Here is a 111,940-nt window from a genome sequence, read left to right as displayed (position 1 = left end):
GCGCAACCATCCACATGGACGAGTACAGTCCGTTTCGAACTACCCCACCTCGGCGGCGTCTCGGCCACCATCCGGCTCGTTGGCGACCGCGTCCATGTGCAGGTCAACACCCAGACCGAGGACACGGCAACCACCGTCCGTACCTTCGGCAGCATGCTCGCAGACGCGCTGGATGCAGCAGGCACCCCGCTCGATTCGTTGTCGGTGAAACAGCATGAATCGCCCTAACCCGGCCCAGAGCGCCGTCGCGCTCGCCTACCAGACCGGCGACCTTGCGCCAAAGGTCGTCGCAAAGGGGCGCGGCCTGATCGCAGAAGAGATCATTTCGCGTGCGCGGGAACACGGTGTATTCGTGCACGAGTCCAAGGAACTCGTCGCATTGCTGATGCAGGTCGACCTGGATAAGCATATTCCTCCAACCCTGTACCGGGTAGTGGCGGAATTGCTCGCATGGCTTTACCATATCGACGCTATCAAGCACACTGGAGAAAAGGGGCCGCAACCACGCCCCTTACACGGACCGGAAAAGCAGGAATAAATGTCATTCAACACCAAGTTCGGCACGGAGGACGTCAGCCCGTACCAGGTACATTCGCGCCGGGAAATCATCGGATTGCTGCGCTCCATGCAGGAGCGCAACCAGCTTGTCACCATGCAGGCAGCCGGCGGCGCGGATGCCGTTGTCACATCGATACTGGAAGTCGATGAGGACAGCGGGATCGTGGTGATCGACCGCGCACCGAGCAATACCGTCAACCAGCGCCTCATGGGAAGTGACAACGTTTCCTTCGAAACCGTCCTCGATAATATCCGCATCCTGTTTTTCACGAACAAGGTCAGGGAATGCCTTTATGACAATCTCCCTGCCCTGTATATCGCGATTCCGCCCAGCCTGATCCGCCTGCAGCGGCGTGAGTATTATCGCGTCCCCACTCCGGTCGCGAACCCGGTGCGCTGCGCCATCCGCATCCCTGCCGACGACGAGTCCGGCGGGCCCGGCACAACGGCGATCGTCACACTGAAAGACATCAGCGGCGGCGGCATCGGGGTAATTGACGAAAAGAAGACGCTGGATAACACGATTGGCCGCGTGTACACCGAGTGCCGGATAGATATTCCGGGCGGCACGATAGTGACGTGCACTCTGCAGGTACGCAACTCGCACGACCTGTCCCTCGCTAGCGGAAAGTCGATCCGCAAGATCGGCTTCATGTTCGTCAACCTGCCCAGCCCGATGCTGGCGGCGGTGCAGCGATACATCACGAAGCTCGAGCGCGAGCGCAACGCCAAGGCGACAGGACTGACCTGACCGCGGCTATGCGCCTTACACCGACATGTTCATGATGTCGTGATAGGCAGACACCAGCTTGTTGCGGACCTGGATGGTGGCCTGGAATGCAATGTTGGCCTTCTGGGAATTGATCATGACGTCCGACAGGTTGACACTGTCGTCGCCCAGCGCGAATTTCTTGGCAAGCTCTTCCGACCTGGTTTGCGCGCCATTGACCTGGTCCAGCGCGGATTTGAGCGCACCGGCAAAGTCGACACGGGCTGCCGGCTTCTCGCCCTGAAGGGGGCTGACCGCGCTTTCGGGACGCGTCGCTGCAGCCCTGAGCTGCGCGACCATCGCCTCGATCTTGCTTGCATCGATCATTCCGGTCTTCATTTATCCACCCTCCGTCGTCCGCCGCACTGGGCGGCATTGCCTTTTTTCACAGCGCTACAGTAACACGCGAAAAAGCCGCTCCGGACGGGGATAAACACAGGAAAAATTGCTCTGTTCCAACGATCAAATTCACTTAACAGGAAGAAAATCCTACACTAAGGCGAAAACCTCGATTTGCAGGACCAAAATGACCAATAACATCGTGAACGACAAGATTGCCGGAGGCGCACCGTGGCGGTAGCCGGTGAAGGCGCCGTCGTACCGGCCGCCCCGGGAGGGATTGTCGGTTTCGCCCAGACACCGGGCGGGCGCAACTTTTTCCTGATGCTGGGCGTCGCCGCCGTGGCCGGCGTCATGTCTGGCGTGTGGCTGTGGAGCCAGACGCCAGACTACCGCGTGCTTTTCTCGAACTTTTCCGACCGCGACGGCGGTGCCATTGTCGCTGCACTGCAGCAGTCCAACATCCCCTACAAGTTCGCCGACGGCGGCAGCGCGATCCTCGTGCCCGCCAACCAGGTGCACGACGTACGCCTGAAGCTCGCCTCCCAGGGCCTGCCCAAAGGCGGCAACGTCGGTTTCGAACTGATGGAAAACCAGAAGCTGGGCGTGTCCCAGTTCCTCGAACAAGTCAACTTCCAGCGCGCCCTCGAAGGCGAACTGGCCCGCTCCATCCAGTCGGTCGGCGCGGTGCAGGCCGCCCGCGTCCACCTCGCCCTGCCGAAGGCATCCGTCTTCGTGCGCGACCAGCAAAAGCCGACCGCATCGGTCCTGCTGAACCTGCATGCCGGGCGCACCATGGACCCGCAGCAGGTGAGCGCAATCGTGCACCTGGTCGCCAGCAGCGTGCCCGACCTTCCGACCAAGAACGTTACTGTGGTCGACCAGAATGGCAACCTGCTGTCCGAGACCGGCAAGCCGGCGGGCGCCAACGGCCTCGATCCGACACAGCTCAAGTACGTGCAGGAACTGCAGCAAAGCATCATCAAGCGGATCGAATCCATCGTCACACCGATCGTCGGCCCCAACAACGTCCGCGCGGAAGCGACGGCAGATGTTGATTTCTCGCATTCGGAGCAGGCGGCAGAAACCTACAAGCCGAACGGCACGCCGAACGCCTCCACCATCCGCAGCCAGCAGAGCAGCGAATCGCAGAGCAACGCGTCGCTGACCGCCTCCGGCGTGCCCGGCGCCCTGAGCAACCAGCCGCAGCCGAACGCCACTGCACCAATCGCCGGCAACACGCAACAGGCTGCCAATCCGACTGGCACGACAACGCCATCCGGCAATGTGCAGAAGGACATGACCGTCAATTACGAAGTCGATAAGACGGTGCGCTACGTGCAGCAGCCGATGGGCGGCATCAAGCGCCTGTCGGTCGCCGTCGTGGTCAACTACAAGAAGGAAGTCGCCAAGGACGGCAAGGTCACGATGAAGCCGCTGACCGACGACGAGAAGACACAGATCACCGACCTGGTCAAGGAAGCCATGGGCTTCAGCAAGGATCGCGGCGACAGCCTGAATGTGGTCAACAGCCCGTTTGCCGGGGCGGAGAAGGAAGTGATCCCGGAGACGCCGATCTGGAAGCGCCCGGAAGCGATCGATATGGGCCTCTCCGGCGGCAAGTACCTGCTGGGCATCGGCATCCTGGCCTATCTGTTCTTCGGTGTCCTGCGGCCGCTCTTCAGGCGCATCATGAAGACGTTCGAACCACCGCCGCAACCTGTCGAAAATGATGCTGTAGTTCACATCCAGCATGAAGTGGAACCGATGGGCACCAAGCCGCGCAGTTACCAGGACAACCTGGAGGCCGCGAAGACCCTGGCCAAGAACGATCCGAAGATGGTAGCTAACGTAGTAAAAGCATGGGTAGGCACAAATGAATGAGGATGGCGTAACAAAAGGAGCAATCCTGATGCTGGCCCTCGGCGAGGAAGAAGCCGCCGAGGTGATGAAATACCTCGGTCCGCGCGAAGTGCAGAAGCTCGGCGCAGCCATGTCCACCATGAAGGCCGTCGCCAGCGAACAGCTCGAAGCGGTACTCAACGACTTCCGCGACGAAACCGAGCAGAACACCTCCTTCGGCCTCGACTCCGACGAATACATCCGCACCGTGCTGACCAAGGCGCTGGGCGAGGACAAGGCATCGTCCCTGCTCACCCGCATCCTCGGCACACGCGACGCCAGCGGCATCGAGAGCCTGAAGTGGATGGACGCGCAGTCCGTCGCCGACCTGATCCGCAACGAACATCCGCAGATCATCGCCACCATCCTGGTGCATCTCGAGCGGTATCACGCCTGCGAAGTCCTCACCTATTTCACCGAACGCCTGCGCAACGACGTGGTGCTGCGCATCGCCACGCTGGACGGCGTGCAGCCGACCGCCTTGCGCGAGCTGAACGAAGTGCTGACCAAACTGCTGACAGGTAACGAAAACCTGAAGAAGAAACCGATCGGCGGCGTGCGCACCGCGGCGGAAATCCTCAACTTCATGAGCGGCGATACCGAGACATCGGTGATGGACAACCTGAAGAACTACGACAGCGACCTCGCCCAGAAGATCATGGATGAGATGTTCGTGTTCGACAACATCATCGACATCGACGACCGCGGCATCCAGGTGCTGTTGCGCGAAGTGCAGTCCGAATCCCTCATCGTCGCGCTCAAGGGCGCCAACCAGGATCTGCGCGAAAAGATCTTCAAGAACATGTCGCAGCGCGCGGCCGAGATGATGCGCGAAGACCTCGAATCCAAGGGGCCCGTGCGGCTGTCCGAGGTAGAAGCGCAGCAGAAGGAAATCCTGCAGATCGTGCGCCGTCTCGCCGACGAAGGCCAGATCATCCTGGGCGCCAAGGGCGACGACCAGTTCATTTAATCGCGCGTTAGCGTATTGTCAGGACCACAATGAGTTCGAATGTCATTCCGAAGGAGCACCTCACCGCCTACCAGCGGTGGGAAATGGCGTCCTTCGGCGACGACCGGCCAAGCCAGCAGAACACGGCCGCGCAGCAGCAGGCTGCAGCGCAGCAAGCCGCCGCGGAAGCGGCACGCCTGCGCGAAGAGGCGCGCCAGCAAGGTTATGCGGAAGGATTCAACCAGGGTCACGCAGAAGGCATGCAGGCCGGCCGCATGGAAGCCGCGCGCGAAACGGCCCGCATCCAGCAGGTTGCCGAGGCATTCGGCGCCGAGCTGTCGCAGGTCAATGACGCCGTCGCCGACGACATGCTCAATCTCTCGCTGGACCTTGCCAAGGCCATGCTGAAGACCGCATTGCGTGTCAGGCCGGAGCTGGTCCTTCCGGTCGTCAGCGAAGCCATCCGCTACCTGCCGAGCGTGCAGCAGCCCGCCCTCCTCGTCCTCCATCCGCAGGACGCCGCCATCGTGCGCAGCTACATGACGGATGAGCTGGAAAAAGCCGGCTGGCGCATCGCCGAAGACCTGCAGATCGAGCGCGGCGGCTGCCGCGTCGAAACCGCCAGCAACCAGATCGACGCCACCCTGCCGGTACGCTGGCAGCGCATTGCCGACGCGCTTGGCAAGCAGACCGACTGGCTGGAATGAACAGCTCCCACACAGAACGCTGGCAAGCCTACCTGCGCGATTGCGCCTCGCTCGTCACGATCCCTGAACCAATGCTGGTTTCGGGCCGCGTCACGCGCGTCGCAGGACTCGTCATGGAGGCGGTCGGGCTCAAGCTGGCCGTCGGCAGCGCCTGCACGGTGCCGCTTCCCAGCGGCGCGAAGATCGAAGCCGAAGTGGTCGGATTCGAGAACGACAAGCTGTTCCTGATGCCGCAAAGCGATGTGGAAGGCGTGGTGCCCGGCACCCGCGTCTATCCCGTGGAAGTGGTGCAAAGCCTCCCGCGCCCGGGCACCGTCAACCATCCGCGCCGCCGTCCCAGCGACCGTGGCCGCCATCTTCCCGTCGGGGACGAACTTCTCGGCCGCGTGCTGGATGGCGCAGGCCGTCCGCTCGATAACCTGGGCCCGCTGCACAGCTCGCATGCGGCACCACTGAGCGTGCGCGCCGCCAACCCCCTCAATCGCGCACCGATTACCGATGTCCTGGACGTGGGCGTCCGCACGATCAACAGCATGCTCACCGTCGGCCGCGGCCAGCGCATGGGCCTGTTCGCAGGTTCGGGCGTCGGTAAGAGCGTGCTGCTCGGCATGATGGCGCGCTACACCGGCGCAGATGTCATCGTCGTCGGACTGATCGGCGAACGGGGCCGCGAAGTCAAGGAATTCATCGAGCAGATTCTCGGAACCGAAGGCCTGGCGCGCTCGGTCGTTGTCGCCGCACCGGCCGACACGCCGCCGCTGATGCGCCTGCAAGGCGCCGCCTACACGCATACGATTGCCGAATATTTCCGCGACCAGGGCAAGAGCGTGCTGCTCATCATGGATTCCCTGACGCGCTATGCGATGGCGCAGCGCGAGATCGCCCTGGCAATCGGCGAACCGCCGGCCACCAAGGGTTATCCGCCATCCGTATTTGCCAAACTGCCAACACTGGTCGAACGCGCCGGCAACGGCCGCGTGGGCGGCGGATCGATTACCGCCTTCTACACCGTCCTGACCGAGGGCGACGACCAGCAGGACCCTATCGCCGACTCCGCGCGCGCGATCCTGGACGGCCATATCGTGCTCAACCGCAGCCTGGCGGAAGCAGGCCACTATCCGGCTATCGATGTTGAGCAATCGATCAGCCGCGCCATGCACAACATCACGACCGAAGAGCATCAGAAGCTGACGCGGCGCTTGAAGCAGCTCTATTCGCGCTACCTGCGCAACCGGGACCTGATCAGCGTCGGCGCGTACAGCCCGGGCTCCGATCCGGTGCTCGATGAAGCCATCGCAATGAACCCGAAAATCGAAGCCTTCCTGCAGCAGGCCATCAACGAGCGGTCCGGCATTCAGGAGAGCTTGGGGGAACTTGCCACGCTTTTCGGGGGATAGGTGCCCACGGCGCAGACCTATAATGAATCATGGCAATAAACCCTGCGCTCGAAACACTTATCGAACTGGCAACAAGCCAGACGGACGAGGCCGCCAAGCGACTCGGCCTTGCCATTCGTGCGTGCGAAGACACTGAACAGAAGCTGACCATGCTGCTGCAGTACCGCGAGGAGTACGAGGCGCGCTTCCAGGCCAGCCTCGCTTCCGGCGTCACGGCGGCCGGTTATCGCAATTTCCAGCTTTTCCTCGACAAGCTCGATACGGCGATTGCGGGGCAGCAGAAGATCGTCAACGATGCCAAGCGCCGCATTGTCGACGAGCGGAGTCAATGGCAGTCATGCGAGCGCAAGCGCATGTCCTACGACACGCTTGCCACCCGCATGCTGAAGGCGGAAGAGCGCAAGGCGAACAAGCTCGACCAGAAGCTGATGGACGAGTTCGCGACACGGCAGTCAAACTACAAACGGTAGGACACTGAGCATGCAAACCTCACAAGTATCCAACGCGGCAAACGTGCTGACCGCAACGTCGGCCCCGAACAAGCAGTCCGATGCCAACACTGCCGCAGAACCGTTCGGCCAGGTCCTGTCGCGCGAAGTCTCCCAGCGCAGCAACGCCAACGAGGCTCCCAGGAACAAGGAAGCAGGTAACCCTCCGCCGGCCCAGCAGGCAACGAAAGCGCCCGCAAAGCAGGCCGAATCCAAGGCCCCATCAAAGCCCGCCGAGGCGAAGTCCGCCAAGGAAGGAAAATCCGCCGACAAGACCCAGGCCGAAGAGGAAACGGCCGAGACATCGTCTGCATTGCCGGACGATTTGCTGGCCCTTGTAGCCAACGTGAATGAAATGAATACCCCGGCGACGCCGGTGACCGATGCACAGACGTTGCAAACAGCGCCCGTTGCGCAGGACGTCCAGCAAGCCATTGCCACGGCCGCCCTGCCCGGCGTCGCCGTCACTCCCGACACCAGGCCGGCCGAACCGGCAGCCGCATTGCCGACGTCCGCAGCTGCGATCGGCACGCAGGTTGAAGCAACGACACTTGCCACCGCGGGCACGGCAATCAAGGAAGACAAAGCCACGCTTCTATCGAAGCAATCCGAGCGAGGAGCCAAGGTCGAACTTCCAGTCGCTGCAGCCAATGCCGCAGTCAAGGCGGAAGACGTGAATATGCAGGCCGCCACCCAGTCGGCTGCCGCCAAAGCCCAGGATTTCGCCGCCGCCATGAGCGAATCGCTCAATGGCGTGGCCAACGGCATGCAACCGGTGCAGCAGCAAGCTGGCTTGCAGGCTTTGCAACAACATGGCGCCCAGTCCGCCGAACGGCTCACGCCGCGCGTCGGCACGCCGGCATGGGACCAGGCCCTCGGCCAGAAAGTCGTATGGATGGTGGCCGGCGAACAGCAAAGTGCATCGCTCACCCTCAACCCGCCCGATCTTGGCCCGTTGCAGGTCGTGCTGAGCGTCTCCAACTCTCAGGCAAACGCCACCTTCATCGCAGCGCAGCCGGAAGTGCGCCAGGCGCTCGAAGCCGCCCTGCCCAAGCTGCGTGACATGCTTGGCGAGGCTGGCATCCAGCTCGGCCAGGCCAGCGTCAACAGCGGCACGCCGAACCAGCAAGGCAGTTTCGAACAGCAAGGATCGCAAGCGGGGCGTGGCCACGGCTTGTCCGGGAACCGCGATACGGCAGCCAATGATGGCGAGGTGCGCGTCAGCCGCGTCCAGCCTGCGTCATCCGGCCTCGGGCTGGTCGACACCTTCGTCTGACCCGTCGAGACAAAGCCTGCAGCGGAACCGGAACCGTGGAAATGCATTGACTTACCCTCTCTTTTCGACACATCCTGCCGTTACAAGGAATTGATAATCACGAATCGTACGATGCATCGATGACTGTCGACGCGAAGGAAGCACGACAGGCATGAAAGCAGGATAGAGGAAAAAAGATGGCAACAGCCCCGAAAGGAAACCCGAAAGTCGTCCCGATCGAGGAGGCGGCAGGCGACGCCGCGCCGCCGCAAAAGAAATCGAAGAAAAAGCTCATCTTGATGCTGGGCGCAGTGCTGCTGATCGCCGCCGGCGGTGGCGGCGCATGGCTCTTCATGGGCGACAAGACCGCAGAGGAAGGCGCTCCCGCCAAGCAGGAGCCGCCCAAGCCACCGGTATTCGTTGCGATGGAACCGTTCACCGTCAACCTGCAGCCCGAAGCGGGCGAGCAATACCTGCAGGTGCAGTTCACGATCCAGGTAGCCGACGAAAAGCAGGTCGAACTGATCAAGCTCTACATGCCGCTGGTACGCAGCAGGCTGCTGCTGCTCCTGTCGAGCAAGAAGCCGTCCGAGCTGTCCACACCGGAAGGCAAGAAGAAGCTGCAGGAAGAAATCGTTGCGGCGATCAAGCAACCCTTCACACCGCAAAGCCCGCCGCAGGGCATAAGCGGCGTGTTCTTCACGTCATTCGTCATCCAGTAATACCATGGCTGATAATTTCCTTTCCCAGGAAGAAGTCGATGCCCTGCTCAAGGGCGTCACCGGCGACCAGGACGACAGTGCCGCGCCGGAAGACGACTCGGGGATACGTCCGTATAACCTGGCCACGCAGGAACGCATCGTCCGTGGCCGGATGCCGACGCTGGAAATCATCAATGAACGCTTCGCGCGCCTGCTGCGCATCGGCCTGTTCAACTTCCTGCACCGCAGTGCGGAAGTCTCCATTGGCCCGGTGCGCGTGCACAAGTACAGCGAATTCATCCGCAACCTGGTGGTGCCGACCAACCTGAACCTGGTTCACATGAAGCCCCTGCGCGGTACCGCGCTGATGGTATTCGACCCGAACCTGGTGTTCCTGCTGGTCGACAACCTGTTCGGCGGCGACGGCCGCTTCCACACCCGCGTGGAAGGCCGCGACTTCACGCAGACCGAACAGCGCATCATCCAGCGCATCCTCGGCATCGTCTTCGAAACCTACGCCAAATCGTGGGAGCCGGTGTACCCGGTCGAATTCGAATACGTGCGCTCGGAAATGAACACGCAGTTCGCCAATATCGCGACGCCGAACGAAGTGGTGGTGGCGACGACATTCACGATCGAACTCGGCCCCGTCAGCGGCGAAATGCACTTCTGCACACCCTACTCGATGATCGAACCGATCCGCGACATCCTCACCAGCAGCCTGCAAGGCGAGACACTGGAAATGGACAAGCGCTGGGTGCGACTGATGACGCAGCAGATCCAGACCGCCGAGGTGCAACTGGTCGCCGACCTGGGAACCGCCCGCATGACACTGGGCGAAGTGCTCAACATGAAAGAGGGAGACGTCATTCCGCTCGCCATTTCAGAAGTTGTCCAGGCGAAGGTCGACGGCGTTCCCGTGATGGACTGCACCTATGGCAAGTTCAACGGCCAGTACGCGCTGCGCGTGGAAAAGCTGTTGACTCACAGCTCAAACGAACTTATGCAAGGAGATGAACATGGCTGACGAAAACGATAGCCAGAGCTCAGCCGACGACGATTGGGGCGCGGCGCTTGCCGAGCAGACCCAGGCGGAAGCCGCGGCTGCGGCAAAGCAGGCGAGCCCGGCGATGTTCCAGGATTTTTCCGGAGCAGGAATCAAGACAGGGACGCACAACGACATCGATTTCATCCTCGACATCCCGGTCCAGCTGACCGTGGAACTCGGCCGCACGAAGATCGCGATCAAGAACCTGCTGCAACTCGCCCAGGGTTCGGTGGTGGAACTCGACGGCCTCGCAGGTGAACCGATGGATGTGCTGGTCAACGGCTGCCTGATCGCGCAGGGTGAAGTCGTGGTGGTGAACGACAAGTTCGGTATCCGCCTCACCGACATCATCACGCCGTCGGAGCGTATCCGCAAACTGAACAAATGATCCGCTCTCTTTCGTTCCTGACCATCACCCTGCTGGCCAGCCTGCCCGCACGGGCTGCCGAAGAGGCGGCTTCCACTGCCTCCACAGCCTCCGCCGGCAGCCTCATCCAGGTTCTCTTCGGCCTGGCCGTGGTACTCGCCCTCATGGCCGGCACCGCATGGATGCTCAAGCGCATGGGGATGACCGGCGCCGGCGGCAACAGCGTGGCCAAGGTCGTCGGTGGTGTCAGTGTCGGCAACCGCGAACGCGTCGTCGTCGTGGAAGTCGGCGAGCAATGGATCGTTGTCGGCGTCGCACCCGGCCGCGTCAACGCCCTTGCCACCATGCCGCGCCAGGAAACGATGCCTGTCGTCGCGGAGGCGGACAACACAAAGAATTTCGCCGCCTGGCTCAAGCAAACCATTGACAAGCGTAATGGCAATTAATCTCCCGCGCGTCGCGCGATCCACCGCGAAGACCCTGGGTTTCCTGCTTCCGATTGCACTGCTCGGCATGCCCCTTCTGGCTGCCGCGCAGGCCGGCATGCCGGCCATCACCAGCACCCCCGGTCCGGGCGGAAGCCAGACCTATTCGCTCAGCCTCCAGACGCTGATCCTGCTCACCGCATTGTCGGTACTGCCGGCGGCGCTGCTGATGATGACGAGCTTCACCCGCATCGTCATCGTGCTCTCGCTGCTGCGCCAGGCGCTCGGCACGCAAACGGCACCGCCCAACCAGGTCCTGATCGGACTCGCCCTGTTCCTGACGCTTTTTGTCATGGGGCCGGTGTTCGACAAGATTTACGTCGATGCCTACCAGCCGCTGTCGGAAAACAAGATCAACATGACGCAGGCGCTGGAGCGTGGCGCCGCTCCGCTGAAGACCTTCATGATGAAGCAGACGCGGCAGGCCGACCTGGCGCTGTATGTGAAGCTGTCGAACACGCCCGCATTGAACGGTCCGGAAGATGTGCCGCTGCGCGTGCTCATTCCCGCTTTCATCACCAGCGAACTGAAGACGGCGTTCCAGATCAGTTTTGCGATCTTCATCCCCTTCCTGATCATCGACATGGTCGTGGCAAGTATCCTGATGTCGATGGGTATGATGATGATGTCGCCGGCGATTGTTTCCCTGCCCTTCAAGCTGATGCTGTTCGTGCTCGTGGATGGCTGGCAGCTGCTGATCGGCTCCCTTGCCCAGAGTTTTTACTAAGGAATATTCATGACTCCGGAAAGCGTAATGACCATGGGCCGGCAGGCCATCGAAATCACCATCATGATCTCCGCGCCCATGCTGCTGGTCGCACTGGCCATCGGTCTGATCGTCAGTATTTTTCAGGCTGCAACGCAGATCAATGAAACGACGCTTTCGTTCATTCCAAAGCTGATTGGTATTTTCATCGCCATGATCGTTGCCGGGCCCTGGATGCTGACCGTCATGCTCGATTACATGCGGCAGATGTTCACCGGCATACCCGGGATGGTGGGATAGCAGCATCCCCAGGACACGCGCCCCTGGCAGACAACCCGCCATGACTACCGGGCGCTCTGCAACGACAATCCACTGATGATCACCCTCAGCAGCGCCGAACTCAATACCTGGATCGCCGCCTTTCTCTGGCCCATGACTCGCATCCTGGGGCTGATCGCGACCGCTCCCCTGTTTGGCAACCTCAGCATCCCTGTGCGTGTCAAGATCGGGCTTGGCATCATGCTGACACTGATCATTGCGCCCACTGTTCCAGCCGTACCGGCAGCAGATCCGATGTCCCTTGCGGGGTTGCTCATCACCATCCAGCAACTGCTCATCGGCCTGTCCATGGGCTTCGCGATGCGCGTTGTATTCGCTGCCGTGGAAATGGCCGGGGAAGTCGCAGGCCTTTCGATGGGCTTTGGCTTCGCCACGTTCTTCGACCCGCAAACGCGCGCGCGCACGTCGGCGATCGCCCAATTTCTCTCGCTGCTGGCCTTGATGCTGTTTTTGGCGCTCAACATCCACCTGTCGATGGTGGCAACGCTGGCCGAAAGTTTTGTCAGCATGCCGATTTCGGCAACCGCTATCGACGGCCTGGCTTTCCGTCAGATCGCAAATTGGGGGGGAACGATATTCACCGCAGGGGCGCAACTCGCCCTGCCCGTTATTGCCGCCCTGCTCCTGACCAATATCGCACTCGGCATATTGACCCGCGCAGCACCGCAACTGAACCTGTTCGGCATTGGCTTCCCGATTACGCTCGGAGCGGGATTCATCGTCATCGCGCTCATGCTGCCCTACATCACGCCGCCATTGGAAAGAATGTTCCAGCAGGGCCTGGAAACCGTAGGCAGGGTTCCGGTATCGGCACAGCCTGCAAAGAGGTAGCAAAAAAATGGGCGGCATCCAGCCGCCCATATGCACAACGAGTAAAGCCGTCGATCAGCGCAGGAAATCGAACAAGGACAGCGATGTCACTTTCATGAACGATTGCTGCGAAGCCTGCAGCGCCGTCTGCTGCTTCATCAATTCCGTAATTGCCGATACGTAGTCCAGGTCCTGCAAATCGGACAATGTCTTCGCATACTGGATGTTCAGGTCCGCGCCGAGGTTATCGAGCGACTCGATTTCCTTCATGCTTGCGCCGGTGCCCGCGCGTACCGTCAGTATATGGTCCAGCGCCTTGTCGATGTTTGCACTGGCCACTGTCAGTCCGCTGTTGTACTCGGTCTTGTCAGCCGCAGTCGCCACAGGCGTCTGCAACACGCCGATCAAATCCTTGATCGTCGTAAAGACACTCTGGGTCGTTGTCGGCCGTACCGTGTACACGTCGTTCGCCGCAGCGCCGGTGATCGTAAACTCGAGCCCCTGGACTTGAATTGCCTGGCCGCTCGTATAGGCAGCGGTCGCGACCGTCACGGCTGGTGTCGCGTTGGTCGTGATGGTGTAGTTCGTACCCGTGGCGTCCAGGGCAATGTTGTAGCCGGAACCGGTCAGTTGATCGACATCGAAGATGGCTGCCTTCGAAATCGTGCCTGTAGCCGGGGTGCCCGGGCCGGTCGAGAACGTCTTGCTGCTGCTGATCTGCTGGAAGACTTCGCTGCCGTTCTGATTCACCTCGAGCTGGCGGCCGTTGTGAACCTGCAGCTTGAATTGCCCCTGGTCGCCCGAATAGGTCGCACCGGTCGCTGAAGCCGCGAAGGGTTCGGTTGTATTCTGATAACCCGCAAAGATGTAGTTCCCGACACCATCGCGGGTATTGGCCAGCCCGAGAAGTTCGTCGTATCGCCCTTGCAGCTCGGTTGCGATGAACTGGCGCTCCGCGTTCGACAGGGCACCGTTGCCAGCCTGCACGATCAGTGTCTTGACGTCCTGAAGCACTGCGGTAACACCTTGCAGCGCACCTTCGGTCATGCTCAGCGCATCCATTGCCGACCGGCGGTTGACCGCGAACTTCTCGTTGACTTCCTGGGAGTTCGTCACTTCCAGGGCCCGCGCGGACGCCACCGGGTCATCGGACGGCGTGGTAAGCCTCTTTCCAGTCGAAACCTGCTGCTGCGTCTTGGACAAACCCGTTTGAAGCTCACCCATCCGGGCGACGCCCTTGTCATAAATCGTATTCGTACTAATGCGCATGATATTTTGCTCCGGATGGATCAAGCACCGCCGAGGTCAAGCAGCAGTTCAAACAGCTGGCTCGCGGTCTGCATCACCTTTGCCGCTGCCTGGTAGGCTTGCTGGTAACGCATGAGGTTTGCCGCTTCTTCATCCAGGTTGACGCCGGACTCCGACTGATGCGCCTGGACGGCGGCGGCAAGCAGCTTTTCTTCCGCCTTTCCGGTGACTTCCAGCTCGCGCGTCTTGTTGGCGACCTGGCTGACCATATGCGTATAAGCGTTCTGGTAGGTCATTCCGCCTTCGAGCGTGTTGGCCGTCTGGAGGCTGGCGAGCCGCAGCGCGTTTCGATTGTCGCCCACGCCGCCGGTATTGGGTCCGATCGTAAACGTGTCACCGGTGGCAGGTGTACCGGAGATCTGGATCGTCCATCCGTTGTACGTGATGTTTCCGCCGGACGTATATGCCTGGTTAACGGGGTTACCGGTGCCGGTACCGTTGACGTTATACGTTCCGTCCGCGTTGAAGGTGATCGTGACCGGTTGCTGCAGGTTGACATTGGAGGCATTGACAGTGCCAGCGCTGACCGAAGCAGTACCGGTATTGGCCAAGGCGGCTGCGGTGCGGATAGGCGCAGCCGCTGCGATATTCTTGATATCGGTGATCGCAACCCCGAAACTGGTCGCCCCTTCCCGGGTCGGCTGGATGACGTACTCGTCATTCGCACCGAAAGCGGCAGGTGCCGACGCAGAAGCGATCGTGATGCCGTCGATCGTCTGCGGGAACGTGGTAAACGCCGGGAATGTCGTGTTGTCCGAGAGACGCGTGACCGTGAAGTTGCCACCGACATGCGTCAGTCGATAATCGCTTGTCGTCAGCTGCGAGGCATCAGTGATCGTTGCGGTCACGGCCCCTGTTCCGGTGTTCGCGGTACTGGCATTGACACGCGGAGAGCCCGTGGCAAAGAAGGCACCGCCGAGGGCTCCGGTCTGGTCCTGGCCGAGACCGTGCTGCGCGTTGAAGGTTGCAGCCAGGCCGATGGCAACCCTGCCCAGCGCATTCTGCGCCGCATCGAGGGAATTATTCCGGAAATCAAGCAGCCCGCCCAGCTTGCCGCCGGTGATACTGCTGTCCGGGATCCTCGTCGCCGTGCCGTTGGAGACGTATGCCAGCTGAAGTTTGCTCGCGTCGGTGGTATTCACTGCGGCCGTCAGCTTGAAAACTTGCGTACCAACAGTCAGGGCCTGGCCGCTACCCATGAATACGTTGTAGCTGTTGCCCTGCTTGACCACCGAAACCTTTACTTCCTTGCTCAGTTCTGCGATCACCTGGTCGCGCTGGTCAAGGAGGTCGTTTGCAGGTTTTCCCTCGCCTGCGGTTCCCTGGGCTTTCTCGATGGCGTCGTTCAACGCACCAATCTGCTGGGCATACGTATTGATGGCACTGATGCTGCTGGTAATCTGACCGTTGAGCGACTGGCGCATCTCATCGAGGCGGCCGCCGATACTGTCGAAACGCGCCGCCATTGCTTCCGCCGAAGACAACATGGCTTGCCGGGATGCCGCGGAACCGGGATTGCTAGCGACGTCCTGTACACCCTCGAAAAAATCCTGCATGGTGGCCGAGATGCCGGACGTGGCATCAGCAAGCATGTTGTCGATCTGCTTGATCTGCGCGTAATAGCTGTCGATCGCGCCTTTCGTTGTCTCGCCGGCAACGACCTGATTGTGCAGGAATTCATTGAAAACACGACGAATCGTCGAAACCTCGGTGCCCTTTCCGATGAAACCTACACCAATATCCTGCCCGGCCGACGCGCTCTGCACGACAACCTGCCGGCTGTACCCGGGCGTGTTCACGTTCGCAATGTTATGGCCCGTGGTGACCAGGCCTTGCTGGGCTGCGGTCAGGGCGCTTTGGCCTGCGCCAAGGATGGAAGTGTTTGCCATGGTGATGTTTCTTTATCGAGGGATCGCTATCAGTATCAACGGCAAGGATGGCGGGAAACTTGAGGGTATACCAGGCAATCCGTTGATGCACCCGTCAGGCGGACATTGTCTGCTTGATAATGCGCGTCAGCTTGGCGGCGTATTGGGGGTCTGTGGCATAACCGGCGCGCTGCAAGCCTTGCGCGAAACCTTCGACGCTCCGCGAATTCGCAATGACGGCTTCATATCGAGGATTCTTGCTCAATAGATTGGCGTAATCGCGAAAGGCGTCGGCATAGGTATCGTATGCCCTGAATTTTTCGACCTTGGTCTGGGGCGAGCCGTTGACATACTCCGTTGTCACGGCTTCAACAACTTTCCCCTTCCAGCCGCCAGTAGCCTTGATACCGAACAGGTTATGACTTGCCGCGCCGTTCGCCCCCACGATCTCGCGCTTGCCCCAGCCGCTTTCAAGCGCCGCCTGGCCAAGCATGAACTTGGCCGGGATGCCGGTTGCGCGGCTTGCCTCTTCCGCATGCGAGCCAAGGCGCTCAAGGAAACCGCGGACATGCGCAGGCTGTGACGGGTTGGGCTTGACGCTGTCCACCGCGCCGGTTGCCGCCGGCGGCTCGAAGGATGGCAAAGGCAAGGGGGTAGCCGTGCCGCGTGTCAGCGACGGAGGCATGATGGTCGACAGGTCGCCCTCTTCCGGCACAGCGTTGTCGCCGAGCCTGGTCGACAACTGGCGGAACAGGGCATCGGCCAGGCCGACACCCTTGCTCGCCAGCGTCTGGCTGAGCTGCTGGTCGAGCATGGATGTGTACATGCGGCTCTGCTGGCTGTCGAACAAGCCCTCTTGGGGCGTCGCCTCGCGCATGCTCTTGAGCACCATGTTCATGAACAGGGCTTCGAACTGTTGTGCCGCCCCCTTGAGCGCTTCCGGGGAGTTCTGGCGCGCGCTTGTCCGAAGCTCGTTGACGTCCTTGACGTCGATGGCGAGTTTTCCGTTGAGGTTGGCTGGGCTGATCATGTCAGATGATTTCCAGTTCCGCGCGCAATGAGCCGGCTGCCTTCATGGCCTGCAGGATGGCAAGAAGGTCCTGCGGCGTGGCGCCGATGGCATTCAATGCCTTGACCACATCGGCGAGCGAAGTGCCGCCCTTGAGCAGCAACACCTGCCCGGGTTCCTTCTGGATCTCGATCTGCGACGTCGAAGCGACGACGGTCTGCCCGGCAGACAGGGGCGCTGGCTGGCTGATGACAGGCTGGGTATTGATGACCACCGACAGGTTGCCGTGCGAAACAGCGCATGCATCCAGCGTGACAGCCTGGTTCATGACGACGGAGCCGGTGCGCGCATTGAGGATCACCTTTGCCTGCATCTGGGCCGGCGTCACCTGCAGGCTTTCCAGGACGCCGAGGAAGGCGACCCGTTCGTCGCTGCCTTGCGGAGCGCGCACGCGGATCACCCGGCCGTCCTGCGCGGCCGCCGTTTCCGGCCCGAAGCGGCGGTTGACGGTATCGACCACGCGGCTGGCGGTGGAAAAATCCGTTTCATTCAGTTCAACGTAGATGGCATCTTCGCGGCCAAGCGCGCTCGGCACGGCCCGTTCGACCGTCGCGCCTGCTGAAATACGGCCGACGCTCAGATGATTGACCTGCGCCTTGCTGCCGCTTGCGGAAGCCCCGACACCGCCGACCAGCACGTTGCCCTGTGCGATACCGTACACCTGCCCGTCCGCGCCTTTCAACGGCGTCATCAGCAACGTGCCGCCGCGCAGGCTTTTGGCGTTACCCATCGACGATACGGTCACATCGATCGTTTGTCCCGGCCGCGCAAAGGCTGGCAGCGAGGCCGTCACCACGACGGCAGCCACGTTCTTGAGCTGCAGGCTGGTTCCGGGCGGCACAGTCACGCCGAGCCCTTGCAGCATGCTGATCACGCTCTGCACAGTGAACGGCGTCTGCGTAGTCTGGTCGCCGCTGCCGTCGAGGCCAACGACCAGACCGTAGCCGATCAGCTGGTTCTGGCGGACGCCCTGGATCGATGCCAGGTCTTTCAACCGCTCGGCGTGGGAAACCGGTGCAGCAAGAAGCACACAGGCACCTGCTGCCGCGACGGCGATGGACCTCAGGGTACGAAGCGTTAAGGCGACCGGTTTCATTTCATCCACTCGATACGGTTACAACGGCAGGATGCTCAAGAAGAAGCGCGTCAGCTGCGACATCATTTCTGCCTTGTCGATCCGGCTGTTGGTGCGGTATTCCACGCGGGCGTCGGCAACCAGCGTCGACGACACCACATTGCCGCTGACGTTATCCGGATTCACGATGCCGGAGAAGCGGACATACTCGACGCCCTTGTCGAGCGCGACCTGCTTTTCGCCGCTTACGACAAGATTCCCGTTTGGCAGCACGTCGACGACCGTGACTGCGATTGTTCCAGTAAAGGTATTGCTTGAGCTCGACGTGCCCTTGTCCTCGAACTTGTTGGCCGATTCGGCGTTGAGGGCGGCCTTGGCAGTTGTCGTTGCAGGAATACCGAACAGCGTCGGCGCGCCAAACTCGACACTTCCACTCTTGCTGGCGGTGTTCGCGGCAGACTTGCCAGCACTGGTCCGCTCATTGATCGAAATGGTCAGCATGTCGCCGACCATGCGCGCACGGCGGTCTTCAAACAGAGGCCGATACGCCGATGCCTGGAAGATGGCGCCGTTGGCTTGCGGGACAGGCGCATTGACCTGGGGCCGCACATTGGTTGGATGCTGAACGATGGTATCCGGAACCGTCGCGCAGCCGACCATTGCAGCGGCAGCAAGCACACTTGTCAGGATCTTGGAAAAACCTCTCATTTCAGCCCCTTGCCGTTTCGATCAGATCTGCGACAAGCGTTGCAGCATCTGGTCGGAAGTCTGGATGGCCTTGCTGTTGATCTCATAGGCGCGCTGCGTCTGGATCATGCTGACCAGCTCCTCGACCACGTTGACGTTCGATGTTTCGACATAGCCTTGCGCGATCAGACCGGCGCCATTCGTGCCTGGCGTATTCGTGCTTGCGGTACCTGATGCGGCAGTTTCGACATAAAGGTTCTCGCCACGGGACTCCAGGCCTGCCGGGTTGACGAATGTCGCCAGCTGGATTGCGCCGATCTGCGTCGGAGACGACTGGCCGGGTTGGGTCACCGAGACAGTACCGTCGCGGCCAACGGTAAAGGTGATCGCATTCGCCGGAATGGTGATTGCAGGCTGGATCACGAAACCGTTCGCCGTGACCAGCTGGCCGTTGGCATCCATGCTGAACGAACCGTCGCGCGTATACGCCGTGCTGCCGTCCGGCATCAGCACCTGGAAAAATCCGGCGCCCTGGATCGCGATGTCCTTGTCGTTGGAGGTTTGCTGCAGGTTCCCCTGGGTAAAGATGCGCTCGGCCGCGACCGGACGCACACCGGTGCCGATCTGAAGGCCGGTGGGCAGCTGCGTTTGCTGCGACGACTGTGCGCCGGGCTGGCGGATGGTTTGGTAAAGCAGGTCCTCGAACACCGCGCGCGAACGCTTGAACCCCGCGGTATTGACGTTCGCGAGGTTGTTCGAGATGACGTCCATCTGCGTTTGCTGCGCGTCCAGACCGGTTTTGGAAATCCAAAGTGAACGGATCATTTCATTTTTCTCCAGGTTCCTGCTTCATTGTGCCGGGCCCGTCAAGCATTGATTGACAGGAGCTGCGCTGCTTTCGTCTCGTTGCTCTCGACATTCTTGAGCAGGTTCATATGCGTCTCGAACTGGCGCGCGAGGCTGATCATGTTGACCATCGCATCCACCGTGTTGACGTTGCTGCCTTCGAGCGCGCCACCGGCGACACGGACATTGGCGTCGGCGTCCGCCGCGTCCCCGCCGCGAACGCGGAACAGCCCGTCATCGCCCCTCACGATCGTTTCCTCTGGCGGATTGACGAGCTTGATCCGTCCCAGGGGCGTTACCGCGCGGGCGCCGGTAGTCGCCACCGCCGAAACGGTGCCGTCGCCCCCTACCATAATCGAGACATCCGGCGGGACGGCAATCGGTCCGCCGTCACCCATGACGTTCAATCCAGTCTGCGTCTGCAGGACGCCGTTCTCGCTGATCTTCAGGCTGCCGTTGCGCGTATAGGCCTCGGTGCCGTCATCGAGCTGCACGGCGATCCAACCCTTGCCCTGCACGGCCACGTCCAGGTCGCGGCCGGTGTTCTGGATCGGACCGGGAGTGAAGTCTGTCCCGACGGTCGCGTCGACGACAAAGGCCCGCGTAGGCAGGCCTTCCCCGATGACGGGCACCGTGCGGAATGAATCCAGCTGGGCCCGGAAACCGGTCGTTGTCGCGTTCGCCAGGTTGTGCGAAGTATTGGCCTGCTGTTCCAGGATATGCTTCGCGCCGGTCATGGCGGTATATATCAGGCGGTCCATTCGTTCTCCATGCAATGCCGGCTATCACGCCTGCACTACGGCTCCAGATGCATTACCTCAGGTTCACCAGGGTCTGCAGGATCTGGTCCTGCGTCTTGATCGTTTGCGCGTTAGCCTGGAACACACGCTGCGCGGTAATCATGTTTACCAGTTCCGCGGTCATGTCGACGTTCGAGTCTTCCACGGCGGAGGACTGGATCAGGCCCATGCGGCCGGAGTTCGGCGTACCGATCAGTGCCACGCCCGAAGCCGCGCTTTCCGCCCACTGGTTGTTACCCAGAGGTTGCAGGCCGTTCGGGTTCGAGAAGTTGGCCAGGACTACCTGACCAAGGGTAGATGTCTTGCCGTTGGTATAACGGCCGGTGATGATGCCGTCGGAACCGATGTTGAAACCGGAGAGGCGACCGGATGCAAAGCCGTTCTGGCTCGTGGAGTTCACGCCAAAGACCGAACCGAATTGCGTTGCCGCGCTCATGTCCAGGTTGATACCGGTTGCGCCGTTGAGCGGCGTTTCCGCACCGTTCGTCAAGGCCATGCTGATCGTTCCCGGAGAACCGGACAGCAGCGTGCCGTCATTGTTGAAATTAAGCGTAGTGATAGCACCAGCACCGATAGTACCGGTCGTGCTCGACGCGAAAACCTGCCAGGTATTGTTTGCCGTCTTGCGGAAGTTGAGCTGCACCACGTGCGAATTGCCCAGGGAATCGTACACAGTCACCGAGGTCGACTTGTTGAAAGCCGGCGCAGCCGTAATCGCCTCGCTGGAGTCGAGGTTGAACTGGATCTCGATATTGCTCGTGTCCTGTGGAGAAAGGTCGGCGGTACTGATGCGCAGGTCAGTCGGACTGCCGGTCGAAAGCACGCCCAGGTTGTTGGCGGAAAAGCCGCTCAGGCGCCCGCCATCCGCGCTCACAATGAATCCGTCCTTGTCGATCTGGAACTGGCCGTTGCGCGCATAGCTGATGGCGCCATCCTTGTTGAGACGGAAGAAGCCGCCACCGTTGATCGCCATATCGAGCGCGCTGTTCGAGGCAGTGATGTTGCCCTGGCTGAACTGCTGCGCGATCTGGGAAACCCGGGTACCGATACCGGCGGTACCGATGCCGGAAGTGCCGCTCAACGAGTTGGCATACACGTCCGCGAACTGCGTCACTGCCGCCTTGAAGCCGACGGTGTTGGCGTTGGCGATGTTGTTGCCGATCGTCTCAAGCTGTTTGGATGCGCCATTGAGACCGCTAAGACCTTGTTGAAAACTCATTTCACTTCTCCTTGATTCAGGCTACCTGGCAACGGTATTAAAGAATTTGCTTCACGTCGGACATGGTGAAATCGCCGACACCGGGCAAAGTGAGCTTCACACCTTGCGCATTGGATGTAACGCTGTTCACGACGCCGAACGACAGGTTGGTCGCTTCCACCTTTTCATTGCCGCGCGTCGCTGTCACCTTGAAGGTGTATTCCCCATTGGCGGCAGCTCCTTTACTCGTTTCACCATCCCACGCCAGCGGATGGATACCCGCCTTCAGTGCGCCGAGGTCCATCGAATGCACGGCCTTGCCGGTGGAGTCCGAAATCGTGACGACGACCTTGTCGGCCGGCTCCGTCAGTTCGAGGCCAAGCAACGCCTTCTTGTCCTGGAGTTCGAGGCTGGAACCCGGCACGAACACGCCGTGCCCGATCATGTTTGCAGCTGCCACCTGCTGGCTTGCCTGGTAGCTCCCCATCAGGGATTCCATGGTGGCATTCAGCTTCTCGATGCCTGTCACGGTGGACAGCTGCGCCAGCTGGCTGGTGACCTGGGCATTGTCCAGAGGATTCAGCGGATCCTGGTTCTTCATCTGCGTCACCAGCAGCGTCATGAAACGGTCCTGCGCATCCTGCGTGGTCGACGTCGCCTTTTTCGCAGGATTCATGGCAGCCATGAGATCCTCGTTAACCTTGTTGTTCGTCTGTACGGTGGTCATTCAATACTCCTGGCTTACTGGCCCAGCGTGAGCGTCTTCAGCAGCATGGTCTTGGCCGCATTCGCAACTTCGACGTTGTTTTGATATGAGCGCGATGCCGAGATCATGTTGACCATCTCCTCCACCACGTTCACGTTCGGCATCGCGACATAGCCCTTTTCGTCGGCCTGGGGATGCTTGGGGTCGTACACCATCTTGGGCGGCGACGGATCCTCCACCACCTGTTGCACCTTCACGCCGCTGGCGCCCGGCGTGTTCGAGGGGACTGCCTGAAACACGACCTGCTTGGCCTTGTACGTCTGTCCCGTTGCGCTTGTCGTGCTGTCGGCGTTGGCAAGATTGCTGGCAACGGTATTCAGGCGCTGGCCCTGCGCACTCATTGCCGAAGCGGATACATTGAGAATATTAAACAGCGACATGATTATTGCCCCTGTACGGCTGCAAGCAGCTTCTTGAGTGCGCCGCCCGCGAAAGTGATGCTCGCTTCGTAACGCAGCGCGTTATCGGCGAATTTTGCGCGTTCGGCATCCATATCGACCGTATTGCCATCCACGCTGCCCTGTGCCGCGGTACTGTAGAGCAGCGGCACGCCACTGGCTGTCGTTGCTGCCTTGCCGCTCAAATGATTGGGCGACGTCTTCACCATCGCCCCGTCAGCCGCGGCCGAACCGGGCGACATGGCCTGCTTCAGCGCACTGTTGAAGTCGATATCACGCGCCTTGTAATTCGGCGTATCGGCATTGGCGATGTTCGAAGCCAGCACCTGCTGCCGCTCCGAGCGCAGACGCAGCGCGGCCTGGTGGAATTGCAGCGCCTCGTCAAGCTTCCCGATCATGACTACCTCCGGAGACTTCGGTTACAAAAAAGACAACTCGAACCGATGATGGATTAATGTAGGCTTGATCATACGGAGGGCGATGTCACACCTATCGAACGAGAAGACTTCAAAACTGTCCCTTATTCATCATTTTGATTCACCACTCCCTCTTTAACATGTAGCCTGCAATGAATCCCTTTTTCGCCACCCTCTCTGCCGCCGCGGCAGTCGCTCTGTGCGTTTTGCCTGGCCTCGTCCACGGCCAGACGCAGCGCCAGGACACGTCCCTGGTCAGACAGGCCGTCGAGCAGTTCCTTCGCGTCCAGACGGCGGGACTACCCGGAGAGGTAAATATTTCGGTCGGCAATGTGGATACCCGCACCAACCTCCCGCAGTGCGCGGAACCGCAGGCATTCATGCCGAACGGCAGCCGCATCTGGGGCAAGACAACCGTCGGTGTGCGCTGCACCACGCCCTCCCCCTGGACCATTTATGTCGCTGCAACGGTACAGGTCATCGGTGAGTACGTCATCACCGCCGCCCCGCTCGCCCAGGGACACGCGGTTGGCGCGACAGACGTGGTCAAGATCAAGGGGGACCTGACAGCATTGCCAAACGGAATCATTACCGATGCCAACCAGGCAATCGGCAGGACCGTCGCCATTTCACTGCCGTCCGGCGCGCCGCTGCGCAGCGATAGCCTTCGCAGCCAGCCGGCAGTGCAGCAAGGACAATCCGTGCGCGTTGTCTCTTCCGGCCCCGGATTTCGCGTTTCCGCCGAAGCACGGGCACTGAATAACGCTTCCGAAGGTCAAATAGCGCAGGCAAGGACAGCTTCGGGACAAGTCGTCAGCGGCATCGCCAAGGCTGGCGGCATAGTGGAAGTAGGCTATTGAGCGACAAGAGATTTTTCCGGAATTCTGCAATCAGGCGCTAAAGTTTCCCGAAATAGCGTCGATAAGAAAGATGACAAGCAGTAGAAGACCAACCAGACAAGGAAAATGCCGTGAAAATCGATGACTCACTCAAGAAAACCGGAGGGTTGGGCGTTGGCACAACGCAAACCCGGTCCGGGAAAGGGGCAGACAAGGCTGCCCCTGTCAGCCCGGCTCCGGCCGGCTCTGACACCGTCAAGCTTTCTTCGAAGCTGGAATCGCTGGCCCAGGTTGGCGGCAATTCCGTGTTCGACGCAAAGAAGGTGGAAGAAATCAAGGCCGCAATCGCGGAAGGCCGGTTCCAGGTGGACGCTGAAAAGGTCGCCAACGGTCTGCTCGATACGGTCAACGACTTGATTCGTACTCGCAAGGCTTAAGAAACACATGCAATCTCTCGGTAATACACTGGCGCAGACCCTCGCTGAAGAAGTCCGTGCCGCAGGCGCCCTGCTCGATTTGCTCCGTCTGGAGCAGGCACACCTTGTCGATGCCAACATCGATGAGCTGATCAAGGTTACCGAAGAGAAGACGAAAATCGTCGCCCGCATGGGCGAACTCTCGCTTGGCCGGCATCGCGCCCTGGCTGGCGCGGGATTGGAAGCCAGCGAAGAAGGCATGCAGAAATGGGCCAGCAGCCCGACCACTGAAGCCTCCGCCGCCCAATCCTGGACCGCATTGCTTCAGCTTGCCCGCGAGGCGAAAGAACTGAACCGCACCAATGGCATGCTGATCGGCCGCCATCTGAACCGCAACCAGGCTGCCCTGAATATCCTTCAGGGTAGCGGCGAAGGCGGCAACATGTACGGCCCGAACGGCCAGTCCGCATCGCAATCCGGCAGCCGCCGCCTCGTCATCGGCTGATCCGATCGATGCCGGTGCCGCGCGCATCGGCGAATTCCCCGCTTCAGCAGCTTACCGCGGCGCCTTCACCGGCACTTCCGTCGCATTTTCCGGCAGGTTGGACAGAATCATGACCGACACCCGCCTGTTGCGCATCCTGCCTTCCGCCGTATCGTTCGGTCCGACCGGTTGCGTCGGTCCGTGACCGACCGCCGTCATGCGCTTTTCGGCGATGCCGCTGTCAATGAACAACCTGACAACGCTCGACGCACGTACCGAGGACAATTCCCAGTTTGACGGGAACTGCGCATTCTTGATCGGAACGCTGTCGGTGTGCCCTTCCACCTGGATGGCGTGATCGTCATTCCTGAGGACGTCGGCCACTGCACGCAATGCCTCGCTGCTTTCCCCGGAAAGTCTGGCATCGCCCGGCGCAAACAGGACGCTCGCATTGATTTCGACGTTCACCCCGCGCGCGCTCTGGGTTACGCGCACCTTGCCCTGCTGCACCAGCGGCGCCATGACGTCCTGGATATTGCGCGCTACGGTGGTGAGCTGCTCCTTTTCGCGGCGCAGCGCCTCGTTATTGCGCTGCCGTGGCGGGAGCACAAGGGGCAAGCCGGTTGGGGCTGCCTCTGCCTGGACTTTCGCCGTCGGCACGCGGCCGAATGCATTCACGAGCGAATTCGACAGTACGCGGTACTTGCCCTCATTGATGGAGGACAGCGCGTACATCACGACAAAAAAGGCAAACAGCAGCGTAATGAAGTCGGCGTAGGACACCATCCAGCGGTCATGGTTGTCGCTGTCGTCGTCGTATTTTTTTCGCGCCATGATTGCCGGTGATGATCGCTAGCGATACGCGAGGATGCGCTCTTCGATGACGCGCGCGTTATCGCCGTTGGCAACGCTGCAGAACACATCCGTCAACATCTCGCGCCGGCGCACTTCGTCTGCAACGATGGTCTTGAGCTTGTTGGCAATGGGCAGGAACACCATGTTGGCAAGGCCGACCCCATAGACCGTCGCCACGAATGCCACCGCAATGCCGCCGCCAAGCTTGCTGGGGTCGGTCAGGTTCTCCATCACCTGGATGAGACCGAGCACCGCACCGAGAATGCCGATGGTCGGCGCGTAACCGCCCGCCGCCTCCCAGATCTTCACTGCCTGGCGCTCGCGCCGCTCATAAGTGGAAATATCGGCTTCAAGGATTTCGCGGATCTTGTAAGGATCGATGCCATCAACGATCAGGCGCAATCCCTTGACCGTAAACTGGTCTTTTACCGATTCGACGTAGCGTTCCAGACTCAGCAAGCCTTCACGGCGTGCCGTCGCACTCCAGAGCGTGATTTGCTGCGCCAGTCCGAGCGTCTTGTCGGGAGGAGGAACGAAAACCCACTGGAGCATCTTCGCGCCGCGCAGGAACGTCGCCGTGCCGCTTTGCAGCAGAACGGCACCCATCGTTCCGACCACGACAATCACAAAGGCCGCCGGCTGGATCAGCGAATCGATGTGGCCACCCTCCAGCGCCTGCCCGAACAGGACGCCGACGATGCCGATCGCGAGGCCGGCTAAGCTAGCCCAGTCCACGCCTGCTCCCGCAATCTCGAACGCATGCGCGCGATTGCCTGGCTGTGCAGCTGGCAGACGCGCGATTCGGATACGCCCATCACGGCGCCGATTTCCTTCAGGTTCATCTCCTGCTCGTAGTAGAGACCCATCAGGATTTTTTCCCTCTCGGGCAAGGCTTCGATGGCGCGAATGACGGCATCGCGGAAGCCGGTGTTCATCAACGCCTTCAAGGGATCGCTTTGCTCGTCGATGCAGTAGCGGTCGAGGAAATGCTCGCCCTCGTCCTTGTCGTTGAAATCCTCGTAGTAGACCAACTGGTGGCCGCTGCCTTCATTGAGCATCTCCTGATACTCGTCCAGCGAGAGCTTCAGCTCCTTCGCGATTTCCGCTTCCAAAGGTGCGCGGCCGAGCTTTTGTTGCAATTTATTCATCGCAACTTCAATCTTGCGCATGTTCTGGCGGATGCTCCGCGGGAGCCAGTCGCTGCTTCGCAGCTCATCCAGCATGGCGCCGCGGATACGCTGCACCGCATAGGTTTCGAACTGCGCGCCGTGGTTTTCCTCGTAACGGCTCACTGCGTCCAGCAGGCCGATCATGCCGGCCTGGATGAGGTCGTCCACCTCCACGCTTGGCGGCAGTTTGGCTTTCATCTGGTGTGCCAGCTTCTTTACCAGAGGCGCGTGCTCCTCCAGCAGCTGGTTCTTGTCGGATTTTCCGCTAACGGTGTACATAGTTTTCGGGTGCGAGAGTCAGCACCAGTATCAGAACCGCCATGTTATCCCGCTGCGGCCATATCCGACAACACAACCCTCCCTGCCAGGCGCCTGAACGCCACCGATGCCCCCGCCAGAGGGAAGGCATCGACCACTGCGCGGCCGAGGTGCATGGCACGCTTCAAATGCTCGTCGGCCGGGACCGAGCCCATCGAATTCAACTTGACAGCCAGATAACGGTTGGCCGCCTTGGCCATGTTTTCATAGACCACCTGCGCTTCCTTGTCGGTGGCGCCGGTGATGAGGATACTGAACGGTCGGCGGCCGAGCTTGTTGTTGAGACGCTTGATGAGCGTGTAGGCAACCTTGATCGATTCCGGGTTGTTCGCGACCTGCACGACGATCTCGGTGTCGTTCAGGGCCGGGATGGCGAGAGAATCTTCCTTGTCGAGTTCGGCATCGACGACCACGATGTCGGCGCGGGTGGCGAGCTGGTCGAATGCATCGTCCATGCGGCTTGCCAGTTCTGCATCCTTCACTGCGCTCCGCTGCAGGCCGCGCTTGAGTGCAGCCACGCCAAAGCCTTGCGGCATCTGCTGGATCGCATCGTCGAGCCTGCGTTCCTGCCTTGCGATCTGGGTCAGCGTGGCGCCGCGCAATGCGTCGAGGCGAGAGGCTATCCCTTCCGATGCGAGGCTTGCATCCACCAGCAACACATCGCGTCCGGCCTGCGCCAGGGACGCGCCGAGGTTGACGAGCATGGCGCCCTTCTCTTCGTCGGAAGCAGCAGACAGGAAGGTAAACACACGCGGCTTCGGGCCGGTGAGCATGCGCCGCAGGCCTTCTGCCTGGTCGAAATCAAAACTAGCCAAGGGTCACCTCGCGCAAACCTTTGTCGTTCATTGCTGCCGCCGCACCAATGATCAGCGGGAGTTCGTCGTCCTGGTACTGGAACGGCGCCGTCTCTCGCTTGAGCTTGAAGGCGCGGTCGATCAGGTAATGCTGGTTGGGGACGTGCAGGTCTTCCGGAACGCGCTGGCCGTTGGCCACGTAGTACAGGTTGAGCTTCTGGCGGATCAGCACATCGAGGACATTGCCGACCGTAGCCGCTTCATCGAGTTTGGTAATGATGCAGCCGGCGAGCCCGCCGCCCTGGTAGGAGCGCACCACTTCATTCAGCGTCTCGCCGGTGGAGGTGGCTGACATGCAGAGCAGGCGCTTCACTTTCGCATCCGTGCCGGAGAGCATGGCAATCTGTTCTGCCACCATCTTGTCGCGCTGGCCCATGCCGACCGTGTCGATCAGGACGGTATGCTTGTTCTTCAATTCCTCCAGCGCGATGCGCAGGTCGGTCTCGTCCTTCACGGAGTGCACCATCACGCCGAGGATCTTGCCGTAGATGCGCAACTGCTCGTAACCGCCGATACGATAGCCGTCTGTCGTGATCAGTGCGAGCTTGCCGGCACCGTGGCGCATCACGCAGCGCGCCGCCAGCTTGGCGGTCGTCGTTGTCTTGCCCACACCGGTCGGTCCAACGAGCGCGTAGACGCCGCCCTTTTCCAGGATTTCGCTCTCGTTGCCGATGACGTTCAGGTTGCGTGCGAGGACGGATTTGACCCATGCCAATCCGTTTTCTGTTTTTTCGCCCGCAGGCAGCTTCTGTGTCACATAGCGTGCAAGACTGGCACTGAAGCCGGCTGAGAGCAATTCGCGCATCACGTTGGCCTTGATCGGCTCGCGCTTCTGCTGGCTGCTCCAGGCGATCTCGGCCAGCTGCGATTCCAGCATGCCGCGCATGGCGCGCAATTCGGACATCACTTCCGAAATATCAGCACTGCTGCGTTCTTTCGCAACGCCATTACGACTCGCGGCAAGCGCGTCGGCGAGGTTGGATGCCTGGTCGCTATCGATGGGGCGGCCTGCGCCGAATGCGGGTGGCGCAGCCTCGGGCACAACTTCCGGCTGGCGCTTGACGCCGAATGCGGCGAGGGTCGATTCGGAAAGCGGCGCCTTGGCAGGTTTCTCGATCACAGGCTCGGCCAGCGAAGACATGTCTTCCGGCGCGAGGGCAAGGATCTCGACCATGCCATTGATGGTCCGGTTGGAGAGGATCACCGCATCAGGGCCCAATGCTTCGCGCACCAGCCGCCACGCATCGCGTGAGGTTTTTGCGGAGAATTTTCTTACGTTCATGCTTGGCCTCCAACTAGGCTTGTAACTCGTATCGTCTTGGAATCAGGAAGTTCAGCGTGCGACAGCACCTTCAGCTGTGGCAGCGCGCGGCGCAGGAAACGGGCGAGCAATGCGCGCAGCGGTCCCGGCACCAGCAATACCGGCGGCAACCCCATCTGCTCCTGCTGGCGCGCCGCACGTTCGGCCTGCTGCGCGATCGTGTCGGCAAGACCCGGCTCGATGCCGGCGCCTTCCGGGCCGCTCGACTGCAAAGCCTGCATCAGGATGCGTTCCAGCCGGCTGTCGAGGGTGATGACGGACAGCTCATTGGACGATGGGAAAATCTGCTGGACGATCGCACGGCCGAGCGCGACGCGCACCTGTGCCGTGAGTTCGTTCGGATCCTGGGTGGCCGGACTGTATTCCGACAGCACCTCGATAATGGTGCGCATGTCGCGGATATGAACGCCTTCGACGAGGAGGTTCTGCAGCACTTTCTGCAGGGTCGAGAGGGAGACGACTTTCGGCACCAGGTCTTCGACGAGCTTGGGCGCTTCCTTGCCGAGGTGGTCGAGCAATTGCTGCACTTCCTGGCGGCCCAGCAGCTCGGCTGCGTGGGTGGTAATGAGGTGGTTCATGTGGGTCGCGATCACGGTGCCGGCATCGACCACCGTGTAGCCCATCGCCTGCGCCTGGTCGCGCAGGCCGGCATCGATCCAGGTCGCCGGCAGGCCGAATGCCGGATCGGTCGTCGCCACGCCGGGCAGATTGCCCTGCACCATGCCGGGATTGATCGCGAGGAACTGCCCGACGTATGCCTCGCCCTGCCCGACTTCCACGCCCTTGAGCGTAATGCGGTAAGCGGAAGGTTTGAGTTCGAGGTTGTCGCGGATGTGAACCGGCGGCGAGAGGAAACCGACTTCCTGCGCAAACTTCTTGCGAATGCCCTTGATGCGGCGCAAGAGCTCGCCGTTCTGCGACTTGTCGACCAGCGGAATCAGGCGATAGCCGACTTCCAGTCCGAGGGTGTCGACCGGCATGATGTCCTGCCAGGTTGCCTCTTCTACTTCCGGCGCGGTCATGGCCACTTCAGGTTCCGGAGGCGGGGCTTCGGCCACGCGCTGGTTGCGCTTCTTGAGCAGGTAAGCGCCACCGCCAAGCGCACCGCCCAGCAGCAGGAAAGCGATGTGCGGCATGCCCGGAATCAGGCCCATGCCGCCGATGATGCCACCGGTGATGTACAGGACATCAGGTTTGGCGAACAGCTGATTGACCAGCTGGCCGCCGATGTCCTGCTCGCTCGCGACGCGGGAAACAACCACGCCCGCTGCGGTGGAAATGATCAGCGAGGGAATCTGCGCAACCAGGCCGTCGCCGATTGCCAGCAGCGTGTAGTTCTTGATCGCGGCATCGAAGGCCAGGTCATGCTGCACCATGCCCACGATGAGACCGCCGAAGATGTTGATGACCGTGACCAGGATGCCGGCTACGGCATCGCCGCGCACATATTTACTTGCACCGTCCATGGCGCCGTAGAATTCGGCTTCCTGCGCCACTTCGGTACGGCGCCGGCGCGCTTCCTGCTCGCCGATCATGCCGGCGTTCAGGTCGGCATCGATCGCCATCTGCTTGCCCGGCATCGCATCGAGGGCGAATCGCGCACCCACTTCGGCGATACGCCCGGCGCCCTTGGTGACGACCACGAAGTTGATGATGGTCAGGATGATGAACACCACGATACCGACCGTATAGTTCCCGCCAATCAGGAAATGGCCGAATGCTTCGATCACCTTGCCCGCCGCATCCGGGCCGGTATGCCCCTCGGTCAGCACGACACGCGTCGATGCAACGTTCAGCGACAGGCGCAGCATGGTGCTGACCAGGAGCACGGTCGGGAACACCATGAAATCCAGCGGCTTGACCGTATACAGGCTGGTCAGCAGCACGATGATCGACAGCGCGATGTTGAAGCTGAAAAAGATATCCAGCGCAAATGCCGGCAGCGGCAATACCATCATCGCCAGCATCATGATGATGAGGAGAGGCGCAGCAAGCGCCTTGCTCGATTGTCCGGTCAGCCACGCAGGCAGAGTCAGGCCGTTCATTGCATCAATCCATTGTCAGGCGTTGCTGGCTTGGCGTTCAGCGGATCCATATCGGCCGGCACGTCGATCTGCTCCGGCACGGACGGACGGACGCCGCCGTGCTGGCCATAGGCGCGCAGCTGGAATACGTAGGCAAGCACTTCCGCGACAGCGGTATAGAGCGCCGCCGGGATCTCGTCGCCCAGTTCTGCGTGGCGGTACAGCGCACGCGCCAGCGGCGGCGCTTCGAGCATGGCGACCTTGTGTTCCGTGGCGATTTCGCGGATCTTCGCGGCGACTTCGTCGGCGCCCTTGGCGACAACGACCGGCGCGCGCATCTTGCCTTCGGTGTACTTGAGCGCGACGGCATAGTGGGTCGGGTTGGTCACCACCACGTCGGCGGTCGGGATTTCGGCCATCATGCGGCGCTTGGCCATCTCGCGCTGCAACTGGCGGATACGCGCCTTGACCATCGGGTCGCCGTCGGACTCCTTGGACTCCTGCCGCACTTCTTCGCGTGTCATCTTGAGCTTGTTCGCGTAATGCCACATCTGGTACGGAGCGTCGATGAGTGCAATCACGACCAGGCCAAAGACGATGGTGATGAATCCGGTGAGCAGCATGCTGCCGAGGTGTGCCCAGCCGGTATGGAGAGGCTCCGCACTCAGTGCGAGCATTTCCTCGGTCTGGCTCGAGATCACAATCCATGCAATAACGCCGACGAGCAACGCCTTTCCGACCGCCTTGACCAGCTCCACCAGGGAGCGAGTGGAAAACATGTTGCCGATGCCGCTTAACGGATTGAGGCGCGCAAAATTGGGCATCAGCGCCTTGGTGCTGAACAGCCAGCCGCCGATCAGCAGCGGCGAGCCCAGGGCGACCAGCAGAAGGATGCCTGCCAGCGGCGCAAGGCCGATCAGGACATCAATGAGGCCGGGAACGATACGGGTCAGGAGAAGGCTGAAATCGAAGGCTTGCTCCCGCTCCAGCGTGAGGCTGGAGGAAAGCATGCTGTTGAGGCGACGGATAAGCTGCTCTCCGGAGAACCAGAGACCAAGCCCGGCAGCCAGCAAAACAGTACAGGTGGCCAGTTCCCGCGACCGGGGAACATCGCCTTCCTCTCGCGCCTGCTCCAGTCTTCTGGGCGACGCGGGTTCTGTTTTTTCGAGATCGCTGTCTTCGGCCACTGCCGGCTCCTATTTTTCCCGCAGTGCGCTCCGGACGACGCACTAGGGACGAATAGGAAGGATTATTCGCGATATAACAGAATCGCTATCGCGGGAATAAGTGAGGAAACCCCCCGTTATTCATTGCCGCTGGATAACGGGGTCAAGAGCGGGAGGAATTCAGATCTTCAGGCTCTGCGCCCATGCCAGCGCGGACATCTGCGCCTGGTTGACCTGCTTGGCGCCGATACAGAGCGACATTGCCATCGAGTCAACATTTTTCGAGTTCAGCTCGCATGCTTCTGCGAGTGCCAGGAAGGGACCGTAGATGCCTTCACGGCTCAGCAATGCCTGGGTGACCGATTCGGACAACTGGATCTTCTCCAGCACATCTTCCATCGGCACACCGAGCAGCTTGTCGAGCAGGGAAAACATGCCGGCGACGAAGAGGTTCTCCGCCTCGTTCTTGGGCAAAAAGGTGCTGCCAAGCAGCTCGGAGAATCGTCCGCGAATGACAGCTGTCTGCATCAGCACGGGCGAATATCCTGTCGTTGTCGCGGTTGCCAGCAGCAGCGCCAGCCAGCGGTACAGCGGCGAGTATCCAAGCATCGTCACCGCATGCTTCAGAGACTGGATTTCGCAGCCAAGGCCGAAACCGGCCGAGTTGATGTAGCGAAGCAGCTTGTAGGACAAGGCCGCATCCCGCTTCAAGACGCCCTCGAGCTGCTTGACATCGGCATTGCGGCGCACCATGTCCATCAACTGGAGGATCATGGCTTGCGCCGGATTGAGCTCCTTCGAGTGGTTGCCGGGGCGCGGCGACAAGTGCAAATGGCCGGCGAATGCATACATGTGCAACTGGGCGCACACATCGTATGCCTGCCAGCTACTGACATTCCTTGCCACCAGCCGCAGCGACGGCATCCCTAGCGACCGGTAATACTGCACCTGCGGTACGAAATCAGCGCCACCGACCTGCAGCTCGAAATGCGAGAGATGCGGAAGCAGGCTCTTGTCGATGCTGGCCAGGTTGGCATCGCGAATGGAGATGCCGTAACCTTTTGCGCGCATTGCGCGGATCGCAGTTGCCGCCTCTTCATTGGCGACGTCGGCGCCGCGGAAGGCAAGCACTGTCCCTTTGGGCGACAGGGCGGAGAATACCTCATGCTCCAACAGGGCGGGCGAGGCTTCGATGAACAGAATCTGGTCGCCGAGCAAGGCGCCGGAGTCGGTATTGTTGAGCTGGTCCGCAACAAACTGTGCAAGCGAGACAATCTCGGCCGCCGTGGGACGTCGTCCTGCGATGTTCGTATGCTGCCAGTACAGTTCGTAGCCGAGCACTCTTTCCTGCGAGTTAAGCAGCGGCTCCCGAACGATAAAGTGCTCTTGTTGCATGAATGGGCTAGTTGTTGGAATTGGCCGGCGACGCGTGGGACGTCGGCATGATCAGAAACCGAGGCTTTCGAGCAGGTCGTCGACCTGGCCTTGGTTGGACACGACGTCGGCATTGCCGGTGGGGTTGATCTGCGGGCCATTCAGCAAGCTGTTGCTGGCTTCGCGCCGCACTTCGGCAGGCGAGTAATCGACCAGGAGCTGGACGAGCTGCTGTTCAATGTTATGCGCAAGCTCGGTCACTCTTTTGATCACCTGGCCGGTCAGGTCCTGGAAATCCTGAGCCATCATGATGTCCATCAGCTGCTGCTTGGTGAGCGCCGCACCGTCACGAGTCTCGCCCAGGAAGGTAACAGTACGCTCTGCCAGCGCGCGGCATTGCTGCTCGGAGAAGCCCGCCGCCATCGCAGCCTGCCAGTCACGCGATATGCTGCCGGCCTCCGCTTCGATCCTGTCCTGGATCGGACTTGCCAGTTCGGTGGCATTCAGGACGCGTTGCGCGGCCTGTTCCGTCATCTTGGCAACGTAATCGAGGCGGTCGCGCGCGTCGGGAATCTCGTGCGCCGCCTTGGCGATCAGCTTGTCGAAACCCAATCCGCGCAGGTTATCGTGCAGCATGCGCGTCATCTGCCCGACACGCGCAAGCATCTCGTCCTGCGGGATGTTTTCCGCGACAGCCTTCCCCTGGTTCAGCGCCTGATCCACTATCAGGCTCCGACTTTTTCCAGCTTCTCGAAGATCTTCGTCAGCTTTTCATCCAGCGTGGCAGCAGTAAAGGGCTTGACGACGTAGCCGTTCGCACCCGCCTGCGCCGCTGCAATGATGTTTTCCTTCTTCGCTTCCGCCGTGACCATCAGCACCGGCAACTTGGCCAGTGCTGCGTCGGCACGGATGTTCTGGAGCATCGTCAGTCCATCCATCACCGGCATGTTCCAGTCGGAGATGACGAAGTCGAACTGCTCGCTGCGAAGTTTGGAGAGCGCCATGGCACCGTCTTCTGCCTCATCGACATTCGTGTAGCCCAATTCTTTCAGCAGATTGCGAACGATACGACGCATCGTCGAGAAATCGTCAACCACCAAGAATTTAGTATTCGGACCCGCCATGAATTACTCCATTGTTTCTCAAACCGTTATAAGCGCCGCTCACCTGCATTGTGAAACGGGCGCCCTAAGTATAATCCTTCCGCTCTTGATTATGCACCTAAAGCATTATCCGCTTTTGCAGCGGCAACTAAAAGCGACAACAGGCAAGGCGAACGTGTATCTTCTGACAACACCATCAGACGCGCAGCGCACGGCTGCTGTGGGCCGCAAGGTAGCCGAGGACCATCCCTGGCAATGAGTGCAGCGGGCCAACCTCATGGGTGGCGCCGACTGCGATCGCTTCGCGCGGCATCCCGAACACCACGCACGATGCTTCATCCTGCGCAAAATTGTAGGCGCCGGCATTTTTCATCGTAAGCATGCCGGCCGCGCCGTCTTTCCCCATTCCGGTCAGGATGACGCCGACGGCGTTCTTGCCTGCGCAGCGTGCCGCGGACTCGAACAGGACGTCGACGGAGGGGCGATGGCGATTCACCGGCGGCCCCTGGTCCAGCTGGGTGACGTAGTTGGCGCCGCTGCGCGCAAGCTGAAGGTGTGAATGGCCCGGTGCAATGAAGGCGTGGCCCGGCAGCACGCGCTCCCCGCCCTCCGCTTCCTTGACCGTGATCTTGCACAGGCCATCGAGGCGTTTCGCAAAAGAGCGGGTAAAACCTTCCGGCATATGCTGCGTAATCAGGATGCCCGGACAGTCGGACGGCATCTGCACCAGGAATTCCTTGATTGCCTCGGTGCCACCGGTGGATGCGCCAATGATGATGAGCTTTTCGCTACTGGTCAGCGGATTGCGGATCATCGGCAAGCCTTCAGTGGCCCCCTTCTGCGCATCCGGATGCGGGATCGTGCGCGCCCTGACCCGCGCCTTCGCGGCGGCGCGGATCTTGTCCGTGATCAGTTCGGCGTATTCCAGCATGCCGGTCTGGATCGACAGCTTGGGTTTGGTGACGAAATCCACCGCGCCGAGTTCCAGCGCGCGCAGCGTGATTTCCGAACCGCGTTCCGTCAGCGACGACACCATGACGACCGGCATCGGACGCAGGCGCATCAGCTTTTCCAGGAAGTCGAGCCCGTCCATGCGCGGCATTTCGACATCGAGCGTCAGGACATCGGGGTTCGTCCGCTTGATCAGGTCGCGCGCCACGATGGGATCCGGCGCGACGCCGACAACTTCCATGTCGGGCTGTTTGCTGATGATCTCGTTCATGACGCTGCGGATCAACGCCGAGTCGTCCACGATCAACACTTTAATCTTCATGACACTTGCTTTCAGTACGGGGCAGCCGCCCTTCCGGGTAAATCAGAAATTCAGCCAAACAGCTCGACGTCGCCGGCCACCGGGTTGGTGAGGAGGCGGCTTGCGTAATCCTGTTCGCGGTTCACCAGCGTATTGTTGTTCAGTTGCTTGAGCTTCTTGACAAGCACTTTACCGGTGCGCGGGAAAAAGTAAACCTTGCGCGGGTAGATGTCGTTGAGGTCTTCGGCGACAACGCGGATGTTCTCCGCGCGCAGGTAATCCCGCACGAACTGGGCGTTGCGCTCGCCGACATTGATGGCGATGAACCCACGAAGCACATTGCCGCCGCCGAACACCTTGGCCTCCAGGTTTTCGCGCCGGGCGCCCGCCTTCAGGAGATCATTGATCAGCACTTCCATGGCATAGGTGCCGTAGCGCATGGAGGCGGAGACCGGGCTGTCGGTATCGGATCCGCCGTCCGGCAGCATGAAGTGGTTCATCCCGCCGATACCCGTCACTCGGTCGCGGATGCAGGCCGATACGCACGAGCCGAGAACGGTAACGATCATCATGTCCTTGCAGGTGTAGTAGTACTCCCCCGGAAGGATCTTCGCTGCGTCGCAGTCGAACGTCCGATCATAGTAGACGTTGGTCGCAAAATGCTCTTCGAGGGCGTTGCTCATACCTTATTTCTCAGTCCTGCGTGGGACCGCGCGATGGCCTGCGCCGCGGTGGGGATCCAGTTCATAAACGGTCTTGCCTCGCAGCTTGAACGCATCGGATACATATAAAAAGTTTTCGGAGTGACCTGCAAACAGCAGTGCGTCCGGTTTCATCAGCGGCGCAAAGCGACTCAGAATTTTACCCTGCGTCGGCTTGTCAAAATAGATCATGACGTTTCGACAAAAGATCGCGTCGAACGGCCCCTGTACCGGCCAGTCGTTCGCCAGGAGATTCAACTGCTTGAACGTCACCATCTGGCGCAACTCGGGCCGCACGCGCACAAGCCCCGCACGGTCCCCCTTCCCCTTCAGGAAGAATCGGCGCGCCTGCTCCGGCGGCATCTTGTCGAGGCGCTCGATCGGATAGATTCCGGCAGCGGCGGTTGCCAGCACATTGGTGTCGATGTCGGTGGCGATCACGTGCGCCTGGGGCGTCAGTGTCCCAAGCGCCTCGCACAAGGTCATCGCGATCGAATACGGCTCCTCGCCGGTCGAACTGGCTGCACACCACACCAGGAGCGGCTCCTTCGCGCCCCGGACATGATCAGCCAGGATGGGAAAATGGTGCGACTCCCGGAAGAACGAAGTCAGGTTGGTGGTGAGCGCATTGGTGAACGCCTCCCACTCATCGCTCTCCTGATGGCTCTCAAGTCCGTCCAGGTACTCCTGGAAGGAGCGGATGCCGGTCGCCCGCAGACGTCTGGCGAGACGGCTGTACACCATCTCCTGCTTGCTTTCCGCGAGTGCAATGCCGGCCCGCTGATAGATCAGGGATCGTACGCGCTCGAAGTCGCGAGGCGTGAACTCGAACTCTTTCGTCGTTTCCTGCTTCTGTCTGATCGAATTCACCACACCCAAATTTCTTTCCGCTTTGTTGTTTGCCTGATCATCGCCTTGCGCCATCCGCCTTCATTGCTAATGCCCCTTGGGCTTGCCCTTCGGCGCCATCGGCACGGATGCCGGTTTGGCCAGAGCCGGCGGTGCGCTGGAACGGTATCCGACCCGGAAGCCGCCCCAGTGCTTGCCATTGACATAGATCGGCACAGACAGGTCGTGCATCACTTCGCCGGTGTCCCGCTTGTACGTCTGCAGCAGGAAGGGCTTCGTATTCGAGCCGCAACGCGCCCCTGTACGGTCATTGAAAATACGCTTGGTACGATTGTTCACCAGGTCGGTGTCGTAATTTCCGGTCAGCGGTTTTGAAAACTTGCGGTTGTGCGTCGGGAAGTAGCCATTGTTGTCGACAGCACCTGCATACGCAATTTGCGGCATCCGTTCCAGGATCGGCTCCTGGAGCCCCGGCAGGACCCTGTCCGTAAAGGCATCAAATGCCGTCTTGTGTTTTGGCGGGTTGGTATTGGGAATAGGCTTGTAAGTGCGGTCGAACAAGGCGGCTTCCGTAATCTGGCCGCTGGAGATTGCCTGTTCGAACAACTTCCCGACATCCTTTGCCGCCTGCTGCGCCACTGCCCGGATCTCGTCATGGGATGTCTTGGCATTCGAATGCGACAGCACCTCGAACAGCATCTCGCCGCGTTCGGACAGGACAGTCGCCGACTTCGCAGCACGCGGCAATTCGTCTTCCGTTGCCAGCATGCCGTCACGAATGCGGGAAATGGCATCGGCGATGACGTGCGTCGTTTCGACATGCTCGCGCGAGGCACCGGCGATTTGCTGAATCTCGCTTTCGGAAATTGCCGCCGAACGCTCGATGTTGCCGAGGAAGGTGTGCACGCGCTCAACGTTATGGGCCGCCTCGCTGACCTTTCCGGTCAGTGCGGTCATGCCGGCGGCCGCACGCTCGGCCTCTTCGTTGATTTCACGGACCATCACGCCGATGTCGTCCGTTGCCGATTTGGTGCGCTGCGCAAGCTGGCGCACTTCGCCCGCCACCACGGCAAATCCCCGGCCGTGCTCGCCGGCTCTTGCTGCTTCGATGGCGGCGTTCAGCGCCAGCAGGTTGGTGCGAGCCGCAATTTCGTTGATCACTTCCGTGATGACGTGAATCTTGCGGGACTTTTCCTGGAGCTTGCCCATGACCGAAGATGCTGCCTGCGCGTCCAGCCGTGCATTGCTGATCTGCTGCAGCCCCTGGTCGACCTCGGCCCGTCCTGCAACACTCTCGGTACGAACGTCTGCAGCCACTTTGGATGCCCGCTCGGCGTTTGCGGCAATCTGTTCTGTCGTCTGGGCGGTTTGCTGTGCACGGCCGACGATCTCTTCCGTAGTCTGCAGGTCTACGTCGACTTTTTTCTTGATCGAATCGACAAAATACGCCGTTTCGGCAGCGCCGATCATGATGTGGTCGACTTCCTCGCCCATCTCCTCGATGAAATGGGTGCCCCCCTTGCCACTGGCCTGTGCACCAAGGAGCATGACGATCACGGCTGCGAATGCGCCCGCTGCGGCGAGCAGCAAGGGAGAGGCGCCGGCACCGGCGATCCACTGGATCAGGGCTGCAAGCGCAGTCCCGGCGACGATGGCGGCGGTGCCAACAATCAGGTACCGAATCGGTTGTTGTTCCATGATCTTCATTCGGTCTCCCCAGGATATCGATCTTGCTGTTTCAGCGTAGCATATTCAGCGCACATTGCCTGCCGCGGCATCGCTGCCTGCACTGCTCTACCTTTGGTGGATTATGGGTCGCCGGACGCAAAGATCATCCTTGGAATAACCCCTCAATCCAACCTCAATTGATACAAAAAAGCGTGCCCTTGCGGACACGCCTTTTTTCACTGCGCCTGTCGAATGTTGTCCAGCCATGTCAATGTCCGAACCGTTTCCCCTGCGGGGATCAGAACTCTTCCCATTCACCGCCATCATTGACCGGCGCACTTGTCTTCGAACGTGCAATCGGTTTCGGCGCCGCCGGCGCGACCGCAGCCCTTGGCACGGCAACTGCGCGCGGCGTGCGGGTGGTTTCCGACGGTTTTTGAGTAGCCACGGGCACCGCGGCCACCGGCGACATGGTCATTCTGGCCACACCTTCAACCTTGAATACGGACACCGCCTGCGAAAGCGTGCTTGCCTGCTGCTGCATGCTTTCGGCCGTAGCAGCCGCCTGCTCGACCAAGGCGGCATTCTGCTGCGTCATCTCGTCCATCTGTGCGATGGCACGGTTGACTTCCTCGATGCCGGAGCTCTGCTCCTGGCTGGCCGCGGTAATCTCGTTCATGATGTCGGCCACATGCTTGACCGAGGTCACGATCTCGCCCATCGTCTTGCCCGCCTCGTCGACCAGCTTGCTGCCCGCATCGACCTTCTCGACCGAGTCGCTGATCAACTCCTTGATCTCCTTGGCCGCGCCGGCAGAACGCTGCGCCAGGTTGCGCACTTCCGCCGCCACCACCGCGAAGCCGCGGCCCTGTTCGCCGGCACGCGCCGCTTCCACTGCTGCGTTCAGTGCCAGGATGTTGGTCTGGAACGCGATGCCATCGATCACCCCGATGATGTCCACGATCTTGCGCGAGCTTTCCTTGATCGAGCCCATTGTCTCCACCACCTGGCCCACCACATGGCCGCCGCGCATCGCGACGTCCGATGCCGACACCACCAGTTGGTTGGCCTGGCGGGCATTCTCCGCATTCTGCTTCACCGTCGAAGTCAGTTCTTCCATCGAAGATGCCGTCTCTTCGAGCGAGCTTGCCTGCGATTCCGTGCGGGCCGACAGGTCGGCATTGCCTTGTGCGATTTCGCCGGAAGCGACGCCGATGCTTTCCGTACCCGACCGGACATTTCCGACGATTTCGGACAGGCTGTTGTTCATCTGGCGCAACGCATCAAACAGCTGGCCGATTTCATCCCTGCTCGTTTCCTCGATCCTGGATGTCAGGTCACCCGTTGCCACCCGGCTGGCAACCGCCACGGCATCATTCAGCGGCCCGGTAATGCTGTGGGTGATCACCCATGCAAACACACCTCCGATGGCGAGTGCAATTACACCGAGCACATACAGCAGCACCATGAGACGGCTGTCATCGGCCAAAGAGCTCTCCAGGACTTCCTTCGAAGCGGCTTGCTGGAGTGCCAGCAGCTTGTCCATTTCTGCAACAGCCTGATGGTTCAACTGGTCGATGCGGCTGGCGATGACTTTTGCAGCTCCTTCGCTGTTGAATGCCAGGGCCTGGCCAATAGCCTCCTTGAACGGAGCGGCGATCTCCTGGTCGAGACGCGAGATCTCCGCGACGATCTTTTTCTCTGCATCCGTCAGGCCGAGTGCGGTGAGCTTGTCGCGTGCTTCGGCATAACGCTTGTTATGCTCCTTGACGCGCGTCTCTTCCTTTTGCATGGCACCGACATCGGATTGCAGGCCGATATTGCGCATGGCGACGCCGGCTTCCAGCAGGGCGCTTTTCATGGTGGTCGCGAGCACGCCTTTGGTATTGGAGACTTCCAGACCCTCGATCAGCCGTTGCTTGTTCCTGGTGGTGAGCGCATTCCCCAGGATGACCATCAATGCAAGAATCGCAAGGATGACTCCGAAACTGACTCCAAGACGCGCGCCAATCTTCAAGCTACGCAAATTCATATGATTCTCCCGACTCAATCCGCTTTTACGTCAACCGGCCGGTTACGGAACCGACCGGTCTCATGGGTTTACCTGCTGCAGAGCAGCCATCCGAACATATTACTCCGAAGCAATGCTGCAATCCATGACTGTGTTCGAGATGGGACAAATCGTGGCAAGAAGTATTGATGCATGACAAAGTCGTTGACGCTTCGCTGGAACGTCGGTCTTAGAACTCCTCCCACTCATCGTTGTTTCCGCCTGCCGGAGGCTTGGGCGGCAATGATGGTTTGACCATGGCAACCTGCGTTCGCGATGTCGCCGGCCTGGGTGCAGGAACCTTTTTTTCAACTGCCGGCCTGGTCGTCGCAACGACCGGCGCCGTTTGTACCGCCGACGCTCCCAGCTTGAATACGCCAACTGCCTGCGTGAGGTTGACTGACTGTTCCTGCATGCTTTCGGCTGCAGCGGCAGCTTGCTCGACCAAGGCTGCATTCTGCTGTGTCATCTCGTCCATCTGTGCGATGGCACGGTTGACTTCCTCGATGCCGGAGCTCTGCTCCTGGCTGGCCGCGGTGATCTCGCTCATGATGTCGGCCACATGCTTGACCGAGGTCACGATCTCGCCCATCGTCTTGCCCGCCTCGTCGACCAGCTTGCTGCCCGCATCGACCTTCTCGACCGAGTCGCTGATCAACTCCTTGATCTCCTTGGCCGCGCCGGCAGAACGCTGCGCCAGGTTGCGCACTTCCGCCGCCACCACCGCAAAACCACGGCCCTGTTCGCCGGCACGCGCCGCTTCCACCGCTGCGTTCAGTGCCAGGATGTTGGTCTGGAACGCTATGCCATCGATCACCCCGATGATGTCCACGATCTTGCGCGAGCTCTCCTTGATCGAACCCATCGTCTCCACCACCTGGCCCACCACCTCGCCGCCCTTCACCGCATAGTCCGATGCCGACACCACCAGCTGGTTGGCCTGGCGGGCATTTTCGGCATTCTGCTTGACCGTGGTTGTCAGCTCCTCCATCGAGGATGCTGTCTCTTCGAGCGAACTTGCCTGCGATTCGGTGCGGGCCGACAGGTCGGCATTACCGGACGCGATCTCGCGCGAGGCGACGGAAATGGTTTCCGTACCATGCTTGATGTGGTTGACCGTATCGACCAGATTGCCCTGCATTGCCCTCAATGCATTGACAAGCTGCCCGGCCTCGTCCTGCCCATGCGGCTCGATTCTCGCCGTGAGATCGCCGCTTGCAATGGTATTGGCAACATTGGCCGCTTCACGCAATGGCGATGTAATGGTCCGCGTGATGAAGACGGCAACGAATGCACCAATGGCAATCGTCAGAATGCCGATTGCCAGCATGCCCATGCGCGTCGTGCTGTAGTTCGACTGGGACTCTTCATAGGTCGACTTCATTTCCTTCTGCTGGTAATCGGCCAGCGCCACCAGGCTGGTCATCCATTTATCGTGCAAGGGAATGAAGTCGGTCTTCAGCATGGCAGCGGCATCGAAATAGTTTCCGCCGGAGACATGCCCCTTTATTTTTTCAATCACCGGGAAGATGGCCTGCTTCTGCTCGATCGATGCCGCCAGCAGCGTCTTCGCCTGCGTGTCGTCGGAATACTTCTGGAGGGTCGACTCTGCCTTCGCATACACATCCAGCAGCACTGTGAGGCGCTTGGCTTCACGCTCGCCCTCGGTAGCGTCAGTCGGCGTAGCTACCTTGCGCAGCGACAGTGCAAGCCCCCAGCCAGCCTCGCGCATCTCCATCCCGCTGGTCAGGCTGCCAACGCGCTCGTTGACGATGCGTTCCGTCGTCCCATGCAGCTGGCTCATGCGCCACAGTGCAAGCAGTAGCAGCGCAGTCGCACAAAGGAGTACCACGCCGAATCCCAGCGCGAGCCGTGTACCGATTTTTATATCCGAAATTTTGAACATGTCGTTTCCTGGTGTTTGGTATGGAATTGATCGCCAGCCTGCTGCGTCAGAATTCCTCCCACTCATCTCCCGTTCCGGCCGGCACGACGGGTTTTGCCCTTGCTCCGGGCGGAGTTGCTGTCTTTGGGGCGACTGCACGCGTTGCAGCCTTCTTGGCTGGCAACGACAGAGGCGCCACGGTCGATGGTGTCAACGGTACCGGTGCTGACAGCATGACTGCCTGCCCTGCCCCACTCACCTTGAACACCGATACAGCCTGTGCCAATGTGGCCGCCTGTGTCTGCATACTGTCAGCCGCAGCAGCAGCCTGCTCAACCAGCGCAGCATTCTGTTGCGTCATCTCATCCATCTGGCTGATTGCCTGGTTGACCTGTTCGATGCCTGCACTCTGCTCCTGGCTGGCCGCGGTAATCTCGTTCATGATGTCGGCCACATGCTTGACCGAGGTCACGATCTCGCCCATCGTCTTGCCCGCCTCGTCGACCAGCTTGCTGCCCGCATCGACCTTCTCGACCGAATCGCTGATCAACTCCTTGATCTCCTTGGCCGCGCCGGCAGAACGCTGCGCCAGGTTGCGCACTTCCGCCGCCACCACCGCAAAACCACGGCCCTGTTCGCCGGCACGCGCCGCTTCCACCGCGGCGTTCAGTGCCAGGATGTTGGTCTGGAACGCGATGCCATCGATCACCCCGATGATGTCCACGATCTTGCGCGAGCTTTCCTTGATCGAGCCCATTGTCTCCACCACCTGGCCCACCACATGGCCGCCGCGTACAGCGACGTCCGATGCCGACACCACCAGCTGGTTGGCCTGGCGGGCATTCTCCGCATTCTGCTTCACCGTCGAAGTCAGTTCTTCCATCGAAGATGCCGTCTCTTCGAGCGAGCTTGCCTGCGATTCCGTGCGGGCCGACAGGTCGGCATTGCCTTGCGCAATCTCGCGGGAGGCGACGCCCATGGCTTCAGTACCCACACGCACCTGCCCAACGGTGTTTGCCAGGCTGTCGTTCATCAACTTGAGTGCAGCGAGAAGCTGGCCGGTTTCGTCGCGCGATGAAATTTCAATGTCCTGGGTAAGGTCGCCCTCGGCCACGCTTCGCGCGACACGCACGGCCTCGCCCAGCGGCACTGAAATGGCACGGATAAGCCACAACCCGATCAGGCCGGACAGTGTCACGCCGAAGAGCATGGCGGCAATCGACACGTTGCGCACCAGGACATACATGCTCTGCGTTTTTTCGTACTCCTTTCTCGCGACATCTTCCTGCGTCTTGATGAGCGCATCGATATCGGTCTGGAATACGGCGTAGGTCTGGCTCATCGGCCCCTGCATCAATTCCATGGCCTGCTGCACGTTCGCCGCACGCAATGCCGCCACGGTTGGCTTCAGGCCCTCCTCGATAAATTTGACCCGGCTGTCTTGCGCTTTCTTTGCCTGCGTCCGCTCAAGATCGGTCAACTCCGCCGTCATGAAGGCGTCCCAGATGCGAGACACCTCAGCGATACGTTTATCAACCGCATCCATGCTCTTGTTGACGACCGATGGATCGCCATTCATGGATTCCGCTGCCGCCATCCGGTTGTCGCTGATGAGTCGGACAATGGTGTTCAACTGTCCGATCGGAATAAGGCGATCGTCATAGATCGTCCTCAATGAATTGTTTGCTGAACTCAGGCTGATAATTGCGATGATGCCGCTGCCGACAAGCAACAGCGAAAGAAAGCTGATGACGAACACCAGCCGTGACTTGATGGTCAAATTTGTAAACATCGTCCCTACCCTCAGTGTGTGGAATGGCCCGTCGATACGTTGTCAGCGGGCCTTCAGTCTCTTCTGGCATTGGTTTGCCGTCTTCGCGGCATTGGCACTGCTTTGGTACTGCCTGTTCCTTCTTATGCGGCGATCTTGTCGATCAACCCCATGTCCGCGCTCGACATCAGCTTGTCGATGTCGACCAGGATCAGCATGCGCTGGTCAATGGTGCCCAGTCCGATCAGGTAATCGGTGTTGAGTGCAGTGCCCATCTCCGGCGCGGGCTTGATTTGCTCCGGCGACAGCGTCGTCACGTCTGACACGCTGTCGACGACCATGCCTACCACCCGACCCGCCACATTCAGGATGATGACGACGGTGAACTGGTCGTAGGTCGGCTCGCCGAGATGAAACTTGATACGCATGTCCACGATCGGCACGATAATGCCGCGCAGGTTCACCACGCCTTTGATGAAGTCGGGTGCATTGGCAATGCGGGTGACGGTTTCGTACCCGCGGATTTCTTGTACTTTCAGAATATCGATGCCGTACTCTTCCTTGCCCAGGGTGAAGGCAAGGTACTCCTGGCCGGCGATGTCGCGATCGGCTTTCTCTCCATTGACCGGGGCGATCGATTGAACGGTTTGTGTCATGGTAGTCATCTCTTGTCAGGAAAAAATGGATTCGTCGGCGGCAAGCTGACGGCTTGAACGCAGCAGTGCTGCCACGTCGATAATCAGGGACACGCCGCCGTCACCAAGAATGGTGGCGCCGGAGATCCCTGCGACCTTGCGATAGTTGGATTCGAGGTTCTTGACGACGACCTGCTGCTGTCCGACCAGGTCATCGATGAACAGCGCGGCTTTCTTGCCTTCGGATTCGAGGATCACCACGATGCCTTGCGATGGATCAGTGAAGCGCGCCTCGATGCCGAACATCTTGTACAACGGGATCAGCGGCAGGTATTCGCCGCGCACCTTCACGACACGCCCCTGCCCCGCGATTTCCTTCACGTCTGCCGGATCCGGCTGCAGAGATTCGACAACGTATCCCAGCGGCAGGATGTAGATCTCGCTGCCGACCTTGATCGACATGCCGTCCAGGATCGCCAGCGTCAACGGCAACGAAATTGAAATGGTGGTGCCGAAGCCTTTGGCCGAACGGATATCGACTGCGCCGCCCATCGCCGTGATGTTTCGCTTCACAACGTCCATGCCAACGCCGCGGCCGGAAACATCGGTCACGACTTCGGCAGTGGAAAAGCCTGGCGCAAAAATGAGCTGCCACACGTCGGCATCCGGCATCGAGTCGGTGACCGGCAAACCCTGCGATTTTGCCTTGGCGAGGATCTTTTCGCGATTGAGGCCGCCGCCGTCGTCGGTGACTTCGATGACGATGTTCCCGCCCTGGTGGCCGGCGGACAAGGACAGGCGCCCGGTTTCGTTCTTGCCGGCCTCCCTGCGCACGTCAGGCATTTCGATACCGTGGTCGATACTGTTGCGGACCAGGTGGGTAAGCGGGTCGACGATGCGTTCAATCAGACCCTTGTCGAGTTCGGTCGCAGCGCCGTGCGTGACGAATTCGATGCGCTTGCCAAGCTTGCCTGCAAGGTCGCGCACCATGCGCGGAAAGCGCGAAAACACATAATCCATCGGGATCATGCGGATCGACATCACGGCTTCCTGCAGGTCGCGGGTATTGCGTGTGAGCTGGCTCACGCTGTTGAGCAGGCGCTCGTGGATCATCGGATCGAGGGTGTTCGTCCGCTGCTCGATCATGGCCTGGGTAATCACCAGTTCGCCGACGAGATTGATCAGCTGGTCGACCTTTTCGATGCCGACACGAATCGATGTCGTTTCCGAATTGTGCGCGCCCTTGTCGACCTCGCGACGTGCAACGGGCTTCTTCTCCACCGCAGCCGGCGTACCGGCGCTCTGCGCTGCGGGAGCGGTTGCATCCTGGGCGGGAGTTGCGGGCTGGCCGACTCCGCCCTTTGCCTCCTTCATTTCGTGCGTTTCGAAATTGTCGAAGAAGCCGTAACCTTGCGCCGCTTCTTTCGCAGCCTTGTCGGCAACCGACTGCTCATGCGTCTGGAAGTTGTCGAAGAAGCCGTAGCCCTGCGCCTGTTCCTGCGCGGCCTTTGCGTCCGCATCGGTCGTCTGTTGCAACGCTTCTTCCGTGATCTTCAGGTCATTCGGATCGAGGATGAACGAGCAGATCGCGACGATGTCATCGGGGCCGCCGCTGCAGGCGAGGAAGAACACCGCGCGGTTGTCGGGCAGCATTTCCTTGCGAATCTGTCCGAGGAGCCCGAGCTCTGCCATGAGCGCATCGACGTCGCGTTCGGCGATCTGGGGAAGTTCGACGCGGAACTGCCGGGTCGCACCTGCCGGCGCATTGATCGGCTCTTCAACCTTGGGAGCCACGAGAGAAGCAGGGGGCAAGGCTTTGGGCACGCCGCCCTTGGACAACGACTCGAGAAGCATCCGTGCATCGACAATCGCTTCCTGGTCCACAGGCGTGTGAAGGCGGTGCCCGTCGAGCTGCATCTTGAGCACATCCTTGGCCACGAGGAAGGCATCCACATGCTCGGACAACAGTGCCATTTCCCCTTTGCGGATCTTGTCCAGCAATGACTCCAGCACATGCGTGACGTCGGTCAGGTCCGTCAGTCCGAACGTGCCCGCGCCTCCCTTGATGGAATGCGCCGCGCGGAAAATCGCGTTCAGGTCTTCCTCATCGGGCGCCGACACATCGATCGCCAGGAGCAGCTTTTCCATTTCTGCGAGGAGTTCTTCGGTCTCGTCAAAGAACACCTGAAAGAACTGGCTCATGTCAATGGTCATTATGGGACTCCGTCATCTTCGCTTTTGTTCTCGTAGCCTTTGTGCGGGCAAGGTTCAACCAATGACCTTGCGGACGACCTCGGTCAGGCGCTGCGGGTCGAACGGCTTCACGAGCCAGCCGTTGGCGCCGGCAGCGCGTCCCTTGTTCTTCATCTCATCGCTCGACTCGGTGGTGAGCATGAGGATCGGCACTTTCTGGTAGGTAGGCAATCCGCGCAGCGAGCGGATGAGCGTGAGCCCGTCCATGCGCGGCATGTTCTGGTCGGTCAGGACCAGATCGAAGATCTGCCCTTTCGCCTTGTCCAGGCCATCCTGCCCATCCACAGCCTCCGTGACCTGGTAGCCGGCCGCCCTCAGGCTGAACACCACCATCTGCCGTAGTGAGCCCGAGTCGTCCACCGCCAATATCGTCTTTGCCATTGAATTCACTCCTGCTATTTTCATGTCCGGGCTGGCAGCCCGTATGTCCGTATAACCTGTATCCGTCAAAACAGCTCGATGTCGCCGCTCTCCATGTGCGTCTGGCACACCGCCTTCCACAAGGCGCTCTCGAGCTTCACGCTCTGCTCTTCCAGCACCTTGTTGATGCTGTTGAGCGTCGCGATGATTTCTTCCGCATTGGTTTCAGAGATGGTCGAACTGCCCGACCCGATGCCGCCGAGAACGTCGCGCAGCCCGGTGACCCGGGCAACGGTACGTCCGATGAGCTGGCTGGTCATGTCCTGGAATTGGAGGCCGGTAACGGCGGCACTGACGTGTTTGCCGATCTCGCTGTGCTTGGCCTTGATCTGCTCGGCGATCTCGGGCGTCGGCTTGCCCCCTGAGAGCAGCAGGTCGATCGCCTCCTGCTGGGCAGTAATCGCCTCATGGATCGCCATGAAGCTCGCCCCCAGCTTCTCGATCGCTTCGCCAAGCAGAAAGCTGGTTTGGACCAAGTCGGTTTCGACTTCGGTCAGGTGCTGCGTTCCATGATCCGACAGGTTGGACAGCAGGTGCTTGACCTGCGAGCCCAACTTTTTTTCACTTGTCATCGTCCCGTCCCCATACCGCTTATTGTTAAAGCTGCATGCGACACATACTTATCGTGCGGCGGTGCCTGCCACTTCCTGCCTGGCTTGCGTTTCATTCGAGACCTCCACGGTCCCGCCGTCCCTCGACGCGGTTTCTTCCGTCTTCTTGTTCATTACAATAATGCTAATGCGCCGGTTGGTCGGATTGAATGGATCCTGCCTGTCGAACAGCACGGCTGACGACAAGCCTACCACGCGCAGCACCTTTGCTTCATCCATTCCACCTGCAATCAGTGCCCGGCGAGACGCATTCGCACGGTCTGCAGACAACTCCCAGTTGCTGTAGCCCTTTTCACCGCTGGCATACGGCGTCGCATCAGTATGGCCGGAGAGGCTGACCCGGTTAGGCACGTCGTTCAGCGCACGGCCGATCTCGAACATGATTTCCTTCGTATACGGCTGCAGCTCCGCCTTCGCCAGGGCAAACATTGGCCGGTTTTGCTCGTCCACGATCTGGATGCGCAGGCCTTCTGTTGTGATATCGATCAGGAGCTGCTTCTTGAACTGCTTGAGCGTTGGCCGGGATTCGATCACTTCCTCGATTTTGGCCTTGAGCCCCTTCAAACGTGCCAGTTCGGCCTTCTCGAGTTCCTTTTCCGCCTGCTGGAGATGTGCCGCCTGGAGGTTGTAGGTCTTCTTGATATCGGGGTCATCCCCTTTCTTGACCTGCCCGTCCTTGCGGGTCAAGTCCTTGCCGCCGCCCTGCACCACGCTCGAGCTGTCACCCGAGCCGGAACCTCCGGACATGGCGACCTTGAGCGGCGTGCTGAAATATTCGGCAATCCCTTTCAGATCCCCCTTGGCCGTGGAACCGAGCAGCCACATCAGCAGGAAGAATGCCATCATTGCCGTCACGAAGTCGGCGTACGCAATCTTCCAAGCGCCCCCGTGGTGTCCACCACCGCCCTTGTTGACGCGCTTTACGATTATTGGGCGCAGCCCTTCATCGGCCATGTCGATTTCCGCTGATATGCATTGGTTTCGAAATTACTTCGACTTGGATTGCTTGATGTGCTCTTCCAGTTCGGTGAATGACGGACGCTCCGTCGAGAACAGAACCTTTCGTCCAAATTCGACCGCAAGTGCCGGTGCGTAGCCATTGAGACTTGCCAGCAGCGTCACTTTCACGCATTGGAACATCTTTGTGGATTCGTGCAGCTTCTGCTCGAGCAAGGACGACAGCGGTCCGACAAAGCCGTACGCAAGCAAAATACCGAGGAATGTGCCCACCAACGCATTGGCAATCAGGATGCCCAGCTCGGCCGGAGGAAGCCCCACAGAGGCCATGGTATGCACAACACCCATCACAGCGGCAACAATACCGAACGCAGGCATCGCATCACCCAATTTCGCAATGCAGTGCACCGGAACCTCACCTTCAGCATGGTGGGTTTCGATCTCGTTGTCCATCAGGTTTTCGATCTGGAATGCATCCATGTTCCCGGAAACCATCAAGCGCAGATAGTCGGTCATGAACTCGACAATGTGATGGTCGGCAAGGATGCCGGGATACTTGCTGAAGATCGGACTTTCTTCGGGGCGTTCGATGTCTCCTTCGATTGACATCAGGCCTTCCTTCCGGACCTTGCTGAGAATCTCGAACAGCAAGGTCATCAGTTCCATGTAGAGGGCCTTCGTATACCGGGACCCCTTCACCACCGTGGGCAATGCCTTGAACGTCGCCTTGATTGCCTTGTTGTTATTACCGACGAAAAAAGCTCCAGTAGCTGCGCCACCAATCATGAGCAACTCGACCGGCTGAAAAAGAGCGGCGAGGTGCCCTCCGGCGAGCACGAAGCCACCGAACACCGAACCGATGACAATGAGATATCCGACAATGACTAGCAAGGGTTCAAGCTCCGGTCGTTATTGAGGCCTTTCTATAGGCCAACATTGTGCCAATTCGTCCTGCGGATCACAACCAATATGTATGCGCTGCGAAACTTTGCACCTGAAGACGGTCTTCATGTCGGTTACGACGGCGAAGGGCAAAACTTGAGCGGTCAAGACGATAACCTTAGTCGAAACGCCATCCGTATAGCGCCGGCCCGCCCTCGGAAGGATAGATGACGATACCCGGCTCGGCACCAGGAATGGCAAATTCATAACTCAGCAGCAGGCTGCCTTTGCGCATTTCCGCATGGGCTTTTCGCCATAATAAAGGCATGGCCGCAGGAGACAAGTAAGCGAAGACAACATCAAAATCGCCGAAATTGACCCTGTCATAATCCCCGCGAACAAACTTCCCCTTACTGCCGCTTGCCCTGCCACGCAAAAGACTGCAGGCCCAAGGCAACGGCGCAAGCTCAATACCAACGACGTCGCATTCAGGACGCACCCGCGCGAGATGCATGACCATCCCGCCGAAACCGCTCCCGACGTCAATGATGCGCAAGGGCTGCCCTTTGGGCAGCAGTTCTGCCACAGCACGCCAGACCGTTGCATTCGAGGGATAAAACGGAACCTGCGTACGAAACGTCGACCAGAACAGGACAAGGAAAAGAAGAAATGCAGCGAGGTAAACCTCGGGCGGCAACTGTACGGCGCTCGAGACCACAAGGGCAATCGGGAAGCAGAACTCGATCGGCACCCACCATGGCGCGAGACGAAATCCGCGCGCCAGTACGGCTGCGAGGCATCCCTGGATCAACGCCGCAATAGCAATCGAGAGCTGCATCCCGGCAAAGGACGGCAGCGCAAAAGCCAGCAGAAGAACTGCAGCGAATGCAATGATCTGCGCGAGCAGTGCAAGGACAGCAGGAATACGAAGGAAGGCAGGACGAAACCGAGCGCCCGCGCCGGAGCGCCTGCTAGACATCACACTTCCTGATTGGCAGAGCGCCCTGGATCAAGCCTGCGCCGACGACGAAGAGGCAGACGCTGCCGCAGCCTCTTCTTTCAGCTTCTTGGTCTTGCCGGCACGCGAAGGCATGTGGCACAGGCCGCAGACATAATCCTGATGGAGGTCGAGACGGTGCACGACAAAATCGCCACCGCACTTGCAACAGGCTGCCGTCTCCAGCATCTTGCTCTCGAAGAAGCGCACCAGGGTCCAGGCGCGCGTGAGCGACAAGACCGGCTCGCCGCTCGGATCAGGCTCCACCTGTTCAAGATACAGCTTGTAGGCTTTCATCACCGCCTCGATCCCGGAGACCTGGGCATGCTCCACGAGGTATTTGTGGATATTGATGAAGAGCGAAGAATGAATGTTCGGCTGCCAGGTAATGAACCAGTCGGTCGAGAATGGCAGCATACCCTTCGGCGGAGATACGCCTTTCAGCTCCTTGTACAGCTTGAGCAGGCGCTCGCGCGAGAGGCTCGTTTCCGATTCGAGAAGCTGAAGACGTGCACCCAGGTTGATGAGCTCGATCGCGAGCTGGATCTCCTGCGCTTCTGTCACTACGCTTTTTTTGGTCATGCCTGCCTCGCGTCTTCCGCAACAACTGGTAGTTTATTACTTAAGCGATATATCTGTCAGGAAATCTCTTCAAGCTGCTGCCCGGCCATCAAGATCGCGGCATGCGAATGCGCAAGCCCGCGGTCCTTGTTGTAATTCGTCAACATACCGAGGATCGCACCATCATCGAAGCGGAAGCGCGCCAGCATCATGTTAGTACCGGCCAGCTTCAGGATCTGGGCATTATTCAACCCTTCCAGCATGTCAGCGATTTCAGCACTAATACCGAGGCGAAAAATGGCGGATGCCTTGTCGGAACGGATCATTTGCTGCGCAAGCATCAGATAGCTCAGGTTCGCATCCCGAATTTCAGCCATCATGTCGTTCGTGTTCATTTTCACCTCTTCTGCAATGGTACCGGGCAGGATTTTGCCTCTCGGTAAGATGCATTCTCGACGTGAAGTTGCCTCAAGAAAATAGGAGTTGCGCCGTATTTCACTACAGGCACGCGCGAACGCCACCCGTAGGTGTTTGTCCTACAAACACCGGGCAGCGTTAAATCCGCACCAGGGAAAAGGCGCGGGAAATGGCTTGGAGTCTGGCTTTGCGACCGATTTAGCTCACCGGCCAGTCATCCCTTAACTATGGGAAATTTATTAATTAATTGCTTTTTCAATAAGCGTTCTTGATTGCAATAAGTGGCTTTCGCCAGATTTATTCAAGCACCCAATACGATTGATATGTTGGTTATCGGCAGTGTTTTTGCAAACTTTAGGGTTCCAGCAAAAAATTTTTTAATTCTTTTTGGAGACCCGTTCACCACCCTTCTTCACTTGCTTAACGGCAGCACAAGGCAGGAATTTAAGGCCGCAAAGAATCTTTCCCTTGTTCAACCAAGCATGTGAACACAAATTATCAATATGCTATTTTTCGTGCCGTAGAGGCAAATACAGTACTGAAAGGGAAATTTTCGAAGGAGACCGTCACGCCATTGCGATCTGGCAAGCGACGGCAGGCGCGTGCAGCAGGAGGACAGAATCACTGCCCCCCCCTACTTCACATCGATCGACACAAGGGAAGAAGAGAGAATAACTGGAGAAATACGACGGCAGCGGTTCACGCCAGCAGGGGCAAGACAGCCTGCGCACATTGAGCAGACCAAACACGCCAGAGCGCAGGACTGCGGCATCGGCGATCAGAAATGCAACAAGATGCACAACCTGCAGCTGAAAATAAAAAAGCCCCTATCGGGGCTTTTCTTGTTTCTGGCGACGGAGGGATTCCTATGATCGCCTGGAAGCCTCATAAAATAAGGGTTCCGGCATTTCGTATTCCAACCATGCCCCCAAACATGCCCCTAAAACCGAAGCTGACGATCCCAAGTCGAAATTATTGCCAGAATGAACATCACAATGCCAAACCTTTAGTACGGCCCCGAGAAATCTTGCATTGCTGGCATCATGACGGTAATCATTGTCCATGCTGCTACCTCCATGGATCAGCTGTCTGCCCGCATTTCAACTTGAATGCACATCGATCACATATCCGTTGCGAGCCAGCATATTGCGGCACCACCTCTTTCGCCAAGATCTTATCCCTTCTCTTTGCTACGGCGGTCACGTCGTCTATCGACATCAAGGTGACCCGGTGTGCCATCTTGCGCTTGCTGCCAGCCTGCTGAATGACAACATAACCGTAGTTGGCGACTTGCTGTCCCGTTTGCGCCTGCACCGCGAGCCGTTGCGCGGACAACTCAATGACATCAGAAGGATAGGGACGGTTCAAGCGCCGCGTCTTGAGTTCCGCCAGGATAATGACGCCATCCGCTTTTCGGTAGCCGCGATCCAGCTTCGCAACAACCGGCACTGGCGATGACGTTCTGAATATGCGCTCCATGTAAATCAATGCAGCGCCCTGCAAATCTTCCGGTAACCATGCTTTTTCCAAACCCATGAGCCGAAATCGGTACGCCCAACGGGCAACGAACAGCAGCGCGATGATGGCGAGCGCCAGTGACACCAATACGCTAAGCGGCATGGTCGCCCTCCCGATCAAATATTGCGCGACCAGCCACCCACGCTATCGGCCGCAATATCGCCCGGACCAAGGGTTGCAGCCACAGACAATGTTCCAACAATGTGCGTACAGAGGGTGCTGTCTTGTAGTACGTCAAGATCAACCAGCGCCCCATTGCTTTTCGGCGCAATGCCTGGTCGCGAAACCTTCTCAGCGATGCAGTCTCCGATCCCTCCCCGAACACGAGTGTCGCAATATAGCAACGCCCCTTGTTCTCCGACAGGCTGACGCCGTCTCGGAAAAACCGGTCGTGCTCTTTCAATCCGCGACGGATCGCCGCGCGTTGGGCGGCGGTATGCCGTTTGCCATAGCGATGTTCAAACACCACGAGCCGTTCGCACACTCCCATCTGCGCCAGTTCGGACGCACTCACGGTCTTGGGGTCTTTCTTCCGGGATTTTCTTTTCATGGAACATCCCTCCGACTTTGCATCTTGCAACCGGCCGCTATTCCACGATCGGCGCATCGAACACCTGGTTAGTAATCGCCGCGTCCCCCGCCTCGCCGGGCACCGCTTCCTCTCCGGCCTGCATCATCGGAGTGCCAAAGCCAATTGGCCACTGCTCTGCCAGCAAACCTTCCTGGGCCAGCGTCCGCAGCCGATTCACCCGTTTCGCTCCCTTCTTGAACCGGATCAAGTCATCGTACAGGCGCGGATTGTCGGCGCGCTCCAACTGGAACACCAGTCGGATCGGCTCAAACGAATCCGAAGTTGGATCGTTCATGTCGCCTCTCCCGAAACGCGGCCGCCCTCCTCGGCGCGCGGCGCCTTATCGAGCATGCTGGCGGCGTAGTTCATGCCGGCAATCTGAAAACCTTTGACGTTGGCATACATCGGATCCTTGACCTCATGGATCTTGTGCTTCGGAAAAGCCTCCTTGACCGCCTTCTTGAACAGGAATGCGCCGCCGCCGACCAGGATGATGTTCTGGAAACTGTAGGCTGCATCGATCCACTGCATCATCGACGACACCGCCTGCTGTGCGATGGTCCGGGCGATCGGCATCAGCGGCGTCATGTCATAGGGCTTTTGATAGATGATCGGGCTCTTCCCCGTACGCAGCGCGATGTCGATCGCATCGAAATCCCGGTACGGCGTGCCGATGTCCGCGCTGATCTCGTTGGCGATCGACTGCAGCACATCGAACATGCCGCGGTTGATCGAATGGCTTTTCTTTTGCACGAGGCGCATGCCTTTCGCGACCAGCCAGTCAAAGGTCCTGGCACCGGGATCGATGATCAGGCTTTGCTCGTGCTCGATCACCTTCATTTTCTGGTGCAGCGACGCGTAGTACACCAGCGCCCCCTGTGGCTGGGCGATGGCCAGCGCCTTGCGCACCGTCACCGTGCGCCCGCCGCCGACCTCATGCTTGCCGGTCATCGCCTTTTCCAACGCCGTTTTTTTCGCCGCCAACGCGGCCACCGGCAGACCGACCACCAGCAAATCGATGCCGCCGACCTTCATCATTCCGAGCGCACCGCGCAGCAACGCGGCATACTCGGGCGTCTCGATGTAGCGGTCATGCATCTGCGTCGCGCGAAACGTATCCGCCGCCAGGTTGACCTCGGGTCCGACTTCGTAGAACAAGCCATCGACCGGCACGGCCACCGTCTTGCGCCGTTCCGCCGCGGGAACCGTGGAGAGGTCCCGCGCGCTTGGATACGCGACGGAAGGGAAACACGCGCAACGGATGTCCTCCCCCGCCCGGCCCGTCACATACTTGGTGTTACCGAACCCCACATCTACCGCCCTGACGATCATTTCCATGTTTCCCTCCGTAGCGAAGTTCAGGTCGTACAATCGCGATCAGCGTCGACGATTCACTCCCGTCGCGCCATGCGAAACCGGCACAATTCACACCGCATTTCGGCATCAGCCCCATTTCGCAGCCGACTCCAGTGTCATTCCGGTGACAGTCGAGTCACACCGTCGGCTACGCACGCTCTGCGACGCGATTGCGCTGATCACCACAGTCACACTAGAAATTCACTCGTCAAGGGCAGTCTGGGCCGGGCAGTTCGAAGTCGGGACCAGAGGCAACTTATGCAGCCGTCAAGCCCGCACGCCACCGGGCTTTGCGTCCGAACCGGAAGATAAATGCGCATCAAGGGCAGCTTCCGGCGCCACACGAAAGCGCCGGAAAGCGCTTGACGCCCAGCGCCCGCGGGTGTCAACTGATCGTGCTCGACAGGCTCCTTGTCCTGTTCCCATCGCGGGAGCGAAAAGGCGTCGCAGTCGTTACCTGCCCCTGACGTTTCCGATCGCTGAATCGGTTTTAGCGCGGCCGTTGAGGTCGCGCCCGTGGTATCACCCTTGTAGTGCAATTCGCCTTGTGACGCGTCAGCGATGACGCCGGCTTTCCTCGAGAAGGCCGCAAGGCACAGCAGTTGAACTGGCTGGCACCCGATGCCGACCACGATGTCCCGTCTCCCGTGTTGAGCACGCGTCTCACGCAGCGCATGGCTGTGCTTGCCTTTTCAGGCTCCCCATGCGTTTTCGCTCGAACACCTGACACCGCCCCGGACTTTCGGTGAGGGGTGGACCCATGCAGGTGGGGCGACGACTACCAAGACCTGATCCCAAAGAGCGCGAGACTCGATCTCGGCGCTGATGACTTGCCTTGGCCCTGGAGGCCGGGCGGCATCGCCAACCCCGGATGGCGCAGAAATGCGCGGACGGGACGGATCAACTGAACCATTTTGAAGGCTGACCGAGCTGGCTCTCACGCCGGTGCAACCCTGGGTAAACGCAGCGACGCTCGTGGTCGCGCGCTGCGCATCGCATTGACCACGGGACGGAGGTAGCGATGGAATCCGCCACCCCGCTCATCCCCTTGCGATTCCACGCTTAATCACTCCGTTCGCGTGTCGAGCAGCGTGCGATCAATCACGAAGAACACGATGTCCAATACAACGCAACACACCCGCACCCGCAGTGCGGGGACCTCGCTCGTCCATCAACCGCGCCGCCGCCAGGACTGGAACGGCCTCTCCGCGCGGGAAATCCTGGCCCGCCACCCAGCCGGCAAGACGCCGCCGCTCAAAGTGCTAGAAGTGCTGATCGCGCTTTTCAACAAGCATCACACGGCCAAGCACAAGGAAGTGTCGTTCAAGACCCGCCAGGAGCGCGCCGACTTCTTCCGGCGTTTTTTCCGCGACCTGAAGAACAAGGCGGGATTCAAGACCCGACCCGACCCGCGCAACCTGGGCGAACGTCATATCAAGGCCAGCGTGGCGGTCTGGCAAAAGGAAGGGCTGGCGCCGGCGACGATCCAGACCTATCTCAGCTTCCTGCGCGGGCTGGCCAACTGGATTGGCAAACCCGGCCTGGTACGGCAACCCCACTATTACGGATTGCAACCCGACGAGTACCAACGCCATGAAGCGGCGCAGCGCGACAAGAGCTGGTCCGCGCAAGGCATCGACATCGATCATCTCATCGGGGATATCTGCCGCTTCGATCCGTATGTGGGCGCGGCCATGCGGCTGGTACGCACGCTGGGTCTGCGCCGCAAAGAGGCGATCATGTTCCGACCACACCTGTGCGTCGTTGCCTTCGAGGCGACCGGGCTGCCGCTCCACAAACGGCGCGCCGACCGCTATGCGCGCATCAAGGCCGGCAGCAAGGGCGGGCGCGAACGCTTTGTCGCACTGGACACCACGGAACGCCTCGCCGCGATCGAACATGCGCAAACCGTGGTGGTCGCCAGTGACGGCCACATGGGCGATCCGTCGCACAGCCTGGAACAGGCCCTGCGGCGGTTCAACTACGTGCTGGAGAAGTTCGGCGTCACGCAAAAGGCGCTGGGCGTGACGGCGCACGGGCTGCGCCACGAAGTCCTGATCGAAAGGTTCGAGGCGATGACCGGGCATGCGGCGCCGGTGCGGGGCGGCGGCAGGCTCCCGCAGGAGATCGACGCGCCGGCACGGCGGGAAGTGGCGGAGCTCGCGGGTCATTCCAGGAAACGAGCATCCAACGCGTACCTCGGCGGCGTCATCGCCTCTCGGCGAAAACAGGGCGATGCTCCCGTTACCGAAAATTGAGCGCTACACATTTCCGGTTAGAAGCCACGGAACGACAGGATGGATCGGGATCTGATGACAAAATGCGGCGTGATTACGTCGCATTCTTCATGGTGGCGCTGCGTACCGACGGATAGGCTGAAATCCTGTTCTCTCAGGAGCACCTCGCCATGCGCACACCCGATACCATCCGCCAGCAGATCGCCCTCTATGAGCGCCGCATTCGGGAACTCGAGTGCGACCTGCTGCATGCCACCTCACTTCTGCATGCAGACAGCCTGACCGGCCTGCTCAACCGGCGCGGTTTTCAGCAGGCGTGCACGCTCCTGTCGGCAGGCGCTACCGGACATGGCGTCGCCATTTCGTGCGCGATGATCGACCTCGACAATTTCAAGACCATCAACGACCGGGATGGTCACGCGGCTGGAGACCGTGCGCTCTGCCATTTCGCCGACGTACTGCGCATGAACCTGCGCCCGATCGATCAGGCCGCCAGGATCGGCGGCGACGAGTTCGCCCTCCTCCTTCCCGACGCCACGGCGGCCGATGCGATGGATATCCTCACCCGGCTCCTCGCCGCGCTGGCGGCGCGTCCCCTGGTCACGGACGCCGAACTGCACGTCCTGCATTTCTCGGCCGGCGTCGCCCAGTTGCGTCCCGCGGAATCCGTGCACGAGCAGCTCGGGCGCGCCGACGCCATCCTGCTGCATGCCAAGCGCAACGGGAAAAGCAAGGTCTTGCTCTCGCCCTGAAGCGACTGATTCCGGTCACGAGTCAAGTCGCGGCGACCGGACGCGCCCCACGTGGCGTTTCAACGTCCTTTCGAGGCGCTGCCGGTGCTCGGGAAAACGCGACAGGTTCGGATCGCACTCCGCCGCTCCCCACCACACGCTGGCATAGTCGGAAACCACATTGTTGTAGCCGCAGTCCGGACCATCGGCCTCGAAGCCTGCGCACAACATGCGCAGCGCCTCCCCCATGGGTGAGCGCCTTGACTTTGACTGCGCGCGAAGTCGTCCACAGCACCCATACATTTCCGCCATAGCAGCGGATCGCATCGAGCCGGGAAGCCTTGAAAAAATCATCGTAGGCGTCCCTGCCCATAGGCCGCTCCAGATTCTCGATGCCTGTGCTATCGCACCAGGTTGTCGAGGCCGACAGCCATACTTCAAGAATGCATCCGCCGGTTTCGTAAATGCCGTACTCATAGGCAATCGAAATCTCGTCCGTCAGGCAAACGCCGGTGCCGGTGTAACTGCGCGACCGCGAGCGCCGAAATCCATCGCGGAGAATCGATTTCGCGCTCGTTGCTCGCGTGCCGTGGTAGAGGGGGCCGATCAATGCGTCATTGGGAGGTATGTTCATACGATGAGTTTCCCGCTCATCGCCAGGACATCAACTCCCGATTGATCGCCGCGATACGGCCATCCGAAACACGTCCGCAATCACGGGTTTTCGCATGGCGCAATGCCGCGATCCGCGCCGCTCCCTTGTACGTGATAGTGCCGGGTGCCATACTCAAATCGCTACTTGTGGGTATCGACCTACACAGCCTTCACGCGGTCCTGTCGTCAGGTCTGCCGTGAAGTCCGACAATCCATGTCGGCGTCGCAGTCGTTACCTGCCCTGGAGACATCGGAACCTGTTCCGATCAAGCCACGCAAGTGGCTCGCAGTATCCGTTCAGCTTCATCAACTGAACAGCTGGCTGCCGGATGACCCGCCGGTCTTCCGGTGTCGTGTGCCGAGCGTTCGTCTTCGCCTTGTGCGCGGCCGAAGTTCGGCATGAAGTGTGGTGGTGGAAGTTGGCCCCGGTTCGCAAGAACTGCGGAGCTGTTGTTTTTCGCATGCCTCGCAGCGTGCGATCACCGAGCGCCTGTAGTCGGCAATGACCGTGGGCATCCCTAGCGGGGAACATCGTTCCCTGCGTGGGAGGGGTGTTCCCCTTCTTTATGGAAGGAGAACACCATGTTCGCAGCAAGCCTGAGTCATCAAGTACGTCCTGTCAGCGTGCTGCTGGGTGGGTCCGGCATGCGCCGCATCGCCGCGCAGAAAAGGCCGGACGTCGCCGCACTGCTGAAACCGCACACCGACCATGCTGTATCACGGTCGATGCCGGCGGATGCAGTTGTCCCGCCGTGGGAGGTTGATATCCATGACCTTGACCATGAACGGATGGCGGCCATCGTGATCGCGATGGCAATGGACGATCCCGAACTCGTCCTGGAGAAGATGTGAATGCTGAAGTGACTCTCAGTGTTCACATCGCCACAACCCTGGGGAAACTTCGCCGTTTCCCCAGCGGGGATGGCGTTCCCCTTTTTTATTCGGAGAACACCATGTCCCAAGAGAAAACCTATCGTTCCCGCGTTCGGCGCTCCGGCGTCCATCTCGAAGAGGAGAAAGCCTGGATCGGCTTCTACCGCCGTGTCGGCAATCCCGACATAGCCATGGAAGTCATGCACCAGCTCGAATCCGATCCCGAGATGAAGCGGCTGCACCTCGCCCTCTATTTGCGTTGCAAGGAATCGTTGCGGGCGCAGAAAGCGCGTCAGGCGCGCAACAAGCGCATCGGCCAGTTCGTTCGCTTGGTATCTACGGCACTGTTCGTTGCGCCAATTATCGCGATCCAGAAATTGCTGCGTCAAAGCGGCGCTATCGCCGTCGAGTGTCTGCCCGAGGTTCACAAGGAACCGGCGGTACGGCAAGTCAGGAACCTGGCCCGAGACACCGAGTTTGCGCAAGCGGAATCGGAGTTCGACAGTCAGACGGCGGCATCCGCATCACGGCAGCCGAACGCTGAAAGCGCGGCGAAACCATCCTCGTCTGTCTCTCAAGCAGGCAATGCCGGATGATGCGCTGCCCACTCGGACGGAGGTCGACCGGAGGTATTTCCCGTGTCTGACAGCGGTACCTGCGGCGCCGCCGCAGGTACCCGGGATGCTGCCTTTCGCATCCATAGACGCTGACGTCCCGCAAGTTTTAGCCACGCTTTAAAAGCGAATTACCTCGCCGTATTTCTTACTTCCTCTTTCATTATCTGTTCGCTGCCGCAAATATTATCAAAAATGAAAGTTTTTGATAATATTTGCGTTTTGCAAAAATAATAATGAGAAAACGACTATGGAACTCACTGACTACAACACACACCCCTTGATTGCAGAGTTCATGGCGCAAGTCGCCATCCCGGGCCAATTGGAGCCGGGCTACCTCGTGTCAGGGAGCACGCCAACATGAAAATCATCGGTTGGATACGTTATGGCGACAAAGCCGCTTGTGGCGGCACGGTAGTTGAGGCCTCCGCGGTCGAAATCAGCCACGGACGTGGATACACCTACCAAGGTGCGCACATGGCATGTCGCAAGAACTGCGTCATCGTTGAAGGCTTTCCACGTGCCACGCTTTCCAATGGCCGCTGCCAGGTCATCCATGGGCAAATCACAAGTGGCGGATGTCCGCTGGTATCGACTCTGAACGACATCGACGGAGTGGGCAACGAGAGCGGCCAAGAAATTCATCCAGCCTTTATTCCGGACGGCGAAGGTAATTGGACGGGCATATCACCGCCACCGCAAGAGCACGATCAGGCCTACGACGAATACTTCATTCTTATGGATGAACAAAGCACGGCGCCTGCTCGCAACCGTTTCTATCGCATCACGCTGAATAACGGAGAGGTAATCGAAGGGTATACCGACGAAGAAGGAAGGACGACATACGCGACAACCGACAAGCGAGTTGCCCTGAGCATTGAGGTTGGCCCACAGCATGAGATTCAAGTCGGAGATTAAGCATGGCAAACGGCGGAACAGCGGTAGGTCCGGCAACCAAAGTATTGAAGCCGGCCGGTAAATCACATACCAGCCCGACAGAACAAAAACAGGGCAAGGTCTGCTACATTGACGTGTTCAGACTGACCGACTTGCCGGACATCATGGACAGGAAGGGCTGGAAAGTATCCGCCACCCTGATGCGCAAGTGGTTCAACAATCCATCTCATTCGATGTCCGACCAAGAAAAGGTCGGGGACTTGGACGCTCGCCAATACCCCGCCAATCTCGTTGACAGCTCAACTGTCACGATGGCATGGGCGCTCTCTTTCCCTCGTGTCAAGAAAGACTACGATAGCCTCTTCGGTAGCAAAGGCTTGTTCAAATCTGCGCCGGCAAAGTACGAAAGCCCCGCAGCCAAGCGAATACTTGTCCGCCGTCTGGCTAGCGCAGGCAAATTTACACAATATCCTGAGCAGTTTGGCAATCTCCGCGATTCAGTACTCAATATCAATGAGCAATGGCAATTTCAATTCCACGTCGTGGATGACAACAGCGCCTACGCCGAAGCTTGGCTCAAAGACACGGTAAAAAGCGACCCGGATCTCGATGACATGTGGGGCGCCTTGGCACGATTCGCATTCAAGATTGCCGGCGAAGGAGTCGTCACGCCAAAGACGAAAGTGGTCGATACAGGCGTCCAATGTGAGGTTCAGGTCGAATACTATGAAGTCTCTGTTCAAAAGATCGGCGTGTACATACGAGACACCTACGATTTCAACGGTGACCAGTATCTCGGTCACTGGAGCAAGACTTCCGATCCCTACGTGCGCGTGTATCAGATCGCATATTCGGCCGGCAGCCGCAGTGCACGAGGCGATTGCCCGGACGATTTCGTTTACGTAGACAACGACAGATTTCGCGCCCACCGCACCGCGACCGGAAAGGGTGGCGACCTTCTTGTATTTAGCGACATTCTCATTACTACGCTCAAGCGGCCATTTACCTTCCGCGTAACCCCAGCAGAGGTCGCCCAATTTTCAGGTGGCGCAAAATGAGTACGACGCTTCTTCGCGCAACCAACTGGTTCGCGATTCTCTGTATTTCGTTAATGGCGATACTTGTGGCTGCACGAAAGTGCAACTCACTTTTTCGGCCGGACTATCCACCGCAAGCTATGTTGGCGAGTCCCAACGGAGTGTGCGCCCTTGTCGAATACAAATTTCGCGGCGGAGAGCGTGGATACTGGGCAGACCCGTTCCGGGCACTACTCATGTTGGAAGGCGATGCCTTCTATAACGTGATCGATCTCAGTTCCGGGAAAATTTTGAGAGATTCCACCAACGCAATTCCTGCTCTGCCTGCCATTTCGCAGGGCCTTGCAGGAATGGGGAGCGCGGTATTTTACTGGAGCAAAGATGGGACAACGGCGGCTTTTCCGGGCGGGGAAGGCCCATTCCATGAGTGGACAGGCATTCGTGAATGTGAAGGCACCCAAGCAGACTCGCAATTTGCAGGGTTGCGTTGTCACAGTGATTCGAATAATCCTGCTTGCTCCCAGCTCAGGACGAAACTAGATCGAAGGTGAGTCCAGGTCATGCCGACTTGCCTTCGCAGCAGCGCGCGCGTTCGCGATCCATCAGCCAATGCAGAAATCGGGTTTCTTTCGAAACACCCCAATAATGCCGCTTGCATTGCTGAATGTACGCGTCCAGGTCGTCGAGCGTTTTCACGTCAACGGGATCAAACCCGGTGATCTTGGTGAAACGCGCGATTTCGGTTCTGGTCAGTCGAATGTGGTTGCCGAGGCGGATCATCGTCGTCCATGTCAACATGCTGTTGCACCGACGATTTTCGCGCGGTTTTATCCGCTTGTCTTTATCTCTTCGCGCTGTTTATCAAGAATATTTTCGCCCGTTTCTCCAGTCACACCACAGTGTGACTGCGCTGACATTTTCAGTCGCCAATCACGCGGCTTGCGGCAATTCCGCAACAGCCTCCTTCTCCGTACCATCGACCACATAACCGAATCGACTCCACGCCACTGGGTCGATATCGATCGGGCCGCTGCGCTTGGAAGCAAGATTGACCAACACGCCATGCTGCGAGAGCCGCCCATTGGAAAACAGTTCATACAGCAGTTGGGCCGCATAGCGCACCGCCACATCGTTGATGAACAAGCCCTGCATGGCCAACGACATGCGCACCGAGCATGAAGGGGCATCGTCGTCCGGCACCGACTCGTCCAGCAGTTCAGGAAACAGTTCGGTCACACATGGCAGGCGTGGCGATTGGCCCCGCCCTTTGCACGACGGCACTTCGCCCAACACCACTTGCGCCGTGGCTTCGGTATTGCCAAGGTCAAGCCAATAGCGGTAATTGCTATAACCGTCGAACAACCACGCATGGATCGCCCGGCGTGCCACCCTGCTATCGACGCAACTGACGACCAGATCGGCGTGGGAACCGAGCAAGGTATGGCGCTGGCAATCCTCGTACCGGTAAGGCTGCGCAATCCAGTCCAACCCGTAAAACTGATTCAGGCGATGGATCGTCACGATTGCCTTGAAGCGTCCGACATCGGCCGGACTGTAGAGCTGGCGACCGACGTTCGCCTCGCTCACGCGGTCCCCGTCGAACGCCGTCACATGCAGCCCATAGGGATGCCCCAATGCCTTCATCGCGATATCGAGCCGCGCCAGACATGCCGCCATCTGCGCACCATTGCCGCCGACACCGATCAAATGAACCTGTAGCCGCTTGTTCAGCAGGCTTGAATCGATCACATGTTCCATATCCGCCCTCTTTCCCAACCCAGCCAGTTCAGTATCGACCTCCTTGGCCCCACTGCAAGACCGTCGCTCGCCAGCCCTGACTCTTCCCAGGGGTGGCGCAACGGCTGGTAGAAGCCGTTCACCGCCAATCGGAAGGCGGCGCTCGGCTTGCCGAGATGAAGATGCCCGAACACGCCGGCAACCTTGATACCCCGGTCGTCGCCGTTGTCAATGGGCGACCAAAAGGCGCGGGACCGGCCATGCGTATGCAGATCGATGGCGATGGACTCGTCTTCCTCCAGGTGTGGTATCCGGTACGCGATGCCGTCCGGCGACGCCTGCAATGCGTCGTACACCTGCAAGCGCAGTTTCCCGGTACGACGGGAGTAAATCAGCCCGCCCGCAATCTCGTCCGGCAATTTCATTCGTCCGGCCTCGACGAATGCTTCCAGCAGGCGCAGCGGGATGACGCCGAACGCGAAGACAATACGTGCCTCAACGGTCCCATACGGCAGCGGTGGAGCCGCAGGCAGTTCCGCGATGCGCAGCATGTAGTCCAGCCAGTCGAGTTTCACCTGCACGAACACGCCGTTGGCCGCAATCACGATCCGCTGTCCGTTTTGCATGTCGGGTAAAGCGCCGAAGCGAGGCGCCGCCAATACCGGACAGGCGCTCCGCAATGCGCTGTCTCGCGGGTCATTGGTCATGCTGCTCTCCCATTCCCAGCAATTGCCCGAGCGTCGTGTTGGCGTCCACCAGCACGCGCTCGGGAAAGGTCTTGAATTTGCCGTCCAACATATCGCGCCAGAAGGCATGCGCGCCACCGCCATCATGGCCCCGGTAGCGCACCAGCCTGCCCTTGGTATTCGGATGCGTGAAGAACGATCCGAAGAAGGCGGCATTCCAGGCCTCGATCTTTTCGGCGGTCGTACCATCCGGCACCTGCACGTTGCCCCGGCAGATGTCGCCGCCGTCCCATACGTTGAAATAGGGTGACTGGAATAGCTCCGTCTGCAACGTCGGGCGACGCTTGCCCTTGACCGCCCACACCTTCCAGACGCTGCTAGACGCCGCAAACACCAGTCCCGGATGCGGCACGGCCTCGCCGCGTTCCGGCGCACCCAATTCCGGCGCACGAAAGACAATGTGGCGCTTGGCGGGCGGCACCCACCACAGCAGCAGATCGCCATCCATGTACAGCACCGTTTCCGGCAAAAAGCCGCCGTGCGCGACGCCCTTGGCCAAGGCGCGCGCAAGTTGAATGGCCGCTCGCGGCGTCATCGCCTGCCCGGCAAGAATGACCGGTTCGCCATCCACCTGTTCGACCTGATGCACCGTCGCCAATGCACTGTCCGACGCGCCGCGGTAAATCAATATCGCCTGATCGAGCCGCAAAATCCCATCGGTCTGTGTACGAATCCGAAATTCCGCCTGATTCATGGTTCACCTCCAGCTTCAGTTTCCCGCCGATAGCCGGTCGATCAAGCGGTCGAGCAGACGGATCGCCTTGAACCGCACGCGCATCGCGCACTGCCATCCCTGCATGGCCTGCGGTGCGTCGAGATCGACTTCCAATTCCCCCATGCGGTCGCAAAACTCGGACTGGTGCGCCATTTGCAGCAAGTCGTCGTAGATGCGCACCGTCAGGTCATCCTCGCGCCACGACAGCACCGCACCAAAGCCGATATATTCGCCATCGACATCGGGGCGAAACTCGTGCTCGATGCGCAGTTTGGCCAGCGCCAGCACATCGGCGGCAATGTCCCGTCCCAAAGAATCGGATGCACCCTGCGCCAGCCGTGCCAGGGCAGCGCGCGGCAGGCGGCGCTTGCGCGCCGTGGCAATGGCCCATGCGGGGAATGCCTCGTCCAGCTTCTTCCGCGTCACCATGTCCTCGCGCATCGCTTCCCGTTCCTCTTCGTTGTCGCCGCATTCCATGTCGAGCGCGACTTCTTCATTCTCTTCACCGCACCAGTAGGCGTAGGACGCGACATCGCAGGCAAGATCGGGCGTGAACAACGGATAGACGAAACGGCTGTTCTCGCGCAACACATCGAGCACCGCCGCACCGAATCCGGCCTGCTGCCGCTCCAACGCCTCCAGGGCGTCGCCGACAACCCATTGCTGCTCACGGCACTCGCCCCAGCAGATGTCGACCTTGTGATAGCGCACCGACTCCTTCCGTGAAGCGGACGGATAACTACCCGATTCGTCCACTGCTGTCAGGCTGAAATACGGTCGAAAGCAGTGCAATGCGCCGAGTTCGCGCTTGACCCAGGCATCGAGCGCCCGTTCGCATACCTGCAACGCGTCGTCCCATGTCTGCGGAATGTCGCCCTCGCGCACCGCTCCCGCCTGAATCAGGAAGCGCGCCACGGATGCGTTCGCCGCCGCACGCGGGGACGGCACCACCGACAGCGGAATGTTCTTTGCCAGGCGCGGCAATGGCAGCGCATGATTCACGGCAGAGGCGGCAGCGCCTGCGACGGTGGTAATACTCGAACCGATGGCCGTTGACGATCGGTGGCCCCGCTCACCTGTTGACAGAAGATTTTCCATAGCGTCGAGCATCGCGTCACGTTTCGTTTGTCCAAAGCACGCACCAGCGCCATATCGGTGGCCGGCGTTTCGCCGTTCGCCACGGCATCGACATACGCTGAAAACGCGGCAAGCCGGCGCTTATCCTTTGGTGCCGACCGCCCGCTTGAACGTAATTTCCTGGACGCCATTGTGAATTTCTCCTATCTCGATTTCCGCGCTCACCAATTCCGGGTACTGCGCACTGTACAAGTCGCGAATTTCCCGCGCATCCAGCCCCGGCACGTCGGGTAGGTGAATGCCGTTGTAACGGTATGACCGTTGTACTTCACAGACTTCGATCGCCATAGGTCGCTCCTTTTCAATAATCGCCGGAATCCGTTCCGGCATCGATAGGTCCATTCTCCCAACGACAGAACGGCTTTCAACTGGAGCGACGACGTGGCAAACCTGCGCCGCGTGTGGATGCAGCTAAACAAGTCAACCAAGTTTCTTCAGGAAAAACGACAGTAGCGGCCATTTACCAACGGATTCCATGATCAAACCCACCAGCACCAGCAAAAAGATCAAGCAAATGATCAGCACGCAAAATCGAACGGGCCATGGATCATTCCGAAAGAATTCCAAGATATGTTTTATGGACTGCATCATGAACTCCGCTAAGGGTGACAATCGAAGTATCGTCAAACAATTGCTATTCGACGTCGCGATAAACCGTGCAAACTGCCGTAATTCCGAGCCTGCCGTTTGCAAGGCCTATCGCTATCGTGCCAGTAACGTCATGGGAACGGATATGTCAAACTTGACATATTCCGGCGCGATTGCACGGAATATGGTTGTGGAAACGCCGGAATGCGGGGGGGAATGAAGAATGCAGCGGCCTGACACGGTGAGCCGTCCAAGATCACCGCTGCTTGGTGATCTGCAATACAGCCGATGCACATGACGGCATGATGCATCGGCGTCGTGTGTAACTTGTCACGCGCTATCGGGTACGCCCATGGCCGCCCGAGGCAGCCACGGACGATTTGATCATTTTCAATTCACTCGTTAGCCAAACAAAGCCAGTGATTCGCCGGGCGCAGGATGCAAGGCTGCGTTGCCGCCGACCTGTTGCGCCGTGCCATCTGCGCATGGCTCCTCCCGTGCGGTAGGTACGGACGGCGATTCTGCGGCCTGCGATGGCTTGGCGACCATCGTCATCGCATCGGCCGCCTTCTTCGCGTGCAGGGACTTGGCCGCTTCCAAAACCTCGCTGGTCGCCTCGGCCTGTTCCATCAGGCTTGCGCGCTTTTCCCGATACCCGCGCAGCACTTCGACGAATCCTGCATCGAATTCCTCAGGTGCCGCCGTCAAGGTCAAGTCCTTGGTGAGCGCCGGTTCGCCCACATCCTTCTTCGGCTTCGGCAATACACTGATGGTCAGCCGCCCGCTCTTCTCGTCCGCACTCACTACCATCGTCAGCGTCGCGGTGGTCGCCAGCGCATACAGTTCTGTAAACATCGTCATCATTGATTCTCCTTTCGAGGGAAGCCCTATGAGCCATGTTACGGGCGTTCTATCGCCTATCCAGCCTCCTATCCGGCGATTACGCCGGAGCCGATTCTTCGCATTCTTGAGAGCGCGTCTCGTGTTCCGATCCGCTTCCATTCACGATGCCTTCTGCCTCTAGCGTCACCGCCACATGGCTTAGCGGCTTGCGCGTATAGCGCATTACCTGCGGGACTACGCCTTGATACTGGAAATTTTTAACTGCAAGCAGCGCATCGATGAAAGCGTCCTTTTTTCCGGCACGCGCCGTTTTGAAACGCTCGCCCATCGCCTTGCGCAAGCCAAGTTCAGTGGCCAGGCCCTCCAATTCGCTCATCGTGAACAGTTCGAGGAAGGTTTTGTTCAGTTCAAAGTGTCGTTCTTCTTCGACTTCCAGATAGTTCAGCAGCACGCCGAGATTGGTTTCGTCCACACCGAAGGCTGCCGACGCGGCGACCGCCTGCACCAGACAGGGAATCTGATCCATGCTGAAGCCGACAACCCGTTCGAGGTGGCCGTGGAATGCGATGGCATTCGACTGTGTCTCTCCGATCACCTTGCCGACCGCCTTTCCGTACTGCGCAGCACTCAAGTCTGCGCCGCGACCGGCCAGCGTCAGTGCAATCAATACCCGCTGGTTACGTTCCTGATGCGCCATCAATGCGTTCGCCGCCCAGCGCCGCCATTGCTCGACACGATACTGCAAGACCCGCTGCGGCGTCTGATTCGACGGCTTCGACTTGCCGGTCTTGGATCGGTTCGTGTTGGCTGATGTATCGCCGCTGTCGGACCCGGCCACGGCCTGCGCGTCCTTGCGCACCGCTTTTCTCCACTCTGCCACTTTCTTCGTATTGCATACGGCATCGAAACAAAGGGAGTCGGTCACATACCCGTACGAACCGGGCATCGCCGATACCGCGCAACCGAACGAACGGCACCCCTTGCAGGCGGAATACTGTTCCGCGCCGACGCCAAGTTCGCCCTCGGCCGAAACGTGCAACGCTTGAAACCCGTCACTCGGCTTCACAATCCGGATGACTTGATATTCATCCTTGAGCGCCGCCGCCTTGGCTTCGATCACCTGCATGGTCAGTTCGTCAAAATGCGTCGGATGCTGGCAATAGCCATCGCCGAGCGATTCCGCAAACAGTCCGGCCTGCCGCGCCGAATTGTGGACACACCCGGCGCATTGCGCCGTATCGAAGATCGCGTCGGCGAGCCGCCGCGCATAGTGCCCGAGCTGCTTCTTCAACACCGTCACCGTCACTTGATGCGCGATAACGTTGGCCAGCACTTTGTCTTGCATGGCGGGCGGCACGCCAGCCAGCAGTTCCGCGTGGCCGATCAGAATCTGCCGCTTGGTCAATGCGTCCAGCACGGCGGGTGTGCAGGCGAGCAGCGCGAGGCGCCGTTCCAGCAGCGTGACGTTCCAGCCGAACTGCCGCGCCGTCTCCTCCTTGTCGCCGTTGTTCCGGTAAAGCTGGCGCTGCGAAGCTTTGGCTTCCTCCGCGACCGAGATATCGGCGCGGTGGAAATTCTCGATGAGTGCGATCGCATCGGCGTCGGTGTCGCCCACGTCAAGGATTTTCACCGGCATGTCGTAGTCGTCGCCAAATACGTTTTTGGCTGCGCGCCAGCGGCGTTCACCGGCGACGATTTCATACAGGTCGGAGCCCTCGATGGGCCGGACCAGAATCGCTTGCAGTACGCCATAGGCGCGGATGCCCTCTTCCAATTCCGCCATTTCCAGCGGGTCGAAATATTCGCGGGGATTCTTGCCTTGCACGATCCGCGAGAGCGGTAACGTCTCTTGCATAACAGCCTCCATGTTCTGTGTGCCTTCGCCAGGCGTAAGAACATGGTCTCAACGGTGTTTGCGCTCTCAACCCCGCTGTTTTCATTCCATCGATGTGACCGCCACCGAAACAGGACCGCCGCAGCGGCACGTTGACATGGCAGGTTCCGTGGATGGTTGTAACCCGCTGCGGCGGATGCGACACTGAAACTGCATTCTCGATCCATTGATCGATCCCCTCCGCCAGGAGGTTCTGACCACGGTCAGACGTCGCAGTCGTTACCTGCCTATCTAGCTACGCACGCGCCACGCGTGCATCCCGTGCGGGAACTTCGTTCCCCTCGGGCGCGGCGTTCCCGCTTTCTTTTTTGGAGAACGCCATGAGCAAACTCTCAGTCATGTCGCGCGCCAAGCTCATCTGTGAACTGCTCGCGCCGCCTCGTCCGGCAGCTGTCGCAGCTGTCTCGGCGACATACCGCACATCCAACGATTCACCGTCGCTTGCTCCGTGCGATGCACTTATCCAGCACAAGCTAGCCGTCGCTCGCGAGATCCTCCTGCGCGACTTGATCGCGCAGATGCGGTCCGGTCCGGTCTTGAGTTCGCCCGATGTGGTTCGTGCCTGGCTCAAATTGCACTGCGCGGGACTGGAGCACGAAGTGTTTATCGTTCTGCACCTTGACGTACGCAACTGCCTGATCAGGGAGGAAGAAATTTTCAGGGGGACGCTCACCCACACCAGCGTCTATCCGCGTGAAGTGGTGAAGTCCGCACTAGCCCGGAATTCGGCCGCGCTACTGTTCGCGCACAACCATCCTTCGGGTAGCTCGGAGCCCAGCGCTGCCGACCGCGCATTGACCCAAGCGCTGAAACAGGCGCTGGCCTTGGTGGATGTCCGCGTGCTCGACCATTTCATCGTCGCAGGCGACAGCATCCTGTCCTTCGCACAACAGGGCCTGTTGTAGGCGAGTCATCCATTGTTAATCCCGAGGGGGACCGCTCTTGCGAGCGGCTCCCCTCCGTTTTTCCGAGAGGAGATGAAATGAAGGCGCCTCGTTGTCCTGCCTGTCCAGGATTCGGTCGATTACTCGGTAGTCTTGGCCGCCTGAACTGGTTCCGTTGCCGCGACTGCGGCATCGATTTCCATCACATGCGTCGTCCCAAAGTCCAGAGAACCCCATCGGCTGTATTGCCGAGACTGGCAGCACGTTCCGCGAAACGGTAAGCACCGCGCAGTAAATTGCCGTCCCAGCCAACAAAAAAACCCGCGTCAGGCATTGCCTTTCGCGGGTTTATCCCATGCAATGACGATGCTTGCGTAGCTGGGGATTCCTGACAACGCAATGCAAGCGCTATTTCTCACACGGCCTATTGCTTGAGTCGCACCTTGATTACCGGTCGCTGGTCGATGCGCCCGATTTTCCAAGAGTAGGTGCCGAACATGCCGAAAAAGCTCGGCGTAGAGGTCGCGTTATGGGAAATAATTTCCGCGTTCTTGGGCAGCTTCACATCCAGCGTGCCGTCGATGGTAATGCCCAGCTGCTGCAGGTCCTTCTTTCCTTTCTCCGTGAGTTCGCTCGACGCGATGGTCATGACGCCATCCTTGTCGGTTTTGACATTCAGGATGCTCAACATGGTCATCGCCTCGCCGGCCTTCTTCTTGCCTTCAATGACAAGGTTGTAGCGTGCATCGCCCTTGTACGTCGCTTCCCGGACATCCGGATTCTTGCGCAGCTTTTCGGCTTCCTCTTTCAGGCCGGTTTCGTCTTTCGTAGACAGGCTCCCGCCCTGTTTCAATTGAAGGGCGGCGAGCGCATGAACTGCGGTCCCGGCATACGAGTACGAATAACTGGCATCGGGCCGAACGTCGACCTTGGCGGAAAAGCGCTCTGGAACGAGGCAGCCGGAAAGCAGTGTTGCCGTGAGGGTCAAGACAGCGAGAGAGTATTTTTTCATTTGTTGGAGGAGGAATAAACAGGTTTCCAGGTTTTGCGCATCCTTGCATGCACTGGGTGCGAGGCCAAATCGCTTCGCGTTACTGCGTCTGCTTGGGTTTGTTCTTGGTCTTGCCGTCGACGCGACGTTTTAAGGGAGAACCGATTTTCGTTGCAACAGGGTCGACAATGCGAGGCGGCTGGAACAAGGCAAACTGCCCGTACGCCTTGCCCCCACGGTCTATCCAGAGCGGCCATTTGCTGAAAAAGCTGCCCGCCATCGCCACACCGGCGACGATGGCGGCAACGCCAGTCCACTTCCCAACAAGCAGGTTTTGGCCGTCCGCCCACTGGACCGCCCCGCTCCCGCCCGCGCGCTTGATCCAACGCCTGCTGACCCATTTTGCGACAACCCAGCCTAGCAACGTAAAGGGCATCGTGACCACGCCCGCTTCCCAGGAGATCCCCGCCGATGAAGAAGGGAATAGGTACAGTTGTTGGTCGCCGGAGGCCATGACATGTTGCTGTGAGCGGTGGAGAAAGGCCTGCACGGCCACCACAAATGGAACAGACAGCATGGCAAGCGCCGTAACCCACTTGATGCGCGACCAGTAGGCCGCAATCCGCACGGCTTGCGCCAGATAGAGCAGCGCCGTTTGGATGTACGATTCGGAAACCGAACGGTTCACGTGTTCAACGATGACTTTCGATGCCATCCCCTGACGGCTTGCGTCAACAATCTCCTGGTGAACCTCCGATTCCATGAATGGCGCAACGACCTTGCGTGCCGACCGGTGGAACCATGGGAACCACCGGCTCTTACTCTTGGCCAGCGAGGCAAGGCGGTCAAAGTCCTCTTGCAGCAGCACTTCCAGCACACCGCCAGCGTCGAAAATCCGCGGGCGGTTTCCGTACAAGACCCATTCCGACTTGTGCCCCTGGACTTCGATGGAAAGCTCGCAAAAGGGTATCGTGCAGTGATAGAAGAACTCGACCGCGGCCTGATCGCGAATGACGTTGGTCTCATGCGGCTTGATGGTGCCGTACTGTTCGAGATTCGCAAAGCCCGCCTTGCACAACGCGGCATGAACATAGCTCGGTGTGTGTTCCGGATAGATGCCGCTAAAGTGCGGCACGGTGTAGGTTTGCGTTATCGTGATCCGTGTCAGGTAACCATGTCCGGCGCAGGTGCCGCAGGTCAGCACACCAGAGCCACCGCAGGTGCCGCATCGGTTTTTGCCGGAACCACCACAGTGGAAGCAACTGATGGTCCCGCCCGAGCAGGAATAACACATTCGATGCTGGGTTTCGGACCGATAGTATCCGTTGTAATCGCGGACTTGCCGCACTTCCGATACTTGCCCGCGACCGCCGCAAGCCGTGCAACTCACCCGCCCGCTGCCAAAACAGGGGCCGCAGCGGACCTTACCCGCCCCGCCGCATCCATCGCACGTGACGTGTCCCGAACCATGGCAGCCATTGCAGGTGTATGTGTGAAACAGCCGGCGCGGATGCGTGCGGATGCAGGTTTTTGCAGATATCGTGGCGTATGCCTGGGTGCGCACTGCATGCACCAAGCCATCCAGCGTTTCCGGCCGCCGCAGCTCGGCTTGCGCTTGCTCCTTCACCTGCTCCTGATACCATGCCCAGTCCGCGCTGGAGAAATCACCGTCGCCGGGTTTCAATACTCCTTGGTAATCCTTGACCTCCGAGGCGACCTCCAGCGCGTGACGGATTTTGATGGTGAAGCGCCGCTCGGCGGGACTTTCGCGAAGTGCATGGAGGTCGGACACGCCAAAGCGGGTGGCGCGTTCGATGTATTCGGCGGCGGCGGATTTGCAAGCATCAGCGTATCGCGTCAGGGTTGGATCCACAGTCATGCTGGTACTACTCCATCACACCGATCCCGCACGGACGGCTGCGACCGTCCAACGATCAGGATGCTGTGCCCTCGCGATTCTGTCATTCACCACGCTCCACAAAAAAGACGCCTTTACAGTTTTCGACGAAATACCAAGCGAAAGTTGTTGCAACATCCCATGTTTATGGGATGGCCAGTGTGTTGGTATGCGCAGGTCAAAAGAGTACACCATCTTGCCGTATAGACATATACATGCGCGATCGATAGACTGCGATGTCTCGCAACATATCGTTTATCAGGAGCGGCATTCCATGCACAGCGATCATGCAGCTTACTTTCCATTCAGTGGCAAGGCCCGGCTGGAGAAATCGATCAACTCTCTGATCGGCATCGTGGAAGGCATCTCGGTGGATGCATCCATCAATGAAACCGAACTCGGGTTCTTGCGCCATTGGCTGAACGAGCACCGTGAGTTAAGCGGGCGGCATCCCTTCAATGAACTGATGCCGGTGGTCGAGCACGCCATTCGGGATGGCATCCTGTCGGTCGAGGAACGGCAAGACATCCTCTGGCTATGCGAGCGCCTGCGCAGCAGCGAATACTTTGACAAAGTGACGGCGGACATCCAGCGCCTGCATGCGATCGTCGGCGCCATCGCAGCGGATGGCCGTGTGACCGAGGGCGAACTTCGCGGATTGTCGGACTGGCTGGCTGAGCATGATCACTTGAAGACCTGCTGGCCCTACGATGAAATCGATAGCCTGGTCACGAAAATCATGTCCGACGGCTCGATCGATGACGACGAACATCGCCTGGTGCACGGATTCTTCGCCGAGTTCATTGCGCTCTTCGACAACCGCACTATCGTGTCGCCTTCGCTGGCCGAAGGTGCGTCGCTGGTGGGGCTGTGCGCGGTCTGCCCGGACATTTCGTTCGCACAGTCGACCTTTTGCTTCACAGGCGCCTCGTCCAAGTACACGCGCTCCGAGTTCACGGCGATTGTGAATCGTCTTGGTGGCGACGTGCTCAATGGTGTAAGCGCCAAGCTCAACTATCTCGTGATCGGCGCCGACGGCAACCCGTGCTGGGCGTATGCGTGCTACGGACGGAAAGTTGAAAAGGCGGTGGAACTGCGTAAGCAGGGAAAGCGCATCCTCATCGTGCATGAGAACGATTTTCACGATGCCGTGGCCGACCTTGCCTAGCCGCGCAAAAGCTTCCATGCTTCAGTGGAAATGGCCACCGCCGTTCGGCTCCGTTCAATTTCCTCGTTAATCCGGTGTGCCAGGCCGATGCCTTCCGGCTTCTCCAAATGCTTCGCGCAATTCGTCCTTGGTAACAGCGCGCACGGAAGCGATGTCATTTTTCAGAATAATTTGCACGGCTTCGTCGGGATGCAGGAAAGCGTAGTAGCCTCTCGGTGAACGATGGTTAATCCATCCATTCCGCAGTAAGGCCGCCGCAAAGTGCTCAATCGTGTCCGTGTTTTCTATGCAAGCGCGCGGCCGATCCAGAGTTGCCGCCTTGCCCGTGCTAGACCGGTGACGGTCGAGACATTGTCGATTGTAAGCGGCAGCCGGGAACGCGATCTCGATACTGCGGTAGCTGAGTTCGTCGATCGGTATCTCGCGCACGTCCTTGTCCACATATCTCGACGCCACAGCGTCATGGGAGAAGTTTTCCCTGCCGTCCAAATTGACTTCAATCAATTTTGGGCGCACGCCATACAGTGGCAGGATATCCGACCGCTTGCAGTTGACACGGTAGTAGTCGCTTGAACACTGGGCAAAGCCGCTTAATTTAGCTTCACTCATGCGTCCGGGAACAACCATGCCGTGAAACGCGATAGACGCTGCTCTCGGTTGGGTTCCGTGACCCGATTTGGATGCGGTTTCGCCGCAACCGGGCCCGATAAAAAGCATCGGCAACAGGGACAAATACCGAATTCGCACAACAGCCATTTCTTCCAGGAAATCTTTTACTCTGAGCTAAAAGTGCCTCAGCGCATATCCCATAAATATGGGAATCAGGATTCAAATTCGGAAAAAATTGAGCTGGCGCAATTTGCGCCCTAGCCATGAAGCTGCGGAGAGATGAAACGAGTTTCGCTCGGATACCAAAGGAGCCATAACTTCGGAGAGGATCGCCAGGACGTTTTTGCGCCCGGCTATTAACTGCTGTAATAGCGAATTAAAACGGCATTAAAACTGAATGCTGCACATCGTCATTTACAGACCGGCGTCCGCCATAATCTCTGCTGCCTTGCTGTCTAGCGCATCGGCGATACGAATGAGGTTCAGAACCGACAGGTTGTTCTCGCCGCGCTCGATTTTTCCCATGTTGCTGCGCTCGACGCCGGAGCTGATGGCCAGCTCTTCTTGAGATACACCCAATTCTTTTCGTCTTGCACGAATGGCCGCGCCCAATCGCACGAGTTTCTTGTCCTTGTCGGCTTTGGATGACAATCTTGGCATGCGCCAATAATCACGCTATGATGCATTGAATACCACGTGATTGAATACCCATTTTGTCGCTCAGAAAAAGCACGTATCATGCAAATCGCTCTGGAGTAACCGGCCAGAATCAATCCGGCAGTTGAGGAATCATTTAATGGCGTTATCCACGATGGTGAGGGTTGGGCTGATGCAGAATATTGAGGCCCTCCTTCAACAGCTCGACGAGAATTGCGATCCGAATGACGTCAGGGAATCCATCGCGGATTTGATCGTTACCAATCTCCGGGCCATGAAAGACTCGCTCGGGTACTGGGAAACGGCTCACTTCGCCAACGCAATCGCCGCGCTTGCCTTGAACACGAACGCCCTGCATCAGCCGACAACGGCATGGCTGCGGTTGTGCCTGGTCGATCTTGAAAAGGTTCTCGTGCCCGAAAGCCAGCGAAACGAAAACACCCTGCTCAAAGACAAGCAACTCGAATCCCTGACCTATGAACAGCTCCTGGAAACCATTGAATCCGTGCGCAAGCATGGCTGAGAACTAGGGGCTGCCTATGCCGAGGCCGCACGCCGATGGCAGGGAGATGTAACGTCTTCATGCCGCCCGAGTTACATTTTCTGGTGGTCGACGATGTGCCGACGGTGCGGCGCATCGTCATTACTTTGCTGAAGGGGCTGGGTCATACCAAGGTTTCGGAAGCAGAGGATGGAGAACAGGCGCTCACACTGCTACTATCCGGGGACGCACTCGGTATGCCAATCAGTTTCGTGGTCACCGACTGGAACATGCCGGGTATGGATGGCTTGGCGCTGCTCCAGGCCATTCGCGCGGCCGCCAACTTGCAGCACTTGCCGGTGCTAATGGTTACCTCCGAAATGGACGCAGCCAACATCGTCGCCGCGGCACAGGCCGGCGCCGACGGATACCTCGTCAAACCTTCCCTGAACGCGAGCACCTTCAAGAAAACACTCGAAAAGATCCTGATCGAAAAAGGGCTGGCGGCATGACCGGTTATCTGCACGTCGCTGTCGGTCGCCCTGTGCCAGCAAAGAACCTGTGTAAATCTGATCTATTCAATGGTGCTTGATTGACCATGGATGACATCGATGTCGACCGCCACCGAAAAGACCAGCATGGCCGGCGGTTTTCATGTGGCGCCGCCAAAACCGGCTTGCACCGTGCCGGTGGCGGTGGCACACTGAATTCGCTGGTTCGAACGTTGGATCAGCGTACCGGTGTGGTTCCTGAGCGGGTGCTGGTTGTGTCAGGCTGCATAGCCGTCACCTGCCTTTGGTTCGGATCTTCGGATCGGCCATCGCGCTGGCATGTGTCCGGTGGCGTCAGGCGTTGCAGTCGTTACCTGCACCGAAGGTTACCTGCTCGTGTCACGAGTGTTGCACAGTCAGCCTAGCCAGCTGCTGAGGGTAGCCTTCATGGAAAAACTCCCGACATGGTGTCGGGAGTTTTTTCTCTTCGCATCGCTATTCTCCGCACCGCCGCCGGCCAAGCAAATTTCCACGCAATTAACCGCATTCGACGAGTTGCTCCCACACCGACGTGTATTCTTGGCCCTTGTTATCTGCCTGGAATTTATCTACTGTCCCTGCCCTCGGCGCGTGGTTTTCCTCAATCCTTGAACGCGACGCGTTCACAGTCGCGGTCCAAGCCTTCATCGTCCTCGATAGAAACACGGGGAATCTGCCGAAGTAGAAACTCCTGCACGCCACCAACCGGCACTACCTGCTCATCTGCAGCGAAGCGGCGCGGCTTGCGCGGCCGCCGCTTGGCGCGCACCAGACGGGCCGCCCCGTCCGATGTCTTGTTCCACTTGTCCCCGAAGCAGTAAAAGTCGGTCCCGACTGGAAGCTGATCAAAAGAAATGCTCTTCATGATTTTCCTCTCGACTGGCTATGCGGCACGATCCACGTCCAATTCTCGCGCGGCGTACTGTCCCAGATCGATTACCGCATCGGCCATCGCGGTCAATTCCGGCGTCTGCGATACAAAGTATTCGCGGCCGTAGCGGCCGATACGCAGCACTTCCCGCTTCATTGCCATGAACATCCGTTTGCGGTCGGCATCCAGCGGACCATCGGCTTCGTCGGAGAACAGCGTCTCATAACGTCTGCCGGAATGCTGTGCCAGGTACAACGCGATGGCGCGCGTCAGGCACTCATTGATCCATACACGTTCCCCGCCACTCATGAGCGTGACGCTCTTGCTGCTGCCTGAATCCGCATCGTGCACCACAATATCGAAGCCTTCCCGCGCCCCACCTTTCCCGGTCTCGACCTGGGTCTTGATCGATACCGTAAAGCGCGGCCCGTAGCACGCCAGCAGCAAGGCGTTCGCCAACCCCGCCAACGTCGGCCCGGCATCGTCGATCGACAGTGCAATCAGCCCGTCGTTGCTCATACACTTCGCGAACAGCGTCCATATGCCGAGTGCCTGCTCGATGCTTGCGCACCGGGCATCCGCTTGGTCAAGCTTGTGCGCGATCACATTTTGTCGCCGGTGCGCCTCTTCTGTCTGCTGCCGATCACGCAGCGCCGCCATGAAGGCCGACTCTGCGCCGGTTTCGGCTTGCTGCGCCAGCGCCACCGCCTGCTGCGCGCGCGTGACCTGCGACGCGTCAAAGGGTGCCGGCAACGCCGCCAGCGCAAGATCGACCCGGTCCAGCGATTCCCGATGCCGCTGCATTTGCTCCACGCGCTGCGCCGCAATCTGCTGCCGCGCATTGGAATTGGCCGCGCGCTCGGCCTGCTCCTCTTCGGTTTCGCCATGCTGTGCGCCGGCCAATTCCTGCAGTTGCCCGTCTACGACGGCAAGCGTCTCGTATGCCTGGTGCAGTTCCCCGCGTCTTGCCGCCAGGAGCGCCAGCGCCGACGCCGCAGTCCTTGCGCGCCGCAACTTGGCTTCCGCCGTCGCCATTTCTTGCCGGGCCCCGGCCAGCGCGGCGGCTTGCCGCCGTATCCCGGCCAGACGCGCGACCAGCGTCCGGCGCTCTTCTTCCAGCCGTGCGAGCTGCAAGTCCGCGGATGGCATCAGCCCTTTTGCGTCATGCGCGTCGCCCAGCAGCTTGCACCGCCCCTGGAGGTCGGAGCCGGCGCACGGCACTTCCGCCGTCAGCCCGACGCGCCGCGCGAGCTCCTGCGCTTTCAACGCCGCCTGCCCTGCCTCACGCTCGATTCCGGCGATTTTCTCCCGCGTCAGCTTCTCGTCGGTCGCCAGCTTGCTCCATTGTTCCGCCGCGCGGCGCCGGGCCAGCAGGTGGACTTCCCGCGCCGCTACGATCTTTCCCGCCAGCGGCAGGCGGCGCGCTGCCCGTTCGATCCGCCTGCCGTCGATGACAACGTCGTTCAGTCTGCTGCGTTGCGCCGTGAGCGCCTGCTGTTTCCTGGCCCATTCCGATGCCCGCAGGGCGATGCGCCTGTCGAGCGCTGCCAGCCGTTCGGCTTCGCGCTGGTCTTGCCGTTCCAGCGACATCAGTGCCGCTTTGCCGCCGTCGATGATTGCCCGTCGTTCGCCTTGCAATTGAATGCGCCGCGCCTCGGTCTGCATCGCCAGATCCCGGTTCGCCAACACCCTGGTCAGGGCCTCCTTGGCCGCATCGACGGCGCGCTGGCACGCGCCTTTCTGCGCCTGCGCCGCGCCGATGCGTCGCTGCGTATCGCCGAGCCGGTCGATTTCACGCGCCGTCTGGTTGGCTTCCGACTGCAGCCCCATGCGCTCCTGTCGCAGCGTAGCCAGGCCGGTCTTGAGCAGCTTGGCCGTCTCCGCCGCTTGCGCGCCCAACGCCCGAATGTCGTCCAGCCCGAGCAGATCGGCCAGCAGGGTTTTGATTTCCGCATTCCTGTAGGCGAAGAGCTGCCGCCGGCCCTGCGCCGAGAACACCGAGGTGAAGAAGGTTTCCGCGCTACCGAGGATCGCCTCGATGCAGCGCAGGTAGGTATCCATCTTGCCATCCGATATCGTGCCGTCCGGCAGCCGTACTACCGACCAGCCTCCCGCACCAAGCATATGCAGGAATGCCTCGGTTTTTTTCTTGCCGTTGAGCCGGAACACGAGTTGCGAGCGGTAACGCTTGCCGTCGTGCTCCCACACCAGTTCCTTGAAGTTTTCCGGCAGGTAGACGTGGTCGTAATAGGAAAAACCGCCCAGCCCGTCGGCACCCGCCCGCGACGGCATCCACGGGTACGGCGTCATATTGTCCAGGATGGTGGTCTTGCCACGCCCGTTCGCGCCCGCGAGCGCGACCAGTTGCGCGTCGCCGGCCAGTGTCTCGAAATCGAGCGTGATCTCGGCACGACCCAACCCATCCCGAATCCCGCGAAATCCTTTCAGTGTCAGAGAGAGTGGTGTCATTGCATGCCTTTCGATTACTGAGGGGGTCGCGCCATGCGACTCCCACCCAGTATTGCGTTGCGGCCGAACGAATCAAGTCCGCCGCCAGGCAGTGCGACGGTTTCCTGTCCGTTCTTGGTTGAGCTAGCGCAGTGCGCAGGGTTGTGGTCGTCGGCCACAGCGATGGGGTGCTGCGCTTCGTTCGGTCCGGCCAGGATGGTTGCGGCGATTTCTTCCGGCGTTTGCATGTACAGCGCCTCCAGACATGCCAGCAGCGGTTCCGCTTTGGCGTCGGTCGTCTGCGCCCAGACCCGCACCTTGTTCGCCATGGTGGCTTCCTGCGAAATGCCCGCCGCCCGTGTCCTTGTCACCGGAATCACGCGTCCCGCCAGCTTCACCTGGGCCGCACCGGCAAACAGGCGCTCGATCGCGGCGCGGTCGACGGCATCGCTATCCTCTTCCGGCACCGTCCAGCGCACCCGAACGAAGGCGCCATCGACCTCGCTCTCACGCGCGCATTGCCGCAATTGCTCCATGTCGGGCAAGCCGTCGAACGTAATGTCGATGGTGCGCCTGGCCGGTGTCGACACCAGTTCGAAGCGCACCGTGTCGGCGCCGACTTCCCATAGCAGAAAGCCCTTGTCGCCCTGTTCCCCGTAGTGCAACCGTCCGATCGACCCCGCGTAGGCGATCGCCCTGCGGTTGCCGATCCATGCCTGGTGTTTGTGAATGTGGCCGAGCATGAACGCGGTCGCGCCGGCGGCGAATAGCGTGCCCGTCGTGAACTCGTGGTCGAAGCCGGCCATCGGCACGTCGTGTTCCGTCAGGCATCCGTACACGGTGCCGTGCGACACGCCGATGCTGGCAACGCCCTGCCCACGCGCCGCGTCGTTGATCGCCGCATATCCACACAAGAGCAACTGCAAATGCTCGCCCACCGCTTGCGCTGCCTCGGTCGCGCCGACAGTGGCCGCAACCACCGCCTTGTTGACGACCGGCACGCAGGAAAACAGGGCGCGCGCGCCCGCAGGCACGGCGTCAAACCGCCATCCATCCGATTCCAGCCAGCTACCTCCCGGCAGCAGCGCCACTTGCTGCAGGCGGTCGGCGACATGGACTGGATATTTGCCGCCCAACAGGCGGAACACGTTCAAAGTGCCCGGCGGCTCGTGGGAAAATGTGCCTTGTAGCATCAGCACCGGGCAATGGTCGGCCAGACGCCGGAGGTTGCGCGCCAATGCGTCGACCGCAGGGGCATGGATATCGAGTGCGTGGTCGGTCGAATCGCCCGAGATGACGGCAAAATCGATGCCCTTGCCGATCGCCGCGTCGATCGCGAAGGTGAAGCAACGGTCCACCTCTGCCATCGTCGCGCCCGCATAATGGATGTCTGAAAAATGGGCTCCGCGAATCATGTTCGATTTCTCCTTTCGCTCGCTGTCATACCAGCATCGCCGCTGACCGCGGCTATTCAAGCGCCGTTGCGAGAAGCGCGCAGTTCCGTGTCGATCTTGTCGGCCAATCCCTCAGGGTCGTTGCGGTAGCGTTCGATCTCGTCCAGCGCACGGCACCGGCCGTTGGCGTTCAGTTTCCAGCCTGGCCCCCAGCGCTTGGCGGCGTAGGCTGCGTAGCGCGCCGCCTCGATCCCGAACGCGCCGGCTGCCGCGATCACCTGCTCCTCGCTGATGTCATCCGCACGCGGTGATGGCGTCGCGCCGCCGTGCTGGGCGTTGGCGGCCAGATTGCCTGCCTTCACCCATGTCGGGCGCGATTGCGGCATCGCTGCGGATGCCCCGAGATCACGTCCGCTTTGACCTGCTGCAGTCGCATCGTTCACCGGCCCATCGGGTGGATCGGAACGGTCCTGTTCCGCCTCCCATGCGTTGGCCGCTCCTTCCAGGACACGGGCGGCGTCCCGGGCGTTTGCGAATGCGGTTTCATCGTCCTGCGCACGCAATAACGCCGCGATGTCGATCGGCGCTTCCAATTCGATGATCCAATGCGCGGATCGCACGGCCCTGCCTTCGTCGTCGAGATGCGCGATTTCGCGCAGCGTTTTGGTGAGGTAGAACGGTGTCTGCTTCCCATCCAGGAAGCCGGAGATCCGGCCGCCGCGCAGGAAGGCCAGTGTTTTGAATTGCTCGATGGCGCGGCTCATCGCGTAGAAGCTGTTGGTATGCAGCTCGAATGCATTGATCGATTTGATGCCGGGAATGAAGAAAATGAACTGCCCCGACAAATTGCACTTTCTGCTTTGGAATTCCGGGCAGCTTTCGGGATGGCAAATGCCATCGTTCTCCTGCCGCAGCATCGTCTTGCGCCCGCCGAACAGGCGAACGGCGCGCTTGCCGTTCTGCTCCATTGGCACCGGCGCATAGCATTTGCAGTAGCGCACCTGTCCGTCCGGTGCATATTCACTCCAGAATTTCTTTTCGTGCGTACCCCAGACGACGAGTTCGTGCGGCATCACCGCCTGCCAGTGGTCGGCGGGGAATATCACGGGAAAGCGGTACAGGCGCCGGATGCCGTCGCCCCTGTCCTCGCCGAAGTTGTCCAGGATTTGCCTGGCGATTTCGGGATTGGGAAAGTCGCTGGGCCGCACCGTGAACCAGGCGACGTTCTTGGGGACGAGCGGCGTCTTCAGGTCCGGCACCGCCTGCCTGATGGCGTGCTCGATTTCGTCGAACGACTGGTTCTGGGCAACGCCGCGCTCGTAAATATCCCTGGCAGTGGGATTGTCGGCGGCCCTCTTTGTGAGTACCTTGATGCCGGCGCGGATTTTGCCGGCGGTCGGGATGCGAACGGTCCGGCTTCCGAGTATCGTCGGCACGGACGGATCCGATCCGTTGATGGTAACGATGGCGTTTGTCATGCCGAGGCTCCTATGCGATGCGATGTATTTCGCATCACCAGGATCTCGCTTGACTCCGCTCTTTCAAGTCAGTAGTCAGTGGCCGGCTGACTCCAATACAGACAGCTGGAAACCTACTGTGTCCTGAAGTCTTTCCCAACAAGCACACCAAAAATCTTCAATTTTTCTTTACTCATTTTTCTTTACGGCATTCTGCGCGCGGCATATAGTTTTCCCACGAACCACTCGAATGTGAAAACAGCCATGGAAAAAACAAAAATTACCGTCAAGGTTCATGCCCCGCTTCTCACGGCATTCGACGCGCAGCTTGACCGGCTATTTATCAAACGTGACGCATTCCTCAATCACATGATAAGAGCCGAAATCGGCCATCTGGGAAATGAACTCGAAGGCCGCAGACTATCCGGCAAAGCGCGCCGTTACATCTCAGGACAACTCAAACGGATGGGGACCAAGACAATAAACGTTGTGGTAGACAAAGAAACTGCAGAGCTGCTCACCGAAGTGGTAGACCGATCGAACATTGTGAGAGACGCATTCCTTAATCGCCTCATCATGTTCCTCCGTTCAAGTCATCCCCTCCTCAGCTATCTTGAACTGCCTCGCGTTATCGTTCGCTCCGAATTCAATTCTTATTATGAGGAAATGCCGACGAGCCCCCTGGAGGCGATGGAATCTGTTCTTGCCGATCCGCTGTACTACCTGCGGATTGCCGCCGAAGAAAGGTTCAAAAGCGGCCTGTACCTGCTCGCGCTACCTCAAAACCTAAGTGGCTTTACCTGCTTTCTTGAAGACGTGGACGTGCCGGGCACTCAAGAATACGATGAACAGCAAAAGCAAAGCATGGCGCTTCTGGACGAGTTGCTCCGATTTGAAACCGACGCTTTCAGCAAAGCATCAGCAACAAGCGTAGCTATGGAGGACTCGCAATGAATCATACAATTCACAGTCAGCAGCGTGCACAACAGCGCTGCCTTCCTCCAATTGTCCACCACTGGCTGAGCGAGTTTGGTGAAGAGGCATACGACGGGCATGGTGGTATCCGAGTGTTCTTTAGCCACCGCAGTATTCGCACGATGGAGCGCAAGTTCGGCCGCCACTTCATACGAGAGAACCGAAAATATCTCCAGGCCTACCGAGTGGAAAGCAGCCGTGACGGCGCAATTATCACCGCCGGATGGATAACGCGAAGACTTAATCGGGCTTGAACCGGTTTGCAAAAGCTGCACCACACAGGACGCACAATTGCTTCTTTTGCACCAAATCAAAATATTCACATCAGGATTGACATGACTCAGCAGTGCCCCTTCTGCCACTTAGACAATGAGCGGATTATCGATTGCAATGATGCGGGATTTGTAATCCGCGACGGGTTCCCAATTTCGCCGGGGCATACTCTTATTGTTTCCCGGCGCCACGTAGCATCTTTCTTTGAACTTTGCACAGAAGAACGCGAAGGACTATTGAGCCTGTTAAGTCGAGCCAAATCCACATTGGATAACGAACTGAGTCCGAAAGCTTACAACGTTGGCATTAATGATGGCCTGGAAGCCGGCCAAACCATCCAACACGTGCACATTCATTTAATACCAAGATATCAAGGAGATTCTGCGGACCCCCGCGGAGGCGTGAGATGGGTCATACCTCACAAAGCGAACTATTGGTCAAAAGATCCCCAGTAGTATTATGTCCCTGTGAAGTATTTACGCTTTCACGCGTCTTACTGGATAGCGTGTGACCGCCGTTGCTGTCAAATTCGCGAACGCATTTTCTTACACATAGGGGCCGCGAAGTGAGCTCTGGAAATGCACTTTTCGGAAATTGGCGTATCGTTTCCTCAGTCGGAAAGTCGGTTGCTGACCACCTCTACTTGCATACGTCGGCCATTTGCGCCTTGCCACCGGAATGCGCTGAACAAGTCATTCGAGGCGCCGAGCTTGCTCATGTTAGGCAAGATCATGATTTCAATGTCGTGAAGTTGCATAAGAATGACGACGAACTGTCGTTACTAAGCTATCCAGACTTTTTTGAAAATCCGTTTCCGACACTTGCCCGCAGCTGGCGTATTTCGTTGTCCAACGGTTCCGTGATTTTTCGTTCTTATGAGGAATCATGCAATCCGCCGATCCTTCACCGAAAAGAGCTATTACTTTTGCACAATGATCCGCGGATAGCGGAATACAAAGCTCTCACAGACGCGGCCGAGGCGCTCGGCTTGTTCGAAGACACGTGCCGGATCGGGCTACGAGAGTACTGGTACAAGTTGGTCGAGGATCGAGGATACGAAATAGTCGGCCACCAATTAATTCCAGTTGCGAATTGCAATACTGAAGTCAGCGCGGACGTCACACGAGATGTTCTACGCCACCTTACAGCACTTTCACGATCGAACTTCTCCGCTCCAATACAAGCGCTTTGCCGGCATGGACTCGTTGATCCACCCAGAACGTTCTTCGACTATGGCTGCGGTCGTGGCGACGATGTGCGCAACTTGCTTGCAAACGGAATCGATGCAACTGGCTGGGATCCACATTATGCACCTGATCAAGAGAAACGGATGGCGGATACGGTCAACATTGGCTTTGTGATCAACGTGATCGAGGATTATGCCGAACGAAGTGCTGCCCTGAAAGGTGCATATGCCTATACCAAAGGCGTGTTATCGGTGGCCGCGATGTTGAGTAGTCAATTACCTCCGGACGGGCGCCCATATCGCGACGGCTTCCTGTCCTCTCGGAACACGTTTCAAAAATATTATTCTCAAGCCCAGCTTCGAGACTTCATCGAGCATACACTCGATGCACCGGCAATTGCTGCCGGTCCAGGCGTGTTTTTTGTGTTTCGCGACAAGGCATTGGAGCAACGGTTTCTGACCGCTCGGTATGGGCGGCGGGCCAAAAGCGTCTTGTCGCGTGGCTGGGTGTACGAACGCGCAAAGCGGGCAGCCCGGGCATCCCGTCAAAACACCAAACCAAGAGTCGACCGCGAAACAGCGCTGTTTGAGGCCAACAACTCGACGTTTCTTTCTTTGTGGATCAAGTGCCTCGATCTCGGACGTCCGCCGGAAGAGTACGAGCTCGATAAGGTCCTCGCTGAAGCGGTCGGGACGCAAATTGGTTCCCTGACTAGAGCACTGCGCATCGCATTCAAGCGGTTCGATAATGCCGAGTATGAGCGTATCCGAGCGCAAAGAAAGTCCGACCTCTTGGTATTCGCCGCGCTTCAGCAATTCCAAAAGCGACAACCGTATCGGCAATTGGACGAAGTTGTGCAACTTGACATCCGTCACTTCTATGGAACCTACGCCAGCCTCCAGGCCGCCGCACGCCAAGACCTGTTCGACCTCGTCAATCTTGAAAAAATCGATGCCGCTTGCAAGGTTGCGGCTGAAAACGGTTACGGCTGGCTCGAAGAGAGCCATTCTCTGCAACTGCACTCAGGTCTCTTGGAGAGACTGCCGACGATTCTGCGTATCTACGTCGGATGTGCAACAGTGCTATGCGGTGACGCGTCCGACTTCGACCTCATTAAAATTCATATCAGGTCTGGCAAAGTCACATTGATGAAATTCGCGGACTTTGAGAACTCTCCGCTTCCGCGATTGCAACAACGCGTCAAGGTAAAACTGAAAGAGCAAGACCTGGATATATTTTTGTACGGTGAAGAGTATCCTCCTAGTCTCCTCTACCACAAGTCACGTTTCATCAATGAGGTAAAGTGGACCCATCCGTCAAGACAGTTTTTTTCGAAGTTTAAGCTGCATCCATGACTTCACTTGCAGCGGAACAGCGCTGCCCTGTTTCTGCGCGGGAGGAATCCCTTGCGCAGCGTAGCGGAGCAAGGGATTCCTCCCGCGCGCCGCCGAATTTGTCCACGATCTTCGCACCACCGCCCCGGCCGCTCCGGTACACGCTGCCCGGCGTCGCATAGCCCAGCGACTGATGCGGCCGCGTCTCGTTGTAGAACGCGAAGTACTGCGCCAGCCCGACCGTCAACTCGCCCATCGTGGCGTAGCCCTTCAGGTACACGTCTTCGTGCTTGACGTTGCGCCACAACCGTTCGACGAAGATGTTGTCCAGCGCCCGCCCGCGACCGTCCATGCTGATTGCCACACCTTCCCGCTTGAGCACGCCCGTGAAGGCATGGCTCGTGAACTGCGCGCCCTGGTCGCTGTTGAACACTTCCGGCTTGCCGTGCTCGCGCAGCGCGTCCTCCAGACAGTCCACGCAGAACGACGCGTCCATGCTGTTGCTGATGCGCCAGGACAGCACCTTGCGGCTATACCAGTCGATGATCGCCACCAAGTAGGCAAAACCGCGCGCCAGCCGGATGTACGTCACGTCGGTCGACCACACGTGGTTCGGCCGCACCACTTCCACCCCGCGCAGCAGGTACGGGTACACCTTGTGCCGCGGATGCTTGCCGCTCGTGTCCGGCCCCGGCGCCATCCCCGCCAGCCCCATCGTGCGCATGAGCCGCTGCACGCGCTTGCGGTTCACCACGTGCCCCAACCCGCGCAGGAACACCACCATGCGCCGGCTGCCGTAAAACGGCCGGCTCGTGTATTCCTCGTCGATCAGCTGGCACAGCAGCAGATCGTCGTCCCGCAGCGCGTCGGCGTTGCACGCCGCCATGGCCCGCCGCTGGTACACCGTGGCGCGCGGCACTTCGGCCAGGGCGCACTGCCGGCTCAAGGGCAACTCGTCCGCGCCGTCGATCCAGCCGATCCTGGCGTCCCGGCTCACTCCCCCAACTTTTTTTTGAGCCAGTCCACTTCCATCTTCAGCCGCCCGATCTCGCCGTAAAGACGCTCCTCGCCGCTCTTGTCGTCGACCGCTAGCTTCGGGCCACGCCTGGTCTCGAACAGCGCCCCAGCATGCTCCAGAATCTCTTTCTTCCACTGCCCGACCAGCACCGGATGCACGCCATACGCCTGCGCGATCTCGCTGATCGTTTTCACCCCGCGCACCGCTTCCAACCCAACCTTGGCCTTGAATTCCGCCGTGTGCACTTTGCGCTTCTTGCCTTCACTCATTCGCCATCATCCTTTCAGGGACGACAGCTTAAACTACCGCCGGCAACTGTCTCAAATTCGGGATCCACTATAGCTGTCGTCCGTGCAGACGAAACTGTTCCTGAAGAAGTCTGAAGACGGGCCTGAATCTTCTGAACCGAGAAATACCATGGTAGCCGGGGCAGGCGGAGCGCTGTCCGGCAGTGTGCCTGGGTAAATGGAGTAAGTCGTAAGCGCGAAAATTGAGGCACTGGGAGAGAAACATCTCGCAGCCAGGCTACCCAGGGACATCGCGATTATCGTCGAAGTGGTACATCGGTCTTTCCATGGCGGCACGCCCGATACATCACCTGCGGTTCAAAAAAAAAACAGGAATGATTAGGGTCCGCAAAAAACTGCGGTCGATAAACTTTGCGTGCAGAGCAGCATTTTTTTGCGGGATCGAGAGGCACTAATCGTTCATACTCTCCATTACTCTAACGACTCACAACGGACGAGCGATTCAAATTCCGCCAATACTTCTGGCTGCCGTTGTTTCAAATACCGGGTAACGGATTTATTTTCCAGCAGTTTAGCCAGGTAGCCTTTGGCAAGCACCAGGTTCAGAACATCCTGGCCATAGGTTTGCTCAACCATTTTGTACTGCCCCTGCAGGTTGCTCATCTCGCGCTGCATTTTGGCCATTTGTTCCTGCGTCACGCCGGTCAGCTTCAGCGTCTTTTTGCCTTCCACCAGCAATTCAGCCGGGGTCGCCACCAGCATCGCTTCAGCGTAGGCAACGGTTATTGTGTTTGCGGCAACCATCAGTTCGACGCACTCGATCTGCCGGGTCGGCTTCATCTTGCGCAGCACGCGGGAAATTTCGGCCGAAAACTGTCGGTCTTTCAACATATCCGTCGCCTCGGGACAGATCCCGTCCAGTAAATTCATTTTCTTGATGATGTGGCTCACGTCGACGCTGAGCACCTTGGCGAGGCGGTCGGGGGAGACGCCGCGCTCGATGGCGCGGCGAATCATCAAATGCTCCTGAATGGTCGAGAGCCGATTGATCCGGCTGTTGTAGGTGTATCCCTCATCGTCCGTGGCAACCAAACAGAGCGCATCGACAAAACCCAGGTCGCGCAAGGCGACGAGGCGGATATGCCCGTCCAGCAGCAAGTGCTGCCCCGAGTTGCGCATGGCTGGCGTAATCGAGAGCGGTTCGATCAAGCCGATTTCCCCGATGGAGGAACGAATTTGCTTGAATTTGCGCGACGTGCTAAGCCCTTCCGGTATTTTTCGCGATGGCAGGATGCTGGTCAGCGGCAGCGACAACGGATCCAGCGAAAATCCCAGGGCAACCGCTGTCACGCCTTGCCCCCATTCGCCCAAACCCGATCCGCCAGATATTGCGGCAAGGTATCGAGTCCCTCGGCCCGCAACAGATTGGTGAAATTTTCATCGGCAAGCAGTCGGCGCAACGCGCCGACGACAAACAGCAGCCGTTGCTGCGCAAACTCGGCTTTCTTCACCATTAAACGTTGCCGCTCCACTTCCTTTTGGTAGGTGCGCACCAGGCTCGACGACGTCACATCGCCTCTCTTGCGGGACGCACCGCGCGCAACCGACCGTCCCAGGCTCTGGCGGCGCTCGATCACCCGCCGCGCCTCCCGTAAATGCTTGCCGCGCAGGTCCCCGGATTCGTAGGCATCCTGCAACGCGGCTTGCACCGCTTTGTCGTCGTCGCCCGCGCCGACAATCGCCATGGCCGCGTTGAGGGGAATTTTCCCTTTCTCGACCGCGACCAGCAGTCGTTCCTCGCCGCGTTCCAACAGTGCGGTAATGCCATATACGTATTCTGGGGTGAGCCCGGTTTTCAGCGCGATGGTTTTCTTGTCATACCCTTGCTCACACAAGGTCTTGATCCCGGCGAGCAGTTCGAGCGGGCGGCAGTGTCGGCGGGCGATATTCTCGGCTAGACTCATAATGAAGGCGTCTTCGTCGCTGACCTTGATCACTAGCGCCGGAATGGCCGCTTCGCCCAGCGACTTGAAGGCCTTCATGCGCCCCTCGCCGCACACCAGCAAGTAGCGCTCCTGCCCATCGGGGCCGGCACGCGGCGTTACCGTGATCGGCTTCTTGATTCCGATGGTCCGGATATTACCGATGATCTCCTCGAAGACCTTGCGATTGCGCTCACGCGGATTCAGTATGTCGATTCGATCGACCGGAATCATTCGCAACTCACCAGGTCTATGATTCCTGGTCATGCGGCCCTCCTCATGCGAGCACGTTCCGCCATGCCATAGAGATACTCCAGAGTGTCAAAGCGGTAGGTGTCAAACTCGATAGCATTTTGATCCGCCAAACTGAGGCGCGGCTGGCAGAAGTCCAAGCGTGGCAGCAGATAGTAATCGAGCGGTGCCTGATTGCTTTGGTCGAGGCGAACTGCGACGGTGATGTCGGGCACGAGGCTGCCGTCGAACCGGATTACCCAGCGGTTACGGCCGGCCTCATGCGTTTGGCAACGGGCGAGCACCAGCGATACGGTAAATTCCTGGTTCACCTGCAACAGATCGGTCGCGGGATCGCGCACTACCTGGCCACCCAACTCGGTGATCCTGGCTTCCGTCTGCACCACGATTTTTGGGTGCATACGCCGCAGGAAGCGGTTGATTTCGAGGTACCGATAGTCCCGGTCCGGCGTGAAGCCGACCAATTCGTAGGCGCGGATCAGACTGCCGAATCGATGCGCATATACGGAGGACGACGGCATTCCGTCCATTTCATTTATGATCAAACCGGAAAGAAAGCCCCGGCTTTGGTACAAGGAGCGCAGCCGTTCGATGAGCTCTTCGTCGGTAAACCGCCGCGCGCGCGCCCGGATCATGCCCTGCGCGGTAAAGAAGACCTCCGGCGGTACAATGGCCTCGAACGCGCCCTCCTTCCTGATCCACATGTCGGCACTGTTTACGACCCGCAGCTTCTTGAGCTTGAACGAGACGCGGTTGTAGACATTGTTGCCAATATACTTTTCGTTCGTCAGCACCTCATGCACGGTGGCGCGTGTCCAGGGGCGACCAAGATCGCTTAAAATCTTCATGCCATTCAGCCGCGTGGCGATCTCGATTTCATTGAGGCTGTCGTCAATGAACCACCGGTAGATCTGGTTGACGATCCGGATTTCTGCCTCCGGCCCCGGCACGAGAATCACGCGGTCGGTCTGCAAGCTTTTGTGTTCGCCGCGCGCTAGTTCACTTTTGACGGCGCCGTGTTGGTCGACCAACACACGGCGCAATCCATACCCCGCCGGTCCGCCTTGTCGATACCCCAATTCGATCAACCGGCACTGTCCAGCGAACACCTTGGCGGACAGTTCACGACTGTATTCGCCGGCCATCGCACGCTTGACGCCCTTGACGATCGTCGACACCGGCGATCCGTCGTTTTCGAATTGTTCCGCGCAATAAGCGACCTGGATGCCGGCGCGCCGACACACGTACTCGTAATAGGCACTTTCATCTGCGTCTTGGAATCGGCCCCACCGGCTGACGTCGTAGACCAAGATGATCTGGAAATCGGCCATCCCGGTCTCGACATCCTTGATCAAGCGTTGCAGCGCTTGCCGGCCGTCGATGCGCAACCCGCTCTTCCCCTCGTCGGCATAGGTCCGGATGATCTCGATGTCGCGCCGGGCGGCGTATTCGCGGATTTTGTCACGTTGATTCTCGGTGGAATATTGCTGATGCTCGGTCGACATCCGTACATACTCCGCCGCCCGGAACAGGGATGTGCGCGAAAATTCGCCATGGCTATTCTGATCTCGTCGCATACGTCCCACTTCTCCATGGCAAGGCGAATGATTTGTTGTTCGTCGGAATTTTCCTTCCTGTCACCTGCATGGAGGATCGCATGGTGTATACAGGCGGGCGCGCGCACGAGCGTTACGCTAGCACCCACGTTGTTTTGTGCCTATCACGTCCTCTCTTTGCAATCATTTGGCGGCGGCTGGCCGATTTCTGAAAGCAAAGCAATTTTCACGATCCACGTGTCCTTCTCTGCCATATCGGAAGCCACGACTGCAACAATCCGATAGATCCCTGGTGGCAATCGAGAAATCGGTATCGACGCGTCCATCTTTGCAATATGGTTCTCGCGTCGTCGGCCATTGCGCTCGCGCTGTTGCGCGCGATTCCGTTCGGCATACTCGAGATGCGTGCTGCGGTAGTTCCGCCAATACTCCGGATGGCGATCACTCCACGCTTGTTGTGCACGAATCTGATTGTCTTGGTAGTCGGGATCGGTCTGCCGCTTGATCTGTTGCCAGCGCCGTCGCCGCTCACGCTGACAGCCAGGGGCCGAACAAAATTCTTGATTGGGAACTTGAGGACGCGGGCAGAAAATCTGACCGCAGGCAGCACACCGCTTGCTTTCCATAGGGAGCCTCCGCGCACGAAAGGTGCGGAGGACGTGCCTTGAAGCCAGCCATCATAAAATCTATGCGTAGACCAGATCTAGCCGCCTGCGTGGACATCAAATGTGAATGGAATCGGTTTGGATTTAGATCAGCAGTCACACGATCGACATCTCCCGATGCAAATTGCGGCAGTTCAACCGGGACTGCCAGTGCGCCTGGCTATTACAGGTTTCAGACTGGCAGATAGCCTTCATGAGGCGCCTGAGCGGTAGTAAGGATGCGGTTACCGATGCATACCTGTGCACGCGCAAACCGCAGCACGCGGCCGCTTCTCCATGCGCTCATCGGTTGGCCTTGAAAGCAGTTCCAGCACCTGCGTCAACGCCACGCCGTGCAAGCAGCGCTTCGTCGCGCTGGTGCGGACTGGCGAACGCCGGCATGGGCTCGTCTGTGTACCATATCCAAACACCGGCGTTGTTGGCTTTAACCGCCTTTTCTTTTGCCGCGCGCTCTTTCGCATCCATGAAGCTGCTGACGACATGCAGCGGGGTGGGCGTGTCGCCCGTGTCGAGCAACAAGGCATTGGGAAATGGGGCGGCACTACGCGCATCATAGCGTAGCGGTTTCAGGAACCGCCGCTTCTGCCCGGTCAGCGCTTCCAGCAAGCCCACTTCGTGCATGCCCTCGATCGGAATCCAGTGTTCGGTTGCCAGCATGAGGCTGGCGGTATCAATCTGATACGTGCGCTCCCGCTTCGCATATACCAGTGCGCAGATCACGACTCGCAGCCTGGACTTCGTATCCGCATCGCGCGCTTCCAGCATGGCGCCGAACGATCTCTCGATGCGCTCCCACGCCTTGTTGTCGATGAAGAGCGGGACATCGGGCATATGCTTGATCCACACCTTCCTGCCGAAGGGCGCCGCCTCCGCCCCCTTCAGTTCGCCCAACACCAGCGCCATCTTGAATTGCGCCTCGTCCGCCGGCGACAGCAGGATCGACAGCTTGGCGCGACGCCGCTCGGCGATCTCGTCCTTGCGCTCCTCGCTGAACTGCTCCGGCACGTACAGCCGCTCCGACAGTTGTGCGCCCTTCATTTCGATCTCCGCCGCTGCTTCCATCAGGTATTTGTGGAACACTGCCTGGGAACGCTTGCCTTCCATCGCCGGCGTCCAGCGATTGAACCCGGCGCGCTCGAACAGGTAATGCATCACGGCCCGCAGGCTCATCCGATGCCGCGGTGCATTGATTTCCGCTGCCGGCACGGCTTCTGCGCGCGGAATCGCCCTCCCCGGCACCCTGGTCAGTGGGAAATCCACCCGCAGCTCGACCGATTCCGGCGAGCGCTCGATCACGGCGTCGCCCATCAGCTCGCCCAGCCCGGATTGCCCAAACTCGGGATCAAAGGAGGTGCAGGCCGGATGGTGCCGGCTGCCTGTCCCTGGCATGCGCTTGACCACGTACAGCCGATGTTTCGCGACATACATTTCGACGCCGCCCTTCACGCACATGCAGCGTGGCCGCTCTGGCGTGTCGTAGACTTGCGCCAGCGCCTGCAGCAACCGAGGGTCATCCGCTCCCAGCGTTTGCCCCTTGATGAAAAATCTCTGGATTTCCATCGACGTCTCCTGGCCAATGCCGCGTGCGTCGATCACCCCTGACACTGACCGTGCACACGGCTTGCCTGGCCTTGCCGTTCGATATCGATACGACCTTCAATCCGATAATCGATTTCAAACGGAATTCCGACTTCACGCGGTCTCCGTTTAGCAATCACATGACGTTATCGTCCACGGCGATCGACTTTCAGGCAAGCGGAAATTCCACGATTTATGGGCGGCTTTCGCTATTAGCCTGCGAAAGATAACGGGTGATAACCGGCACGGCGCAGACCGTCGCTGCAAAGAGTCCTTCCCGCAGTGGCCAACTATTGCGATGCATTTCGGCAACATAAGAATGTCGCCATGGTAAGCTACATGCAACTATTCTTCACCGATTTTAAGGGTAGCGCAGCGATTGCGCCACGGCCTAACAATTCAAAGAACATTTCTTAACCCCGACCATGGATCACTTCGAGCATCTCATTCAAACGCTTCTAGAACTGGATGGCTACTGGGTTCGGCAATCATTCAAGGTTGACCTATCCGCGGAAGAAAAACGCGCGACCGGAAAACCCTCCATCCCGCGCCCGGAAATTGATCTTCTTGCCCTGAATTTTCGTCGCAATGAAGTGCTCGCTCTCGAAGTGAAATCGCTACTTGATTCGCCCGGCGTGAAACTTGCCGATCTGAAGAAAGAGCATGCTCAGGCCGAGGGCCGCTACAAGCTCTTTACATGTGAACGCTATCGCTCCATCGTCATGAAAAGGCTGGAAGAGGACCTTGTTTCTTCAGGCATGGCAAACCGCAAAACCAAATTTACACTTGGATTGGCCGCTGGCCGTATCTACCAAAAGCAGAGTGATGCAGTCCATGAATTCATGCGAGCAAACGGCTGGCTGTTCTGGTCGCCCGAAGACATCAAGCTCAAAGTCACCGCGCTTGCCGAAAGACGTTACGAGAACAACGCGGCGATCCTCACCGCAAAGATTCTCCTGCGGTGAAACGTCCATGTTCTGATGCATAGCGCGAAGGCGTTGGCTCTGCTTACGAAAAAGGGGGAATGTTCTTGGACAGCCATTCGGGGGAATCTCGACCGGATCAACCTATTTGGTTGCGAAGCTGGTCCATGATCAGCTTTCCCAACTGGCGCGTGTTTCTCAAGTTTCCTTGGGCATTGCGCAACTCGACGCGTAACTGCAGTTCATCGTTCACCCTACGCAGCAGCGGCTTGGCCGAGACTTCCTGCCCCGTGTCTGCATCGTAGGCTTTAACGGTCCCGCTTCCCAAACGGACCAGCTGATACGCACGTCCGGCGACCACGACCTGATGCTGCTCGACGATCTTGTCGTCCTCCAAATCCCCTGCGACCTTGCCCGGCGCGGTCGGCAAAGTGACGCTACCGACGAATTGTACGAATGCCTTGAGCGTATGGCGGGTGTATTCGCTTACGGGTTCTATTTCCGCACCCGCTTCCCTGCGCAGGAGATCACGAATGAGATCGACGACAGATGGCCCCGAATGATCGAGTTTGTGATTGTCCCACCGCAGCCACGCCTTCCGATGAAATCCGGCTGTTGGCGGCACGAGTTGCTCATATTCGCTAACGAGCCCTGTCGAATTGCCCGCAGGTGTCAACAAGACAGCGGTGATTGCAGTGCCTGTATCGACTTCGGCGTGAACGCACTGGAATTCTTCCTTGAACTGTGCTTCTTGCGCCGCCCCCGGTCTGATTTTGTTTTCGATGATCAGCCGATGCCGTTCGGCACCGCCTGCAATGTCCGGATCATAGAGCTCGATCTCGATATCGACCGTGCGGCTGATGTTCCCGAATGCGTGCCGAACCTCAAGCCCGACGTCCGCGCTAACCTGCTTGCTGCGTAGCACAGAAGCAAAGCGCTCCGGCTCGCCGCATGCATCCGCAACGGCCCCCAGGAAAGACCGAAGAAACGTGTCGGCCAAGCCATGCGCCCGGTTTGGCGATAACAGGAAGGCGAGGAAGGCGCTGAGGTTAGTTTCCGTCAGGCGACCGCGACCTTCGGTCAGCGCAGAGAAAAGGTTCATGGTTTAGATAACTGTCACGGTGGTGAGTACACTCAGACAACACCTCGTCAATCGATCTTCGCGGACTTGCTGCAGCCCGGATACTTGCGCATCAAATCGCGATTGCGCACCATGTCGAAAGGTGCAAATAACCACAATTGCCGATCTACATCCCTAAACGACCATGTGGCTTGTTTGGTGTCGCCTAGATATGCTTCCTTCAGCGAAGCGTAACGCTGCTGCAGTTGCGCACGCAACTCACGAACTTGGTCGCGGGTAAGTTCGCGCGGGTATTCGCGAATGATCGTGGTGACGCGGATCGTCTGCGCACTGCCGTCGGCGGTTGGCACAACATGCGCAATCACACGCGTCAGATGACCACTTTCGGACTTGAACCTACCGGTAAAGGAGCCGGCCTCGCAAAAGCCCGCCACTTTGGTCAGTTTGGCGATGCCGTCAGCATCGAACGAACCGTCCTGGATGTAAGGCGTAGCAGCCGCCACGACCGCCTTGGATTGGGGCGCCAGCATGTCCGCCACCTTGGCGATGTCCTTATCACTGTATTTCAGGGAAATGATCGGCTTGTTGATGAATGGGTTCTTCGGCGCTTCCCATGTGACATGCGTTAGCGAAGTAATGTCATCCCAGGCGCAAACACCACTCAGGCACGGCATTCCCTCTTTCACGGCATCTTCCGAAAACGACGAAGCACTTGCCAGTACAAGTACGGTAGCGATCATTGTTCTTTTCATGTGCAGCTTTCAATCCAATTTCAGTAACAAAACTTGTCATCGACGCCAGGATGCCAGTTACACATACCGATGCCTCTGGAACGCGAGCGCCAATTTGGAATTATTCCACAGGAAACCGGCATTTTCGGGATTTCCTGCGCTCACACCAATTCGCGCACAACTGCCGGCAGCGGTTGGCGCACTTTTGGCAGCAGTTCCCGTACCGATTTCATCTCGCTGATTCCCAATACCTCCCCGATCTGGTCCTCGTCAGCACCGCGCTGGAACAGCCGTGCAGCGACCGTGCGCCGCAGATTGAGCGCCGACACGCCCTCCAACCCGGTGCGCCGGAATATCTTGCGGTACGAATCCAGGATACCTCTGCACAGAAAGCGCATTTGGCCGTTCTTGCCATAGCTCACGATCTCGAACGGCTCCCCCGACTCGGTCAGGAACAGCCGGCTGTGCGGCACGAGGCCCCGGTAATTCGGGCGCCTTTCCTGATCCGCGTTCTGCTGCAGTCGTTCGGCCAGATAGCGATCAAGCGCCTCCCTTGTTTTCGTGCTGGCGAAGAACAGCGGCCTGGCTTTGCGGTTGACGGCCACTTCCGCTCGCATCACCGATTCCTCCCTCACGCTGCCGTCCGGGTTCAGGTAGTCGCGCACCTCCAGGCGCGCGATTTCAAGCGGCCGTGCGCCGGTGCTCAACAAGACGTAGAGCAGCGCCACATCGCGCTGCGGGCATGCGCTGCGCATTCGCGTCTTGCGCACCGCGAATGCGATGTCGTCGTCTGTCAATATTCGTCCGACCCGCCTTTCGGACGGAGCGGTTGGCGTGTACCGCTCAATGGCTGCGATAACAGCGGCCTGACATTTTCTGAGGCGTTGTACGAAGGCGATGCCTTCCTCATTGATCCCTTCGATGCCGACTTCCTTGGACAGCTTTAGCGCGCAGGCCTTGATGCGCCGCTCGACGGCGGTACGGGTGACGCCATAGTCACTTGCTACGGCACCGTAGGTTTTTCCGGCGACGACGGCCTTGAGCATCGCCATCGAGATCGAAGTGGAGTCTGGTTCCATGTTGGTTGCATGCCTTGCAGACGGTACACCCAATGTTCACGTCCCGGTCTTTCACGCGCCAGGGAAAATCGATTGCAAAATGCGGTGTTTTCGTCATCAGGTGACAGCGAACCTGCTCAAGCCTGCGTTCCCTGCTCCGCAATCCAGCGCCGCACATCCTCGGCCCGCCAGACGGTTACGCGCGGCGACAGCTTCACCGGCGCCGGGAATGTGCCGGCGCCCACGCGCCGCCATAGGGTCGATTTCGAAATCGGGACGAAGGTGAGTACCTGAGGCTGACGCAAAAAACCGGTCTCGGGGATAGTGACAGTGGTCGAAAGCGTTGTTGACATGATCAACCCTTTCATCGGCATGCGCCGAATGAAAAATGTGACCCGCTCAGTCGCGACCATGCTAGGTCAAGTTCGCATGGCCGGTAGGGAGTTGAAAGCGCGATAGCACACCGCGGCTTTCCCGGCCGATCGGTGCGAATAGGGAATGGGCCGTACCCGCGTGGAAAAGCACGCACGAACGGCATGTTCAATGGAAGACTGCTCTGGGAACCTGGTCGCCATCCCTGGCTGGCGCCAGGCGGAGCGAACGCGGATCGGAAACACTATATGGGCAGGTATCGACTGCGACGAGGTGGCGACTGCATGCGACCTGTTGGCACCGTAAGTCAGGCGCACATTGAATGCAATCCCCGCGATGGGAAATACCTGGCGTCGCGGACAAAGCGCGTTAAATCGAGATGCATTTCGGCTGGCATAGCGCGCCGCCGCCCAAATTCATCGCCCATTCCATAACGGCGCTCTGCGCATTGCGCCAGCGTTGGCTTGTTCAATCCAGATGCTCCCGTTCGGCCGCACCTCCGATGGATGATGGCGCGCCAGCGCCGGTACCGGCCACTGTCAGTGCCTCGTCGCCGCGGCCTGGCTCTGGGCCAACGGTCGCAAACACCGAGTCGCCAATGCGTTCCGACGCACCATCGCCCGTTGCATTCTTTGACGGCTCCCGCTGCACCTCCAACGCATCGAGCGCATTCATGCGCCGCCGCAACCCGCTCGCCAAATTGCGCGCACTGGTCGCCAAATTGCGAATCAAGCGCTTGCACACGGCGCGCTGCCTATCCACCTCGCTCGTCGTGATGACTTCATGGAACTCCAGCGTTTGCAGCATTGGCATCAATTGATCCAGTTTGTTCAGGATCTCGAAATAGCGCCTGCCGATCGACGAAAGGACGCCCACTTCGATTTCGAGCGGCACGGTGTCGTAGGTCGCGATTTGGGTAATGCCGTTCGCCTTGAATAGCGCCTCGGCCCCGTCGATCCTGTTGTTCAATTCATCGGCCACGGATACGAGTTGCTCTCGCAACATGGCTTCGACCCGGACGACGTCCTCGGGTTTCAACTTGGTGCGGGCGATGACCGAGACAAAATGGGCGTTCAGCTGCATGGTGCTGAAATAGCGCACGAACTGCCGCTTGGCTTCGGCGCTCGCAAAGCGCGTCATCATTTTCACGCTCGCGGCCTCGACGCGCCGGAAATCGGCCTTGACCTCCTTGGCCAGGATGCGCGCATTCACCGCGCCTTCGTCCGTTCTGACGAGGGAGGAATCTGCCATGTTGGAACTCCGTCGGTCAACAATGTTGAACCCATCTTCGGGCGTCGCCGCCGCATCCGCCACCAGAAAAGGGACGCCGGCAAGCGCCATTTCGTCATCAGCCCGGGATTGACGACGAGTCGGCATTGACCGGAGACGATCGCGGAATTAACGTGACCTCATGCAGTAGCTAGCCCTGCACCGTAGTCAGGCAAGCCCTAGAGTCCATATTGTCGTAATGAGTAGTGACACGCGTTGTCGACGCATGCCGGGCGCAGCTTCGCGCCGCCATCGGAGATCGCTTTCGAAGCGGGACGCCCTCTCGCCCCGAAAGTTTTCACCGATCGGTAGCTGGCACACCGGTCAAACGGATCAATCCGTCGTGTCGTCAAGCCAGTCCCAGTAGCACCGGTCCAACCCGGTCGTTCCACCCCGCGGGGGCAATCGCCCCCCGTCCGTGGCGCGGATTGCCTCCATTTTTTCTGGAGGTAATGATGATGTTGAACGCGAGTTCATCCCCAGCGTATTCGGCTGCCTTCCCCGAGGTTTTCTCCGGAGAAAGGTCGCGCGGCGGCACGCCCTCCGCACTGTTGCAGTCGATCCGTCCCGGCCCCCAAAGCGCTGCTTCACCCAGCACGTTTGACGATGACTCATCCGTCGAATGGGACGAAGAAGACATCGTGTTTCTGCACTGGCGTCTTCTGAAGGAAGTGGGCGATCTCCGCAATCCGGAAACGCCGCTCGAAGAAAAGTTCGATACCTTGCGCTGGATCTTTACCGAGCGCGAGAAAGAGAACTTGCCGTTCTCATTCGTCAACTGCCTGAAAGTCGTCGGCTGCAGCCCTTTGTCACCGACGCCCTATTTCGGGCTGGTGGACGCCGAAGAGATCCGCGACGCGATTCGCGCCCAGGTCAAGACGTGGTTAAGCGCCACGCTCGAACGCTATCCGTGCTGGGTACGCGATGCCGTTCTCGGAAATCCCGAGTGGGTCGAAAGCCAACTGGCGAAAAACCCGCAATGGATCAACGAGCAAGTCAAGAAGCGCACCGTTCAAGGCGATTTGTTCACGTAATGCATTTGCGTCACATCGCCGCCCTTAATTCATGCGAGCCCGGTTGGGCTCGCCTTCCAAGGAGGTTCTCATGTCCACCGCAACCCACATCAGTCGGGAAATCGGCACGATGGTCAGCGTACGTGCGGCCGAAGAGATCGAATTCCTGGTGAAGGAAAGCGAGGTCATCACGGGCCGGCTCGGACGTAAATTCGTCATTGCCGGCGCCGATCGCCTTGTCTACCTGATCCAATGGCATCCGGTCGGCTTCAAGGTCCAGCGTCTCGACCACGAAGATAACCCCACCTGCACGATGTTCATGCTCCCGGGCGAGTTCCACGTGCACAGCCTGGGTGAAGCGCTACGGGCAGGACAGTTGTTCACCCTACCGGTCACCCCCTGAGGTTGACCTGATTTCAATCCCAAGCGGGCATTGTCCCGCTTGGGACAGTGCTCCGCCTGCATTTACGGAGCATTCAAATGCAAGTACAGGTCTGTATCAATGAGGAAGGCGCGTTGCGCAACCAGCGCTATGCCTTCACCGACAAGTTCACGCTGATCTCCGAGCTGATGCAAAACGCCCGGCGTGCCGGCGCGCAGCGCATCGAGATCAGCTATGACGAGCCATCCGGCGTGCTGCGCGTCGTCGACGACGGCTGCGGCATCACGGATTTCCAGAAGCTACTGACGTTTCACGAGTCCGGCTGGAACCAGCCCACGTGCGACGAAGAACGCCCGTTCGGGATCGGGTTTTCGAAATGCCTGTATTCCGCGTCGCGCTGCGTCGTCGCTTCGCGCAACCGGAAGATCGACTTCCTGACCGAGGATGCGCTCGCGCGCAAGCCGATCGACGTCGTAAAGTTCGAGCGCCATCCAAATACCGCCATCGAACTGCACGATGTCCGACTGCCGGGATTGGCGGAACGCCTGCCGCACCTATGCAGCGGATTTCCGGTCGCGACCTGGTTCAACGGTCGCGTGCTGGCGAGAAACCACGCGGTCGGCCAGCGGCCGTTCCTGCCGACGGAGGTCGGACTGGTCTACCTGGCCGGCACCGGCAACGGTCGGCATACGTTCCATACGCTGGTCTTCTTGCAGGGCTTCTGCGTGTTGCGGCCCGTGTATTTCGACAACGATCACGTCAATGTCGTCCATCTGGATTCGAAGACATTCATTGCGAGGCTTCCCGACCGCGACAAACTGATCGACGAAGCCGACCAGAAGACGCGCATTGATGCCTGTCTGAAGTCTCTTTGGCGGCAAGTCCTGCTTGACGCAAAAGCAAGAATGGACGCCGAATCGTTTCTCGACATCTACTTCGAGGCAATCCGCGGATGGGGCCATCTCGATCTCATCAATGACGTTCCGCTGCTGCCCACGCGCGTGTGCGAACGCATCGTCGGCTATCCGATTCAGCAAGGGTACGAAGACTGCGATTATCTTGCGCCGATGGCCCGTTGTCTGGCACGCCGCGAAATCGAGGACGGCAGCGCGATCCTCGTCAGCCTCGATGCCGTGAGTGGCGACAACGCTGCCTATTGGATGCTGGCCAAAGCGAAGGGGTACCTTGTCCTCTCGCCGGCCGCCCTGCATTGCGACCACTGGGTTCACCCCTATGTCCGCGTCCTGGAAGAAGAAGCGGTCCGGGTCGCCGCGGTCGGTGAACAATGCCGGGTCACGCTCGAAGGGCGCTGGATCTGGCCCTTGGTCGTTCTCTGCGACGCGGTTGCGATCACGGTTGGCGACGATTGCGTCACGGTCAGCGACGAAGGCGTGTATCACGACGGTGTGATCTACGTTCCACTGGGAGAGCGCTCCGGCGAACCGGTACGGCAGGCATCCGATTTCATCGATTCGAACGATCGGTATCTGGAAGGCCATTGCGATGACGATCGCGACGCGCTGGCCGATTTGATACGCCGTCTGCGTTCGGCCGATCCGCGGGCGACCCTCGATTCGCTATTGCAGGAGCTGAAACTCGAAAAGTATCCGCTGCTGCACGGCAAGACCTTCCAGGTGACGGTAGGACATGCCGCTGGCGAGCACGTGGTCGAAGTCCTGCGGACGTCGGCGCTACGTTCGCCGTCTGCCGACGGGAGGCCGTGATGGACAGCCAGGCATTCGAAGCGCGCGTCGCCGAAGTCAAGCGACGCGCCCACGGCCGCTGGACCGAACTGCTGCGTGCGCTTGGCGTCGACGAGAAAGTCCTCAACAAGCGCAATCAGCCTTGTCCGCTGTGTGGCGGCACCGACCGTTTTCAGTTTACCGACAAGTACGGCGAGGGCAACTACCATTGCCGCGGCTGCGGTCCGGGTGGCGGCCTCAAGCTGCTCCAGGGCGTGCACGGTTGGGATTTCGTGACGGTATTGAAGCGCGTCGAAGAGTGCGTCGGCAGCGCGGCGCCGATACCCGTCCAATCGCGCCTCCGGTCGAACGAACCACCGCCCGACAGGATGAAGAAGCTGGCAAAACGGATCTGGGAGGAAGCGCGGCCGGTGACGCCGGGCGATGAAGTCGATCGCTATCTGTGCCATCGCGGACTGTCGCTCGTCGCGTATCCCAAGGTGTTGCGGTTTCATCCGGCGCTTGGCTACTACGAAAAGGACGCTTCCGGCGCATCGCGTAAAGTGGCCGAGTATCCGGCCATGTTGGCCTGCATCCAGGGCAGCGATGGGCACGCGGTCACGCTGCATCGCACGTATCTGGAAGGCGGTCAAAAGCTGCAGCAAGGCGATGCAAAGAAAGTGCTGTCGGCCGGCATCAACGGCGCGGCGGTCAGGCTGTTCGAGGCCACCGAAGAGTTGGCGATCGCGGAAGGCATCGAAACCGCGCTCGCCATCCACCTGTCCACCGGCAAGCCGGTATGGGCGGCGGTCAATGCGGGCAACATGGAGAAGCTGTGGCTGCCGGAGACGGTGCGCCGCATCTGCATCTATAGCGACAACGACGCCCACGCCGAATACGACGGCCAGGCCTGTGCATTTGCGCTTGCGCGGCGCTTGAAGAAGGAAGAGAAAAAGACCGGACACCGGCGCGTCGAGGTCTTTGTGCCGCGGCATGCGGGGAGCGACTGGGCCGATGTCTGGCGTTCCCGTATCGAGAACATGCGGCAAGCGGCATAGTGCTTTTGGTGCGGTAGCGCAGGTACGGCTATCGCACCCGCCTTTTCCACGGCCCTTTATCCAAAGCGTCAGGGCAAAGGTTTACCACTGGTCGCTGCCATACCAGGGTGCGCGTGCTACGCGCATCGAAGGCAGCCCTTACCTCACCACGCGACATCCGTCGCATTGAGCCGGCTCGTCGCTTCGAGCCAGTCATTGACCCCAGCGGGGACGTACATCCCGCCAAGGGGTCGTGCCGTCCCCGCATTTCTTTGGAGGTTTCCCATGAAATACGGACGTTCTCTCGTGAATTTGGCGCAAGAACTCGAGCGGCAGCTCGCCAGCAAGCGGGACATGATCGTGCCCTCGCCCATGATGCGCTGCCATACCGATCACGGCGGTTGCCAACTGGTCATCGAAGAAAGCAACGGTGCTGGCCAGTACGACATCACCAGCCTGGCGCGCCGCCAACTGGCTGAAAAGCTGAAAATCCCGTTTACATACTTTGAACGCATGCGGGAGGAGCAACCAGGCCTGCTCGACCAGAATGTCAACACGTGGCTGCAGGACAATCGCGAGCGCCGCATGATCCGCACGCTCGACGGCAAGGTGCGGGCCGTACTGTCCGACCGCTACCGGCGGCTGGACAACTACGATCTGGCGGAAGCCGTGCTGCCGATCCTGCAAACGCTGCCGGAGGTACGGTTCGAGTCGGTCGAATTGACCGAGACGAAAATGTACATCAAGGCCGTCACACCGCGCATCCAGGCCGAGATGGCGCCGGGCGATCTGGTACAGGCGGGCATCGTGATCATGAATTCCGAGGTCGGCCACGGCACGTTGTCGGTGCAGCCGCTGCTCTACCGCCTGCTATGCAAGAACGGATTGATTGCTTTCGACCGGGGATTGCGCAAGACGCATGTGGGACGCCTCCTGCAATCGGATGAGGAAGCGATCACGCTCTTCCGCGACGATACGCTGGCGGCGGACGACAAGGCCTTCTTCCTGAAGGTGCGGGATGTCGTGCAAGCAGCAGTTTCGGAGGCGAGTTTCCGCGAGGTCGCCCAGAAGATGCGGCGGACGATCGGCATCCGGCTGACGGGCGATCCGGTCAAGAGCGTCGAGGTGCTGGCCAACCGTTATGCACTCAACGACACAGAACGCGCCGGCGTACTACGGCACCTGATCGTCGAAGGCGACCTGTCGGGGTATGGACTGGTCAATGCCGTCACCCATTACTCGCAGGAAGTCGAAGACTACGACCGGGCGACCGAGTTTGAAGCTCTGGGCGGTAAGCTGATCGAGCTGACCGCGGGCGAATGGAAAGGACTCGCTGAAGCGAACTAAAAAGAGCGCTTCAGCTTCAGCGTCCCCAATGAACGGAACTGTATCCTTCCGTTCGAATTTTACCCATCGGGCCATCCAGACAATGGATGGCCCGTTTTTTCCTATGCTTGTCGGCCATTGTCCGTGACCGGGGTATCCCGGTGGGCGGGTAATTCGATCATGATCGTACTGCCAACACCAATTCTGGTATCGATTTCCAGCTCCCCGTTCAGCCCAAGAACGCGTTCCCGCATGCCGATCAGCCCGATGCCAGGTTCTATTGCCTTCGGGTCGAATCCACGACCGTTGTCCCTGACCAGAATGTGCAGCGTATTGTGATCTTCCTGTAGCCGAAGACCTACAAACGCGGACGTCGCACTGGAATGCTTCACCACATTCGACAATCCCTCCTGAATGAGCCGATACGCAGATATGGCCAACTCTCCCTCCAAATGCGAGAAGTCGCCGTCCGCCTGATACTCGAATCGGCAATTCGGGTGAACCGTATCGAAGTAACGGACCATCTCTTCGACGGCGTCGCGCAGCCCCAGCGTATCGATGATTTCCGGACGCAGCCTCTTCACGATGCCGCGGGCCAGCTCATAAAGGTCCAGCGTGAGTTTAATCACGGCCTGCGCCCTCGCCTTGATCTCGTCCGCCGCAGGACTCTCCGGATGCTTCGTGACGATATCGAGAATGCGCTGGGATTCAAGGCGCGCGATGATGAGTGACGAATTCAGGTGATCATGAATATCGACGGCGATATTCTGCCGTTCCTCCTCGACAGCGGAATTGACCTTTTGAATCAGCCTTCGTTTCTCCGCGTCGGATTTGATCGCCTCGTCACGCGCCTGCTCCAAAGCACGCGTCCTGGCAATCACCTTGCTCTCCAACTCCTGCCTGAACTGGCTCAGGCTCTCGCTCATTTCAACAATCGTCGCCTGCAGTTCGCCGATTTCGCCGCCGGCAGTGACGTCGAGCTGGACAACATAATTTCCCCCTCTGATATGCCGCAACGCCGCGATTGTCGCAGCTAATGGCTTGGTCACGCCCAGCGCCAGGTAAAGCCCCAGGAGCGCGCTAACGAACAATGCTGCCGCTGCGATTGCAGATCCGATCATAATCCGCGTGTACTTATTGGCAAGCATGCTGGCCGGCGACATTGTCACGCGCACGTAACCCATGACCTGCCCGGATTGCAGCTTTGTCGCACCGTCCACGCGCGCCGAGATATGGGGCGCATTATCATGCTCACCGAACGTATTGATCTGCACCTGTTCTTTCCTTATCGGCGTTTCAAACGTATGCAGCGCATCTGTCCGTAATGCTTCATCGGTGACGTGCAAGATCGTCTTCCTATTGGCGTCCAGCAGCTCGATTCCGTATATGCTTTTATCCACTTGAAGCAATCCATGCACCGTGCGCTCCACGCCCGCCAGGTTTCCCGATATAACACCGTATTGGCTGCTTTCGGCTAATGCAGCGGCGATGAGATTGCCGCGCTCATGCAGATCTTGCTGTATCTCCGCCAGGCGTGAAAAATATGACCAGGTGGTCACCGAGACGAACATCAGCACCACCGGTAGCACAGCGATGGCAATCAGGCGTGCGGTAATTCCCCAGTTTTTCCAGTTCCAAATCTTCACGACGACCTCGCACCAGATTTCCTGGAAAGCCGTCTCACGCTCTCGTCGATCACGACATTCAGTGATCTGGCGACATGATCGTTGATGACGACGTCGAAATACTTGGGAAACTGCGGTTCCGGCAATCGTCCCAACGCCGCAAATGCGAGCAGGAGTTCCTCCGTTTGCACGAGAACGTCTTCAATGCTGGAAAACGTCGATGCCATGGCGCCGGCAGTGACCAGCGAGGTCGAGAATCCGATGACGGCTTGATTGTGCCGGTACGTCGTCATCAGGATGGTGCGAATGTTATCCGCGCTATAGATAGTGCTGTCCGGTATAGCGAGAATGACGGGGACATGCGCCACCCGGTTCAAAACACGATTCAACCCATCGTCGATCGAAACATGCTCAACGGTCAAATCGATGTTGGCCTGCACGGCCGCTTGGCTCAAGACAGGCAGCAGATAGGCGGTCTTGTCGCTGACCAGCGCGGCGACGCGCACACGCCTTTTATACAACATCGATATGAGATGAAGCTGCGAAAACGGCGACGGCTCGGCGTAGATTGCCGTCACTGCATTGACGCGCGCTTTGGGCGCGCTTTCCAGAACGGCTCGGTAAGCCTGACTGGACGTGAATATCGAAACGATCACGCCGTCGGGGTCTTTCGCGAGCAGCGATCTCAGCGCCGCCGGCCCAACGGCGATAGTGATCACGTTCTTTTTTTTCGGAAAACTGGCCGTATAGTCAGTCACCACTTGAGCCGATGGGAAGCGCTTTTGCAGGCTTTCAACGATGCGTTTTGTCGGTTCGCTTTCATCAGCGATTGCGACACGCACCTCATGGTGTTGCAAGTCGGCAGCTTGGGCCCATCCATTCCAGGCTGAAACGAGGCATAAGGCTAGCCCTGCACTCAGGAATGTTCTACGAAGAGAGGGTTCGTTCACTATCAGCCCGCTATGATTGAGCCATGTCAATGCGGTGCCATGCCGCAATGCAGGCCGGGAATCAGCAAGCACTATGCGTCACCGTCCTGACAATATGCTGACAATTTTCGGGCTGCCGAGTGACGCATGCAACTGCGCCTATAGCGGGCTCCGAACTTACAATGCCAGCTTGAGCGTCAGGTAATACTGCATGCTGCTGTTGTAGCGACTTTCATCTACTCTTCCAACATCGCGGAAGTATAGGCTGGAACGATTGTCCAGATGCCGGACGATCAATGAGGCGGTCAGGCGTGAATCCTTTCCTATGGAAAACATCTTCGATAACGTCAAATCCTCTCGGCCGTAATGCGACTGACTGAGCCCGCTTCCAGCCGCCCCGTAATAAGCGAGCGAGCACCGCCATCCATTGGCCAACTGACGTGATAGCCCGATCGCCCCGCTATGCCTGGAATACTGGGTTTGCTCGAACGGTGTCGAGGCGCGGTCATTGTCAAGGTAGGCGTAGGCCAGGTACAGCATCCAACGGTCGCTAGGCTCGTAGTTAACTTGCACCTCCGCACCGCGCAGGCGTACCGAATTGCTATTCGTCGGCGCAAAGTTCGACAGCTGCGTTTTCTCAGAAATGAGATCGGTCAGCGTGTCGTGAAACACTTTCGCGTCGACCAATAGCCCGTATTGCGGCAGGTTTGCAAAGTAACTGATTTCGCGCGACAAAAGATTCTCGTTATCCAGGTTTCCGGGCGCTCTTGCGCTTTGGAAAAAGTAACCTTGGGTGGTGCCGTTGAGCGGCGGATTGAAATTCGTCGCCAAGTACGCCCAGTTGGTGCGCTGCTCCATGATATCCGGCACGCGTGTGCCTTTTGAAAGCACGAAGCGCAACGTGTGATTGGCATTGAGATGCGTATTGATTGCCACACGCGGCGAAAATGCGGAACCGGTCAACTGGTCGGGTTCCCAAAAGCCGCCGGCGTTGATGTTCATCCATCGGAACGGCTTGTACTCGACATTCGAAAAGGCACGATAACTGATGTTGGCGACGCGCCCTCCCAAGAGCGTTTGGCTTTCACCGGTGTCCTGGCGTGCGCCGATGCCCGTCACCATCCGCAGCGTATTCGAAAAGACAAAGGTATCTTGCAGCTCAATGTCTTTTCTGCTTTCCGTATAGTCCTGATTCGCATCGACGCAGGTCGGCGCCGCGGCGCGCGTACCCAGCCCGCGAATCGCAGCAAGCGCGGCCGCCGCCAACGCGTTATCTTGCGCAGTACCGCCTGCCGGCACACGACCGGCAAAAAGCTCGGTGGCGTAACGGGGATTGGCACGCCACAAGTTGAACATCTGCGGCAATAGCATGGCGGTCGGAACGCAAGTGCTCCAATCCTGATCGACTTTGTGTTTCGACGCGTACGCCTGCACCTGCAATTCGTGATGTGCGGAGAAGCCTTTCCGCCAAAGTACGTTCAGATAGTAATCCCGGGTGTCAATGTCAGGAAAGGTCCGCTGATTCCTGTCGATCCACTCGGTTTCTTTCAATCCGTCGACTAGCGCCATCTGCCAATCGAAGGTCTCATTTGCGGCGATTTCGGTCGTCGATCGGAAATTCAATCGATTCAGTTGCGTACTATCATGACCCTGACCGAAGGCTGACGCATAGTCGTACCCACCATCCAATTGGCGCGCGATGGTCAGTCGGTATGTGGTGGATGGCGCCAGTTTTCCGCCGTACCGAAGCATGCCCTCTCTCGTATCGAGTGATCCGGCCGTTGCGGAAACGGTGATGCCCTCGGCCGACTTGGGGTGTTTCGTGATGATGTTGACGATCGCGAGCATGGAATTCGCGCCATAGGATGCCGAATTCGAACCTCGAGTGACTTCTATCCTCTCGATATCCTCAATCGCGACCGGCAGTTCCTTCCAATCTACCCGTGCCAGCGCAGGACGATAGACCGACATGCCATCGATAAGGACATTCATGCGTCGCGGGAAATGATTGTTCGTTCCGTGGTAATTGATCCGGAAATCATTGCCGGTCACGACGTGGATCGCCATGCCGGGGACGAGCCGAAGCGCATCGGGAACGGAAGTGATGCCAAACCTTTGCATCATCTCTGCCGTGATCACCGTGACGCTGGCCGGCACATCGGCGAGCGACTGCCGCAGGCGGGTCGGCGTCAATACAACAGGAATATTGTTTTCTGTCAGATCCAGCTCTGCCCCGAATGACGGAACGGAGAGCGTACCGACTATCAAACCCAACATCATGTAGCGGCGAATGTGCGTCATTTTTTTTACTCCCTGAAACGACACCGGGTCGTTTACATTCGATCGCAGCAGCGCATTGCGTTGCCCTGGCCGCGCTCATCACCCAATCGGCCTCCCTCGCCAGTCAAAGGATACGAGGGTAGGTAAAGCCGATGAAATGCACGGCATTCAATCCGAAATGCATAAGGATCGGGGCCTCGATCCGCTTCACCACCGCGTAGGCATAGGCGTAACCCATGCCCGCCAGCGCGCCGATGGCTACGTAGACGGGTCCGCCAGCAAAATGGGCGAGCCCAAACAGCAGCGCGGAAACCACGATGGCGATCGGCTCGCCGATGCGGATACCGGAAAGCGACTTGCTGAGACGGTCCTGCAGGAAACCGCGAAAAAACGCCTCTTCGGCAACGCACACAAAGAGCAGATTCGTTACGAGGAAAATGGGCGTGTATTCGGGCAGTTTGACATCCGGCCTGACATATCCGGCGGCAATCGCCGCCGCGATGACAGCAATGGCCGTGACCGCGGTAATTGGAAGGATTCGTCGCA

116 protein-coding genes (2 of these 116 only partly in view) are annotated in these 111,940 nt (G+C 59.2%); 42 read left to right on the top strand and 74 right to left on the bottom strand.

What is annotated here, in order from left to right:
• The 3 genes in view from fliK to AC3WOY_RS23445 are tightly spaced (each overlapping or abutting the next) and all read left to right on the top strand, a layout consistent with a single transcriptional unit that may run on beyond the window.
• Positions 1–228 carry the end of a flagellar hook-length control protein FliK gene (fliK, locus tag AC3WOY_RS23455; protein WP_492428189.1) on the top strand. Its footprint begins 918 nt before the window's first position, so 228 of the gene's 1,146 nt are visible here — the last part of the coding sequence; its start codon lies off the left edge, out of view; its stop codon occupies positions 226–228.
• Complete coding sequence (locus AC3WOY_RS23450) at positions 215–538, top strand: EscU/YscU/HrcU family type III secretion system export apparatus switch protein (RefSeq protein WP_492428187.1); 324 nt, start codon at positions 215–217, stop codon at positions 536–538. The genes fliK and AC3WOY_RS23450 overlap by 14 nt, the downstream gene beginning before the upstream one ends.
• A complete protein-coding gene (locus AC3WOY_RS23445; RefSeq protein ID WP_492428185.1) occupies positions 539–1,309 on the top strand; it encodes a flagellar brake protein in 771 nt (256 codons plus the stop codon).
• Between the two features lie 15 nt (positions 1,310–1,324).
• Here AC3WOY_RS23445 and fliE read toward each other — a convergent pair whose 3' ends face one another.
• The gene (fliE, locus tag AC3WOY_RS23440) at positions 1,325–1,666 is read right to left on the bottom strand and encodes a flagellar hook-basal body complex protein FliE (RefSeq protein WP_492428183.1); all 342 of its coding nucleotides are present in this window, start codon (positions 1,664–1,666) and stop codon (positions 1,325–1,327) included.
• A 324-nt stretch (positions 1,667–1,990) separates the two neighbouring features.
• On the opposite strand from fliE, the gene fliF reads away from it, so the two are divergent.
• From fliF to fliR, 13 genes are all read left to right on the top strand, one after another.
• Positions 1,991–3,550, top strand: a complete 1,560-nt coding sequence (gene fliF, locus AC3WOY_RS23435; RefSeq protein WP_492429393.1) for a flagellar basal-body MS-ring/collar protein FliF — start codon at positions 1,991–1,993, stop codon at positions 3,548–3,550.
• On the top strand, positions 3,543–4,538 hold the full coding sequence (gene fliG, locus AC3WOY_RS23430; protein WP_420477205.1) for a flagellar motor switch protein FliG: 996 nt from the start codon (positions 3,543–3,545) through the stop codon (positions 4,536–4,538). The genes fliF and fliG overlap by 8 nt, the downstream gene beginning before the upstream one ends.
• Positions 4,539–4,567: 29 nt before the next feature.
• The gene (locus AC3WOY_RS23425) at positions 4,568–5,224 is read left to right on the top strand and encodes a flagellar assembly protein FliH (protein ID WP_492428181.1); all 657 of its coding nucleotides are present in this window, start codon (positions 4,568–4,570) and stop codon (positions 5,222–5,224) included.
• Positions 5,221–6,621, top strand: a complete 1,401-nt coding sequence (gene fliI, locus AC3WOY_RS23420; protein ID WP_492428179.1) for a flagellar protein export ATPase FliI — start codon at positions 5,221–5,223, stop codon at positions 6,619–6,621. Before AC3WOY_RS23425 ends, fliI begins: the two co-directional genes overlap by 4 nt.
• Positions 6,622–6,650: 29 nt before the next feature.
• On the top strand, positions 6,651–7,091 hold the full coding sequence (fliJ, locus tag AC3WOY_RS23415; RefSeq protein WP_492428177.1) for a flagellar export protein FliJ: 441 nt from the start codon (positions 6,651–6,653) through the stop codon (positions 7,089–7,091).
• Positions 7,092–7,101: 10 nt separating this feature from the next.
• Positions 7,102–8,385: a flagellar hook-length control protein FliK gene (locus AC3WOY_RS23410; RefSeq protein WP_492428175.1), complete on the top strand. Its 1,284-nt coding sequence runs from the start codon at positions 7,102–7,104 to the stop codon at positions 8,383–8,385.
• Between the two features lie 176 nt (positions 8,386–8,561).
• Positions 8,562–9,086 carry a flagellar basal body-associated protein FliL gene (gene fliL / locus AC3WOY_RS23405; protein WP_492428173.1) on the top strand — a complete coding sequence of 175 codons (525 nt, stop codon included), beginning with the start codon at positions 8,562–8,564 and terminating at the stop codon, positions 9,084–9,086.
• 4 nt (positions 9,087–9,090) lie between these two features.
• Entirely contained in the window at positions 9,091–10,092 is a 1,002-nt protein-coding gene (gene fliM, locus AC3WOY_RS23400; protein ID WP_492428171.1) for a flagellar motor switch protein FliM, read from the top strand.
• Positions 10,085–10,501, top strand: a complete 417-nt coding sequence (fliN, locus tag AC3WOY_RS23395) for a flagellar motor switch protein FliN (protein WP_492428169.1) — start codon at positions 10,085–10,087, stop codon at positions 10,499–10,501. The genes fliM and fliN overlap by 8 nt, the downstream gene beginning before the upstream one ends.
• Positions 10,498–10,926, top strand: coding sequence for a flagellar biosynthetic protein FliO (gene fliO, locus AC3WOY_RS23390; RefSeq protein WP_492428167.1), 429 nt, complete (start codon positions 10,498–10,500; stop codon positions 10,924–10,926). The genes fliN and fliO overlap by 4 nt, the downstream gene beginning before the upstream one ends.
• Positions 10,927–10,993: 67 nt before the next feature.
• The gene (gene fliP / locus AC3WOY_RS23385; RefSeq protein WP_492429392.1) at positions 10,994–11,692 is read left to right on the top strand and encodes a flagellar type III secretion system pore protein FliP; all 699 of its coding nucleotides are present in this window, start codon (positions 10,994–10,996) and stop codon (positions 11,690–11,692) included.
• Positions 11,693–11,701: 9 nt separating this feature from the next.
• Positions 11,702–11,971, top strand: coding sequence for a flagellar biosynthesis protein FliQ (gene fliQ, locus AC3WOY_RS23380; protein ID WP_492428165.1), 270 nt, complete (start codon positions 11,702–11,704; stop codon positions 11,969–11,971).
• Between the two features lie 75 nt (positions 11,972–12,046).
• Positions 12,047–12,841, top strand: coding sequence for a flagellar biosynthetic protein FliR (gene fliR, locus AC3WOY_RS23375; protein ID WP_492428163.1), 795 nt, complete (start codon positions 12,047–12,049; stop codon positions 12,839–12,841).
• A 54-nt stretch (positions 12,842–12,895) separates the two neighbouring features.
• Here the strand turns inward: fliR and flgL are convergent, their stop codons facing one another.
• The 11 genes from flgL to flgB all read right to left on the bottom strand — a co-directional run bounded on the left by flgL (position 12,896) and on the right by flgB (position 23,233).
• The gene (flgL, locus tag AC3WOY_RS23370; protein WP_492428161.1) at positions 12,896–14,089 is read right to left on the bottom strand and encodes a flagellar hook-associated protein FlgL; all 1,194 of its coding nucleotides are present in this window, start codon (positions 14,087–14,089) and stop codon (positions 12,896–12,898) included.
• 20 nt (positions 14,090–14,109) lie between these two features.
• Positions 14,110–16,017, bottom strand: a complete 1,908-nt coding sequence (gene flgK, locus AC3WOY_RS23365) for a flagellar hook-associated protein FlgK (RefSeq protein WP_492428159.1) — start codon at positions 16,015–16,017, stop codon at positions 14,110–14,112.
• A gap of 94 nt (positions 16,018–16,111) precedes the next feature.
• Entirely contained in the window at positions 16,112–17,026 is a 915-nt protein-coding gene (gene flgJ, locus AC3WOY_RS23360) for a flagellar assembly peptidoglycan hydrolase FlgJ (protein WP_492428157.1), read from the bottom strand.
• Position 17,027: 1 nt separating this feature from the next.
• Entirely contained in the window at positions 17,028–18,161 is a 1,134-nt protein-coding gene (locus AC3WOY_RS23355) for a flagellar basal body P-ring protein FlgI (RefSeq protein ID WP_492428155.1), read from the bottom strand.
• An 18-nt stretch (positions 18,162–18,179) separates the two neighbouring features.
• Positions 18,180–18,848 carry a flagellar basal body L-ring protein FlgH gene (locus tag AC3WOY_RS23350; protein WP_492428153.1) on the bottom strand — a complete coding sequence of 223 codons (669 nt, stop codon included), beginning with the start codon at positions 18,846–18,848 and terminating at the stop codon, positions 18,180–18,182.
• Positions 18,849–18,869: 21 nt separating this feature from the next.
• On the bottom strand, positions 18,870–19,652 hold the full coding sequence (gene flgG / locus AC3WOY_RS23345) for a flagellar basal-body rod protein FlgG (RefSeq protein WP_492428151.1): 783 nt from the start codon (positions 19,650–19,652) through the stop codon (positions 18,870–18,872).
• A 41-nt stretch (positions 19,653–19,693) separates the two neighbouring features.
• Positions 19,694–20,434: a flagellar basal-body rod protein FlgF gene (gene flgF, locus AC3WOY_RS23340; RefSeq protein WP_492428149.1), complete on the bottom strand. Its 741-nt coding sequence runs from the start codon at positions 20,432–20,434 to the stop codon at positions 19,694–19,696.
• Between the two features lie 52 nt (positions 20,435–20,486).
• Positions 20,487–21,692 carry a flagellar hook protein FlgE gene (gene flgE / locus AC3WOY_RS23335; RefSeq protein WP_492428147.1) on the bottom strand — a complete coding sequence of 402 codons (1,206 nt, stop codon included), beginning with the start codon at positions 21,690–21,692 and terminating at the stop codon, positions 20,487–20,489.
• A gap of 37 nt (positions 21,693–21,729) precedes the next feature.
• Positions 21,730–22,398, bottom strand: a complete 669-nt coding sequence (locus AC3WOY_RS23330) for a flagellar hook assembly protein FlgD (RefSeq protein WP_492428145.1) — start codon at positions 22,396–22,398, stop codon at positions 21,730–21,732.
• A 14-nt stretch (positions 22,399–22,412) separates the two neighbouring features.
• Positions 22,413–22,817, bottom strand: coding sequence for a flagellar basal body rod protein FlgC (flgC, locus tag AC3WOY_RS23325; protein ID WP_420477226.1), 405 nt, complete (start codon positions 22,815–22,817; stop codon positions 22,413–22,415).
• 2 nt (positions 22,818–22,819) lie between these two features.
• Complete coding sequence (gene flgB, locus AC3WOY_RS23320; protein WP_492428143.1) at positions 22,820–23,233, bottom strand: flagellar basal body rod protein FlgB; 414 nt, start codon at positions 23,231–23,233, stop codon at positions 22,820–22,822.
• A gap of 170 nt (positions 23,234–23,403) precedes the next feature.
• On the opposite strand from flgB, the gene flgA reads away from it, so the two are divergent.
• The 3 genes from flgA (at position 23,404) to AC3WOY_RS23305 (ending at position 25,011) form a co-directional block, all read left to right on the top strand.
• Positions 23,404–24,111, top strand: a complete 708-nt coding sequence (gene flgA, locus AC3WOY_RS23315; protein ID WP_492428141.1) for a flagellar basal body P-ring formation chaperone FlgA — start codon at positions 23,404–23,406, stop codon at positions 24,109–24,111.
• 110 nt (positions 24,112–24,221) lie between these two features.
• Positions 24,222–24,527 carry a flagellar biosynthesis anti-sigma factor FlgM gene (gene flgM, locus AC3WOY_RS23310; RefSeq protein ID WP_492428139.1) on the top strand — a complete coding sequence of 102 codons (306 nt, stop codon included), beginning with the start codon at positions 24,222–24,224 and terminating at the stop codon, positions 24,525–24,527.
• Between the two features lie 7 nt (positions 24,528–24,534).
• Entirely contained in the window at positions 24,535–25,011 is a 477-nt protein-coding gene (locus tag AC3WOY_RS23305) for a flagella synthesis protein FlgN (RefSeq protein ID WP_492428137.1), read from the top strand.
• 51 nt (positions 25,012–25,062) lie between these two features.
• Here the strand turns inward: AC3WOY_RS23305 and motD are convergent, their stop codons facing one another.
• From motD to flhD, 26 genes are all read right to left on the bottom strand, one after another.
• Positions 25,063–25,824, bottom strand: coding sequence for a flagellar motor protein MotD (gene motD / locus AC3WOY_RS23300; RefSeq protein WP_492428135.1), 762 nt, complete (start codon positions 25,822–25,824; stop codon positions 25,063–25,065).
• Positions 25,825–25,842: 18 nt separating this feature from the next.
• Entirely contained in the window at positions 25,843–26,580 is a 738-nt protein-coding gene (locus AC3WOY_RS23295) for a flagellar motor protein (RefSeq protein WP_492428133.1), read from the bottom strand.
• Complete coding sequence (locus AC3WOY_RS23290) at positions 26,562–27,293, bottom strand: RNA polymerase sigma factor FliA (protein WP_492428131.1); 732 nt, start codon at positions 27,291–27,293, stop codon at positions 26,562–26,564. The genes AC3WOY_RS23295 and AC3WOY_RS23290 overlap by 19 nt, the downstream gene beginning before the upstream one ends.
• 44 nt (positions 27,294–27,337) lie before the next feature.
• Positions 27,338–28,147, bottom strand: coding sequence for a MinD/ParA family ATP-binding protein (locus AC3WOY_RS23285; RefSeq protein ID WP_492428129.1), 810 nt, complete (start codon positions 28,145–28,147; stop codon positions 27,338–27,340).
• Positions 28,140–29,468 (bottom strand): flagellar biosynthesis GTPase FlhF, encoded by a 1,329-nt coding sequence (gene flhF, locus AC3WOY_RS23280; RefSeq protein WP_492428127.1) that lies wholly within the window; start codon positions 29,466–29,468, stop codon positions 28,140–28,142. The genes AC3WOY_RS23285 and flhF overlap by 8 nt, the downstream gene beginning before the upstream one ends.
• Positions 29,465–31,552 (bottom strand): flagellar biosynthesis protein FlhA, encoded by a 2,088-nt coding sequence (gene flhA, locus AC3WOY_RS23275; protein WP_492428125.1) that lies wholly within the window; start codon positions 31,550–31,552, stop codon positions 29,465–29,467. Before flhA ends, flhF begins: the two co-directional genes overlap by 4 nt.
• Entirely contained in the window at positions 31,549–32,718 is a 1,170-nt protein-coding gene (flhB, locus tag AC3WOY_RS23270; protein WP_492428123.1) for a flagellar biosynthesis protein FlhB, read from the bottom strand. Before flhB ends, flhA begins: the two co-directional genes overlap by 4 nt.
• Before the next feature lie 159 nt (positions 32,719–32,877).
• The gene (locus AC3WOY_RS23265; RefSeq protein ID WP_492428121.1) at positions 32,878–34,092 is read right to left on the bottom strand and encodes an EAL and HDOD domain-containing protein; all 1,215 of its coding nucleotides are present in this window, start codon (positions 34,090–34,092) and stop codon (positions 32,878–32,880) included.
• Between the two features lie 51 nt (positions 34,093–34,143).
• Positions 34,144–34,737, bottom strand: a complete 594-nt coding sequence (gene cheZ / locus AC3WOY_RS23260) for a protein phosphatase CheZ (RefSeq protein WP_492429391.1) — start codon at positions 34,735–34,737, stop codon at positions 34,144–34,146.
• 59 nt (positions 34,738–34,796) lie between these two features.
• On the bottom strand, positions 34,797–35,195 hold the full coding sequence (cheY, locus tag AC3WOY_RS23255) for a chemotaxis response regulator CheY (RefSeq protein ID WP_088709313.1): 399 nt from the start codon (positions 35,193–35,195) through the stop codon (positions 34,797–34,799).
• A 175-nt stretch (positions 35,196–35,370) separates the two neighbouring features.
• On the bottom strand, positions 35,371–36,447 hold the full coding sequence (locus tag AC3WOY_RS23250) for a protein-glutamate methylesterase/protein-glutamine glutaminase (RefSeq protein ID WP_492428118.1): 1,077 nt from the start codon (positions 36,445–36,447) through the stop codon (positions 35,371–35,373).
• A 50-nt stretch (positions 36,448–36,497) separates the two neighbouring features.
• Positions 36,498–37,109, bottom strand: coding sequence for a chemoreceptor glutamine deamidase CheD (gene cheD, locus AC3WOY_RS23245; RefSeq protein ID WP_420477243.1), 612 nt, complete (start codon positions 37,107–37,109; stop codon positions 36,498–36,500).
• A 3-nt stretch (positions 37,110–37,112) separates the two neighbouring features.
• Positions 37,113–38,000: a CheR family methyltransferase gene (locus AC3WOY_RS23240; protein WP_492428116.1), complete on the bottom strand. Its 888-nt coding sequence runs from the start codon at positions 37,998–38,000 to the stop codon at positions 37,113–37,115.
• 63 nt (positions 38,001–38,063) lie between these two features.
• On the bottom strand, positions 38,064–39,683 hold the full coding sequence (locus AC3WOY_RS23235; RefSeq protein ID WP_492428114.1) for a methyl-accepting chemotaxis protein: 1,620 nt from the start codon (positions 39,681–39,683) through the stop codon (positions 38,064–38,066).
• A 259-nt stretch (positions 39,684–39,942) separates the two neighbouring features.
• Complete coding sequence (locus AC3WOY_RS23230; RefSeq protein ID WP_492428112.1) at positions 39,943–41,676, bottom strand: methyl-accepting chemotaxis protein; 1,734 nt, start codon at positions 41,674–41,676, stop codon at positions 39,943–39,945.
• A 208-nt stretch (positions 41,677–41,884) separates the two neighbouring features.
• Positions 41,885–43,600 carry a methyl-accepting chemotaxis protein gene (locus AC3WOY_RS23225; RefSeq protein ID WP_492428110.1) on the bottom strand — a complete coding sequence of 572 codons (1,716 nt, stop codon included), beginning with the start codon at positions 43,598–43,600 and terminating at the stop codon, positions 41,885–41,887.
• A gap of 46 nt (positions 43,601–43,646) precedes the next feature.
• A complete protein-coding gene (locus tag AC3WOY_RS23220) occupies positions 43,647–45,371 on the bottom strand; it encodes a methyl-accepting chemotaxis protein (protein ID WP_492428108.1) in 1,725 nt (574 codons plus the stop codon).
• Between the two features lie 122 nt (positions 45,372–45,493).
• Positions 45,494–46,006 carry a chemotaxis protein CheW gene (locus tag AC3WOY_RS23215; RefSeq protein ID WP_492428106.1) on the bottom strand — a complete coding sequence of 171 codons (513 nt, stop codon included), beginning with the start codon at positions 46,004–46,006 and terminating at the stop codon, positions 45,494–45,496.
• 15 nt (positions 46,007–46,021) lie between these two features.
• Positions 46,022–48,199 carry a chemotaxis protein CheA gene (cheA, locus tag AC3WOY_RS23210; RefSeq protein WP_492428104.1) on the bottom strand — a complete coding sequence of 726 codons (2,178 nt, stop codon included), beginning with the start codon at positions 48,197–48,199 and terminating at the stop codon, positions 46,022–46,024.
• A 54-nt stretch (positions 48,200–48,253) separates the two neighbouring features.
• Positions 48,254–48,619, bottom strand: a complete 366-nt coding sequence (locus AC3WOY_RS23205) for a response regulator (RefSeq protein WP_492428102.1) — start codon at positions 48,617–48,619, stop codon at positions 48,254–48,256.
• Between the two features lie 65 nt (positions 48,620–48,684).
• Positions 48,685–49,230: a chemotaxis protein gene (locus tag AC3WOY_RS23200; RefSeq protein ID WP_492428100.1), complete on the bottom strand. Its 546-nt coding sequence runs from the start codon at positions 49,228–49,230 to the stop codon at positions 48,685–48,687.
• Positions 49,231–49,278: 48 nt separating this feature from the next.
• A complete protein-coding gene (gene motB, locus AC3WOY_RS23195) occupies positions 49,279–50,223 on the bottom strand; it encodes a flagellar motor protein MotB (protein ID WP_492428098.1) in 945 nt (314 codons plus the stop codon).
• A gap of 33 nt (positions 50,224–50,256) precedes the next feature.
• Positions 50,257–51,117, bottom strand: coding sequence for a flagellar motor stator protein MotA (motA, locus tag AC3WOY_RS23190; protein WP_492428096.1), 861 nt, complete (start codon positions 51,115–51,117; stop codon positions 50,257–50,259).
• Positions 51,118–51,286: 169 nt separating this feature from the next.
• The gene (locus AC3WOY_RS23185; RefSeq protein WP_492428094.1) at positions 51,287–51,946 is read right to left on the bottom strand and encodes a class I SAM-dependent methyltransferase; all 660 of its coding nucleotides are present in this window, start codon (positions 51,944–51,946) and stop codon (positions 51,287–51,289) included.
• Positions 51,947–52,117: 171 nt separating this feature from the next.
• Positions 52,118–52,687 (bottom strand): flagellar transcriptional regulator FlhC, encoded by a 570-nt coding sequence (flhC, locus tag AC3WOY_RS23180; RefSeq protein WP_492428092.1) that lies wholly within the window; start codon positions 52,685–52,687, stop codon positions 52,118–52,120.
• A gap of 56 nt (positions 52,688–52,743) precedes the next feature.
• Positions 52,744–53,061, bottom strand: coding sequence for a flagellar transcriptional regulator FlhD (flhD, locus tag AC3WOY_RS23175; RefSeq protein ID WP_492428090.1), 318 nt, complete (start codon positions 53,059–53,061; stop codon positions 52,744–52,746).
• A gap of 303 nt (positions 53,062–53,364) precedes the next feature.
• Here flhD and AC3WOY_RS23170 point away from each other — a divergent pair, with 303 nt between their 5' ends.
• Entirely contained in the window at positions 53,365–53,571 is a 207-nt protein-coding gene (locus tag AC3WOY_RS23170) for a hypothetical protein (protein ID WP_492428088.1), read from the top strand.
• A 580-nt stretch (positions 53,572–54,151) separates the two neighbouring features.
• On the opposite strand, the gene AC3WOY_RS23165 is transcribed toward AC3WOY_RS23170, so the two are convergent.
• Genes AC3WOY_RS23165 through AC3WOY_RS23150 form a run of 4 tightly spaced genes read right to left on the bottom strand, consistent with a single transcriptional unit; the run spans position 54,152 to position 56,510 of the window.
• Positions 54,152–54,703 (bottom strand): PD-(D/E)XK nuclease family protein, encoded by a 552-nt coding sequence (locus AC3WOY_RS23165; RefSeq protein ID WP_492428086.1) that lies wholly within the window; start codon positions 54,701–54,703, stop codon positions 54,152–54,154.
• Complete coding sequence (locus AC3WOY_RS23160; protein ID WP_492428084.1) at positions 54,693–55,151, bottom strand: CFI-box-CTERM domain-containing protein; 459 nt, start codon at positions 55,149–55,151, stop codon at positions 54,693–54,695. The genes AC3WOY_RS23165 and AC3WOY_RS23160 overlap by 11 nt, the downstream gene beginning before the upstream one ends.
• A gap of 37 nt (positions 55,152–55,188) precedes the next feature.
• Positions 55,189–55,467, bottom strand: a complete 279-nt coding sequence (locus AC3WOY_RS23155) for a hypothetical protein (protein WP_492428082.1) — start codon at positions 55,465–55,467, stop codon at positions 55,189–55,191.
• Complete coding sequence (locus AC3WOY_RS23150; RefSeq protein WP_492428080.1) at positions 55,464–56,510, bottom strand: PRTRC system protein D; 1,047 nt, start codon at positions 56,508–56,510, stop codon at positions 55,464–55,466. The genes AC3WOY_RS23155 and AC3WOY_RS23150 overlap by 4 nt, the downstream gene beginning before the upstream one ends.
• 1,133 nt (positions 56,511–57,643) lie before the next feature.
• Between AC3WOY_RS23150 and AC3WOY_RS23145 the strand changes: the two genes are divergently transcribed.
• On the top strand, positions 57,644–58,786 hold the full coding sequence (locus AC3WOY_RS23145) for an integrase domain-containing protein (protein ID WP_492428078.1): 1,143 nt from the start codon (positions 57,644–57,646) through the stop codon (positions 58,784–58,786).
• Between the two features lie 149 nt (positions 58,787–58,935).
• A complete protein-coding gene (locus tag AC3WOY_RS23140; protein WP_492428076.1) occupies positions 58,936–59,517 on the top strand; it encodes a GGDEF domain-containing protein in 582 nt (193 codons plus the stop codon).
• Between the two features lie 15 nt (positions 59,518–59,532).
• Here the strand turns inward: AC3WOY_RS23140 and AC3WOY_RS23135 are convergent, their stop codons facing one another.
• Positions 59,533–59,727, bottom strand: coding sequence for a hypothetical protein (locus AC3WOY_RS23135; RefSeq protein WP_492428074.1), 195 nt, complete (start codon positions 59,725–59,727; stop codon positions 59,533–59,535).
• A 1,005-nt stretch (positions 59,728–60,732) separates the two neighbouring features.
• Here AC3WOY_RS23135 and AC3WOY_RS23130 point away from each other — a divergent pair.
• The 5 genes from AC3WOY_RS23130 to AC3WOY_RS23110 all read left to right on the top strand — a co-directional run bounded on the left by AC3WOY_RS23130 (position 60,733) and on the right by AC3WOY_RS23110 (position 64,122).
• A complete protein-coding gene (locus AC3WOY_RS23130) occupies positions 60,733–61,002 on the top strand; it encodes a hypothetical protein (RefSeq protein ID WP_492428072.1) in 270 nt (89 codons plus the stop codon).
• Positions 60,999–61,619 (top strand): hypothetical protein, encoded by a 621-nt coding sequence (locus tag AC3WOY_RS23125; protein WP_492428070.1) that lies wholly within the window; start codon positions 60,999–61,001, stop codon positions 61,617–61,619. The genes AC3WOY_RS23130 and AC3WOY_RS23125 overlap by 4 nt, the downstream gene beginning before the upstream one ends.
• Positions 61,620–61,997: 378 nt before the next feature.
• On the top strand, positions 61,998–62,555 hold the full coding sequence (locus tag AC3WOY_RS23120) for a PAAR domain-containing protein (RefSeq protein WP_492428068.1): 558 nt from the start codon (positions 61,998–62,000) through the stop codon (positions 62,553–62,555).
• A 2-nt stretch (positions 62,556–62,557) separates the two neighbouring features.
• Positions 62,558–63,592, top strand: coding sequence for a DUF6402 family protein (locus AC3WOY_RS23115; protein WP_492428066.1), 1,035 nt, complete (start codon positions 62,558–62,560; stop codon positions 63,590–63,592).
• A complete protein-coding gene (locus AC3WOY_RS23110; RefSeq protein WP_492428064.1) occupies positions 63,589–64,122 on the top strand; it encodes a hypothetical protein in 534 nt (177 codons plus the stop codon). Before AC3WOY_RS23115 ends, AC3WOY_RS23110 begins: the two co-directional genes overlap by 4 nt.
• A gap of 7 nt (positions 64,123–64,129) precedes the next feature.
• Here the strand turns inward: AC3WOY_RS23110 and AC3WOY_RS23105 are convergent, their stop codons facing one another.
• The 6 genes from AC3WOY_RS23105 to AC3WOY_RS23080 form a co-directional block, all read right to left on the bottom strand.
• Positions 64,130–64,351 carry a hypothetical protein gene (locus AC3WOY_RS23105; RefSeq protein ID WP_492428062.1) on the bottom strand — a complete coding sequence of 74 codons (222 nt, stop codon included), beginning with the start codon at positions 64,349–64,351 and terminating at the stop codon, positions 64,130–64,132.
• Between the two features lie 150 nt (positions 64,352–64,501).
• Complete coding sequence (locus AC3WOY_RS23100) at positions 64,502–65,329, bottom strand: PRTRC system ThiF family protein (RefSeq protein WP_492428060.1); 828 nt, start codon at positions 65,327–65,329, stop codon at positions 64,502–64,504.
• Entirely contained in the window at positions 65,317–66,015 is a 699-nt protein-coding gene (locus AC3WOY_RS23095; protein WP_492428058.1) for a PRTRC system protein A, read from the bottom strand. Before AC3WOY_RS23095 ends, AC3WOY_RS23100 begins: the two co-directional genes overlap by 13 nt.
• A complete protein-coding gene (locus tag AC3WOY_RS23090; RefSeq protein ID WP_492428056.1) occupies positions 66,005–66,748 on the bottom strand; it encodes a PRTRC system protein B in 744 nt (247 codons plus the stop codon). The genes AC3WOY_RS23095 and AC3WOY_RS23090 overlap by 11 nt, the downstream gene beginning before the upstream one ends.
• 15 nt (positions 66,749–66,763) lie before the next feature.
• Positions 66,764–67,771, bottom strand: coding sequence for a PRTRC system protein F (locus tag AC3WOY_RS23085; RefSeq protein WP_492428054.1), 1,008 nt, complete (start codon positions 67,769–67,771; stop codon positions 66,764–66,766).
• Between the two features lie 216 nt (positions 67,772–67,987).
• Positions 67,988–68,194 (bottom strand): PRTRC system protein C, encoded by a 207-nt coding sequence (locus tag AC3WOY_RS23080; protein ID WP_492428052.1) that lies wholly within the window; start codon positions 68,192–68,194, stop codon positions 67,988–67,990.
• 187 nt (positions 68,195–68,381) lie between these two features.
• Between AC3WOY_RS23080 and AC3WOY_RS23075 the strand changes: the two genes are divergently transcribed.
• Positions 68,382–68,714, top strand: a complete 333-nt coding sequence (locus AC3WOY_RS23075; RefSeq protein ID WP_492428050.1) for a hypothetical protein — start codon at positions 68,382–68,384, stop codon at positions 68,712–68,714.
• A gap of 182 nt (positions 68,715–68,896) precedes the next feature.
• Here the strand turns inward: AC3WOY_RS23075 and AC3WOY_RS23070 are convergent, their stop codons facing one another.
• On the bottom strand, positions 68,897–69,358 hold the full coding sequence (locus tag AC3WOY_RS23070) for a PRTRC system protein E (protein WP_492428048.1): 462 nt from the start codon (positions 69,356–69,358) through the stop codon (positions 68,897–68,899).
• Positions 69,359–69,434: 76 nt separating this feature from the next.
• Positions 69,435–71,192 carry a PRTRC system ParB family protein gene (locus AC3WOY_RS23065; RefSeq protein ID WP_492428046.1) on the bottom strand — a complete coding sequence of 586 codons (1,758 nt, stop codon included), beginning with the start codon at positions 71,190–71,192 and terminating at the stop codon, positions 69,435–69,437.
• A 359-nt stretch (positions 71,193–71,551) separates the two neighbouring features.
• On the opposite strand from AC3WOY_RS23065, the gene radC reads away from it, so the two are divergent.
• On the top strand, positions 71,552–72,136 hold the full coding sequence (radC, locus tag AC3WOY_RS23060; protein WP_492428044.1) for a RadC family protein: 585 nt from the start codon (positions 71,552–71,554) through the stop codon (positions 72,134–72,136).
• A gap of 403 nt (positions 72,137–72,539) precedes the next feature.
• Here the strand turns inward: radC and AC3WOY_RS23055 are convergent, their stop codons facing one another.
• Positions 72,540–73,127, bottom strand: coding sequence for a hypothetical protein (locus AC3WOY_RS23055; protein WP_492428042.1), 588 nt, complete (start codon positions 73,125–73,127; stop codon positions 72,540–72,542).
• 79 nt (positions 73,128–73,206) lie between these two features.
• Positions 73,207–74,985, bottom strand: a complete 1,779-nt coding sequence (locus AC3WOY_RS23050) for a DnaJ-like cysteine-rich domain-containing protein (RefSeq protein ID WP_492428040.1) — start codon at positions 74,983–74,985, stop codon at positions 73,207–73,209.
• 292 nt (positions 74,986–75,277) lie between these two features.
• Here AC3WOY_RS23050 and AC3WOY_RS23045 point away from each other — a divergent pair, with 292 nt between their 5' ends.
• Entirely contained in the window at positions 75,278–76,171 is an 894-nt protein-coding gene (locus AC3WOY_RS23045) for a BRCT domain-containing protein (RefSeq protein WP_492428038.1), read from the top strand.
• A gap of 66 nt (positions 76,172–76,237) precedes the next feature.
• Here AC3WOY_RS23045 and AC3WOY_RS23040 read toward each other — a convergent pair whose 3' ends face one another.
• Positions 76,238–76,927, bottom strand: coding sequence for a hypothetical protein (locus tag AC3WOY_RS23040; protein WP_492428036.1), 690 nt, complete (start codon positions 76,925–76,927; stop codon positions 76,238–76,240).
• Between the two features lie 267 nt (positions 76,928–77,194).
• A complete protein-coding gene (locus AC3WOY_RS23035; RefSeq protein ID WP_492428034.1) occupies positions 77,195–77,440 on the bottom strand; it encodes a helix-turn-helix domain-containing protein in 246 nt (81 codons plus the stop codon).
• Positions 77,441–77,576: 136 nt separating this feature from the next.
• On the opposite strand from AC3WOY_RS23035, the gene AC3WOY_RS23030 reads away from it, so the two are divergent.
• Entirely contained in the window at positions 77,577–77,960 is a 384-nt protein-coding gene (locus tag AC3WOY_RS23030; RefSeq protein WP_492428032.1) for a hypothetical protein, read from the top strand.
• Positions 77,961–78,019: 59 nt separating this feature from the next.
• Positions 78,020–78,430, top strand: coding sequence for a response regulator (locus AC3WOY_RS23025; protein ID WP_492428030.1), 411 nt, complete (start codon positions 78,020–78,022; stop codon positions 78,428–78,430).
• Between the two features lie 619 nt (positions 78,431–79,049).
• On the opposite strand, the gene AC3WOY_RS23020 is transcribed toward AC3WOY_RS23025, so the two are convergent.
• Genes AC3WOY_RS23020 through AC3WOY_RS23005 form a run of 4 tightly spaced genes read right to left on the bottom strand, consistent with a single transcriptional unit; the run spans position 79,050 to position 84,639 of the window.
• Positions 79,050–79,313: a hypothetical protein gene (locus AC3WOY_RS23020; RefSeq protein WP_492428028.1), complete on the bottom strand. Its 264-nt coding sequence runs from the start codon at positions 79,311–79,313 to the stop codon at positions 79,050–79,052.
• A gap of 18 nt (positions 79,314–79,331) precedes the next feature.
• Positions 79,332–81,788, bottom strand: coding sequence for a DNA repair protein (locus AC3WOY_RS23015; protein WP_492428026.1), 2,457 nt, complete (start codon positions 81,786–81,788; stop codon positions 79,332–79,334).
• A gap of 14 nt (positions 81,789–81,802) precedes the next feature.
• Positions 81,803–83,182, bottom strand: a complete 1,380-nt coding sequence (locus AC3WOY_RS23010; protein ID WP_492428024.1) for a metallophosphoesterase family protein — start codon at positions 83,180–83,182, stop codon at positions 81,803–81,805.
• A 56-nt stretch (positions 83,183–83,238) separates the two neighbouring features.
• The gene (locus AC3WOY_RS23005) at positions 83,239–84,639 is read right to left on the bottom strand and encodes a recombination directionality factor (RefSeq protein ID WP_492428022.1); all 1,401 of its coding nucleotides are present in this window, start codon (positions 84,637–84,639) and stop codon (positions 83,239–83,241) included.
• Positions 84,640–84,882: 243 nt separating this feature from the next.
• On the opposite strand from AC3WOY_RS23005, the gene AC3WOY_RS23000 reads away from it, so the two are divergent.
• The 4 genes from AC3WOY_RS23000 to AC3WOY_RS22985 all read left to right on the top strand — a co-directional run bounded on the left by AC3WOY_RS23000 (position 84,883) and on the right by AC3WOY_RS22985 (position 88,408).
• Positions 84,883–85,572, top strand: coding sequence for a hypothetical protein (locus AC3WOY_RS23000; RefSeq protein ID WP_492428020.1), 690 nt, complete (start codon positions 84,883–84,885; stop codon positions 85,570–85,572).
• Entirely contained in the window at positions 85,569–85,847 is a 279-nt protein-coding gene (locus tag AC3WOY_RS22995; RefSeq protein ID WP_492428018.1) for a hypothetical protein, read from the top strand. The genes AC3WOY_RS23000 and AC3WOY_RS22995 overlap by 4 nt, the downstream gene beginning before the upstream one ends.
• Before the next feature lie 81 nt (positions 85,848–85,928).
• Complete coding sequence (locus AC3WOY_RS22990; protein WP_492429390.1) at positions 85,929–86,321, top strand: HIT family protein; 393 nt, start codon at positions 85,929–85,931, stop codon at positions 86,319–86,321.
• 110 nt (positions 86,322–86,431) lie between these two features.
• Complete coding sequence (locus AC3WOY_RS22985) at positions 86,432–88,408, top strand: DNA phosphorothioation-associated putative methyltransferase (RefSeq protein WP_492428016.1); 1,977 nt, start codon at positions 86,432–86,434, stop codon at positions 88,406–88,408.
• Here the strand turns inward: AC3WOY_RS22985 and AC3WOY_RS22980 are convergent.
• The 6 genes from AC3WOY_RS22980 to AC3WOY_RS22955 all read right to left on the bottom strand — a co-directional run bounded on the left by AC3WOY_RS22980 (position 88,392) and on the right by AC3WOY_RS22955 (position 95,668).
• Positions 88,392–89,540: an IS3 family transposase gene (locus AC3WOY_RS22980; protein WP_492427951.1), complete on the bottom strand. Its 1,149-nt coding sequence runs from the start codon at positions 89,538–89,540 to the stop codon at positions 88,392–88,394. The two genes, AC3WOY_RS22985 and AC3WOY_RS22980, sit on opposite strands and share 17 nt — an antisense overlap.
• 584 nt (positions 89,541–90,124) lie before the next feature.
• Positions 90,125–91,003 carry a plasmid partitioning protein RepB C-terminal domain-containing protein gene (locus tag AC3WOY_RS22975; RefSeq protein WP_492428014.1) on the bottom strand — a complete coding sequence of 293 codons (879 nt, stop codon included), beginning with the start codon at positions 91,001–91,003 and terminating at the stop codon, positions 90,125–90,127.
• On the bottom strand, positions 91,000–91,902 hold the full coding sequence (locus AC3WOY_RS22970) for a plasmid partitioning protein RepB C-terminal domain-containing protein (protein WP_492428012.1): 903 nt from the start codon (positions 91,900–91,902) through the stop codon (positions 91,000–91,002). The genes AC3WOY_RS22975 and AC3WOY_RS22970 overlap by 4 nt, the downstream gene beginning before the upstream one ends.
• A complete protein-coding gene (locus tag AC3WOY_RS22965; RefSeq protein ID WP_492428010.1) occupies positions 91,899–93,464 on the bottom strand; it encodes a recombinase family protein in 1,566 nt (521 codons plus the stop codon). Before AC3WOY_RS22965 ends, AC3WOY_RS22970 begins: the two co-directional genes overlap by 4 nt.
• A 143-nt stretch (positions 93,465–93,607) precedes the next feature.
• On the bottom strand, positions 93,608–94,069 hold the full coding sequence (locus AC3WOY_RS22960; protein ID WP_492428008.1) for a hypothetical protein: 462 nt from the start codon (positions 94,067–94,069) through the stop codon (positions 93,608–93,610).
• Positions 94,070–94,390: 321 nt separating this feature from the next.
• Complete coding sequence (locus tag AC3WOY_RS22955) at positions 94,391–95,668, bottom strand: DUF1173 family protein (protein ID WP_492428006.1); 1,278 nt, start codon at positions 95,666–95,668, stop codon at positions 94,391–94,393.
• Positions 95,669–96,111: 443 nt separating this feature from the next.
• Between AC3WOY_RS22955 and AC3WOY_RS22950 the strand changes: the two genes are divergently transcribed.
• Positions 96,112–96,651, top strand: coding sequence for a hypothetical protein (locus AC3WOY_RS22950; protein WP_492428004.1), 540 nt, complete (start codon positions 96,112–96,114; stop codon positions 96,649–96,651).
• A 97-nt stretch (positions 96,652–96,748) separates the two neighbouring features.
• On the opposite strand, the gene AC3WOY_RS22945 is transcribed toward AC3WOY_RS22950, so the two are convergent.
• The 5 genes from AC3WOY_RS22945 to AC3WOY_RS22925 form a co-directional block, all read right to left on the bottom strand.
• Entirely contained in the window at positions 96,749–97,711 is a 963-nt protein-coding gene (locus tag AC3WOY_RS22945; protein WP_492428002.1) for a PD-(D/E)XK nuclease family protein, read from the bottom strand.
• A gap of 47 nt (positions 97,712–97,758) precedes the next feature.
• The gene (locus AC3WOY_RS22940) at positions 97,759–98,430 is read right to left on the bottom strand and encodes a hypothetical protein (protein WP_492428000.1); all 672 of its coding nucleotides are present in this window, start codon (positions 98,428–98,430) and stop codon (positions 97,759–97,761) included.
• Positions 98,431–98,582: 152 nt separating this feature from the next.
• Positions 98,583–99,473: a tyrosine-type recombinase/integrase gene (locus AC3WOY_RS22935; RefSeq protein ID WP_492427998.1), complete on the bottom strand. Its 891-nt coding sequence runs from the start codon at positions 99,471–99,473 to the stop codon at positions 98,583–98,585.
• 143 nt (positions 99,474–99,616) lie between these two features.
• Positions 99,617–99,832: a helix-turn-helix transcriptional regulator gene (locus AC3WOY_RS22930; RefSeq protein WP_492427996.1), complete on the bottom strand. Its 216-nt coding sequence runs from the start codon at positions 99,830–99,832 to the stop codon at positions 99,617–99,619.
• Positions 99,833–100,319: 487 nt separating this feature from the next.
• Positions 100,320–101,192: a DUF1845 domain-containing protein gene (locus AC3WOY_RS22925; protein WP_492427994.1), complete on the bottom strand. Its 873-nt coding sequence runs from the start codon at positions 101,190–101,192 to the stop codon at positions 100,320–100,322.
• 380 nt (positions 101,193–101,572) lie between these two features.
• Between AC3WOY_RS22925 and AC3WOY_RS22920 the strand changes: the two genes are divergently transcribed.
• From AC3WOY_RS22920 to AC3WOY_RS22900, 5 genes are all read left to right on the top strand, one after another.
• On the top strand, positions 101,573–102,154 hold the full coding sequence (locus AC3WOY_RS22920; protein WP_492427992.1) for a hypothetical protein: 582 nt from the start codon (positions 101,573–101,575) through the stop codon (positions 102,152–102,154).
• A 70-nt stretch (positions 102,155–102,224) separates the two neighbouring features.
• Complete coding sequence (locus AC3WOY_RS22915; RefSeq protein WP_492427990.1) at positions 102,225–102,536, top strand: hypothetical protein; 312 nt, start codon at positions 102,225–102,227, stop codon at positions 102,534–102,536.
• A 77-nt stretch (positions 102,537–102,613) separates the two neighbouring features.
• Entirely contained in the window at positions 102,614–104,239 is a 1,626-nt protein-coding gene (locus AC3WOY_RS22910) for an ATP-binding protein (protein ID WP_492427988.1), read from the top strand.
• Positions 104,239–105,255, top strand: a complete 1,017-nt coding sequence (locus AC3WOY_RS22905) for a DUF7146 domain-containing protein (RefSeq protein ID WP_492427986.1) — start codon at positions 104,239–104,241, stop codon at positions 105,253–105,255. The genes AC3WOY_RS22910 and AC3WOY_RS22905 overlap by 1 nt, the downstream gene beginning before the upstream one ends.
• A 264-nt stretch (positions 105,256–105,519) precedes the next feature.
• Positions 105,520–106,581, top strand: a complete 1,062-nt coding sequence (locus AC3WOY_RS22900; RefSeq protein WP_492427984.1) for a DUF932 domain-containing protein — start codon at positions 105,520–105,522, stop codon at positions 106,579–106,581.
• Positions 106,582–106,682: 101 nt separating this feature from the next.
• Here the strand turns inward: AC3WOY_RS22900 and AC3WOY_RS22895 are convergent, their stop codons facing one another.
• The 4 genes from AC3WOY_RS22895 to AC3WOY_RS22880 form a co-directional block, all read right to left on the bottom strand.
• Positions 106,683–108,206 carry a sensor histidine kinase gene (locus tag AC3WOY_RS22895; protein WP_492427982.1) on the bottom strand — a complete coding sequence of 508 codons (1,524 nt, stop codon included), beginning with the start codon at positions 108,204–108,206 and terminating at the stop codon, positions 106,683–106,685.
• Positions 108,203–109,042: a hypothetical protein gene (locus AC3WOY_RS22890; RefSeq protein ID WP_492427980.1), complete on the bottom strand. Its 840-nt coding sequence runs from the start codon at positions 109,040–109,042 to the stop codon at positions 108,203–108,205. The genes AC3WOY_RS22895 and AC3WOY_RS22890 overlap by 4 nt, the downstream gene beginning before the upstream one ends.
• Before the next feature lie 249 nt (positions 109,043–109,291).
• On the bottom strand, positions 109,292–111,415 hold the full coding sequence (locus tag AC3WOY_RS22885) for a TonB-dependent receptor plug domain-containing protein (RefSeq protein ID WP_492427978.1): 2,124 nt from the start codon (positions 111,413–111,415) through the stop codon (positions 109,292–109,294).
• A gap of 103 nt (positions 111,416–111,518) precedes the next feature.
• A protein-coding gene (locus AC3WOY_RS22880) for a CPBP family intramembrane glutamic endopeptidase (protein WP_492427976.1) crosses the window boundary here: on the bottom strand, positions 111,519–111,940 show its 3' portion. Its footprint extends 349 nt past the window's final position; the window shows 422 of its 771 coding nt (coding positions 350–771); the start codon falls outside the window, past its right edge; the stop codon is at positions 111,519–111,521.

It is taken from the genome of Noviherbaspirillum sp. FW303-A3 (genome assembly GCF_058788695.1).
The sequence above is the reverse complement of the archived record's forward strand: the minus strand, read 5'-3'. Positions and strand labels throughout refer to the sequence as shown.

Excerpts from the sequence above, each read along its gene's own strand:
- AC3WOY_RS22970 (WP_492428012.1), bottom strand. The coding sequence starts at position 91,902 with ATGACCAGGAATCATAGACCTGGTGAGTTGCGAATGATTCCGGTCGAT.
- AC3WOY_RS23250 (WP_492428118.1), bottom strand. The coding sequence starts at position 36,447 with ATGAAGATTAAAGTGTTGATCGTGGACGACTCGGCGTTGATCCGCAGC.
- AC3WOY_RS23075 (WP_492428050.1), top strand. The coding sequence starts at position 68,382 with ATGATCAAACCCACCAGCACCAGCAAAAAGATCAAGCAAATGATCAGC.
- AC3WOY_RS23445 (WP_492428185.1), top strand. The coding sequence starts at position 539 with ATGTCATTCAACACCAAGTTCGGCACGGAGGACGTCAGCCCGTACCAG.
- flgB (WP_492428143.1), bottom strand. The coding sequence starts at position 23,233 with ATGATCGGGAAGCTTGACGAGGCGCTGCAATTCCACCAGGCCGCGCTG.
- AC3WOY_RS22915 (WP_492427990.1), top strand. The coding sequence starts at position 102,225 with ATGTCCACCGCAACCCACATCAGTCGGGAAATCGGCACGATGGTCAGC.
- AC3WOY_RS23165 (WP_492428086.1), bottom strand. The coding sequence starts at position 54,703 with ATGCCGCTTAGCGTATTGGTGTCACTGGCGCTCGCCATCATCGCGCTG.
- flgK (WP_492428159.1), bottom strand. The coding sequence starts at position 16,017 with ATGGCAAACACTTCCATCCTTGGCGCAGGCCAAAGCGCCCTGACCGCA.
- AC3WOY_RS23010 (WP_492428024.1), bottom strand. The coding sequence starts at position 83,182 with ATGATTCGCGGAGCCCATTTTTCAGACATCCATTATGCGGGCGCGACG.
- AC3WOY_RS23095 (WP_492428058.1), bottom strand. The coding sequence starts at position 66,015 with ATGACCAATGACCCGCGAGACAGCGCATTGCGGAGCGCCTGTCCGGTA.
- flhA (WP_492428125.1), bottom strand. The coding sequence starts at position 31,552 with ATGAACGGCCTGACTCTGCCTGCGTGGCTGACCGGACAATCGAGCAAG.
- AC3WOY_RS23020 (WP_492428028.1), bottom strand. The coding sequence starts at position 79,313 with ATGAAGAGCATTTCTTTTGATCAGCTTCCAGTCGGGACCGACTTTTAC.
- AC3WOY_RS23090 (WP_492428056.1), bottom strand. The coding sequence starts at position 66,748 with ATGAATCAGGCGGAATTTCGGATTCGTACACAGACCGATGGGATTTTG.
- AC3WOY_RS22925 (WP_492427994.1), bottom strand. The coding sequence starts at position 101,192 with ATGGCGCTTGCCGGCGTCCCTTTTCTGGTGGCGGATGCGGCGGCGACG.
- flgL (WP_492428161.1), bottom strand. The coding sequence starts at position 14,089 with ATGCGCATTAGTACGAATACGATTTATGACAAGGGCGTCGCCCGGATG.
- radC (WP_492428044.1), top strand. The coding sequence starts at position 71,552 with ATGAGCAAACTCTCAGTCATGTCGCGCGCCAAGCTCATCTGTGAACTG.
- flgE (WP_492428147.1), bottom strand. The coding sequence starts at position 21,692 with ATGAGTTTTCAACAAGGTCTTAGCGGTCTCAATGGCGCATCCAAACAG.
- fliJ (WP_492428177.1), top strand. The coding sequence starts at position 6,651 with ATGGCAATAAACCCTGCGCTCGAAACACTTATCGAACTGGCAACAAGC.
- AC3WOY_RS22900 (WP_492427984.1), top strand. The coding sequence starts at position 105,520 with ATGAAATACGGACGTTCTCTCGTGAATTTGGCGCAAGAACTCGAGCGG.
- fliP (WP_492429392.1), top strand. The coding sequence starts at position 10,994 with ATGCCCCTTCTGGCTGCCGCGCAGGCCGGCATGCCGGCCATCACCAGC.
- AC3WOY_RS23350 (WP_492428153.1), bottom strand. The coding sequence starts at position 18,848 with ATGAGAGGTTTTTCCAAGATCCTGACAAGTGTGCTTGCTGCCGCTGCA.
- AC3WOY_RS23045 (WP_492428038.1), top strand. The coding sequence starts at position 75,278 with ATGCACAGCGATCATGCAGCTTACTTTCCATTCAGTGGCAAGGCCCGG.
- AC3WOY_RS22960 (WP_492428008.1), bottom strand. The coding sequence starts at position 94,069 with ATGGAAAGCAAGCGGTGTGCTGCCTGCGGTCAGATTTTCTGCCCGCGT.
- cheD (WP_420477243.1), bottom strand. The coding sequence starts at position 37,109 with ATGAGCAACGCCCTCGAAGAGCATTTTGCGACCAACGTCTACTATGAT.
- fliI (WP_492428179.1), top strand. The coding sequence starts at position 5,221 with ATGAACAGCTCCCACACAGAACGCTGGCAAGCCTACCTGCGCGATTGC.
- AC3WOY_RS23080 (WP_492428052.1), bottom strand. The coding sequence starts at position 68,194 with ATGGCGATCGAAGTCTGTGAAGTACAACGGTCATACCGTTACAACGGC.
- fliQ (WP_492428165.1), top strand. The coding sequence starts at position 11,702 with ATGACTCCGGAAAGCGTAATGACCATGGGCCGGCAGGCCATCGAAATC.
- AC3WOY_RS23305 (WP_492428137.1), top strand. The coding sequence starts at position 24,535 with ATGCAATCTCTCGGTAATACACTGGCGCAGACCCTCGCTGAAGAAGTC.
- AC3WOY_RS22940 (WP_492428000.1), bottom strand. The coding sequence starts at position 98,430 with ATGATCGCTACCGTACTTGTACTGGCAAGTGCTTCGTCGTTTTCGGAA.
- motD (WP_492428135.1), bottom strand. The coding sequence starts at position 25,824 with ATGGCGCGAAAAAAATACGACGACGACAGCGACAACCATGACCGCTGG.
- flhD (WP_492428090.1), bottom strand. The coding sequence starts at position 53,061 with ATGAACACGAACGACATGATGGCTGAAATTCGGGATGCGAACCTGAGC.
- fliN (WP_492428169.1), top strand. The coding sequence starts at position 10,085 with ATGGCTGACGAAAACGATAGCCAGAGCTCAGCCGACGACGATTGGGGC.
- fliG (WP_420477205.1), top strand. The coding sequence starts at position 3,543 with ATGAATGAGGATGGCGTAACAAAAGGAGCAATCCTGATGCTGGCCCTC.
- AC3WOY_RS23265 (WP_492428121.1), bottom strand. The coding sequence starts at position 34,092 with ATGCAACAAGAGCACTTTATCGTTCGGGAGCCGCTGCTTAACTCGCAG.
- cheY (WP_088709313.1), bottom strand. The coding sequence starts at position 35,195 with ATGGCGGGTCCGAATACTAAATTCTTGGTGGTTGACGATTTCTCGACG.
- fliF (WP_492429393.1), top strand. The coding sequence starts at position 1,991 with ATGCTGGGCGTCGCCGCCGTGGCCGGCGTCATGTCTGGCGTGTGGCTG.
- AC3WOY_RS23145 (WP_492428078.1), top strand. The coding sequence starts at position 57,644 with ATGTCCAATACAACGCAACACACCCGCACCCGCAGTGCGGGGACCTCG.
- AC3WOY_RS23225 (WP_492428110.1), bottom strand. The coding sequence starts at position 43,600 with ATGTTCAAAATTTCGGATATAAAAATCGGTACACGGCTCGCGCTGGGA.
- fliE (WP_492428183.1), bottom strand. The coding sequence starts at position 1,666 with ATGAAGACCGGAATGATCGATGCAAGCAAGATCGAGGCGATGGTCGCG.
- fliR (WP_492428163.1), top strand. The coding sequence starts at position 12,047 with ATGATCACCCTCAGCAGCGCCGAACTCAATACCTGGATCGCCGCCTTT.
- AC3WOY_RS23230 (WP_492428112.1), bottom strand. The coding sequence starts at position 41,676 with ATGAATTTGCGTAGCTTGAAGATTGGCGCGCGTCTTGGAGTCAGTTTC.
- AC3WOY_RS23040 (WP_492428036.1), bottom strand. The coding sequence starts at position 76,927 with ATGGCTGTTGTGCGAATTCGGTATTTGTCCCTGTTGCCGATGCTTTTT.
- AC3WOY_RS23110 (WP_492428064.1), top strand. The coding sequence starts at position 63,589 with ATGAGTACGACGCTTCTTCGCGCAACCAACTGGTTCGCGATTCTCTGT.
- flgA (WP_492428141.1), top strand. The coding sequence starts at position 23,404 with ATGAATCCCTTTTTCGCCACCCTCTCTGCCGCCGCGGCAGTCGCTCTG.
- AC3WOY_RS22955 (WP_492428006.1), bottom strand. The coding sequence starts at position 95,668 with ATGGAAATCCAGAGATTTTTCATCAAGGGGCAAACGCTGGGAGCGGAT.
- AC3WOY_RS23290 (WP_492428131.1), bottom strand. The coding sequence starts at position 27,293 with ATGTACACCGTTAGCGGAAAATCCGACAAGAACCAGCTGCTGGAGGAG.
- cheZ (WP_492429391.1), bottom strand. The coding sequence starts at position 34,737 with ATGCTTGCGCGTGTCGGGCAGATGACGCGCATGCTGCACGATAACCTG.
- AC3WOY_RS23215 (WP_492428106.1), bottom strand. The coding sequence starts at position 46,006 with ATGACACAAACCGTTCAATCGATCGCCCCGGTCAATGGAGAGAAAGCC.
- flgG (WP_492428151.1), bottom strand. The coding sequence starts at position 19,652 with ATGATCCGTTCACTTTGGATTTCCAAAACCGGTCTGGACGCGCAGCAA.
- AC3WOY_RS23130 (WP_492428072.1), top strand. The coding sequence starts at position 60,733 with ATGTTCGCAGCAAGCCTGAGTCATCAAGTACGTCCTGTCAGCGTGCTG.
- AC3WOY_RS23355 (WP_492428155.1), bottom strand. The coding sequence starts at position 18,161 with ATGAAACCGGTCGCCTTAACGCTTCGTACCCTGAGGTCCATCGCCGTC.
- AC3WOY_RS22990 (WP_492429390.1), top strand. The coding sequence starts at position 85,929 with ATGACTCAGCAGTGCCCCTTCTGCCACTTAGACAATGAGCGGATTATC.
- AC3WOY_RS22930 (WP_492427996.1), bottom strand. The coding sequence starts at position 99,832 with ATGTCAACAACGCTTTCGACCACTGTCACTATCCCCGAGACCGGTTTT.
- AC3WOY_RS23150 (WP_492428080.1), bottom strand. The coding sequence starts at position 56,510 with ATGGAAATGATCGTCAGGGCGGTAGATGTGGGGTTCGGTAACACCAAG.
- AC3WOY_RS23235 (WP_492428114.1), bottom strand. The coding sequence starts at position 39,683 with ATGAAGATCATGGAACAACAACCGATTCGGTACCTGATTGTTGGCACC.
- AC3WOY_RS23450 (WP_492428187.1), top strand. The coding sequence starts at position 215 with ATGAATCGCCCTAACCCGGCCCAGAGCGCCGTCGCGCTCGCCTACCAG.
- AC3WOY_RS23135 (WP_492428074.1), bottom strand. The coding sequence starts at position 59,727 with ATGTTGTGCGCAGGCTTCGAGGCCGATGGTCCGGACTGCGGCTACAAC.
- AC3WOY_RS23120 (WP_492428068.1), top strand. The coding sequence starts at position 61,998 with ATGAAAATCATCGGTTGGATACGTTATGGCGACAAAGCCGCTTGTGGC.
- AC3WOY_RS23070 (WP_492428048.1), bottom strand. The coding sequence starts at position 69,358 with ATGATGACGATGTTTACAGAACTGTATGCGCTGGCGACCACCGCGACG.
- AC3WOY_RS23025 (WP_492428030.1), top strand. The coding sequence starts at position 78,020 with ATGCCGCCCGAGTTACATTTTCTGGTGGTCGACGATGTGCCGACGGTG.
- AC3WOY_RS23410 (WP_492428175.1), top strand. The coding sequence starts at position 7,102 with ATGCAAACCTCACAAGTATCCAACGCGGCAAACGTGCTGACCGCAACG.
- flgF (WP_492428149.1), bottom strand. The coding sequence starts at position 20,434 with ATGGACCGCCTGATATATACCGCCATGACCGGCGCGAAGCATATCCTG.
- AC3WOY_RS23050 (WP_492428040.1), bottom strand. The coding sequence starts at position 74,985 with ATGACTGTGGATCCAACCCTGACGCGATACGCTGATGCTTGCAAATCC.
- AC3WOY_RS23220 (WP_492428108.1), bottom strand. The coding sequence starts at position 45,371 with ATGTTTACAAATTTGACCATCAAGTCACGGCTGGTGTTCGTCATCAGC.
- flgC (WP_420477226.1), bottom strand. The coding sequence starts at position 22,817 with ATGTCGCTGTTTAATATTCTCAATGTATCCGCTTCGGCAATGAGTGCG.
- flhC (WP_492428092.1), bottom strand. The coding sequence starts at position 52,687 with ATGACCAAAAAAAGCGTAGTGACAGAAGCGCAGGAGATCCAGCTCGCG.
- motB (WP_492428098.1), bottom strand. The coding sequence starts at position 50,223 with ATGGCCGATGAAGGGCTGCGCCCAATAATCGTAAAGCGCGTCAACAAG.
- AC3WOY_RS23065 (WP_492428046.1), bottom strand. The coding sequence starts at position 71,192 with ATGCAAGAGACGTTACCGCTCTCGCGGATCGTGCAAGGCAAGAATCCC.
- AC3WOY_RS22935 (WP_492427998.1), bottom strand. The coding sequence starts at position 99,473 with ATGGCGATGCTCAAGGCCGTCGTCGCCGGAAAAACCTACGGTGCCGTA.
- AC3WOY_RS22905 (WP_492427986.1), top strand. The coding sequence starts at position 104,239 with ATGGACAGCCAGGCATTCGAAGCGCGCGTCGCCGAAGTCAAGCGACGC.
- AC3WOY_RS23035 (WP_492428034.1), bottom strand. The coding sequence starts at position 77,440 with ATGCCAAGATTGTCATCCAAAGCCGACAAGGACAAGAAACTCGTGCGA.
- AC3WOY_RS23105 (WP_492428062.1), bottom strand. The coding sequence starts at position 64,351 with ATGATCCGCCTCGGCAACCACATTCGACTGACCAGAACCGAAATCGCG.
- AC3WOY_RS23200 (WP_492428100.1), bottom strand. The coding sequence starts at position 49,230 with ATGACAAGTGAAAAAAAGTTGGGCTCGCAGGTCAAGCACCTGCTGTCC.
- AC3WOY_RS22945 (WP_492428002.1), bottom strand. The coding sequence starts at position 97,711 with ATGAACCTTTTCTCTGCGCTGACCGAAGGTCGCGGTCGCCTGACGGAA.
- AC3WOY_RS23205 (WP_492428102.1), bottom strand. The coding sequence starts at position 48,619 with ATGGCAAAGACGATATTGGCGGTGGACGACTCGGGCTCACTACGGCAG.
- AC3WOY_RS23005 (WP_492428022.1), bottom strand. The coding sequence starts at position 84,639 with ATGACAAACGCCATCGTTACCATCAACGGATCGGATCCGTCCGTGCCG.
- AC3WOY_RS23140 (WP_492428076.1), top strand. The coding sequence starts at position 58,936 with ATGCGCACACCCGATACCATCCGCCAGCAGATCGCCCTCTATGAGCGC.
- AC3WOY_RS22920 (WP_492427992.1), top strand. The coding sequence starts at position 101,573 with ATGATGATGTTGAACGCGAGTTCATCCCCAGCGTATTCGGCTGCCTTC.
- AC3WOY_RS23330 (WP_492428145.1), bottom strand. The coding sequence starts at position 22,398 with ATGACCACCGTACAGACGAACAACAAGGTTAACGAGGATCTCATGGCT.
- cheA (WP_492428104.1), bottom strand. The coding sequence starts at position 48,199 with ATGACCATTGACATGAGCCAGTTCTTTCAGGTGTTCTTTGACGAGACC.
- flhF (WP_492428127.1), bottom strand. The coding sequence starts at position 29,468 with ATGAACGTAAGAAAATTCTCCGCAAAAACCTCACGCGATGCGTGGCGG.
- AC3WOY_RS23425 (WP_492428181.1), top strand. The coding sequence starts at position 4,568 with ATGAGTTCGAATGTCATTCCGAAGGAGCACCTCACCGCCTACCAGCGG.
- fliL (WP_492428173.1), top strand. The coding sequence starts at position 8,562 with ATGGCAACAGCCCCGAAAGGAAACCCGAAAGTCGTCCCGATCGAGGAG.
- AC3WOY_RS22995 (WP_492428018.1), top strand. The coding sequence starts at position 85,569 with ATGAATCATACAATTCACAGTCAGCAGCGTGCACAACAGCGCTGCCTT.
- AC3WOY_RS23155 (WP_492428082.1), bottom strand. The coding sequence starts at position 55,467 with ATGAACGATCCAACTTCGGATTCGTTTGAGCCGATCCGACTGGTGTTC.
- AC3WOY_RS23030 (WP_492428032.1), top strand. The coding sequence starts at position 77,577 with ATGGCGTTATCCACGATGGTGAGGGTTGGGCTGATGCAGAATATTGAG.
- AC3WOY_RS22910 (WP_492427988.1), top strand. The coding sequence starts at position 102,614 with ATGCAAGTACAGGTCTGTATCAATGAGGAAGGCGCGTTGCGCAACCAG.
- AC3WOY_RS22885 (WP_492427978.1), bottom strand. The coding sequence starts at position 111,415 with ATGACGCACATTCGCCGCTACATGATGTTGGGTTTGATAGTCGGTACG.
- AC3WOY_RS23000 (WP_492428020.1), top strand. The coding sequence starts at position 84,883 with ATGGAAAAAACAAAAATTACCGTCAAGGTTCATGCCCCGCTTCTCACG.
- fliO (WP_492428167.1), top strand. The coding sequence starts at position 10,498 with ATGATCCGCTCTCTTTCGTTCCTGACCATCACCCTGCTGGCCAGCCTG.
- AC3WOY_RS22950 (WP_492428004.1), top strand. The coding sequence starts at position 96,112 with ATGGATCACTTCGAGCATCTCATTCAAACGCTTCTAGAACTGGATGGC.
- AC3WOY_RS23055 (WP_492428042.1), bottom strand. The coding sequence starts at position 73,127 with ATGAAAAAATACTCTCTCGCTGTCTTGACCCTCACGGCAACACTGCTT.
- AC3WOY_RS22965 (WP_492428010.1), bottom strand. The coding sequence starts at position 93,464 with ATGCGACGAGATCAGAATAGCCATGGCGAATTTTCGCGCACATCCCTG.
- flgJ (WP_492428157.1), bottom strand. The coding sequence starts at position 17,026 with ATGATCAGCCCAGCCAACCTCAACGGAAAACTCGCCATCGACGTCAAG.
- AC3WOY_RS23015 (WP_492428026.1), bottom strand. The coding sequence starts at position 81,788 with ATGACACCACTCTCTCTGACACTGAAAGGATTTCGCGGGATTCGGGAT.
- AC3WOY_RS23160 (WP_492428084.1), bottom strand. The coding sequence starts at position 55,151 with ATGAAAAGAAAATCCCGGAAGAAAGACCCCAAGACCGTGAGTGCGTCC.
- AC3WOY_RS23115 (WP_492428066.1), top strand. The coding sequence starts at position 62,558 with ATGGCAAACGGCGGAACAGCGGTAGGTCCGGCAACCAAAGTATTGAAG.
- AC3WOY_RS23100 (WP_492428060.1), bottom strand. The coding sequence starts at position 65,329 with ATGGAACATGTGATCGATTCAAGCCTGCTGAACAAGCGGCTACAGGTT.
- AC3WOY_RS23185 (WP_492428094.1), bottom strand. The coding sequence starts at position 51,946 with ATGCAGCTCTCGATTGCTATTGCGGCGTTGATCCAGGGATGCCTCGCA.
- fliM (WP_492428171.1), top strand. The coding sequence starts at position 9,091 with ATGGCTGATAATTTCCTTTCCCAGGAAGAAGTCGATGCCCTGCTCAAG.